Here is a 115,343-nt window from a genome sequence, read left to right on the forward strand (position 1 = left end):
GCTGTGGGCGATCGCTTTTCTAGCCCAATGCTAATAGAACTCCGCACGCTGCTTACAAATCTGGAAAATTCTTTAGCCAATCTCACCTCAAACGTAAACTCTCATGGCAAAACCCGTCTTCACAATCACTGATCACCCCGATGAGCATGGGCTAGTCTTTCGCCTGGTGGAGTTTGAAATTCCCACTGGAGTCACGACACCAGAGCAATTTGCAGAAGCGGTGCGAGAGATTGAACCAGCACTCGTGGGTTCATCGCCAATTTTGATCAACGGTCGTGGCCCGGTGTGGGGATACGGCATGATTTTTCACGCAGCGCACCCTAGTCCGGCGATCGCCACCTATGACCCCCGCCTGGGTTATGTCATTGTGCAAACGCATGATGAACGCTTTCAAGTCGGCAAGACGATCAGCCTCTAAATCTCTACTCCAATCTCTAATTGTGTGCCCTCATCTACCATGACGACCCCCCATCGCCCCCTGACTCAACCCTCTTCTGCCACTGATCCCCGTGCCCACTATCACGGTCGCGTGATTGCCGTAGGCGGGCCGCCGCATTCAGGAAAATCAGTTTTTTTGGCAGAACTGTATCGACAGTTGTTGCAGCGACAGCCGTCGAGTGTGTTTTTGCACCGCGCCTGTCCCGATGGAGAGGGCATGTGGTCTAATGAAGCCGATCCATCAGTAGTGCAGCAAATCCGCAAAAAAGCTGCCTTTTCGGAAGAGTTTGTTGGCTCAACGCTGCACGTGATTGAGCAATTGGGAAGAAACTCTCAGTTGTCTCTGATCTTGCTCGATCTGGGGGGCAAGCGCACGGCTGAGAATGCCGAAATCTTGCGGCGATCCACTCATTGCCTTGTGCTGTCAGCAGATGAGGAAGAGGCGATGCGCTGGCATGTCTTCGCCGCCGAGGAAGGGTGTCCAGTGCTGGCTAGCTTTCAGTCGCGCCTGGTGCGATCGCCCAACCATCAAATCGACCCGACTGCCCGCTCCACGATTCAGACCGATCGCCCCATTCCTCAAGGCACACTCGTTAACCTCTGCCGCGAATTGGGAGCCGATTGTTATCAAGAGGCGATCGCCCAGTTTGCCGACTGGCTGCTGACCCAACCGTATTAGCGTCCAACACCGACGCTTACTCAATTCGATAGCGAATCAGTTGGCGAACCTGCTCAGGCGGCAGGCTTAGCTCCTGGGCGATCGCCTGCTCCACCGTGGCATAGTCTGTGAGCGGATATTCAAACTCCAGCGCCTGCAACGTCGAACCGCGCACCTGCACTGCGACTTCAGACGTGCCCTCGCGCCGGTCAATCTCTACATCAATCGAAACCACCGTCAGCCGCAGCGTTAGCTCCACCTGTTGCGGATTGGGCAGAATAATTTGGTCTGGCAGGCGATAGGATTGCCCCAAAACGCGCTGATTGAGCCAGCCTGTTCCCAGCCAGAAGAGCGCACCGACGGCAGGTAGCGCCAGGAGAAACAGTGCCGACCTCAGGTGTAAGGGGAGCGGCGGGCTGTTGGCGGGCGATCGCAGGGGTGACGAACTCCTCAACTTTGGGGCAGTCTGCCCGTCCTGAGCGGGTAGAATTCGGCTTTGGGAGAACCGGGCACGCAGCCAGCGCAATGGAGTCATAGCAGGTAAAATTTGAAACCTGGAGGCAGCCGCAGGACGAGCTTTCTGAGCAACGTAGGTTATGAAGATTCTATTGGCTGAAGATGATCCGATTCAACTGGAGCCGCTCTATGCCGCCCTTGCAAAAGCCGGCCACATTACGGATGCCACGCTGGATGGGGAAACCGCGCAGTGGCTCATGCAGGAATACACCTACGATCTGCTGATTTTAGACTGGATGTTGCCCAAGATTAGCGGGATTGATCTGTGTCAGCAGCATCGTCAGACAGGTAGAGGCACGCCGATTTTGATGCTGACGGCCAGGGATGGGTTGATGGATCGGGTAACAGGGCTGGATGCAGGCGCAGATGACTACCTGATAAAGCCAGTGAACATTCTAGAACTGCTGGCGCGGGTGCGGGCGCTGGGGCGGCGATCGCCCCTCTGGACGGGCGACATCCTACATTTGGCAGATCTGCAACTGCATCTCGCCACGCTGACGGTGCAGCGGCAAGACGTAAGCATTCAGCTCTCGACGCGAGAGTTTCAGTTGATGGAATACTTGATGCGGCATCCTCAGCAAGTCCTGACTCGCAACCAGATTGAGCGAGCGCTGTGGGAATGGAACATGCAGCCCGAAAGTAAGGCAGTCGCGATTTTAATCCACCGACTGCGATCGCGCCTGCAACCCTTGGGGGCAGAAACCTGGGTGCAGACGGTCTATGGCATGGGCTATCGCCTGAGCGTGCCAGAGGCAACTCCCTGAGATTCCGTTCTGACGCCGCTGACATGCTATTCAACCGCAGCCGCCAAAATCTAGCTACCTGGTTTACGCTCTCGATGGGCAGCATTCTGGTCGTCTTTGCAGCGCTGTTGTATTGGCGCGAGGCCCGCGATCGCCTGCAAACCTTTGACGCAGACCTCTACAATACGGCCCAAATCATGGCGGGCGGCGTTGAAGAGATTGAGTATCAATCGATTCGGCGCATCGACCTGGAAAGTGTGCCCCTGCTTGGAAACGATACGCTGGCGCTAGACACCTACTTGCACTTTGCCCGGTGGTATACGCCCGATCGACGGCTCCTCCAGTTTGTAGGAGACATTCCCGCTGCCACGCTGGAGGCACCTATTGGACTGGTCACTCTGACGGGTGCGGCATTGCGCCCGACTGCTCCATCCAGTCCGCCACGGGTCGGCCCGCCTCAGCAGTTTCGCCAGCTCACGCTGCCCGTGCGTCGGGGCGAGGAGGTGCTGGGCTTTTTGCAAATTGCGGCATCCCTCGATTCGGTTCAGGAACCCCTGCGAGAATTGCGGCTGTTCTTGTCGATCGGCGTGCCAGTGGCGCTGGGGGCGATCGCCCTCACAGGCTGGATTTTGGGTGGCGTGGCCATGCAGCCGATTCGCCAGTCCTATCAGCAGCTCCAGCAATTCACTGCCGATGCGTCTCATGAGCTGCGCGCGCCTCTGGCGGGCATCCTCAGCAATGCCCAGGTTGGGCTGATGGAGCCGGTGGACCCCCAGGAGCAGAGCCACCGCCTGCAAACCATTGTCGAGATTGCCGAATCCATGAGCGCCCTGGTGGGTCAACTCCTGTTTTTGGCGCGACACTCTGGGCAACTGCCGCCGCATGTTTTGCAGTCCGTTGATCTGGGGCAACTGGTGAAACAGCTTGTAGACGCGACCCAGGCGCAAGCCACCCACCGTCAGCAAACCCTGCGCTGCACAGTGCCACAGACGGCCGTTCTGGTTTTCGCCGAGCCGCAAGTTTTGCAAATGGCGATCGCCAACCTGCTGCAAAATGCCTGTCGCTATACCCCCGCAGGCGGCACGATTGACCTGGTTCTTACTCAACAGCCCGCCAAAGCAATCCTGCAAGTCAGAGACACAGGCATCGGAATTGATGCAGCCGATTTGCCGCACATTTTCGATCGGTTCTATCGAGCTGATGCCGTGCGATCGCGCGAAACCGGGGGCGTGGGGTTGGGACTGGCGATCGCCCGTCAAATCATTGAAGCCCACCAGGGGAGCATTGCGGTCCGCAGCCAAATCCATCAAGGCTCGGTCTTTGAAATTCAGTTGCCGCTCATCCGGCAAAAAGGAAGCCGCAAGGGAAAAACCGCTCAGGATTTCTGAAACCTTCTTGTTACTTTTGGCTGGCACTGTAGAAGCTGGCGCTGCACAACAGACCTCATCTTGTGCAGGTCTTTTGGAGTGCCCAGTTTCTTTAGCAAGATTTGATTAGGCCCATGAATCATCGCTTTACACTCACACTGCTGGAATCCTATGCTGCACATGCGCGAGAACGTCTGATCCACAAGACCAAGCAGGTGATGGAAACGCAAGAACTGTTTCTAAGAGAATTCATTCAAGCACATAAAAATACAGAGCTAGGACAACAGTTTGCACTATCAACCATCAAAACGCTGGAGCAGTTCCGTGAACAAGTTCCGGTGCTGCCCTACAGCTTCTATGAACCCTACACAGAACGAATTGCCCGGGGAGAAAGGGGTGTCCTCAACCCCGATCCAGTGGTCTATATTAACCTCACCAGTGGAACCACCAGCCGCAAAAAACAAGTGCCCGTGACTCGGCGCTATCAGCGCACGCTGCGTCGGGCTGACCTGGCCAGCATGGGCTTTGCGATCGCCGAACTGAAACAGCGCCGCCTCCCCTTTGGCAAAGCACTGCTCACCAATGCAGTGCCTCAACCCCAAACAACGAGCGGCGGCATCCCCACCGGCCCCGTCAGCGTGGGCAGCATTCGTCAGGGGCGACCGCTATTCCAGCATTTGTTTAGTCAGCCCTTCGAGGCGCTAGAAATCGCTGATACCCTGGCTCGCCACTATGTCTGCCTGCTGTTTGCGCTGCGCCATGCAGATTTGCGGGGCTGGGTCGCCAATTTCCCGATGCTGATGCTGCGAACCTGCCGCTATCTGGAAACCTATGCTGAGGAACTGATTCACGACCTAGAACAGGGGGCGATCGCCCCGTGGCTCCAGCTTGAACCCCACCTGCGGGCCCAGCTCGAACGGCGATTTACGGCGGCTCCCCAGCGGGCAACAGACTTGCGGGCTGCTCTCTACTATGAGGGTCGGCTCACGCCCAAAGCGGCCTGGCCAGGACTCAGCTATCTCACCACTGCTCGCGGCGGCACCTCCAATTTTTATCTAGAGCGATTTCCCGACTACTTTGGCGATATTCCAGTATTTGGCGGCGTTTATGGCACCGCCGAAGCCACCTTTGGCGTTTATCCCAGTTTCAACACCGACGGCAGCATTCTGGCAATCGAGAGCGGCTTTTTTGAATTCGTCCCGCAGGATCAGTGGCATGTTGAACAGCCCAAAACCCTCCTGCCTGTAGAGGTGCAGGTTGGCGAACGATATCGTATCTTAGTGACCAGCTACAGCGGCTTCTATCGTTACGACATCGGCGATGTTGTGGAAGTCGTTGGATTTTATGAACAAGCGCCGCTGATTGTGTTTCGCCATCGGCAGGGTGGGCTGCTATCTTCTACGACAGAGAAAACAACGGAATTTCACGCGATCCAGGTCATGGAACAGTTGCAGCGCGAGTTCAACATCAAGCTCCAAGACTTTTGCATTACCCTGTCTGCCGATGAGTTTCCAGCGCGATATTGGGTGAACATTGAGCTAGCCCCTGGACATTCTCTAGCACGTCCGTATTCTTTCCTAATGCGGTTTGAACATTGGCTGCAACAGACTAATCTACTCTATGCCAGCGCCCGCCAGGATCAGGTGCCTCCGCCTGGTCTGCGGATTCTGGCAGCAGGCAGCTTTGCCACGCTCCATCAGCGCCAGGTGCAGCGCGGTATATTTGATTCGCAGCTCAAGCTGCCCCATATCAGCGAAGACCGAACCCTGCTGGAGGGCCTACCCGTGCAGTATGAAATCGGGCTAAGCGATTTCCCAAATGCCAAGCCATTCTGCCATTCCGAATCGGATATTGCGTTATCAGATTTTGCGCTCAGCGGCAACGGGCCTGAGCCAAGTTCTCCGATCTATGAGCCAGCGCCGCAAGTTCAGCCACAAACGCTTTGGGAGCCTCAACCTTGCCCAACCCGCCCTGTGTCAGAGCTGCACTGCTTGAGGGGCGCAAACCTAATTCGGGCGGATCTAGCAGGGGTAGATTTCAGCGGGCAAGACCTTTCCTATGCTGACCTCAGCGGCGCAAATCTCCAGGGTGCAGTCCTGCGAGGCGCAAACTTGACAGGGGCACTGCTGCGGGAGGCAAACCTGAGTGATGCAGATTTGAGTGAAAGTATCCTGATCAATACTGACCTGACGGATGCACGGCTCCATCGGGCCTGCCTGCGCGGGGCCGTGCTGGATGGGGCGTTTCTGACGCGAACAGACTTTAGCTATGCCGACCTTTCAGACGCAAATCTGAGTAAGGTGTTGATGTGGCATACAAACTTTAGCCATGCCAAGCACACGCTGCCAGCTTTGACCTCATCACCCATGCTCTGAGCGTGCTGCAAGTTCGGCTTCCGGTATGTGGAGCATCGCAGAAGCAGCGACAGAACAGTGATGGAGCAGTTGCAATAGAGTAAGAGCCAGCTACACCCCCAGCGAAATCACGTCGGTAATGCTTTGTCCTTGGTGAACCCGATTGTGGCGCTGCCCCAGGCTATGCTCCTGGTGGTGCTGCTCGATCAGGTCTGCTTTCGTGCGAAATACCTGGGTGATTTTGGTCTGTGTGGCCACACCGATGGTCTTGCAGAGATCTTTCATCACTGGAAAGGAGATTGCCCATTTGTCTGCATGGGAGGTTTGGGCATTGTTATAGTCCATAATGGCGTACAGCGCCTTTAGCACACCCGGATCGAGCGATGCATCTTCTGGGGCGGGTTTGGTTTTGGCGGCGCTGGGCCGGGCAGTGGTGGGCTTGGCGGCGGTGGGCTTGGCAGCAGTGGGGGCGATCGCCTTCTTGCCACGGGTCGATGAAACGCGGGACGCAGCTTTTTTCGACGCTACAGGTGCGGGTTCGGGTTCGGCAAGCGACACAGTGGGCACTGCTGGACGTACTATTTCGACCTCCTCAGAAAGGGCTGGCGTAGAAAGGGCTGGCGTAGAAAGGGCTGGCGTAGAAAGGGCTGGCGTGCTGCTGCCGTTTAGCAGCTTGCGGAAGGCTTCCAGCTTTTCTACGGCTGCATCTCGCTCCTGCCGGAGTCGCTGGTTTTCCTGCTGGAGGGCTGCAAGCTGAGCATTGGGCTGGGCTTGTCCTTGTTGCAGCGTTTGCTCTAGCTGCTTCACCTGGTTTTTTAGAGTTTCGATTTCGTTGGTAAACCAGGCCAGCGTTTTGGCCTGATCTGCCACAATCTTGAGGTCAACGGCGGCGGGTGAAGATTCGGCGGTCTCCTCGGCCGAGTTGACGGGTTCGGAGGCGGGTTGGGCAGACTGAGCGTGCGCCTCGACTGCCTCTGCTGGATCAACGCCCAGCACCAAAAATATTTCTAGAACCTGGTGCAAGAGATCTTCAGAACTGCGGTTTTTACCTTTGATGCCGATCTGTTCTGCAACGGCTTTTAGCAGGTTCAAATCCACAATCACGGGCTTTCGGTAAGCGCGTCGGGTTTTAGACGGCTTTTCATCAGACTCAGCGGCAGATGGCGTTTGGGGTTTGTCAGTGGTCGTCGCAGTCAGTTTGGCAAGCATTTCGGCAGCATTCGTTAGGTCGGTGTGGCTTACTTGGTCTTGGTCGGTCGTGATGAAATCGTTTGTCATGATGGTCTTGGAAGTCTGGGGATGACGGATGGGATACGAGAGTCGGTGGGATTGGGGCGATCGCCCGCCTTGGTTCTAGCGATCAGGCTTCGCAGGCTGAACTGCTTATGGTTCAGGGATTTTACAGATTGGAGCATCGGCGTGTGCTGCTGTTCAGGTGCAAAAATGGCAGAAGACTGTGAGTAGGGCGCGGCGGCTTTATCCGTGCAGCGCAACCTGGCGCAACCTGGCGCGATCGCCCGATCGTCCGCCATCGCAGCGGTTGGGGCGGCGGACGTGAGATACGCTTAACCCACAGCACTCGTCACCTTCGCCTCAATGTGGTTTGCATCAACCTGACCAGAGCCTCAACAGAATAGCTTACTTAGAATAGCTTATTTCTGAAGAAAGCGTGCAAAAATATCTCACCTTTCAGGGAGGAATTGAGGTTCGGGCAAATTACAACTCCAAAATCGCTCTGAGAGGTGTTAAATTTGGGGCACTCAAATCTGAGGCGAAAAACAGTTCAAGTATACTAGCATTGCGACTCCAAGTCAGAGAGGAGATGTTGCTTTTATCTTATTCCTGCCAGTCCGCAACGTCAGAATTTGAGGGCGATCGCCATTTTATAGGACTCAGCGAAAGCAGGTTTCCAGGTTAAATAGATTATCGGTATCAAAGTTCCTGGCATACTCTCGACGCTGCAATCGAGCAGGTTCCGAGCGCAAATAGCGATTGACCAAGGAGCGCCAGGGGCGATCGCCATCGGGCAGAGCCAGACCATAGAAACTGCATTCCAGAGATTCATTGGGCACTAGCCCAAAGTTGCCCGTAGCGTAAAAAGGTTCAGAGAAGACAATTCCGTTGACCGTGGTGTGGATCGGGTTGGGGCCACATTCCAGATGGACAGATCCATTCCGAACCAGGTCAAAGCGATTGTCTGCATTGGACGGCAGCACCACCAGCGCCACCGACCTTGATTCCGTCCTCGTAATATAGTCAGCCAGTTGCCTGGCCATGTCAAAGCAAAAGCCCGTCCACTCTGACTGATCGTTGACGTAACCCAGCGGAGCCACTTCGGAGCGAATCCCAATTCTCAGAACGCCCGTTGCGTCTAGATCGTCTAGCACGGAACGACTAGCGGCGACGAGTGAAGAACGGGATGCAAGAGGGCGATCGCCGCCCGGAACTTGCCCTCCGTAGGCAGCGACCAACTGCGCCGGGGATAAAGATTTAATCAGATAAAGCCGATTTTCGTCGTTGCTGAAGGCCGCCGCCCGCTGGGTCAGCACTTGTCCAAAGGAGGCAGTCAAGTAGGGAAGATACTCTGGCAGAAATGGAAGATGCAGCATTCACCCAAACTGCTGAGGAAAGCACCATTTTTGGGCGCATTACGCCAGAGCAAAAAGCGCGGCTGGTGCAGAGCCTCCAGTCTCGCGGGCACTATGTTGCCATGATGGGCGACGGGGTGAATGATGTGCTGTCGCTCAAGCAGTCGAATGTCGGCGTTGCGATGGAAAGCGGCAGCCAGGCCACGCGCAGCGTCGCGGACATTGTGCTGCTCAACGACACCTTTAGCGCCTTGCCCAAAATCTTTACCGAAGGGCGACGCATCCGCAACGGCGTGGTGGACATTAGCAAGCTATTTATGGTTCGCATCTTTTCGTTCATCTTGGCGATCGTGGCGATCGGCATGATTACGCTCTCGTTTCCCTTTAGCATCAAAGCCAGCACGATTGTTACATTCCTCACTGTCGGCTTGCCGCCCTTTTTTGTCACGCTCTGGGCCCGCCCCACTCAGCCGAAGGTGTCGCTGTGGGAATCCGTTCGCCATTTTGTCTTACCTGCGACGCTGACCCTCTCCTTGGCAAGCGTTTTGGTTTATCTCTACTTTTTGGCAGAAAATGTCGGCCCGCTGATGGATTGGTTAGGTGGGGCGATTTCTCTGGAAGAACTGGCGCAGCAAATTAGCCGCGCCCAAATCAATCAGGCGCAACAAATTGCGGAGGCGGCGATGGTGACGATGCAGATTCTGGGTGGGCTGCTATTGCTGCCGTTTCTCAAGCCGCCTACGTCGAGCTGGGTGGGTGGAGAGCCGCTGAGCCGAGACTGGCGCTACACGATTCTGTCCGGGCTGGTGCTGTTGGCGTATATCTTAATCATCACGATTTCGCCGCTACGCCGCTTTTTTGAACTGGCTCCTCTGGAACCGCAGGAATATATCGGGATTGGGCTGGTTGCGGTGGTGTGGGCGCTGGTGGTGCGCTTTATCTGGCGACGCAGGCTGATAGAGCGCTTTCTGGGTCTACTTCCGTTCTAGTGCCTTGGTGGACTGGCAATCCAAAATCGCAAATCCAAAATCGAGAATTGATATAAGATAAGACCCATGCCGTTTTCATTGCCCGCAAATCTCCCGGTCGATCAGGCTACGCTGCCAATCTCTACTGAATATCGCTCTGTCTCAGAGCGCCTGGCAGATGGCAAGTCTCTGCGGCAGCTTCTCAAGCGGTCAGCCCAGGGCGACTACTTTTCGGCTGATTGCCGCGAAGACCCGATCGCCCTTCTAGAAGCGCAAGCCCAAACTCGCTTACCTGACCTCGTGCCGATTCGCTATGGGCGGATGTTGGCTTCTCCCTTTGCGTTTTTTCGGGGAGCCGCCGCGATTATGATTCGGGATATTGCTCCAGCACCCACAACGGGTTTGACGGTGCAAGCTTGTGGGGATGTTCACTTATCGAACTTTGGCGTATTTGCATCAGCAGAGCGCAACCTGATCTTTGGGATTAACGACTTTGACGAAACTTATCCAGGAGCCTGGGAGTGGGATCTAAAGCGGCTGGTGGCGAGTTTTGTGGTGGCAGGGCGATCGCTGGGAGCAGATTCGGTGCTGTGTGAGGAGGCGGTGCGGGCGGTTGTGCAGTCCTATCGGCAAAATTTGCGAATCTATGCTGAGATGGGTTATCTAGAACTCTGGTATGAAACGATTTCGGAAGATGAGTTGCTGCAAAAGCTACCTGACGAATTGCGCCAGAAAACCGACCGTTTGTTGACCAAAGCCCGTGAACGAACCAACTTGCAGACGTTAGATAAGATCACAGACTTGATCGACGAACAGCGCCGCATTGTGGAGTCGCCGCCTTTGATTGTGCGCCTGGAAACGACAAGCAGTGGGCGATCGCCCGTAGAAGCGATCGCCCTGCTAATGCAGGATTATATGACTTCTCTGAGTGGCGATCGCCGCTTTTTGCTCTCCCGCTATCGGCTGCTGGACGGGGTTCGCAAGGTCGTAGGGGTGGGCAGCGTCGGGACTCGATGTTCGGTTATCTATCTGGAGGGCGCAGACGACAACGATCCCCTGTTTCTGCAAATTAAGGAAGCCCAACCCTCGGTCTTAGCGCCTTATGTAGACCAAGACACGCGCTGTCAGCATCGCCTGCCCGACGGGCATCAGGGTCATCGGGTCGTCATCGGGCAGCGATTGATCCAGAGTGCCCCTGACATTTTTCTGGGCTGGGGAAGTCTGGATGGCGTTCATTACTATATTCGTCAGTTGCGCGATATGAAAGGCTCGCTCAAGCTCGAACCCGGTAAATTTTCTCCCTCAATGTTGCCAAATTATGGCGTGCTGTGCGGTTGGGCCCTCGCTCTGGCCCACGCGAAATCCGGCGATGCGGCAATGCTGGCAGGTTACATGGGCAAAAGCCCAGCATTGGACGACGCGCTGACTCGGTTTGCTCATGCCTATGCAGATCAAACGGAACGAGACTATGATCGGTTGGTGGCGGCGGCGCGACAGGGGCGGCTCCCAGTTGCCGAAGATGTTAATGTTTAACGCTTGAACTAATGCTTAAACTCATGCTTAGACTGATTAAGCTAGCATGATTTCTGATGAATCTTCGCCTGCGGAGGAGAAACTATCTCGTACCCATCGACTGAGAGATGAAGTGAGAGATGAAGTAAATAGACCAGATTAAAACCAGATCTCAAACCGCTGCGGGCGGCACAGGGCTTCGGTTTTATCTTGATTTATGCCCATCCATTTGATAGATGCTATGAAGTCTTTGCTCCAGTGGTTGCACGACCCGATCAAGCTCTGGCGATCGCCCCTTTCGCAGCGCATTATTTTGGGAATTTTTGCCAGCCTTGTGGCGATCGAAGGCATTTTGCTGGTGCCATCTGTGCAGCATCGCCGCGATGAACTATTAGAGCAAATTGAAGAAGTATCGACAGGTAAGGTACGCTGGATTATCACCACCTACCCGGCTGCATCGGGCGCAGAATTGGCCCAGCACTTGCAGCAATTGCAAACTGACCCAATGCTTCAGGGAGTTCTAGGCGGCGCAGTCTACGATGCCAGCGGAAGGCGCGTTGCAGGGTTTGGAGAACTGCCAGCGCTGACCATAGACGCAGCCCGCCAAAACCGCCGTCAATTTTTTAGCAGCAGTGCAGGACGCCGGTACGACATCGCCTGGACGACAACGGGCATCGGTGAGGGAATGTTGCCAGATTTAACCGAAAATCACTGGTTGGTGCTGCGACACAATGCCGATCAGACGCAGCACGCGCTGATGCTGTATATCCTGCGAATCGCGGGGTTGGTGCTGCTGATTGCGGCCTTCATTACGCTGGTGATGCTGCTGCTGTTGAGTCGGCTGCTGATCCAGCCAATCTTGACGCTGCGCCGCGATCTGGCGCTGGCGGGGGAGGCAGTGGCCGCCGATGAAGCCGCACCGCAGTTTACCTCGCTGCGCTATCAACGGTCGGACGAGCTTGGCGAAGTCATTGGCACGTTTGACAAAATGTATGGGCAGATTAGCAGGGCAATGGGCGATCGCAAGCAGGCAGAAGCAGCCCTGCGCCGCCATAACCAGGAAATGCAGGACTACATCGAACTGGTGAACCAAGTGACAGCGGCCGCTACTGCGGTCGATGAAGGCACATTTCAGCCCGAAAGCCTGAGCGCAGTGGCCGCGAGAGACGATCAACTGGGTCAACTGGCGCGAATGTTTCAAATGATGGCGGCTAGCGTGGAGCGCCGTGAGAGTCAGCTAAAGCAGCAAGTGATGGAACTCACTATTGAAATTGATCAGGCAAAACGGCAAAAGCAGGTGGCCCAAATTACCCAGAGCGACTATTTTCAGGAAATTCAAGATGATCTCAAAAATTTCCGACATGAGGACTTTTGGCAATCGTAAGTGACCCAGTGGAATCAGAATCTCCGTTCCTTCTGCTTGTAAAGAGGATGCCAGCAATCAGGTTCACCCGCAAGCCAAAGCGTTTCCTGCGGTTGCGATAACGTCCTGAAAAGATGCGGAAAATCTTGAAGCGACGAATCACATGCTCAACGCGCACCCGCAGTCGTGCTAAGACCCGATTATGCTGCTTCTCTGCGTCTGGTAAGGGTTGCTGGCGCTTCTTCTTGGTGGGTGTACAGGCTCCCGCATGGCGTTTGGCAAACCCCTGCTAGCCTCTGTCAGCTAAGCATAACTGGGAGGAGACAACCGGCAGGCGACTGCGCTTGAGCAGCTGGAAGTCATGGGTTCTGCCGGTGTCAATAGCGGTGCCAATTACCTGCCCAGTTTCAAACTCCACTGGCAGTTGGGCTTTCAGCATGTGGCATTGCTGCTTGCCGCTGTAGTAGCGCTTTTGTTTTTTGGGGACGTTCAATTTCCATCTCCCCTACATCCACCATCATGACTTTCCATTCCCAACCCGGTTGATAGAGCGGACGCTGACTCAGCAGTCGGAACCTACCGCCCTTGACCAACAGGTCTTCGACTTTGCGTACAATTCGCCCAACGGTGGTCTCGTGGATTCCCCAACTGACGGCAATATGAAACTGGCTGCGATACTCTCTCCAGTACTCCAACGCCACCAGCAGTTGGTCTTCCACACTGAGCTTGGCTTGTCCGCCCCGTTGCCCTTGACGATCTAGATGGGGGCCTAGATGGGGGCGCAACACCTCAACCATCTCGCTGAATGTCTCACGGCTGACCGACCCCGCACAAGCGCTTGAACTCGGGCTTCGATAGATGCGCTAATTCGCTGTATCGCATATCTGCTGCTAGAGTGGGTGTTTATTCAGAATCTATCTGGCTTGGCTGCGATCCTCAACTGTCACACCACGTTGCTATTCATGCAGGAGGTCTAATGGATAATTGACCCAATCGCCGAGACAAGGTGCTGTGGTCTGGCACAGGTAGGTCGATTCCCATCAACTCGAAAATCGATTCGAGCAAGCCTTGGCACTGCCGTCCCGCTAGACGATAAACGGCTTTGACGGTCGCCATTGTTTGGATGGCAAGATCGCTATAGAGGATACAGCATCTTCTTGCAGGGTGAGGCACACACAGTCCTGACTAGGAAAAGACTTCTCAACCATCTGCGTGCCTCACTAGCTTCAAAAACGCTGTAGACGCACCTGGTTTACCGCTTCAATCCTCAACAATCCATGACTCCAGCACGGACTCTTCGACCCAGACGGTGAGGCTTCCCCGTTGCTTTAATCCGGCGTTATACTCAGACCAGTTGCGGATGCGGTATTGAGATTTTATGGCATGTTGCGGTGTGGTAACTACAACCTACCATTCCGCTCCCCTCCGCAATCCCTCTTCATACAACAACGCCTTATGACTTCTGAAACTTACTCTCCACCCGTCAACGTGTTGCTTCAGCTTGGGGAAAAGCGCCTGCGCCTACATCACAAGTGGATAGACTATCCCCAGCAGTATGGGTTCACTGAGGCGGATATTCCTGAATTGACTCGAATGGCGATCGATCAGGAATTAAATTGGGCTGAGTCGGATAACCCAGAGTCTTGGGCACCTGTTCATGCGTGGCGGGCACTAGGGCAGCTCAAAGCCGAGGATGCAGTTGAGCCGCTGCTCTCAGTCTTCAGCGCTATGGAAAAGCATGACTGGTTCAATGAAGAAATGCCTGAAGTCTTTGCGCTGATTGGTTCGGCGGCTCTCTCTCCAACTCGGGATTTTTTAGAAAATCCAAAGAATCCTTTCTACTGCCGCTGGACAGCAGCTAACATCCTGGTCAAACTGGGTCAAACCCACCCGGAGCTGAGGGCAGCATGTGTGGCGGCTCTGGAAGCGACGCTTGAGCAGTATTCCAGCAACAGTCCAGAGATGAACGGGGTTTTGGTCAATAGCCTGCTGGATCTGGCATCTCGGGAGTCTGCGCCCATCATCGAGCAGGCCTATGCTGCGAAATGGGTAGACTTTTCGATATGTGGAGACTGGCTAGATGTGCAGCGTCACTTAGGCTTGCTCTCGCCAGCGGAAGTGTATGAGCGTCGGCATTGGGTTGATGCAGAACGGCTGAGGGTGAAAACGTCGAAGCTGCCTGCGTCTCCCTCTAAGGGGTTTGGTGCTGAAACTGCACAGAAGAAGCCGAAAAAGAAGAGTAAGTAAGCTAATTGTTGATTCCCTGCCCCGTGGCGATCGCCCCTCCCTGTCCTATTGGGTCAATATCACAGCGTTCATAGAAACAGCGCGATCGCCCCTGTGTTATAACCGTGACCGATGTGCGGGCGTAATGTATGACGCTGAAAGCTGTCGGAATAGTGACAGGTGTGGCGAGTGACAGGTGTGGCGGCCGACGCTCTATTTTGTCTCGGTCGCGCCCAAAAAGGAAACGCTGTGAATTCCCTAAATATTCGCAAATATTCGCTACACTTTGCTTTCAGGACTGACACACTTGCGAGCGGTTTGCTGAATTTTGGACGATTTCTCGCGGGTGCAGCCCACGAGAAATTATCCGCTACGGGAAATTATCCAACTGCATCAGTCCTAGTTTTCTAATCACGTTTGGGGCGATCGCCAATGATGGGTATTCAGGTCACTGATTTCGGGGCAAATCTTGCAGTTGGAACAGCGGAACCGCTGGAGCCAGCCGTGTATATCGTGGGCGCGGGGCCCGGCGATCCAGAACTGCTGACGTTGAAGGCCTATCGCCTGCTGTCCCAGGCAGACGTGATTCTGGTAGCCGATTCGCTGGTGCCGCAGCAGGTGTTGGGCTGTGTTCGTCCGGATGCAGAGATTGTGCGGACGGCCAACAAAACGCTGGAAGACATTTTGCCACTGATGGTGGCGCGAGTGCGATCGCACCAATCGGTCGTGCGGCTGCATTCCGGCGACCCCAGCCTCTACAGCGCCATCCACGAACAAATGCACCTGCTGGCAGCAGCGGACATTCCCTTTGAGGTGATTCCGGGCATCAGCGCGTTTCAGGCGGCGGCGGCACGGCTGAAGGTAGAACTGACGCTGCCCGGACTGGTGCAAACCATCATCCTGACGCGGATTAGCGGGCGCACCCAGGTTCCCGATGCCGAAAATCTGGCTTCTCTGGCAGCGCACAAAGCCAGCCTGTGCCTCTACCTCAGCGCTCGCCATGTAGAAGCCGCCCAGTCGCAACTCATGGAACACTATGCCGCCGATACGCCTGTGGCGATTTGCTTTCGGCTGGGCTGGCCCGATGAGCAAATCTGGCTTACGCCGCTCAGCCAGATGGCAGCAACCACGCAGGAAAAAGACCTGATTCGCACGACGCTATACGTGATTAGTCCAGCACTAGCGGCAGCAAGGGGTTCTGCGAAAAGATCTGAAACATCCGTGCGATCGCGCTTGTATAACCCAGAGCATGATCACCTATTCCGGCGATCGCCCTCCAGGAGAGCGATCCAGCCATAGTTCAGCTATCGTAAAGGGTCCGTAGAGCGTCGCGGGGAAAGGAGCAAGCTCAGGAACTCTCAGAACAATTCTCAGAATATTTACTTAAGCACTTTGAACTTTTCCGTAATTTCACAGAAAACCCAATACACTATTTTCAAAGACCAGTAGTGATCCTGAAGGGCAGGCGGTGCGCTCCGTCTGCTCTTTTCTTTTCTGTCGGGATTTAGCCTTCTCTGATGCAGCAAATGCTTCACAGGCGAGCTTATGATTTTGGATTTTGGATTTTGGATTTTGGATTTTGGATTTGCGATTTTAGATTGCCGGTCAGCGTCCGCTGGGCCTCCGCAATTTCGTCCATAGCGATCCTTTAAAAGGATGGACACTAGGCCGGCCGGGTCACCTAGAACAGCACCAAGTCGATGCTGGGTGAAAAGGTCAACCCCGGCTGAAGCTGTATCACCAGCGTTCCGTTAAACGTCAGCGCTCCAGTGGCGCTGCTATAGGCAAACTGGCTCGTCAGCATCGCCCCAGTGCCAAATTTAGAAATTTGGATTTTATCGCCTTCGGCGCGAGAAAAATCCTGAATCGTCGCCACGCCGTCGAAGCTGAAAAACGAGAAGGTGTCTGCGCCCGCGCCACCCGCCAGCGTGTCGTTGCCGCTGTTGCCGGATAGCACGTCATTTCCCTCGCCGCCGCTGAGGCTGTCGTTGCCCAGCCCGCCGGTCAGGGAGTCGTTGCCCGCGTTGCCCAGCAGCGTGTCGTCGCCGTCGCCGCCGCTGAGGGTATCATCGCCCTCTTGTCCCTCCAAGCGGTCGTTGCCATTGCCGCCAAAGATCTCGTCGTTGCCGCCGCCACCAAACAGCGTATCCTTGCCGTCGCCGCCAAAGATCAGGTCGGCATCCTCGCCGCCAAAAATCAGGTCGTTGCCGTCGCCGCCGCTGAGTTCCTGGTCATTGCCAAAGTTGACTTCCGTTGCACCGTCGGCCAGTCCGCCATAAATCGTGTCGTTGCCCGCGCCCCCCAGCAAGATATCCTTGCCATCGCCGCCGATCAGCAAATCTCGCCCCGCCATACCATCTATGATGTCGTTGCCTGGGCCGCCGTTGAGGGTGTCGTTGCCTGGGCCGCCGTTGAGGGTGTCGTTGCCTGCGCCCCCCAGCAAGTTATCTTTGCCCTCTTCGCCAAACAGCGAGTCATTGCCGCCACGACCGCGCAGGGTGTCATTGCCCTCCTGACCGCGCAGGGTGTCGCTGCCGCTTTTGCCGTCTATCGTGTCGTCGCCTTTGCCTGCAAAGATTGCGTCGTCGCCAGCAGACCCCCCGTAGCGATCGCTCTGTTTGCCCAACCGCACCGGCACCACTCCTGCATCCAGCAGAATAATCGTCACTTCCTGCGATGCGGCCCCTTCTGCCAGGCGGATGCTGAAGATCTGGCTGCCCGCAGCGGGTTCTCGAAACACGTAGGTCGATTTGGCAAAGCCCAAACCGTCGCTTTCCGACAGGGAGAACACCACCGAGTCAGTACCGTCGGGCACGCCGTCGTTAAATACTTCAAACGAAACGGGCCCGGCTTCAAACTCGAAGGGAATGCCGCCAGAGGCCGTGCCCACCACTGCCGGATCGAGCCAAGTGGGTAAGAAGTCGCTCTGATCCCACGACCGCTCATCGCCCCAGAAGGAAGACTGGTTGCGCTGCCGTCCTCTGCCCTTGGCTTTTTTCTTCATAGATCGAACCTCTTGTATGGGCTATTGGAGACGCGGGAGCTGGGGAGGGGGTTCCTGCATCCACCGGGTTTGAAATGAAACGTTAGAAATGGGCCGCCTGCAATAGGCATTCCACCTTCTGGACTGACAATGCTTTCTTCAATCCTAAAGAACCCTTTTGCGGAATCTTTGAACGCATAAAAAAGGGCAGAGCTAAACACACTCTGCCCCTTTGGATTACGCTTGAGGAACGATACTTGATTGATTAGATCAAGTAAATTACGCCATTAGCTCACCCGTTTCCTGCAAGGCGTGGAGGCGGTGATAGATGCCGCCGTGGGCGAGGAGTTCCGTATGGCTGCCCACTTCCACAATTTGACCCTGATCTAGCACCACGATCTGATCCGCTTCCCGCACCGTACTCAGGCGGTGGGCGATGATGATCGTCGTGCGCGTGCCCAGAATGTTTTGCATCGCCAACTGGATCGATCGCTCGGATTCGTAGTCCAGGCTGGAGGTGGCTTCGTCAAACACCAGCACGTCTGGGTTCATCAGCAGGGCGCGGGCAATGCCGAGGCGCTGTCGCTGACCGCCGGAGAGCCGCACGCCCCGCTCGCCGACGACCGTGAAATAACCCTGCGGCAGGGTTTTCACAAACTCATCGACGCGGGCAATGTCGCACGCTTCGGCGATCGCCTCTTGCGTAACGCAGGGGTTGCCGTAGGTGAGGTTGTCCATCAGCGTGCCGTTGAACACGTCCACTTCCTGGTGAACGATCGCCAGCCGTTTGCGATAGCCCGTGATGTCGAGCGATCGCACGTCCTGTCCGTCGATCAACACGCGCCCGCTGTGCGGCTCGAAATAGCGAAACAGCAGCTTCACCAGCGTTGATTTGCCAGAGCCAGAGCGACCCACCAGCGCCACCGTCTGGCGCGGCTCGATCAGCAGATTGATGTTTTCCAGCACCGGGCGATCGCGGTCATAGCCAAAGCTCAGGTTTTCAAAATGCACCTTACCCGTAAACTCGTAATGGCGCACCGCTTCTGGCGGGTCGAGCAAGTTTTGAGAATCTTGCCCGTCGGGCGTTTGCATGAACTCGTGAAAGCGGGTCATCGAGGCATAGCGGCGGGCAAACACCTCGGCCACCGTGCAGATCGGCTCCAGTTCTGCATAAGCCATGCTCGACACCGTGAGCGTGGTGACGAAATGCCCCAGCGAGATATTGCCCTGCACCGTCGCCCACAGCGTCAGCGCCAGCACCACAAACACCGACGACTCCACCACCAGCTTTTGCCACGCAAACAGGGTGACATAGCCCTTGTGAATCCGATAATCCACAACCTTGAATTCACGCTCGATTCGCTGTCGCTGCCGCTCTAGCTCCTTCGCCTCGGTGGCAAAGGCTTTCACGGTTTTGATGTTGGTGATGATTTCAGAGGTGCGGCTTTCGGTATTCTCCATGTATTCATCAAGCTGCTCCTCTTTTTTGATCAGCCGCCGCAGGTTGTGCAGCAGGAATGAGAGAATCAGCAGGAACGAGATCAGGAACAGAATCGCGATCCGCCATTCAATCAGCAAGATGACACCAAAAATCCCAAGGACGCGAACGATCTTGGGAATAAGCTGACCCGCAACTTCGGGATAGGTCCAGGTATGGTTGGCTAAGCCCCGCGCGACTCGCCCAGAGATGCGTCCCGGATTGTTTTCGTCATAAAACTCCAACGGTAAAGAGAGAATTTTGGCGATCGCCCGAATCGTGTGATCTCGACGTGATTTCAGCGCAATGTCCCAATGAAACCAGACCCCCACCCAGGCCTGAATCGGCGCACGAACCACCGTCACCAAAAAGATAATGCCCAGCAGCACGACCAGCGAGAGCGATCGCCCCGGCTCCCAGCCGCCAACTGCACCCACCCGCCCCACAAACTGCTGCAACGGCCCGTCGAGCGGCTGCCCAGACAGCGCATTCAGCAGTTGCCCGATGGCGTAGGGCACGGCCAGATCCACCACTTCAAACAGGCTGGTGGCGGTGATGCTGAATATCGTGAGGCCCCGATATCGTTTGTAGTAATTCAGAATGTCGCGAAGACCCTGTGAACTCGCCATAGCTGGAGACCTCCACCCAGATTGGCAGAAGGGCACACCCCAAAAAAGGAGGGGCGATCGCCCTTCTGCACTGATAGACTACAAATGTAGCATGAAATAATACAAGTTGTGCTACATTTCTCCATCCTTCTTGCAACCTCGCGGCAGAGACTCTAAAAAAATTGCACCCGAAACTGCATAAGCGATTTGGTCCGGGCTGATATATCCCTTTAGAGCAAGTAATTTGACTGGCTCTGGCGATCGCCCCCCCTTAAGCCAAGGTGCAATACTCATGAAAAAAGCGCTAATTCCCCTCGTAATGTCTCTCGGATCTCTATTAGTTCCGTTCGCATCTTCTGCGGTTGCTCAGGTTTTTGTGAATGGTCAACTGATGCAGGGTCAAAAGCTGACGCTGCTAGAAAGCTTGATGGGTTCTCGCATCTCCGCAGGGCGCTACTGGGTTGACCAAAACGGCAACTGGGGATACGAAGGCAGCTCAACTATCCGAGGCAACCTCCTGTCGCAGCAGTCGGGAAATGAGATCGCAATAAGGCGTATTACGAGAAGGCAAAGTGTGGAAATGATCGCTAAGCCATCTCAGAACAAATTTATTCCTAAAGTTAGCAACTGAACTGTGCCATTTCCCGCTGTGAAACTGAATGCTTTGAGCCGCTACGGCTCTGATTTTGCAGTGCGAATTCTACAGTCCGAATTCTGCATTGCGAAATGTAGAGCGATCGCCGTGTATCTGCCCTTGCGCCTTTGTTTACCCAAGCCCAGGCAAAAGACTGGTAAGGGGGTAAAACCCCCCTTGCTTTACGCCTCAATAAGGTATCAATTAAATAAGACTTACGCAGTTAAATGATTTTTTATGGGCTACGCCTGCGAAAAATCATTCAATATCCACAAATTTCGTTTCAACTGCATAAGTTCCGTTAGGGTCTTGATTTTGTATATTTCTGTTTCAAATTAGGTCGCAATCTTAAGCTGAGGTAAACAGAAACGCAAATTCTTGATTCATCCAAGATAATCGAACTGTGAGCGTGAGTTTTGCCCCCTACTCAGTCCTCAAATGTCATATACCAACTCTCCACCGGCACCTGTTACGGTCTTTTTCTCTTATTCACATAAAGATGAGCGATTGCGCGATAAGCTAGCGACGCACCTGTCCAATCTTCAGCGGCAAGATGTAATCAAGTCCTGGCACGACCGCAAAATTACTGCGGGAACTAATTGGGCTAAGGAAATTGACGACAACCTCGATGCAGCCGATATTATCTTGCTGCTGGTCAGTGCAGATTTTTTGAATTCTGACTATTGCTACGAAGTTGAGATGGAGCGGGCGATCGCCCGTCATAAAGCAGGTGAAGCACGAGTGATTCCCATCATTCTGCGTCCGGTCGATTGGAAAGGGGCGCTGTTTGGCGAATTTCAGGCGCTGCCCAAAAACGCAAGACCCGTCACTAAATGGAGCAACCAGGACGAGGCATTTGCCAACGTGGCGGAAGGCGTTCGTCAGGCAGCCCTGGAAATGGCAGAAGAACTGCGAAATAAGCCAGCTCGCTCACCTGCTGCCACATCCACACTATCTGCAAGCTCATCTGCTAAACCTAATTTATTAACTGCACTAAATTCCAGCTTTTTCACTGTCCCGCTTGAAACGGCAATGCCTATTTCAGAGGCAGTTCAGCCGCGCCCTTATGAAAATCCAGAAGGCGCAATTCGCGTTGGGTCTGAGTTCTATATTCGCTCGTCTTATGAGGAGCGCTGCTACGAAGAAATCCAGAAAGGTGGAGCGCTTATTCGCATTAAATCGCCGCGCAATATGGGCAAGTCTTCACTGATGCTGCGGGTGCTGGCCCATGCTGAGCAGTTGGGCTATCGCACAGTTTCACTGAACCTCGACGAGGCTAATAAAAAACTATTTGACGATCTGGATAAATACATCCAATGGTTTTGTGCATCGGTGGGCAAGCAGCTAGGGGTGCGAGTCAAAACAGAAGAGTATTGGGAAGATATTTTTGGGGCAAACGACAATTGCACGGATTACTTTAAAAAGTATCTGCTGGAAGAGAGCGATCGCCCCTTAGTCATTGCAATCGATAATTTCGATCAGGTGTTTAAATATCCTGATATCGAAACGGATTTTTGCGGGCTGCTGCGCGGCTGGCACGAGCGATCGCGCATCGATCCGCTCTGGGAAAACCTGCGATTCATCATCGTTTATTCGCTAGAACCTTATCTGCTAAAAGACATTAACCAGTCTCCATTTAATGTGGGGCTGCCAGTTGAACTGGGCGAGTTTTCTGCGGCACAGGTGAAGGAACTGGTCACGCTGCACAGGCTGAACTGGACAAATGCCACCATCGAGCAATTTATGGCGCTGGTCGGTGGACACCCCTACCTCGTGCGTTCAGCGCTGTATCACATTGCAATTGGCGATCAAACGCTAGACGATTTCTTTAGAACTGCGCCGACAGAAGCCGGAATCTACAAAAATCATCTGGTATCTCACCTGCGAGCCGTTGAGGCAAACCCTGCGCTCAAAGCTGCGATGAAAATGGTGGTGTCGTCTGCCGATCCTATCAGCCTCAACTCAGACGACAGCTTTAAGCTCGATAGCATGGGGTTAGTCATGCGGATTGATAATCAGGTGCGGCCCCGCTGTCAGCTCTATCGTCAATATTTTTGCGATCGCCTGGGAGCATAGCCATGACTGCTCTACCCGACCCGCTATCCACTCCACTGCCTGCCCTGTTTCGCTATCAAGTCGGCGGCAGCTTACCAACGGACAGCCTCGCTTACGTCGAGCGCCAGGCCGACCGAGAGCTATATAGCCGCCTCAAAGCTGGCGAATATTGCTTTGTGTTTAACTCGCGGCAGATGGGCAAATCCAGCCTGCGAGTCCGCACCATGCAAAAATTACAGGAGGACGACGGCATCGCCTGTGCTGTCATCGATCCGCAAACACGCGGCACAACCCTGCGAGAAGATCAATGGTATGCGGGTACGATCAAGCGGTTAATCGACGATCTGCATCTAGAAGCGCACATCGACTTTGCGAACTGGTGGAAGGCGCTGGATGCCCAGTCTATTTCGGCTGTAGAGCGGTTTTACGAGTTTATTGACCAGATTTTGCTGCCGCACACGTCGCAGCCTGTGGTCATTTTTGTTGAAGAAGTTGATAATCTGCTCAGCCTGAAGTTTGATACCGATGGCTTTTTTGTATTTATCCGATCGCTCTATGAAAAGCGGGCTGAAAAACCAGAATATCGCCGCCTTACCTTTGCATTCCTCGGTGTGGCAACGCCCTATGACCTGATTCGCGGTCGTCAGCAGTCGTCCTTTAACGTAGGGCACGAAGTCGAGTTGACGGGGTTCACCCTGGCAGAAGCTGCGCCCCTGGCGAAGGGACTGGCGGGGCGGGTGGATGATCCGCAGTCGGTGTTGCAGGCAGTGCTGGACTGGACAGGGGGACAGCCGTTTCTGACGCAAAAGCTGCTGGATCTGGTGTCTAGAGAATTGGATGCGGCAGTTCAGCCGATGGCGGCAGCGGATCTGGTGAAGCAGGTTACCTACGACAAGATTATTGACCATTGGGAATCGCAGGACGTGCCGCCGCACCTGAAAACAATTCGCGATCGCCTCTTGCGTAGCGGTGCCCCAAACACCAGCCAATTGCTCGGTTTATATCAGCAGATTTTGCTGCATGGCGCAGTGGATGCAGACATTAGCCCAGAACAAATGGATCTGCGGCTAACAGGGCTGGTTGTAAAACGCGGCAACAAGCTCAAAATCTACAACCAGATTTATGAACGGGTGTTTAATCAGCAGTGGATCGAAGACGCTTTTGCAACTATTCGTCCCTACGCGCAACGGTTCCAGAAGTGGCTGCGGGGCGATCGCCAAGACAAGTATCTGCTGCAAGGCGAAGCGCTAGAGCAAGCCCTGGAATGGGCCGAAGCCCGCAGCCTCAGCAAGCAAGACTATCAATATCTGGTAGAAAGCCAGAAGCTAGGATTGCGCCGCGACCTAGAACACACCCAGCAGCAGCTCGCCGATCGCACGCAAACCCTGAACCGCGTCAACCGAGAACTCGACACTGCCCATCGTGACCTAAAGCGAGTGCAGGGTCGCACCAAATGGGCAGGCGCGCTGCTGGCGCTAGTCAGCGTGCTGGCCCTCACAGCAGGACTGGAAACCGTAAGAGCCAAAAAGAGTCTGGGAGAAACAACTGCTCAGAGCGATCTGGTGAAACAGCAATTATTCAGCGCAATTGAGCAGACGGGCGATGCAAATCGAGAAAAAGACTTGATTTCTAAGGCGCTGACTGACATTGAGGCTGAGAAAGAGAAACTGATCGAGAGTACCAGCGCTCTGGAGCAAAAAAATCAGCAAATTGCTCAGGATGTGCAAAAAGCACGCATCGCCCAGCAAGACACTCGGCAGCAATACAATCAGCTTCAAAGCCGGGTCGCCACTGCTCAGCGAGATCTTGAGCTTGTGCAAATTGAGCGAGAAACGGCTCAAACAGAAGCAGAAACAGCCCGCACAGAAGCCCAACAATGGCAGGAAAAATCTGATGTTCAGCAGCGCAACTTAGAAGATGTTATTCCTCTGACGGCTGCGCTGACCCGTGCGCGAGAAAACCTGAGCGAAACGATTGAGCAACTTACTCAAATTTTGGCCGCTAATCCAGATAACTTTCCGGTGTGGATTGTGCGAGGGGCGCTGCAAACTCAATCTAACCCTCAGCAGGCACTAGAGGATTTTGAAAAAGCGCTAGTGCTAGAGCCTGAAGGAAACTTCATTGCTCATTTTGGGCGAGGTGATGCGCTCTCTCAATTGGAGCGATACGAAGAGGCGATCGCTGCTTATGAACAGGCGATCGCCCTCAAAAATGACTACCCCGAAGCGTGGATGAATCGGGGGATTGCGCTCTATGGATCAGGGCAAATGATAGAAGCAATCGATTCCTATAATCAAGCTGTCAAAGCTAATTCAAGTACAGCAATTGCAAACTTGCAGCAAACTTTAGACCGCGTAATTGAGAGTTGGGTTGGGGGCAGTTCTAGCACAACGGAGACTATTGAATTAAAGCGGGCAAGTATTCTGAATAACATCGAAAGTGCTTCAAGTTCTGAGGCTTCTGGATTGGTTGTTATGGTTCCTCTCAATACTTTGCTAAGAAGAGAAGATTTAGCAGTCATCCAGGCATCGATTAACTTATTGCCCAAAGACAGCCCAGAACAACAAGCTAGATCTCACTACTATCAGGGATTTACATTCCTAGTTGACGGAGAATATTCTGAAGCGATCGCCCAGTTTGATCAGGCAATTTCTATTCAAAGCAACTTTTCAGCAGCCTACACAGCACGAGCAAATGCCCATCGCGCTCAGCAGGCGTATGACGCTGCGATCGCTGATTACAATCGTGCCATTGAGCTGGATCCTAAATACGCGATCGCCTACAACAATCGCGGTATTACCTATGGATATATGAGAAACTTAGAAGCAGCCGAAGCAGACTATACTCGTGCTGTTGAAATCAACCCAAAATACGCCAGCGCTTATAATAACCGAGGCAGCATTTACTGGGAGCAGGGCAACTTTGAAGCCGCTGTTGAAAACTTCAGTCATGCGATTAGTATTGACTCAAACTATGCTGTTGCAATTGCTAATCGTGGAGCAGTGTATCGTCGATTAGAGCAATATCAAAAAGCAGTCTACGATTTGAGTCGTGCGATTGAAATCGACGATAATTACGCTTGGGCTTTTGCAGAACGCGGGGAAACCTATCGCCTGATCGAGCAATACGACCAAGCATTGGCAGACTTTAACCGAGCAATTGAGCTTGACAAAGAATACGTGTGGGCGATTGGCAGCCGCGGTCAAGTTTATCGAGCCTTGGGACAACCTGATAAAGCCGTTGCAGACTTTACACAAGCCCTCCAGCTTGCCCCAGGCACATACTGGGTAATTGATGAGCTACGAGATTTGGATGTATTTGAACCAGTGCTAAAAGCGCTCAATCATTTAATCTCAGTTAATGCTGGTGACTTTAGGGCGATCGCCAACCGCGGAGAAACCTATCGCCAAATGGGAAACTATGATGCAGCGCTGGCGGATTTTAATCGAGCGATTGAGCTGAATAACAGATATGCTTGGGCGATCGCCAATCGTGGAGAAACCTATCGCCAAATGGATGAATATGATGCAGCCTTGGTAGATTTCAATCGAGCGATTGAACTGAATAACAACTATGCCTGGGCGATCGCCAGTCGCGGTCAAACCTACCGCCAAATGGGACGATATGAAGAAGCACTGGTTGATTTCAATCGAGCCATTGAGTTAGGTAATCAGTCTGCCTGGGTATTTACTCATCGTGGGGAAACCTATCGCTTGCTAGAGCGCTATGAGCTAGCCTTGGAAGACTTTAATCAAGCCCTTGAGTTGTATAACTATGAGGATGCATGGTCGCTGGGCAGTCGAGGGCAGGTCTATCGGGCAATGGGGCGTATTGATGCTGCTCTCGCAGATTTTGACCGTGCGCTTCAGCTTGACCCAGCTTTAGGTTGGGTTATTGCTGAACTGCGGGATGTTAGACAATTTGATCGAGTGCTAGGCATTCTTAATCAGAGGATTTTGACAGATAGTAATGATGTAGATGCAATTTCTAATCGAGGCTTGACTTACACAGAAATGGGGCGCTATGACGAGGCGCTGGCTGACCTCAATCGAGCGATCGCACTGGATAGTCGAGATGCCAGGGCAATCGCCAGTCGGGGCTATACTTATGCCCAAATGGGGCGCTATGACGAGGCGCTGGCGGATATTCGTCGGGCACTGGAACTGGAGCCTGAAGATTATTGGGCGATCGCCAGTCGGGGTGAAACCTATCGCTTGATGGGGCGTTATGATGAGGCGCTGGCTGATTTTAATCAGGCTATTGATTTGGTAAAGAGTGATGCGCCTTACTGGGCGATCGGTCGTCGGGGGCTGGTTTATCAAGCGATGGGGCGCAGCGCAGAAGCTCTGGCCGACTTTGATCGGGCGCTAGAGATCAATCCTTACCTTATATGGGTTGTGGAAGCCAGAAATCGGCTCGGTGATTCGTGAGCAACTTCAAGAACATGTCAGTCCGCAAATGGGTGTTTTTTTATCCGCAACGTTACCAAAACAGCAGAAGGATACCAGCACACCCTAAAAAGCATTCTAGGCAACCTTCCCATTCGCAGTCGGCAAACTGAAATTTTAGGAGTGGGCAAAGGTAAGCAACTGAGTTTCTATCTGGAACAGTGTTGTTTGTGTTCGAGCGCCAATGTCAGTTATGCCGATGCGGAAAAAGGATGTAGCGATGATGACCGGCATCAGAGTCATTGCAAAGACTCAACAGCGCTTAGTGTAGGGGTACGAATTTCCTGAACCCATAGCGCCAGTTGAGAACCCGATCCGGGAATTGGGGGTTGATGGTGGCAAAGTCCGAATCCAAACCCCTTTGGGCGAACTCTCTAGTTGGCCAGACTACAAGGCGATTGAGACCAATGTCGGTATCGTCGCTAAATTCCGAAACAATGCAGAGTTGATGCAGAATTGATTGAGTGGTTCAATCCTGGTTGACTGGCAAAACTCGGATCGCCCACTGCTCCGCAGAAGCAAGCTACACCCCAACCCCTCTCCCAGAGCGGGAGAGCAGGGAGGTTTCATTTAGGCGGAGGAAATCCTTGAGTTAAGAACTCAAAGACCCGCTGAACCTGATTTGCCAGGACTCGTGCTCCTTGAGGAACGGTGCGATAACCGAGTTGTCGCACAAGGGTGATGAGAAAACAATTTAAGATCGCCCAATTGACTGGAGCGTTACCACCGGGACGAGCCGTATCTTCTTGAAAGGTCGTATCTCTAACCCAGTGTAAGCGGTTCTCAATGCTCCAATGTTGCTGAATGTGAGGCAGAAACTCGGCTGCCTCTAACGCTAAATCACTGATGTAACCGACCAGAAGTGTTGAAAGTTAGGTTAAGCAAAGAAAAAATGGGGGCAAAATGCAGTATTCTGTCCCCGGATAAAGAAAAAAATAACGTCTAATGATAGCCACGTTTCCTAAAATTGTCAAATCCATATTGCAGCAACTCTGCGCGCATGACTATCCCGTGTTGAACTCACGCTTATTTTTTGAAATCTGGTTAACCTTCGTTTTAGACGGCTCTTCCGGATCCGGGGTGAAAATCGTATAATATGATACTTTAAGTCAGGGGTTGCGCCAATGGACATACATCTTGATAGATTGCTTAGCTTCCCTCACGTTACGGTTGAAAGTTGCATTCAAAAAACAATGAAGTGTACTTAAAGTTGCGCTTGCTCAATCAAGAATCTAGCTGTCCACACTGTAAGAAATCAAGTTCGGAGTTGCATCAAAACCGTCCGATTTTGATTCGAGACCTATCGATTTTTGGTCAAGTCACTTATTTGAAAATTCCTCGTCGTCAGTTTTATTGTCGTGATTGTCAACGTTATTTTACTGAGTCATTGACATTTATGGATGCAGGACGGCAGTACACTCGACGCACAAGTGTTGAATCTTAAGATTTTGGCGGGTAGTGCCAAGTTGTGCGTTGGTGCTGGTGATACCGAATTGGTCTGACTATTGACCCCATTCTCATTAACAGAAGCTCAAACTCGCCAAAAATCTCCAGGTTTGTAAAGTTGTGTATCGAGATTCAACACTTCTGCACTCGACGCTATGAGGAGCATATTTACCAGCAAGTACAACTGTCAAGTATGGAGCAAGTGGGTCGCGTAGAAGGGTTAAGCTTTGAGCGCATTGAAGGGATTTTCAAGCATCAGTATGCATAGAAAAAAACACAGGATGGGCAGGAGTCAAACGCATTGGGATTGATGAAATCAGCAAGCGGAAAGGGCATCAAAACTTCGCCACCGTTATCGGCGACGTTGAGACCGGGAAATTGATTGAAGTGATTGACAGTCACCAACAGGAAGACATTATTGAAACCCTGAAGCAGCAGCCCCTAGAGGTGCGTGCAAAAGTTGAAGAGGTGAGCGTGGATATGTGGGGAGGATTCCCAAAGGTAGTCAAGAGGGTGTTTCCCAATGCCGTGGTAGTGATTGACCGCTTTCATGTCATGAAATTAGTCAATGAGGAGTTAAATAAAATTCGTAGACAATCGGGTGTATCAGACCGAGGTAGCAAATTCATTTTGCTCAAGAATGGCAAGGATTTAACAGCAGAAGAAAAGACAAAGTTAGAAGAGATTCTGAAACGGTCAAAGCGATTAGGAAAAGCCTATGAGTGGAAAGAAGAGTTTCGCGCGATTTATGAACAACCATTAACCGTTGAGGAAGGCAAGCGTCAGATCCAAGGGTGGCTCGATAAAGCGCGAGTCGTCTATAGAGAAGCAAGCACAACGATTCGTAACCATTTAGATGGAATTAGCAACTACTTTCGGAATCGCACAACGAGTGGCGCAATGGAGGGAATCAACAACCGAATTAAATTGATTAAACGGCAAGCTTATGGCTTTGTCAATTTCAACAATTTTCGAGAAAGACTATTAGCCTGCTTCTCTGATTAAATAAAGTTATCACCGTACTGACGGGAGAACCATTAAATTGATTAAACGGCAAGCTTATGGCTTTGTCAATTTCAACAATTTTCGAGAAAGACTATTAGCCTGCTTCTCTGATTAAATAAAGTTATCACCGTACTGATGGGAGAACCCAACATACTGAGTTCCCAAGATCACGGCGGTTCATCCAATCGGGCGATCGCGCTTCATTATCCCTCAAGGTTGACGACAGTTTCCGAGTGGGAATACTTTCCGAGTGGGAATACTAAAGATTAGTGTTTTGGGGGTGGAGCCACTTGGAACCCTGGATTCCGCCTTGAGCTAGCGCTTTCTCAAAACAATCTCAAAACAATCTCAAAACAATATGCAAAGTTCAGAAAAAAGAGCCAGTGGATCAAAATCCTCCTTTTGAAGGAGATTTAGAAGGAGTAGGACTTACGCAGTTGGACGATTTCTCGCGGTCTTCACCCACGAGAAATCGTCCAAAACCCAGAAAGGTTAACCGAAAGTGCGTAGGTTCTAGTGCGTAAGTCCCAAGGAGATTGAGATTACAGGAGATTTTGAGGAAAGCCTGTTGACGGGTAATCCATCCGTTGGATTAGCACCGCTCACTTTTACAACCCTGATGCACCCCGCCTGATGTTTCAACCCCCACCCTCTTCGCATCAGCCTTGCGGAGTCATTATCCCTAACCCATTAACCTTCTCATGTCCGCAGAACCCCTTACTGAGTCATTACCAGAGCCGCCCACGGGAGCATCCGCCGGATTTGCCGACAACTGGAGCTACCTGAAGACCGAACTAGGCTGGCTAGAACGGATGTTGATGGTGGCGGTGGCGCGACAAAAAAAGGAAGCCAAAGAAATCGACCGGGTGGCGCAGTCGCGGGCAGACCGAGTGACGAGCCACTGGTGGCAGGGCGTGATTTCGCTGGACGGCAAGATTTGCTACGACGAATATCGCCAGCCGCCTGCGACAACCGCGGTGACCACACCCCGACCGGGCTATCAGCAGCAGCTTGAGGGACGCATCCGGGCGACAGAGGCCCGCGGCATTTCACTGGGGCTACCGATGTTGTGCGATCGCCTCCAGCTTTCGCTGTTTGAAAAGCAGGTGATTTTGCTGGCGATCGCCCCAGAGGTGAACCGTCGCTATGCCCGTTTGTATCGCTTTTTGCAGGGGGAAGAGTCTGCCATATCTGACCTGCCGACGGTGAACCTGGCGCTGCAACTGCTGTGCCGCAATGACCAGGAATGGCGGGCTGGGCGATCGCGCCTGCTGGATGACGCGCCGCTGCTAAAGCTGGGGCTGCTAGAGCGACACCCCCGCAACACGGATACGCTGCTCAACCAATCGCTGCGACTGGCGGCTCCCTTGGTCAACTTTTTGCTAGACGAACAGCCCCAGCCAGAAGCGCTCGATTGCCTGTTGAAACCTACTGCCATCAAGTCGTTTTTGACCCTCAGCCGGCCGCAGGCGCAGTGGGATGCGCTGGTGCTGCCAGAACCGCTGATCGAGCGGCTGCGATCGCTCTGTGACCTGGCCAGCGCCGCTGCCGTCTCTCCGACGGCTAGTAGCCCCCTCGCCGTGCTGGCTGGGCCATCGGGAGTGGGCAAAACCCTGGCCGCTAGGGCGATCGCCCACACGCTGGGGCAACCCCTGGCAACGGTCGATCTGGCGCAGGTCAATCCGTCCGATTTTCCCCTGCTCTTGCAAGACATCGAGGCGACCCGCCCACCGCTACTGCTGGTGAAATCGGCCCAGCTTTGGCTAAGACGATCAGCGGCGATCGCCCCAGCGGATATGTCCCGCCTGCTCTCCCTCCGACAAGAAGACGGAACGCTGACCCTGTTTAGCCTGCCCCATGCCGAGGCGATCGCCCTACCCTGGCAGCGCCAGCTTCGCCTGATTCTCTCGTTTGCGATGCCCGACGCGACCCAGCGCTTGCAGCTTTGGCAGCAAACAGACCTGTTTCCCCAAAACAGCCCCATCGACTGGGACACCCTGGCAAAGCAGCTTGTCGTCTCTGGTCGCGAGATTAGGGCGATCGCCCAGACCGCCCGCCAGCTTCAGCTTGCCAACGATGCCCCGCTGGTTCAGCACTTGCAGCGGGCGATCAACCTGCGGGGACATTCCCTCTCCATTCCGCTGCGACCGCGCAGCCGGGGGCGCAAAGTCCGTCAGAAGTCATAACAGGTCATAACAGGTCATAACAAAGGGAGTCATGTCAGATTGACAGATTGGCAATCCAGAATCGTCAATCTAAAATCCAAAAGCGGGACACCCCTCCCCCGCCTGCGTTGACGGACTCCCCTGCACGGATTCCCATGTATTGCCTCAACCCCCGCTGCCCCAAACCCGCCAATCCCCAGAGCCATCGCTTTTGTCAGACTTGCGGGGCGCGACTGCTGCTGGGCGATCGCTACCGGGCCTATCAACCCCTGGGCAATGGCGAATCGAGCCGCACCTTTTTGGGGCTAGACACGCACAAAATTACCGACAGCCGCTGCATCATCAAGCGCTTTCAAAACCAAACAGGCGAAGAACGCTTTCGCCAAGAAACGGCTCGGCTCGACGAACTCAGCAGCCACCCGCAAATTCCCGACCTCTACGCCTATTTTGAGCGCGAAGATGCCCAATTTCTGGTGCAGGAATTCATCGAAGGGCGCAGCCTACTTCAGGAAATGACCCAGGACGGCAGCTTCGACGAATCCCAAATTCGCGCCCTGCTGGCTGAGATCTTGCCCCTCCTGCAATTTCTCCACGACCACCAGATTATCCATCGAGACATCAAGCCCACAAACCTGATTCGCAAAGGGCAGCCCCCCAGCGGCGGGCAGCAGGCAGCACTCGATGTCGCCAGTTGGGCACTAACGGACGTACCAGAGCTAACCGGCTGGCTGCAACCCTCCAAAATCCAAAATCCAAAATCCAAAATCCAAAATCCAAAATCTCTCGTCTTGGTCGATTTTGGCGCAGCCAAACGCCTCACCCAATCCGCCCTGGCCCGTCCGGGAACCCTCATGGGCAGCGCCGAGTATGCTGCGCCAGAGCAGCTCATGGGCCAGGTCACCTATGCCAGCGATCTATATAGCCTGGGTGCAACCTGCATTCAGCTTTTGACAGGGCTGAGTCCGTTTGAGCTATTTGACGGCGTGCGGGGGCTGTGGCACTGGCGGTCGGTGGCGGGCAGCATCAGCGACACCCTGGCACAGGTTTTGGACAAAATGCTGGCCACGAGCCTGGGCGATCGCTTTTCTTCGGCCGCTGCGGTGATGGACGTGCTTGGCATTCGGAATCAGGAATCGGCAGTCGGCAGTCCGGGAACCAGGGTCAGCCTAAAACCCGAACCCGAAAGCCACTGGCGCTGTGTGAGGACGCTGGAGGTGGGGGCGGGGGTAAATGCGATCGCCCCCCTCCCTGGTCGAGATCTGCTGTTTAGCGGCGGCAATGACGGGCGGCTGGTGGTGTGGGACTGCGATCGCGGCGAGGCGCTGTGGATATTTGAGGAGCCAGGGGTGGTCGTGACGACGGTGGCGGTGAGTCCCCTGGGCGACACGCTGGCCAGTGGCGGCTTTGACCGCACCATCAAGCTCTGGGACTGGCAGGCCGGCACGCGGACGCGGACGCTGGCGGGCCATACAGACGTGGTGACGGCGATCGCCTTTGCCCCCGACGGTACCCTCTACAGCGCCAGCCGCGACAAAACGATTCGCCAATGGCTGCCCCACACCGGCGAGGCGATCGCCACCTTTACCAGCCACAAAGCGGCAGTAGAGGCGATCGCCCTCCACCCGCAGCAGCCAATCCTGGTCAGCGGTGGCGCAGAGGGCGCGGTAAAAATTTGGCATACTGGCACGCGAGAACTGTTGCGAACCCTATCGGGGCACGGGGCCCAAGTGAGTGCGATCGCCCTACCCCCAGAGTCGGCTACGGCGCAAAGCAGCACCGTCCTTAGCGGCAGTTGGGACATGTCGCTTAAGTTGCGAAACCTACACGCGGGCGGGCTGCGCTACAACCTGACCGGCCATCTATTGCCGATTACGGCCCTCTCTTGCAACCCATCCGCCCGCCTGCTGTCTACCGCCAGCCACGACACTACGGTTAAAATCTGGAATCTAGAAACGGGGGCGCTGCAAGCGACTCTCACGGGACACACGGCTGCGGTGGAGAGCGTCGCATTTTTGTCCGAGAAGCGTCTCGCCAGCGCTGGACGAGACGGCACAATCAGGCTCTGGCAGATATCCTAAGCAAGTTTCAACCACTGAGTAGAAAGACTCACTTGGCTTGCCCAGTAGCCACGTGTTTCCGAGTTAGTAAACGATGAATTTTTCAGGAAGCTGACTGAATCGGCTAAAACCCTGATGTACCAGGCATCTTGGATTGTTATATTTGAGGGAATCAAGGGGTTTTACCCCTCAAGGCTGACCGTATTTTCCAGGCTGCTTAATCTATGCTTTGTATTTTTTGAAGCCAGTCTAAGTGTTTACACGTAAAAGGTCGGCTGACTGGCGGATTCTCAGTAGTTACACCTGCTTAAGCTTTATGTTAGGCTTCACATAATTTCAGATTAAGTGAATCTATCGAGAAGATTCAGCAGAAATGTAGCTAGCCCCCCATTCGCTAGCTGAAAATCATAAGTAAGGATGTGCATTTATGATTTCAGGAGCTTTGTCATTCGTTGAATCTACAGAAATGAACACCCAGTCATCTGCCAAAGAAGCGACTCATCCTTTCTTCAAAACGATTCCGCCAGAACGAGTTGGAATCGATGGTGAGTACGACTATAACGGACTTGCAAATCGCGTCATGCAGGCATTAGAACAGCAGTTCAGTTACGAGGATTTGCAGCATCTAAAGGTGTACCAACGCGGGACAGTAGTGATGCTCTCAGGCAAGCTCTCCAGTCAACAGTTGCTTCAGCAAATTCGCTGTATTTCTCTTAGCATATCTGGTGCAACGGATGTTGAAACGCACGGCGTGAGCATTGCTCCCCAGTCTGTCTCTAGAGGTGCTGCTTAAGACAGCTTCGTCAAAGGCTCATCCTGATTTACGATTGTTTAGAGTTTTTAAGAGGCGCAGGCTCCGTCGGTAGAAGCTTTAGCTCACAACTTTAGCTCCAGAATTGATCCAGATCAAAGCCCGAAATTTCTTCTTGAATCTCCTGAAAATAGTTGCTGCGGGTTATCATTTCTACTTCTGTAGCACGACGACTTTGATCGATTTCGATCTGGAGTTCTTCTAGGTGGCGGCGAATCTCTTCTTCCCAGCGCTTTCGCTCGGTAATATCCTGCACAATGCCTTCGTAATAAAGGATGTTTCCTTTTGGATCTCATACGGCTCTAGTACTTTCCTCCACCCAGATCATCGTCCCATCTTTTTGATAGCTCTGGTAAGTAAACGCTTCAATCCGGTCGGTGATTTCTAGCGCTGTTTTGAAGGCCTGGCGACGCTCTGGATGGACATAGATTTGGGTCGAAATGTCTTTTACTGAATTCACCATATCTTTGGGCGAATCGTACCCATAGAGGCGGGCCATGGCTGGGTTGACGTTAATATATCGCCCATCGGTCGTGGACTGAAAAATACCTTCGACGGCGTTTTCATAAATGCTGCGATATTTTTCTTCAGCAATGCGAAGCGATTCTTCCACCCGTTTGCGGACAGTGATATCGCGCACCATAATCAGCACTTCATCTTGTCCCAAGACGGCAATGCGGACTTCTTCATCCTGCCGCTTGCCATTGACCTCGATTTGCTGTTCGTAGACCTGAAGCCGCCCGGTCGTAAGGGCCTGCTGAATATACTTGAGGCGAGTTTCGGCGATCGCCCTCGGCAGCGAATCCGTCACGTTGGAACCAGGCACAAACTGCTCATTGCCGTAGACTTGCAGCAGGCGATCGCCCCCCACAATGTCGATGTAGGTTCCATCCCCGCTGACCCGCATTAGCAAGTCGGGAATCGCTGTGACGATGGCGCGGTTGGTGGTTTCGCTTTGGCGCAGCGCCTCGAAGGAATCCTTGAGCTGGTGGCTCATGCGGGTAAACGTGTTAGCCAGGGTTTGAATTTCGGTAATCGAGCCGATGGGTTCAACGGGCTGTCCCCAGTTGCCCTCGGCAATACCCGCTGTGGCCTGGGTGACGCGCAGGATCGGACCGGTGATCCAGCGAGCCGTAAGGATGCTGCCCAGGATCGATGCCCCCAGCGCCCCCAAACAGAGCAGCGCCGTGTTGCGCGTGTTGGCATCGATCTGCGCCATAAAGTCTGACTCTGGCACGACAACGACAATCAGCCAGTCTAGCCCGTAGCCGTCGCGAAACGGCACCACTTCAAGAAACTGGCGTTGCCCATTGAGCGAAAAATCTAGCCGCTGGGGCTGGGCGATCGCGCTGGCATCAAACCCGCCAAACCGCTGCGTCAGGTAAGCTGCTGTTTCGCGCACCAGCCGATCCTGACTTGCAGTGGCGGGCAACAGCTTGGCATCCTGCCCTTCGCCCAGCATCAGCGGCTCGTCGATGGAGTTGGAAATCAGGTTGCCGCTGCGATCCATGATGAAGGCCTGCCCCGTTTTGCCGATCTGGAGATTCCGCAAAAACATGCGAAACTCTTCTGGCAGCACCACATCCGTCGCGCAAACGCCGATCAGCTTGCGCCCCGCTTTGTCATATACAGGCTGGCTGGCGGTGACGTTGGGCAATCCGGTCGTAAATGCAATGTAGATATCTGTCCAGGTGGGCCGCTCTGCTCGCACTGCGGCTTTATACCACGGGCGCTGACGCGAGTCGAAGGGCCGGTCGAGCTGGCGCAGGCGGTAGGTGCGCTCGCCTCGCACGTCCAGGCTGTAATATTCCCGCAAAAACTGGTTGGAGGCATTGCCATAGGACAATTGTAGGGAGCCATCCTGGGGCGATCGCAGCACGCCAAAAAACTCCCCCGCCTGGGCGCTACCGCAATAGACAAACGCTACCGTTGGCGCAATTTTCATCTGCTGGTAAAACTGGCTCTCGCCCCGCGACGCATTTTCAATATCCAGATCGCCCAGGGAAAAAGCGCTGGCATTCAGCCGATTGATTTCGTGGGGCACGGCAAAATAGCCCTGTAGCTCTCGCTCGATGCGGGCGGTCAGTTCTTGCCGGAGTTGGTTTGCCAAATCATTCACCGCCTTTTGCCCATTGCGAAACGAAAGGTAGCCTACTAGCCCCACGACTCCAATAATTTGGGCAACCGAAGCCAAAATCAGTAGGTTTCTGAGTGGCAAACTCTTGGGCATTGAACGGATGAGGATAAATCTGGAGGGACAGAAGGATGGCTCTATGGCGCTGACATGAAGGCGGTAGAGGAGTTTTGGGTTTTGGATTTTAGGGCTGGGGGTGAGATATCCCCTGGTAGGAGGTTTCGCCTATCATAACCCTCGGACAAGAGAATTAAAGCAAGTGTTGCGGGGCTGGCATGATGAAGATGGAGGTTAACGGCAGGGCTGCTGGCAAGCCGCTTCGGGGGCTTGTTTCAGGGTCTGCTGTAGGGAAGTGAACAGGCGAATCCAAAAGGGTCACAAACTCTCTTGAGTGCCCATTCGATAGCTCATCGTGTAACGATGGGGCAACGACTCAACAATATCCAGCAGTAATGATTCAACGTTGGGCGTTGAAATTTAGACTTTGAACCCCGACAGAAACAACAAGACGACGGATGCAATCCAGCACTGACCTCAAGTTGAGCATAAAAGACCGAATCACTGAGCCGGAGGCCATCGCCCTGCTGGAACAAATGCGACGAGAGCCGATCGTCACGTCGCTCTGTTCAGAGGCGATCGCCACCAACCTAGTGCAACTGGGCAATGGCGATCCGCCGATTTTGCTGCTGCACGGATTTGATAGTTCCTTGCTGGAGTTTCGGCGGCTGATGCCGCTGCTGGCAGCCTATTTCAACACCTGGGCGATTGACCTGTGGGGATTTGGGTTTACCGAGCGGCGACCCGACCTAGACATTCATACAACAGCACTCCGCACACACTTGCACTATGCCTGGAAAACCCTAATTGGGCAACCTGTGGTGCTGGTGGGGGTGTCGATGGGTGGTGCGGCGGCGATCGACTTTGCGCTGCGCTATCCCGAAGCGGTGCAGCGGCTCGTGCTAATTGACAGCGCGGGCTATCGCAGCGGCCCAGCCTTTGCCAAACTGCTGCCAATGGCGATCGCCCGACAGGGAGCGCGGTTTTTGGCTCGTCCTACGGTGCGCCAAGACGTAACGCGGCGGGCATTTTACAATTCTCAACTGGCCACCGACAGCGCCTACGCCTGCGGGGCATTACACCTGGCAGAACCCCACTGGGAAACAGCCCTGGCCCAGTTCACTCGCAGCGGCGGCTACGGTTCATTTCGTTCTCAACTGTCCACGCTCCGTCCGCCCACGCTAATCCTCTGGGGCGACACAGACCGCATCTTGGGAACCCGCGACGCGCTTAGGCTAGCCCGCAGGATTCCCCAAAGTCAACTGATCTGGATTTCCCAATGCGGACATCTACCCCACCTCGAAAAGCCGCAGGAGGTCGCCACTGCAATCTGCCAGTTTTGCCAACCCAACGCCCAATGACAGACCTCCGTCTTTGGAGACTCGCGCACTGCTCACCCCAAAGCCTTAAACTAATCATGAAAACGACGTATCACCAGCTACAAAATGCTCCCCTAAGCGGTGATAGAACGAATCTGCTGGTGTGCGGACTGAATTTAAACTTTCAGGAGTGATCGATTAAATGAAAAAAGTAGAAGCGATTATTCGGCCCTTTAAGCTGGATGAAGTCAAAATTGCCCTGGTCAATGCGGGCATCGTGGGGATGACCGTTTCCGAAGTGCGTGGCTTTGGGCGGCAAAAGGGTCAAACCGAGCGCTACCGGGGATCGGAATACACCGTAGAGTTTTTACAAAAGCTGAAAATTGAGATTGTGGTGGAAGACGAGCAGGTAGACATGGTGGTGGAAAAGGTGATTGCCGCCGCCCGCACCGGAGAAATCGGCGACGGCAAGATTTTCATCACCCCGGTAGACAAGATTATCCGCATCCGCACGGGCGAGGCTAACCAGGAAGCGATTTAATCTCGCTGCCTATTCTGCTGTCCATTTTGCATTTCCTGTCTATCTTTCGTCAGCGAGGCGCTCTAGCTCTGGCAGCAGCGCCGCAAACGCAAGCCCCCGGTGACTGATGCGATGCTTCAGGTCTGGGGGCATTTCTGCATAGGTCATGCTGTATTCCGGCACGTAGAAGATCGGGTCATAGCCGAAGCCGCCTGCACCTGCGGGGGAGGTGGCAATTTCGCCGGGGCAGATGCCCTCGGTCTGAAACGCAATGGAACCATCAGGACGGGCGATCGCCACTGCACAGACAAACTGGGCCCGCCGATCGGTCTTTCCCTCCATTTCCCGCAGCAGTCGCGCAATCCGATCTGCATCACTCTTGCCGTATCGCGCCGAATATAGCCCCGGCGCACCGCCCAGCGCGTCCACCTGGAGTCCGCTGTCATCGGCGATCGCCCATTCCCCTGTTGCTGCTGCCACCTGCGAGGCCTTCAGCGCCGCATTTTCCAGGAACGTGCTGCCCGTTTCCTCGATCTCTAGCGCCGCAGGCTTCAGTTTTAGCTCCCACGGCGTTCCAGCCAAGTAGGCCGACATTTCCTGCACCTTGCCCGGATTTCCCGTCGCCACAATTAAGCAATGCATGGCCATCAACCTCCCACCCTCTGGATTTTTCCAGCGACTTGCTCGCATTTACTTTGTTAAGTCTAGGCAAATCTGGTATGGTATGCGGTGGATTCACTGAGACTGAACTGCAACCATTGCGGGTCGCAGCTTTTGGCCTGTTGACCTTGCTGTGAGAACCCGTTCTGGGGTTTTGTTTAATTTGCACTCTCTATTTAATAAGCGTTGGGTTATGCGGGCAGGTCGCGTTTTTTCTCTCTGCTTGATTAGCTTTTTGATTGGGGGCGTTCTCGGCGGTATCTTAGGAGCGCTAGGGGGCGGCGTGACGGGCGGCTTTGTGGGCGTAGCTTCTGGCGCTTGCACGGCGGCCAAAGTGGCGATGGATCAAGGACTGATTACTGAAGACCAGGCCAACCAAATCATTGGCACCACCGCAGACAGCTTTTTGGCGCAGGGTCGGCTGGATCGGCGCGTCACGGAAGCCATGAAGGGCGGCGTGCAGGGCTGTTTGCAGCAGTCCAACCAGGGACAATAAAAACTCGAAAAAATTAAAGTTTCAAAAAGATTCAGACCATAAAACTCTTTAGCAACTCTTTAGCAAATTACTTCAAAACTATGGAAGGCTGGATTATCGGACTGCTCATTTTTGCCTTGGTGACGGCAGTGAGCCTGGTGATTATTTCTAACTTGCCCCTTGGCATTGATATCGACAGCTTCCCCAAGGCGTTCCTCTCTGGGCTGGTGATTGGCGCACTCAATTCGCTGGTGTTGCCGCTGCTGAGTTCGCTGAGGCTGCTGAACCTGCTAACACTGGGGTTGTTTGGTCTGATTGCAACCGCAATTGTGTTTGGGCTGGCGGCCTTTTTGGTGCCTGGGTTTCGGCTGCGCTGGGGTTTTGTTAGTGCGCTGCTGGGGGCGATCGCCCTCAGTTTTATCAACAGCTTCCTGTTCTGGCTGCTGGGCAGACTCGGCATCTATACCCAGCTAGCAGGCTAGCATTCAGCGGCGACGAGGGCACGACCTGTCAGGCTAAAGGCACGAACTTCGGTGATTTCGACCGGAACGACCCGTCCGCGCAGCTCCTCTAGGTTGCCCTCAAAGTAGGTGAGGCGGTTGCCGCGAGTGCGCCCCATGACCTGGGTTGGGTCTTTGGGGTTTTGGTCTTCCACCAGCACCGCTTCGACGCGACCCAGATACCGCTGCGATCGCTCGGCTGCTTTAGCGGCAACGAGATGATTCAACCGCTGGAGGCGATCGCGCTTGACCTCTTCCGAAAGCTGATGGTTCCAGTTGGCTGCGGGCGTGCCCGGACGCGGTGAGTAGGCGGCCGTGTTAAGTTGGTCAAACCCGATATCGCTCACCAGCTTCAGCGTATTTTCAAACTGCGCCTCCGTCTCACCCGGAAAGCCCACAATTGCGTCAGCGCTAATCGACGCATCGGGCATGTAGCGACGAATCGTGTCGATAATGCGGCGATACTTTTCCTGGGTATAGCCGCGAGACATGGCCTTCAGCACGTCGTTGTCTCCCGACTGAAAGGGAATGTGGAAATGCTCGCAGACCTTGGGCAGTTCAGCACAGGCGCGAATCAGCCGCTCTGTGAAATATCGCGGATGGCTGGTGGCAAACCGGATACGCTCAATTCCTGTCACATCGTGAATGAAATAGAGCAAGTCGGTGAGCGTGTGCAAGTGGCGGCCGTCTGGCGTGGCTCCGGGCAGGTCGCGCCCATAGGCATCGATATTTTGCCCCAACAGTGTTATTTCTTTGTAGCCCTGCCGCCCTAGCTCCTCAACTTCAGCCCGAATCGCTTCCGGTGTGCGCGACTGCTCTACCCCCCGCACATTAGGCACCACGCAGTAGGTGCAGCGCTCGTTGCAGCCATAGATCACGTTGACCCAGGCGGTCACCGTGCTGTCGCGGCGCGGCTGGGTAATGTCTTCCATAATGTGGACAGGCTCCGTCGCCACCACCTGACTACCCTGAAACACCCGCTCCAGCAAGTCTTGCAGACGATTGGCGTGCTGCGGCCCCATCACCAGATCTAGCTCTGGCACGCGACGCAGCAGGGCTTCCCCCTCTTGCTGGGCGACACAACCTGCCACAATCAGCGTCAGGTCAGGCTGTTCGTGCTTGCGTTTGGCCTGCCGCCCCAGGTAGGAATAGACTTTCTGCTCAGCATTGTCACGAATGGTGCAGGTATTGTAGAGAATTAAATCTGCGGCTTCGGGATCATCTGACCAAGTAAAGCCCATGTCTTGCAAAATGCCAGCCATCCGCTCGGAGTCTGCCTTATTCATCTGGCAGCCGAAGGTGGTGATGTGAAAACGGCGAGGGGAGGCGGTCATAGGTGAAGATAAGCTTGCGGGTGGGTCAGGATTGATAAGGCATTAATCTAAGGCATTAATCATTATAGGTGGGGACTGGATGGGTAGGGCCGTATTGGCTTCGAGGCATTTGGCTTCGAGATATCGGCTTCAAGGTATCGGCTTCGAGGCATTGGTACTAACCTTGCAGAGCCATATTGCTCAGTACGACACAGCGCACACCCCTCTCGTCATTCCAATCCTTGATTCAAAATTTACGGAATTTCCGCAAATTCATCGTCGCAACTTCACGTAGAAACCACACAGGTTCCGTGCCCTTGGTTACAATGTCTTTATTCTTCGAGAGATTTGGCAAGTTGTTTGACGCTCTCGCATCAGCTGCGGGCGCGTGCGTTAGACATTCAGACTCACCGTGTGTTCCCTCCGACACGTTTCCCTGTTGCCTCGGTTCCCAGTTCTCTAAAGCTAACGATAAAGCTAGCGATTTGGTTCTCGGTTAGAGGTTTGGTTCTTGGTTGAGAGCCTAATTTTCGTTTTACGACAAGTTTATAACAAGTTATAACGAGCCAGTTTGCCAATCTTTCCCAAAGGCAGTACGCTACGTAGATACTGAATCGAGCTTTCAGTAAATTTACGTAACATCTGCTGAAATCATTGCGATCGCGCTTGTAGCCAGCGCTCGTAATCAGCGTTTCTCATTCACTAGGTGCATCTGTCGCAAGTCGTTGAGCATGAGCCGAGCATAGGCTCAAGTCGCTAGGCAACTGATAGTCAGAGTTTGAAGAGGTTCAGGATTTAGAGCTAACACGCTGAACGCTAATCAGCTCAACACCAATTGCGTAATCTTAGGGAGTGTCATCAATTAGATAAGCTGTAATCAGCAGTGATTCAGCTATCTGACGATTATGACAACCCGACGCTACGCCCTGCGCGATGACCAATGGGAACGGCTCCAAGATTTGCTCCCTGGACGAGCGGGGGCGGTAGGAGTCACAGCAAAGGATAATCGTCTGTTTGTCGAGGCAGTGCTATATCGATATCGAGCCGGCATTCCCTGGCGAGACTTGCCAGAGCGGTTTGGTCATTTTCGCAAGGTTCACACCCGCTTTCGGCGCTGGGCAAAGACGGGCGTATGGCAACGGGTGTTTCAGGTGCTGTCTGAAGATGCAGACAACGAATACGCCATGATCGACACCACGATTGTGCGTGCTCATCAGCATAGTGCTGGGGCAAAGGGGGGATGCCAATGCCCAAGCCATTGGTCGTAGTAAAGGGGGATTGAGCACCAAGATTCATGCGACTGTCGATGCACTGGGCAATCCGACAGGCTTTCACCTCACACCCGGGCAGACCTGTGACCTTGATGGGGCTGATGTGCTGCTAGAGAATATTCAAGCTGATACAGTCCTGGCTGACAAAGGATATGACGCAGACCAACGGGTGATTGAGCGACTCCAACAACAGGGCAAGACGGCTGTGATTCCGCCCAAGCGAAACCGCAAGACACCGCGTGATTACGACAAGGAGCTATACAAAGCGCGGCATCTGATTGAGAACTTCTTTGCCAAACTCAAGCAGTATCGAGCGATTGCGACACGCTATGACAAGTTAGCCGAGACGTTTCTGAGTGCAATTTACATGGCGGCTGCCCTTATTTGGCTTAATTGATGACACGCCCTAGATTTTCGACGCTGTAAGGTCAGAACCACTAAGGCTTCTGGCAGCGCGATTTCTTTCGTAAGCTGTTTCTCCCGTAGAAAAAGCATTCTGGTAAATTTCAGTTAAGTCTAGCCATGTTTGCATCTCCCTCTTCCGCTGCATCATCTGTAGTGGCGCATCGACCCTTTGCAGTCTGCCAGCAGCGCAGCTTAAGCCCGATTAAGTCGTTCATCCTCGCGCTGGGCGGGTTCTGTCTGTCGATGGCGATCGCCCCGACGGCCAGTGCCGCTACATTCACTGAGGTCGGGGATGCGGGGCAAACCCTTGGCACGGCCCAGCTTGCCAACACTCGCGTTGCGGGAACCCAGCTCACTGCTATCTTGGGTACCCTGGGCGGCAACGCAGACCTGTTTGGCATTCAAATCAAGAACAGCGCTGGGCAGTTTGTGGCCAGCACAGGCAACCTTGGCAAAACCCTGTTTGAAGACACGCAGCTTTTCCTGTTCGACTCAGAAGGAAGAGCTTTATTTGCCAACGACAACACGCCAGACGATGACCCCGGTCGCGCTAATCCGGGCACCAAGCGCTCTACACTTCGACTACCGAGGAATACGATTCCCGACGGACTCTATTTTCTGGCCATTTCTGGCTACAACTACGACCCAGTTGATTCTGCGGGCAACCTGCTGTTTTCCGATACCAGAGCCGACCGCAACAAGCTGGTGAGTGCGCTCAATCCCGGCAGCAGGCTAGGGGGCTGGGTCGGCAGACCCGGCTATAGTGGCCCCATTTTGGACTATCAAATTGATCTGGTCGGCGCAGAATTTACCTCTCTGGTGTCGCCAGTTCCTCCGCCGACACCAACCCCAACTCCGACACCCACACCGACCTCAACCCCAACTCCGACACCCCCGCCCACGCCGACTCCGACTCCACCCCCAACTCCGACACCCCCGCCCACGCCGACACCCCCGCCCACGCCGACACCCCCGCCCACGCCGACTCCGACTCCACCCCCAACTCCGACACCCCCGCCCACGCCGACTCCAACCCCAACCCCAACTCCGACACCCACGCCCACGCCGACTCCAACCCCAACCCCAACTCCGACACCCACGCCAACCCCGACCCCAGAACCCGTGCCCGAACCCTCAGCCGTTTTAGGGCTATTGGCGGTTTTGGGCGTTGGATATCGCCTGCAAAAAGGGCGATCGCGCTAGGAGACATTCCAGCCCAATACTGACCAGAGGGCTGCGGCTGAAAGGTGTGCTGGTGGGCGATCGCCCGACTTTCAGACGGGTTTATCCGAACCAGACGTGCGAACTTGTGTATAACTAATAGGTAGGTGCATCTGAGATATCCCGGATAGGTCAGTCCCCGTCAGGTACTCGGCTTGTTTCGGGTGAGCCATTGGCTAGTCTTCACGGTAGTTTTCTTTCCTAGTCGTTTTCATTCCCTCAGTGTGGGTCTGGCATTCTGTGGCGTGCCCGAATCGTTGGTCAGAGGCTCGTCAAAAGGTCAAGCGTTTGACAAGTTGATCAAGCCAAGTTGCTCTAGGCTTGAAATCGCGACGGGTTTAGGCTGCGCTCATTCAGTTTAGGCTGCGCCCCGTTAGGAGAATGCCAGTCCCAGCTAATTGGAGTATCTGTTCAGAGTGCCTGTCGTTGGGAGTAGCGATTTTGTGCTGCTGCCCCGTTTATGTAACCTGACCCCTGCTGAATGAGCCGTTCGACTCCGCTTCTCAATTCGGATAAGCCCCTGGGTGGACGCTATCGTGTGCTGCGGCAACTGGGCACGGGCGGTTTTGGGCGCACCTATCTGGCAGAAGACCTGCACCTGCCGGGGCATCCCTGCTGTGCGCTGAAGCACCTCAAGCCCCAGATCAACAGCGACGATACGCTATCGATGGCGCGGCGCTGTTTTGAAACGGAAGCCCAAATGTTGTATCGGCTAGGCGATCATGACCAGATTCCTCGGCTCCTGGCCCACTTCGAGGAAGACCGTGAGTTTTACCTGGCGCAAGAGTTTATTGAAGGAGAGTCTGTTGCTCGCGAATTGGTAGAGGGCCAGGTCTGGTCTGAGGGACGGGCGATCGCCCTACTCAAGGACGTGCTGCAAGTGCTGTCGTTTGTCCACGGGCAGCAGGTAATTCACCGTGACCTCAAGCCCTCGAACCTGATTCGGCGGCGGGCCGACCAGCGGATTGTGCTGATCGACTTTGGCGCTGTGAAGCAGGTCAGCGCCCAGGCCGCAGAAGCTGGAAGCACCAACCTCACCATTTCCATTGGCACTCAGGGCTACATGCCCAACGAGCAAATTGCAGGCAAACCCCGCTTCAGCAGCGACATCTACGCAGTTGGGGTGCTGGGCGTGCAGGCGGTGACGGGGGTGCATCCGCGACGGCTGGGGGAAGACACACGGGGAGAACTGGAGTGGCAGCATCTCGCGCCCCAGACCAGTACAGCCTTCAAAGAGGTGCTGGAGTGTATGGTGCGGTATGACTTTCGCGATCGCTACAGCACAGCCGACGAAGCGCTGGCGGCCCTGGAAACCATCCCAGTCGAGGCGGAAATCCCCATGCCGCTGGAGTTTGTGCCCTCAGCATCACCTGCTCGAATGGCAGATACACCCACAGCATTGACAGAATCCCTGGTTTATCCCAATAGCGCGGGCAGTGGCGCGTCGGGAGCGGTCGTGACCCCAATGGAACTGCTAGAGGCGACGCAGGGCGATATCGGCACGCAGATTCATCCACCGTTGTCGCTGGATGAAACCATGATCAAGCCACAGGCTGCTCCGACGCGAGTGACTCGCGGTGAGTTGGTGGAGTCATCTGCCGAGGCAGTTGATCATACAAACGTCCTGACCGATGTCGTTCCTCGGCGAGACGACTCCGGGGCCATTCCTGCGCCTCCGTCCACACCCAGCTCCTCCTGGCAGATGCTCCGGTGGACTCCGCTGGTGCTGCTGTCGGCGGTGGTGGCGATCGCCACGGCTACGTCGCTTTCGTCCTGGCTGGTGGTGCGCTGGTTAGAAAATCGTCCAGCCCCCCCTGTCAGCAGTCCCAGCAATTCTCCCAGCCCTAGCCCGGTGGTCTCCCTCAAGCCGACGGAACAGGCCGCAGCGCTGCTCACCCAGGCCCAGCAAAAAGCGCAGGACGGTCGCTCGGATGAGGCGCTGCTGCTGTATAACGAGGCGATCGCCCTAGATCCCAAGCTGGTCGAAGCCTACGTGGGGCTATGTCAGGCACTCAATGCCTTGCAGCGCCCCGAAGAAGCAATGGTGTCCTGCAACGATGCCCTGGCCTATCGTCCAAACGACCCTGACGCGCAACTGGGCAACGGGGACGCGCTGCTGCTACAAAACCGCACCTATGAAGCACTTCAGGTGTATGAGTCTGTTTCTAAACAGCATCCCGAAAACGCGAATAGCTGGGTCAAGCAAGGCGTGGCGCTGCAAAAGCTGGGTCGGTCTTCGGAAGCGCTGGTGGCGCTGGACAAAGGTATTGCCCTGTTTCGCAATTCGCCCGAAGCCTGGAGGACGCGGGGTGCTGCACTGGTGACGCTACGCCGCTATAGCGATGCCGTCATCGCGCTTGACAAAGCCCTCCAACTCGACCCCGACGACGCTACCGCAAAGGCACTCCGTCAGCGGGCCGCCCAAGCTCGGTAACCGCCCTCTCTCTTCGTTCTTCTGTCTTCGTTCTTCTGTCTTCGTTCTTCTCTCTTCCCCTTCTTCTACCACCAAGGCTCGGCAACCGCCCTGCTGACCTCAGCGGGGGCGGAGTTTGCCAGCAGGCGCAACGACCCAGGCCGGATGCGGCGGCTGGCCGTCTGGAAGTGCAGGCACATAGATGCCGGCCCAGGCAGCGAAAAGCATAGCAGACAGGGAATCTATCGCTGATTCTGAAATCTCCCACAGGGCTACAATACTGCCAGCCTGATGTGCCTGCACACGCCACGTTGCGGGCAGTCCGCTGCTGCCATTTCTGGCTCCGCAGAGTGCCCCTGTTAGCGCAGAGATGAGCGGCGAAAGACTGAGTTTCGCGGCCCGTCGCAGGGCGATCGCAGGATGGTCTGGAGTAGACAAAAAGCAGGAGAGCGCAAGGCAGAGCGGCAAATAGTCTGCTGGCGTTTCGGCAAACAGGTTATGACAGGCGATCGCCATTGAGTCTTGCTGAGCCGCGATATGCACCCGCTGGAGCGCAGTCGTTAGCTCCGGCGCAATGGACATCAGATCTTGAGCGGCGATCGCCCGTTCAATCAATCCAGAAGGCGGTTGGTCAGCGTGCATCGCCTGTGACACCAGCTCCCCCACGGCCAGCGCCACCGACTGCGACGACGCAGGCGCATCCAGCCGCTGCAAGTGCGATCGCAACTGGGCAGGATGGTCATGGGTGTAGAGCGCGAGGGGCAGCGTGGCGATCGCCAGCGCGGCAGGATTAACCCGAATTGCCGACGGCAGCGTCACTGACTGCTGGGGTCGATGAATCAACCATTCGCCCAGACTCAGCACAGATTTCCCCAGCCCTGCCGCTAGATCAGGTGGCGAGTCATGCGGCGCGGGCGGATCAAAACCCCAGCGCTCGACCTGCCGCCAGTCCGGCTGTCCCTGCGCCTGTGCGTTTGCCCCTAGCACCTGGCCCAGGGCCGCCCCCAGCAGCGCTCCCCGATACTGATTTAACAGGCGATCGCCCATTCGTGTCTTTCCCCTACCGCTCCCACAACCCTCATCACATTTGGGCTAGCGGGCAGAACTCCTGGACGATCCCGACAACCCAATGCGATCGCTCAACTGGCGCAGCGTCCGGGCTAGCTCTACGTCGGTTTCCTTAAGCTGAGCAATTTTTTCACAGCTATAGAGGACGGTCGTATGATCCTTGCCGCCAAAGACCTCGCCAATTTTAGGCAAGCTGAGGCCAGTATGCTGCCGCATGAGAAACATGCCTACCTGACGCGCGATGCTGATTTCACGGCGACGAGAACTGCCCTTCAGGTCTTCGATGGGCACGTCAAAGGTTTCCGCCACAGCCATCATCACCGCCTCTGGAGAGGCCTCGATCTGGTCATTGGAGGGGTTTAGCACGGGCGCGATGGTTTCCACGGTCATTGGCAAGCCCGAAATCGACACATAGGCCACCGCCCGAATCAGCGCTCCCTCCAGTTCGCGAATGTTGGACGTGTAGCTGGAGGCGATATACTCAATCACCTCGCGGGGCAGGCGCATGTTTTCGTATTCCGCCTTCTTTTGCAAAATTGCCATGCGTGTTTCCAGATCGGGCGGCTGGATGTCGGAGATCAGCCCCATCGAGAAGCGAGAGCAAAGTCGCTCTTGCAGCCGGGGAATCTGACTGGGAGGGCGATCGCTCGCCAACACCACCTGCTTGCCCGCTTCATACAGCGTGTTAAACGTGTGAAAAAACTCTTCCTGGGTGTATTCCTTGCCCTCGATGAACTGGATATCGTCAATCAGCAGCACGTCCACCAGGCGATATTGCTCCCGAAAGCTCTGCATATTGTCTTTTCGGATCGCCGTGATCAGGTCATTAGTAAACTGCTCGGTAGACACATAAAACACCCGCGAGTCGGGGTCAATTTCCTGGCGATAGTGCCCGATCGCCTGCATCAGGTGCGACTTTCCCAGACCCACGCCGCCGCAGAGAAACAGCGGGTTAAACTCGCGCCCCGGCGACTCAGCAACCGCCAGCGAGGCAGCATGGGCCATACGATTGTTTGCCCCCACCACAAATCGAGAGAAGACGTAGCGCGGGTTCAGGTCTGAGGGTTTGGGACGCTGTTTAGGCGTGGTCAATGGGTCGGTCAGCGATTCGGTAGGCATCGGCCACAGCATATCTCCCGGATCGGTCATCCCTTCCCCGTCTTCTCCGTGGCGCACGGTGATCTGAATCTCGACCGGATGCCCCAATAATTCTTCGACAACCTCATGAATGATTTTCAGGTAGTGCTTTTGCAGCCAGTTGCGGGCAAAGGGGTTGGGCGTGCAGATGACGAGGGTATTCTCGTCCAATTGCTCTGCGGTGGCAGACTTAATCCAGGTTTCAAACGTGGGGCGGCTCAGCTTAAGCTGAAGCTGCTCCAATACTTGAGTCCAAAAGGTTTCTAGCACGACTTCCACGTTTGCTCTTCTCCCAGGTGAATTGCCCAAAATTCAGCGACCCCACCCTGACGGTTGCGGACTGAAGCATTCCAGCCTGATGATGTTGCAGCCTTAGACGGCTCTAGACTGAACAACACCCAACGCTCCCTCAGCAGTTCGGAGTTGGCAGATGACGGCTAGTGAGGCATAAGACCAGGCGACAGCCCAGAGACAGCAGCACTGGCCGCAGGCAATCTGCCAGAGCCAGCTCCTCTTTTCTACCAGCTTAACTAGACTACTAGATGTGCCGTGAGATTGTTATATAAATTCCATATATAGGGATTGGTGAATAAACGCAAAAAACTGTATGTTTCCATCTAGAACTGTAGCCTGCGCTTTCTTGACACGCCTCCCCTGGAAAAATCTTGTAACGCTGCCCATCTGCCCGTGAGGATAGGCCAGGCAGCGTGCGGCCCGTCCCCAACCTGAAATCCCTGGATAGCAGCACTCGGCCGGGCAAGTTTAGAAATTATTTGGCGAGTTTGTGGCGGGTTGGCAGCGAGTTTGTGGCAAGTTTGAAATTCATATTAAAAGCCCGTTGACCTCATGCCCATCTATCTCTTTTGGGGCGATGATGAATACGCCATGCAGCAGGCAGTGAAGGATCTGCGCGATCGCACGCTTGATCCGAACTGGGCCAGCTTTAACTACGACAAGATTCCTCCAGAGCAGCCCGACGGCGTGATCCAGGCGCTGAATCAGGCAATGACACCGCCCTTTGGCATGGGGCAGCGGTTGGTGTGGCTGGCGGAAACGACCGTCTGCCAGCGCTGCTCGGAAGATCTGCTGGCAGAACTGTCGCGGACGCTGCCAGCAGTTCCCGACAGTACCGTTCTCCTGTTCACCAGCAGCAGCAAGCCCGACGGCCGCGCCAAATCGACCAAGCTGCTGCAAAAATACGCCGAGATTCGCGAATTTGCGGCGATCGCCCCCTGGCAGAGCGATCAGCTCTTGCAACGGGTGCGCCAGGTGGCCCAGTCTGCGGGTGTCAAGCTCACCCCCGGCGCAGCCCAACTGCTGGCTGAGGCAATTGGCAACGATACTCGCCGATTGTACAACGAGCTAGAAAAGCTGCACCTGTTTGCGGGCGGCAGCAAGCCCATTGACGAAGGGGCGGTCGCCCTGCTGGTGAGCGCCTCCGCCCAAAACAGCCTGAAGCTGGCCGAAGCGATTCGCCTGGGCGACACCGGACGCGCCATTTCGCTAGTAGCCGACCTGTTTGCCCGCAACGAACCCGCGCTGCGGATCGTGGCGACGCTGGTGGGGCAGTTTCGCACCTGGCTCTGGGTAAAGCTGATGACCGACGCAGGCGAACGGGACAACGCGGCGATCGCCCGCGCCGCCGACATCGCCAACCCCAAGCGCATTTACTTTTTGCAGCAAGACGTGCGGGCGATCGCCCTCTATCGCTTGCAGCAAAGTCTGCCGCTGCTGCTCCAGCTCGAAGCAGGGCTGAAACACGGCGCAGACGAGCGCGTGCTGATGCAGAGCAAAGTCATTGAACTCTGTCAGGTGTTTAGCGGAACCAGTTGCCACAGCTAAGGCATAAAAAACTACCCACGTCAGAAAATATGTGGAATCCTTCTAAAACTTGGGCGATCGCAGGAACAACCCTCGCATAAAATAATTCAGAATAAGCGGATGGCTAAAACAGGTTACGCCTAAAATTAACCATTCTTCCTTGTGTTTCCAGGCTTGTTCAAAACTCCTATGACTCACTTTTTGATTCCTTCTCGACCCAAGCGCCGCCTCACCATGCCGCTGCTGGCGGGTGCGCTGTCTCTGGCGGGGCTGCTGCTGGGCTGGGTTCCCGATGTTCAGGTCTCGACGAGTTCCGTCGAGCTGAGCAACGCCGCCCTAGCGCAGGCAGCCGTTTCTACTGGCGAAATTCGCAGCTATGCGGCCTCCGTGCTAGAAATCGAACCCTATCGCCAGCAGGCAGTGCAGGCAATTCAAAGCGCGGGCGCACCCCTGCCCTCGCTAATGTGTACCCAGTCGAACGATCTCCGCAGTTTGCCCCGCAATATTCGCCAGATTGTGGCAGACTTTTGCACCCAGTCTGTTACGGTGGTGCAAGGCAATGGCATGACGATTGGACGGTTTAACGAGATTACGGCGATGCAGCAGAGCAACCCCAACCTCGCCGCCCAGATTCGCCAGGCCATTATTGAAATTCGTCGTCAACGCTAAACCTCGTCGTCAAAAAGGGACGCTAGAGCCAATGCCACGCTTCCAGCCTTACACCTTGCAAATGCAGATTAGCCGCATGTTCCAGGATGGGCAGGGCTTTTTTGCCACGACCAAAGTGCAAGACTGGCTGCGGGAGCGCAACGAAAACCCAGACGATTACGAGATCTCGTTCCGCCAGTATCCGGCCCCCCCGGAGTCTGGTCTGGTGATGATGACCGACGTTGAGTTGCGCCGCAAAGACGGTCAGCCTGTAGACGAGTGGCTGCAACAGGAAGTGAATCGCCACGGCTGAGCGAACGCTGCAAAGCCAGGGCCGCAGAGCCAAGGACTGTCAAAACTAGAGCCTGCGCCAACGTGTCGTTAAATGGTCGTGATGGTTCGTGATGGTCATTATCGTGATGATCGTTATCGTCGTTAAACAATTGTGAACTAGTTGTGGGGCAAACGCCCCAGCCCCCACGACAGCCCAACGGCCGCCCGATCGCCCCCTTCTCTGGTTTGCGCCATGCGTCTTGTGTTTTTTGGTACGCCGCAGTTTGCAGTGCCGTCGCTAGAGCGATTGCTCGATCAGCCGCGCGTTGAGGTGCTAGCAGCGGTGACCCAGCCCGACAAGCGACGGGGGCGCGGCAGTGAGCTAGTTCCGTCTCCCGTCAAGGCGATCGCCCTCCAGCACAACCTGCCCGTGTGGCAGCCAGCCCGCATCAAAAAAGATGCTGAAACCCTGGAAAACCTGCGCCGCACCCAGGCTGACGCTTTTATCGTCGTCGCCTACGGACAAATCCTGTCCCCCGAAATTCTGGCCATGCCCCGCCTCGGCTGCATCAACGCCCACGGATCGCTGCTGCCCAAATATCGGGGGGCTGCGCCGATCCAGTGGAGCCTGTATCATGGCGAAACCGAAACGGGGATCACCACTATGCTGATGGATGCAGGCATGGACACTGGGCCCATGCTGCTGAAGGCCACCACGCCCATCGGCTGGTTTGACCATGCCCACGATCTCGCCACGGTGCTGGCAAATCAGGCAGCCGACCTGCTCATCGACACGCTGCTGGGGCTAGACCGAGGCGAGGTTCAGCCCATCCCACAGGACGACACGCAGGCCACCTATGCGCCGCTGATCCAGAAACACAACTATCTGCTGGACTGGAATCGGGGGGCGATCGCCCTTCATAACCAAGTGCGCGGTTTCTACCCAAACTGTCTCACCCACTTCCGCGGGCAGCCGCTCAAGGTACTCTCCACAATCCCCCTCACCACAGCCCCAGACTTGCCCATCCCCGACTCGGTTCATGCCCTCCGGGCAGACTGGCAGCCCCGCCTCGCTGCCCCCGAAGCCCCCGGCACGATCGTTGGGCTACTCAAACATCACGGCGTTTTGGTGAACACGTCGGACGGGCTGCTGCTGCTGCTGACCGTGCAGCCGTCTGGGAAACGCCCCCAAAGCAGTTGGGACTGGGCCAATGGCACCAGACTGGCGATCGGCGATTCCTTTACCCTTTCACCCACCTGATCCCCAACGCTGGCCCCGACAATCCAACTATCCATCCGAACATGGAGACGCTTAAACAGCGCTACCTGCAAAATCACTGAACACTTTGCGATCAAGACTTCGCAAGGTTCTGAATTGGCTATCCAAAATCGCCAATCCAAAATCGCCAACCCAAAATCCTGATCCCGTTGCCCTAGCTCAGCCTTGCCGTGCATTCCAGAATCATCTTTTGATTTTCCAGCGCATAGGGCTGAATCTCCAGCGCTTGCCGGAAGGCGTGAATAGCCGCCATGTATTGTTTCAGCGCCATGTGGCAGAGGCCTTGCCCATGCATTGCGCCAAAGTGAATCGGGTTTAGCGCCAGCACTTGCTCACAATCGGCCAGAGACTTTTGATACTGTCCACAGATATAGTGCAGCACGGCCCGACGGTTCCAGGCTTCGGCAAAATCGGGCAGGTCAGCAATTACCTCCGTCAAGACTTGCTCTGCATGGCCATATTCGCCTGCATCGATGAGCGTCTGGCTGCGCTCTAGCAGTTCTAACCCTCTTGCACCCTTTTGCGTAAACCAGAGCCGCCAAAGCTCGTGCGTAGCAGCATCGCGAATTGATTCATCAGGATCTTTCAAATTCTCCAATAAAGATTGAATCAAGGTGTTGTCCATGACTAAACAGGGATTAAAGGTCTGGATTGAGATCGACATCCGCAGCCGAGGAAGTTTGCAGACGGCCAGGCAGTCAATCTTTAGCATCGGCGCAGCGGGACTGCATCAAGGGAAATTGCATTAAGGAAACTGAATTAAGATCGGCTTTGCCGAGAGCAACGAGGATTCTTCGGAGCAGATTGCCAGTCTGGTCTGTGAGTCAGGCTTAGTCAGGCTTTCTATCTCAAGCCCCTGGATCAGGCTTCTGTATCCGTTATCCTGCATTTTTAAACTTTTGTCTGCCTTAAAATACGCTAGATGCACCTGCGGATGCTTGAAAAGCATTGACCTGCAAGGGATGCAGGACTCAGATTAACTTTGACTAAACAGTTCTTTACAAATGGGCCGTACTGGACTTTTCGGCTTGCAGTGTAGCCTTTCGTGAGGGCGATCGCCCTGACCACGCAGATAGAAGACCACGAACATCGCCCCGCTCTGTAGATAGAATCCTCAGATAGAATCCTCGCAAAATCGTTGAATGGAGCAGGGCGAGTGGAGAAATTCCTTAAAATCGCTCACTCTTCACTGTGACAAACATCCACTCGATTTGACGTATATCTCTGGTTAGAAATTTCGTCCTGACTGCTCTGCCACGGTCAAACTTTATCGCAGCATTTGTCGCTGAAACTCTTCCAGGTTTTGCATCAGGGGCGTTCCAGCAGCGACGGTCTGCATCCAGCGACCCACATTGTTAATTGGACGACCGATGGTGCGCTGTAGCACCTGCACCACCAGCCAGCCCAGTGCCCCGCACCAGAATGCCTGCCAGGTGTCGATGCCCAACACGGTGGTCATCCCTGTCAGAAAGGCTAGAAACGTCCAGATTGACAGCAGAATGTAGATAGGCACGCCGAAATAGGGCAGCGCCACCCAGAGGCTGAGCAGTTGCGGCGCGTAGGCGAGGCTGAGCGTTAGCCCGATCTGCCGCCAACTGGCATCTGACGCAAACAGGAGATGCTGCACCAGCAGCGTGCTGATTCCCCAAAATAGCCAGCCAAAGGCAAATAGCAGCGTGCTGATTAGCAGGCTAATGACAAATCGCAAGGGGCTGACCCGATTAATAAACAGGATGATGCTCTGGGCTAGGGACTGCGAGAAGGCGGCCAGCAGGATGACGCAGAGGGCGATCGCTTCGCCATCGGGTGAGGCTTGTAGGCGTAGGAAGCTCTGGGGATCAAGGGCGATCGCCCCTCTAACCAGCTCTAGAAATAGCGAAAACCAGAATGGCATCATGCGATCTACCGACGATCTGTAGAAACCCAAATTTTGAAGAAGTCTAAAGCTTTAGAGACATGCTCTCAGGTTTTAGCAATTCCTAAGCAATTCCTAAATTTCTACAAAGCCTTTTTGTAACAATACTTTGGCGTGATCAGGAATACGTGCTTCGCTCATTTCACATTGCATAATACTCTCAAAAACGGAGCCCGTTGTTACGAATTGGTATACGAGTTTAGCAGCAGGATAGGCAATGCGGGCTATCGGGATAATCCAGAGATTCTGACGCATTTGAGCGGTTGGTTTGGCTGTCGGTTCTTTGAGTCGATTTGCTGTTCAGGCACGAGCATCATCAGGTCTTTAGGCAGCTCCTCTAGGATTTTATGAGTACTATTTCAACAGACTTAACGGAAGCAGCATCGAAGTCCGGTATAGAGGGCGATCGCCCTGATACGCTTCCCCGCGTGGTCATCGTCGGCGGCGGGTTTGCCGGAATCGAAGCAGCGCGGGCCCTGGCTCGTTCTCCGGTAGATGTCACCGTGATTGACCGCACTAATCATCACCTGTTTCAGCCGTTGCTCTATCAGGTGGCGGCGGCGACGCTCTCGCCCAGCGACATTGCCTCGCCGATTCGTCAAATTTTGCGATCGCAAAAAAACGCCACGGTGGCTATGGCCGAGGTGACAGGCGTTGATCCCGAACGGCAGTTGGTCTTCATGGGCGATCGCCCGTTGCCTTACGATTACCTGATTCTGGCGACGGGCGCACAGCAAACCTATTTTGGCAAAGACGAATGGGCGGCGATCGCGCCAGGGCTAAAAACCGTGCTGGATGCTGTACAGATCCGCGATCGCGTCCTGCGCTCCTTTGAACAAGCCGAACTTCAAGGCGACGCGCAGCAGTGTTCTGATATTTTGACGTTTGTGCTGGTGGGCGCAGGCCCCACGGGGGTAGAACTGGCAGGCACTATTGCCGAAATGGCCCGGCTGACCCTCAAATCAGAATTCCGCCGCATCGATCCCGCCTGCATCCGCGTCATCCTGGGTGCAGGCCGGCCCCACGCATTTTGCCTGCCTTCTCAGAACACCTCTCTGCCGAGGCGCAAAAAGCGCTGGAAGACCTGGGTGTAGAAGTGCGGCTCAATTGCCGAGTTGAAGATATTGACGAGGGCGGCGTAACGGTGGCTGGAGAGCGGATTCCCTGCCGCAACGTATTTTGGACAGCCGGAGTCCAGGCATCACCCGCAGGCAAGTGGCTCAACGCCGAGACGGATCGGGCCGGACGGGTTACAGTAAAGCCAGACCTCTCGGTGCCGCAGTATCCCAACGTGTTTGTGGTCGGAGACACCGCCCAGATGGAATCGGACGGCAAGCCCGTTCCAGGCTTGGCCCAGGCAGCCATGCAAAGCGGTCGCTATGCAGGACAGGTGATCGATGCCCGCGTTTGCGGCAAGCCCGCACCGGCACCCTTCCGCTACGTGGATCTGGGCAGCATGGCTACCATTGGGCGCAAGTTTGCTGTGATGCAGGTCGGCAACATCCAGTGGAGCGGGCTTCCGGCAAAGCTGGCCTGGCTAGTGGTTCACATTGCTGTGCTAAATCAGCTTGAAAATCAGCTTTCAGTGCTGCTGCAATGGACCTGGACCTACTTGACCCGTGAGCGGGGTTCTCGCATCATCACAGTCCCCGTAGGATCGTCGCTCACGTCTCAAGCCTTGCCCCAGCCTATTTCAGATGCATCTGGGGTTGCCTAAATCCTGAAACTGCAAGCTGTGGCGACCAACTCGTTGAAAACACAAGTGGGTTTACGATTTTCTTTCAATTTTCTTGACTGTTCTTTCATTTACTGTTTTTCCAACGGTCTGCCCCCAATCCTGGTTTACATGTCCGGAGAACGCAATGGATTTGATATTTGCGATGCTTAAAATACCTCCACTGCTGACACTCACCTGGTTTCCGCCAGTCATGCAGTTCAGCTTGCCTCCACTGAATGACCACAACCTGCCCTATCCCGACACAATGCACCCCATCGTGGTTCACTTTGTGATTGCGATGGCGCTGTTTGCAGTGTTGTGCGATGCGATCGCCCTTTTCACTAAAAACACCCGCCTCTATGAAGTGAGCTGGTGGAACCTGTTTTTTGCCACCCTCTCAATCTTTATTGCCATCATTTTTGGACAGATCGAGGCAGGGCTGGCAGAACCCTACGACGCGGCTGTGCCCGTGCTAAATGCCCACACGGTTCTCGGCTGGTCGCTGTCGGCCATCCTGGCAGGCATGACGGCGTGGCGCTTCATATTGCGATCGCGCGATCCTGGCAAGCTTCCGATTCCCTACCTGGGCGCGGGGCTGGTGCTGGCAGCACTGGTGTGTGTGCAAGTCTATCTGGGCGATAAGCTGGTGTGGGTCTACGGGCTGCACACTGTGCCCGTGGTTGAGGCGATTCGCAAGGGAGTGCTGTAGATGAATCCAGAACTACTCGAACAGCTTGGGCCACAGCTTGGCCCCAATGGACTGCCCTACAGTATTCCTATTCACCCAAATCTGGTTCACATCACCCTAGGTCTGTTCATCATTGGCATCGCCTTTGACTTTGCCGGAGCCTTTTTCCCACTCGAAAAATCCATCCTCAAGATGCTGTCGCTGACAGCAGTACGCTCCAACTTTTTTGATGTGGGCTGGTATAACGTCCTCGCCTCGGCGATTGTCACTTTCTTCACTGTGGCAGCAGGCTTCTACGAAATCATGCTGGCAACGCCAGAGCCAGGCGTGAAAAGCGCCTGGGGTCTGGAAGCCATGCCCACTATGCTGCTGCACGGCGTAGGCGGCGTGTTTTTGCTGGCGATTATCGTCGGCATGGCGGTATGGCGAGGGTTCCAGCGCTTTGCCTGGCGCAAAGACATGGGCCGTCAAGTGCAGTGGAGCTACCTGCTAGCGGGCGTGGCCGTGCTGGGCATCATGTTTGTTCACGGTACACTGGGCGCACAGCTTGCGGCCGAGTTTGGCGTTCACATCACCGCCGATGAACTATTGCGAACGGGCCAAGACCCCAACTTGCTGCTGAAGTAATTGCGAAGGAGAGACGATGAACCTCAAGACCATTGTCGGAATCGGAGTCTATGTCGCAGTGCTGATAGCAGCCAGCATTTGGGTAGGGCAGCAGGCCTATGGCTGGTTGCCGCCCCAGGCCTCGGCTGAGTCAATGCTGATCGACGACCTGTTCAGCTTGTTCTCTGCGATCGGCACGTTTATTTTGCTGGGCATTACCGGGCTGGTACTCTACACGGTTTTTACTCAAAGCGTCAGCCGTTTCGATACTAGCGACGGCCCCCACATGGAGGGCAATGTCAAACTAGAAATCTTCTGGACGGCTGTGCCGCTGCTGTTGGTGTTTTTCTTAGCCGCCTACAGCTACCAGACCTATCAGCAGATGGCGGTGCGCGGGCCAATGGATCTGGTTCACTTACACCATATGCCAGGAACCACGCCCACCGCCTACGCCGCAGACCTAGAACCCGAACCTGTAGAGGAGGTGGAAGTTTACGCCAAGCAGTGGGCCTGGTCATTCCGCTATCCCGATACGGGCGTGGTCAGCGCTGACCTGCACCTGCCCGTCAATAAGCGCGTGCGTCTGCTGATGACCGCAGACGATGTGATTCATGGCTTCTACGTGCCAGCCTTTCGGCTCAAGCAAGACATCCTGCCCAAGCGCACAACGGAGTTTGAATTTACGCCCGTGCGCGAGGGCATCTATCGACTCAACGACTCGCAGTTCAGCGGCACCTACTTTGCCATCATGACGGCCAATGTGGTGGTGGAGTCCCCCGACTCCTATCGCCAGTGGCTTGCCAGGGCCGCAGCCCAGCCCGCCGTCCCCGCCGAAAATCCCGCCTATTCCGAATACACCAACAAGCGGCTGAAGCGCTTTGGCGGCTGGAAAACGATCGCCCCTGCACCACCGCCGCTAGTGAATGCATTAGCCGAAAGGTAGTTGAGCAGCGGGCAATTCCCTCTCCCGCCACCCAAAATCCAAAGCCTAAAATCTAAAATCTAAAATCCTCCACTTGCCCCACAGTTACTCCAGGCAGATTCATGACAAACGTCCCCGTTGAAGGAATCGCAATTCCCGAAGTCGCCCACCCCGAACCGCAAAACAACTGGCGGAAATATTTCAGCTTTAGCACCGACCACAAGGTGATTGGCATTCAATACCTGGTCACGTCCTTCGTTTTCTTTCTAATTGGTGGACTGCTGTCGATGGTGATTCGCGCCGAACTGATCACGCCGCAAGCAGATCTGATCGATCGCACGCTTTACAACAGCATGTTCACCATGCACGGCACGATCATGATCTTTTTGTGGATCTTTCCGTCGCTGGTGGGTCTGGCAAACTACCTCGTGCCGCTGATGATCGGTGCGCGAGACATGGCCTTTCCACGACTCAACGCAGCCGCGTTTTGGATGGTGCCCGTGTTTGGCATTTTGCTAATGACCAGCTACTTTCTGCCCGCAGGCACGGCTCAGGCGGGCTGGTGGTCTTACCCGCCCGTCAGCACCCAAAATCCGACGGATAGCGTGATTACTGGCGAGTTCGTCTGGATTCTGGCGGTGGCGATTTCCGGCGTGTCCTCGATTATGGGTGCGGTGAATTTCGTGACAACGATCGTGCGGATGAGAGCGCCAGGAATGACCTTCTTTCGGATGCCAGTCTATGTGTGGACAGTGTTCAGCGCTCAGATCATTCAGCTTGCAGCACTCCCTGCGCTGACGGCAGGCGCAATCATGCTGCTGTTTGACGTGGCGGCAGGCACGGCTTTTTTCAATCCTGATAAAGGCGGCAACCCGGTTCTATTCCAGCACTTCTTCTGGTTCTATTCGCACCCGGCGGTTTATGTCATGGTGCTACCCATCTTCGGCGTGTTCTCGGAGATATTTCCGGTCTATTCGCGCAAGCCGCTGTTTGGCTATCGAGTAGTGGCCGTTTCGTCGCTGCTGATCACGACCGTTAGCGTACTTGTCTGGGTTCACCATATGTACGCCAGCGGCACACCGGGCTGGATGCGGATGCTGTTTATGGCGACGACGATGCTGGTTGCTGTGCCGACCGGAATCAAGGTCTTCGCCTGGGTGGCCACCATCTGGAAAGGGAAACTGCGGCTGAACACGCCTATGCTCTTTTGCCTGGGGGCGCTGATCATGTTTGTGTTCGCAGGCATTACAGGCGTAATGCTGGCTTCTGTGCCGATCGACATTCATGTGAACAATACCTACTTCGTGGTGGGTCACTTTCACTACATCGTGTACGGCACGATTACGATGGGTATGTTTGCTGCTATCTATCACTGGTTCCCCAAGATGACGGGTCGTATGTATTACGAGGGGTTAGGCAAGCTGCATTTTGCCCTGGCATTTATTGGGGTAAATCTGAACTTCTTCCCGATGCACCCACTGGGTCTTCAGGGCATGTTGCGGCGCGTCTCTTCCTATGAGCCGGAGTATGCTTTCTGGAATGTTGTTGCCAGTATTGGGGCGTTCCTGCTGGGGATGTCTACGATTCCGTTCATTTTGAATATGGTAGGCGCATGGGTGCAGGGTAAGCCCGCGCCGGATAACCCCTGGCGGGCGATCGGGTTGGAGTGGCTGGTGTCGTCGCCGCCGCCGGTTGAGAACTTTGAAGAACTGCCCGTTGTGGTGTCGGGGCCCTATGGCTATGGCAAATCTGATCCGCTGGTGGAAAATGCTGCTGCTCTCAAGGAGGGCTAGGCTGGACTGCAAGAACTAGCCCATTCATGCGCTCATTTGCCGATCGTTCACTTTTTAACCCCTTATGCCTATGGATAGCTCTATCTCGACCGAAAAGCCCGATGTGGCGATCGCCCCTCACGCTGCTCACGCCCACGAAGAAGACCATGCAGGCAACAGCATGTTTGGCTTCATCATCTTCCTGCTCTCGGAAAGCGTGATTTTCCTCAGCTTTTTTGCGGGCTACATCTTGGTGAAAACAACCACCCCCAACTGGCTGCCCCCAGGCGTATCAGGGCTGGAAGTTTCAAAACCTGCGATTAACACCGTTGTGCTGGTAGCCAGCAGCTTTGTCGCCTACTTTGCCGAACGGGCGCTGAAAAAAGAGAATCTGCTGGTGTTTCGGCTGCTGTGGCTGCTGACGATGGCGATGGGTGCATACTTCCTGGTGGGGCAGGCGATTGAGTGGAGCGAACTGGAGTTTGGCTTTTCCGATGGCGTGTTTGGCGGGCTGTTTTACCTGCTGACAGGCTTCCACGGGCTGCACGTTCTCACGGGCATCTTACTGATGGGGATTATGCTATTCAAGTCCTTTGTGCCCAACAACTATGCGGGCGGACACACGGGTGTCGATGCGACCTCGCTGTTCTGGCATTTTGTGGATGTGATTTGGATTATCTTGTTCATTCTGATCTACATCTGGCAATGATGTTCTAGAGAGGCTGGCACGAACCCATCGGGCAGGGATTAAGCACGCATCACGAATTGATTAGGCAGTCTATTCCGCGATCAACGGGGCGACGAGGAGTAAGGTAATGATTATCGACGACGCGCATTATGACGTGATTATTGTGGGCACAGGAGCAGGCGGCGGTACGCTGGCTCAAAAGCTCGCGCCCACAGGTAAGAAAATTCTGATTCTGGAGCGGGGTGAAGTGATGCCCCTAGAGGAGCAGAATCGCAGCAACGTCGATATTTTCAAGAAGGAACTCTATCACGCGCCGGAGCAGTGGTTTGACATTGCGGGCGAACCCTTTGCGCCCCAGACGAAGTATGCCGTTGGCGGCAACACCAAAATTTACGGCGCTGCCCTATTGCGGATGCGGGAGCGTGACTTTGAAGCGGTGACGCATCACGAGGGCGTATCGCCGGAGTGGTGTGTAAAATACGCCGATTTTGAGCCGTACTACACCGAAGCCGAGAACCTCTATCAGGTGCATGGCACTGTGGGAGCCGACCCCACCGAGCCACCCCACAGTGCCGACTATCCCTATCCTGCGGTGGGGCACGATCCGCAGATTGAGGAAGTGATTGGGGCGATCGCCGCTCAGTCCCTCCACCCCGCCTCGCTACCAATGGCGCTGACCCGCCAGACCGACGACCCCACCAACGATTCTGAAGTCAGCGGCATTAATCCCGCCCTTCAGCATCCCAACGTCACCCTGAAAACAAGTGCAACCGTCACCTCGCTGCACACGAATCCCTCTGGCAGAGAAGTGAAAGCCGTCGAAGCCGAAATCGGCGGGCAGCCCTATCTGTTTTTGGGCGACATCATCGTGCTGGCCTGCGGTGCGATTAATACAGCGGCGGTGCTGCTGCGCTCGTGCAGCGAAGCCTGTTCGCAAGGGCTGGCCAATAGCTCTGGGCTGGTGGGACGCAACCTAATGAAGCATCGGCTATCGTCGGTGGTGCAACTTTCCAAGCCCAACAGCGGCAAGTTTCAGCGCAGCGTCTACGTCAACGATTTTTATTGGGGCGAAGAAGGATTTGACTACCCAATGGGGCATATTTACAACACAGGCGGACTGCTGCAAGACATCATCTTTGCTGAGTCGCCGCCGGTGCTGTCGGTGCTAGCCAAGATGATGCCAGGATTTGGGCTACAACAGATGGCGACGCGCTCGATTGGCTGGTGGGTGCAAAGCGAAGACTTGCCTAGCGCCGACAACCGCGTGCGGGTAGACAGCAAAAAGCTTTACGTCGAGTATACGCCGAACAATACTGAACCCCATGAGCGTCTGGTTTATCGTTGGACAGAGGTGCTGAAAACGGCAGAAAAGGGCATGGATAAGTCACTGCTCCAGATGAGCGGTCGCCATCCCAGTGGGGAAATGCCGCTGTCAGTGGTAGCTAACGCCTGCGGCACCTGTCGCTTTGGGGAAGACCCGGCGACCTCGGTGCTGAACCCCGACTGCCGCACCCATGATGTGGATAACCTTTACATTGTAGACGGCAGCTTCTTCCCGTCAATTTCCGCCACCAGTCCGGCGCTGACGATTATGGCTAACGCGCTGCGGGTGGGCGATCGCCTGATCGAGCGCCTAAAATAAGCGCCTAGAATAATCAAGCGAGTGAAGCGGCTTCTGACCAAAGCTGGTGACAGGACTCGAACCTGCGACCGGCTGATTACAAATCAGCAGCTCTACCAACTGAGCTACACCAGCGATCGCCCTACATCATAACATTGCCGTTTGGCAGTTGGGGCAGATTTTTGAGGCGGGGCCCATCAGGTCAGCCAGTCGAGAAACGTGTTAGCTAGGATGGCGGCTTGCGTGCGATCGCGCAATTCCAGGCGGTTCAGAATATTGGTAACGTGATTTTTGACCGTGCCCTCCGAAATGTAAAGCGCCTGGGCAATTTCGCGGTTGCTGGCTCCCTGAGCAACGAGAACTAGCACCTCGCGTTCGCGGGGAGTGAGGCTAGAGAAACCGTCGGGCGGGGCAAGGGATGGAGCAGACGACGGCGCAACCTGAGCCAACAGCTTCGGCAAAATGCCAGGGCTGATCTGGGTATAGCCTTTGTGGGCGGCGCGAATGGCTTCGGCCAGGTCTTCGGAGGGCGTGTCTTTGAGTAAGTAACCCGTCGCGCCCTTTTGCAACGCAGCAGTGACATACGCCTGATCATCGAACGTGGTGAGAATCAGGACTTTGGTGTGGGGAAACTGACGGGCGATCGCCTCCGTTGCCGCCACGCCATCCATCACGGGCATCCGAATGTCCATTAGCACCAGGTCGGGATGCAGTTGTTCAACCTGCTGCACCGCAACCTGACCATTTTCTGCCTCGCCAATGATCTGCAAATCAGCTTCCAGTTCGAGCAGCGCTTTCATGCCCTGACGAATCAAATGCTGATCATCTGCCAGAACGATCCGAATCATGGAACGATCCTCTCTAGCGGAATGTGAACCGTAATGGTGCAGCCCTGGCCTGGAGAGGTTTGCAGGTCAAAGATGCCACCCAGCGACTCGGCCCGTTCGCGCATACTCTGTAGCCCAAAGCCCGTGAGATTTTGAGCCGGATCAAAACCCACGCCATCATCCTGAATCAGCAGGTGCAGCGTCGCGGCCGTATCCTGCAAATCCAGCAAAATTTGCGAGGGCCGGGCGTATTTGCAGATATTGGTAAACGCCTCTTGCACAATGCGATAAAGGCTGGTGGAGAGGTCTGCGGGCAGGGGCGCATCGAGGTGAATTTGGCAGATCGGCGCAACCCCGGTGACCTGTTCGACATTGCGGGCGAGGAGGGCGATCGCCGCTTCTAGGGACTGCTCCTGCAAGGGATCGGCCCGCATCGTCGCCACAGACTGCCGCACGTCCTGAAGCGCCGTAGAACCCAGCACTTTCGCCTCTTTCAAAAACTGATGCGCCCGCTGCGGGTCGCTCTGCCACAGCTTGAGCGCACCTTCCACTTGCAGGTTCAAGGCGGTCAGCGAGTGCCCCAGCGAGTCGTGGATTTCGCGGGCAATGCGGCTGCGCTCTTGGGCCATGGCCAGCTTTTCCACCCGCAGCGCATAGTTTCGCAGTTGGGCATTGGCAGCCGTCAGCTTTTCGCGGCTTTGGCGCTCCGTCAGCAGCGCATCCACCAGCAGCAGCAAAAAGACCAGCGTCAGCCCCAGCAGCAGCGCCGAGCTATAGGCAAAGCTCCAGGCAGGCAGCCCCCGTGGGCGATGTTGCTTCGCAAGGCTAGCGCCAACGCGCCAAGTAACCGGAATCCGATCGACCACCTCCCGCAAGCGCTGCGTCAAAATCGCCAGAAACAGCCCGTAGGCAATGCCCGTCGTCATCAGGCGGCCCGGCAGCGCAAAGATGAGGCAACTCCTCAGCGCAAACACCACGACGAGAAATGAAAATAGCCGCATTTCCCGCAGATCGCCCGCCGTAGCCAGCAAAATCAGCACTCCCTCCAGCAGCACAAACCCGATGCGCGTGGCCATCTGCCCCGTAGGCAGCCGCAGCCCCATCAGCCCAAAGCCTACGATGCAGGCAATATCCAGCGGCGACACCCAGCTAAAGGGCGGCTCTGGACCAATTCCCCGTGGCATCCTCGGGCCCGGAAACAGCGGCCCCACCAGTTCGCTCAAAAAGGCGATCGCCAGTAGGCTCCATTCCAGATACAGCAGCAGCCGCAAGGGGTGGTTGATAGGGCGGATCGGGCGGGATTCGGCGGGAGACATGGGGAAGAGGGAAGAACGAAGAAGGGAAGAGGGAAGAAGGAAGAAGGAAGAACGAAGAACGAAGGGGGAAGCGGGGAGGGGGAAGAACGAAGAGGGAAGAACGAAGAGGGAAGAACGAAGAGGGAAGAGGGAAGAACGAAGAGGGAAGAGGGAAGAACGAAGAGGGATGATGGGATGATGGGATGGTCTGATGGGTCATCTCTACTCTACTCGTCCCATTGCCCTGAAAAGTCTTCTCTTCCTGGCGCTGCATGGATTTCCGCAATATCAACACTCTCTGGGCTTCTGTGCTGACTGAAACGCTGGTGCGGCTGGGATTGCAGGTGGCGGTGGTGTGTCCGGGGTCGCGGTCGGCTCCGCTGGCGATCGCCCTTTCTCAGCAGTCTGGTTTGGAAGCGATTCCGGTGTTGGATGAGCGATCGGCCGCTTTTTTTGCGCTAGGTCTAGCAAAACAGACCAGGAGACCTACGGCCTTGGTCTGCACCTCTGGCACGGCGGGGGCAAACTTTTTTCCAGCGGTGATCGAAGCCCGTGAAAGCCGGGTGCCGCTGCTGGTGCTGACGGCAGACCGTCCGCCGGAACTGCGCGACTGCAACGCAGGGCAAACCGTCGATCAGCAAAAACTCTTCGGCAGCTTTGTGAACTGGTATCACGAAGTCGCCACGCCCACTGCGGACGCTGCCCAACTTGCCTACCTGCGCCAGACTGCGATTCACGCTTGGGAGCGCACCCAGCACCCCGTCGCGGGCGCAGTGCATCTCAACCTGCCCTTCCGCGACCCGCTGGCCCCAGTGCCCCAGCCAGATGTGATGGCGCTCAGGGCATCTGTGGATGAAGCACGCTTTTTTGCGAATGTCTTTGCCAATGTCGGTCAGGCTGATGGCGTGCCGGAGCAATGGCGTGACTCAGACTTGACGCAACTGCTCCTCTCTCTTTCTCCTCGCGGCCTCATCATTGCAGGTATCGCCCAATTCTCTAGCGCGACTGCGGCTCAGGCTCACTGTCGGGCGATCGCCCGTCTTTCCCATAGCCTGGGTTTTCCGGTGCTGGCGGAGGGGCTGTCGCCGCTGCGAAACTACGCCCGCCTCAACCCGTATCTGGTGTCGAGCTATGACACGCTGCTGCGCGATCCTGACCTAGCGACAGAGCTTGCGCCGGAGGGGGTGCTTCGGATTGGCGAAATGCCCACCAGCAAGGAGTTGCGAAGCTGGCTAGAGCGCACCCAGCCGCAGCAGTGGGTGGTGGATGAGGGCGATCGCAACCTAGACCCGCTGCATCTGCGGACAGTTCATCTGCGGAGTTCCGTGCAGCAACTCGCCGCGTCGCTCCCCAGCCCCCCCGCGCCGCCGACGGATTACCTGAAGCGCTGGTTGCAGGCAGAGACGGACTGCTGGCAGCAGCAGCGAGAAAGCCTGCGATCGCTCGACTCGCTGATCGAAGCCAAGACCGCGTGGGTGCTGTCGCAATGCCTGCCGCCGGAAACGCCGCTGGTCATCGCCAACAGCACGGTCGTTCGCTATGTCGAGTGGTTTTGGGAACCGGGCGATCGCGCCATTCAGCCCTTCTGCAACCGGGGTGCAAACGGGATCGACGGCACGCTCTCGACGGCCCTCGGCATCGCGCATGGCAATCAGCCCAGCGTCTTGCTGACGGGTGACTTAGCACTGCTGCACGACACCAACGGCTTCTTGCTGCGTCCCCGCCTGCGCGGCCACCTGACCATTGTGTTGATCAACAATCGCGGCGGCGGCATTTTTGAGAACCTGCCCATTGCCCAGTTTGAGCCGCCGTTTGAGGAATTTTTCGCCACGCCCCAGTCTGTAGACTTCGCTGCACTCTGCGCCACCTACGGCATCGCCCACGAACTCGTCCATACTTGGGAGCAGCTTGCCCAGGCGTTAAAGGTGCTACCTAGCGAGGGGATACGGGTACTGGAACTCCAGTGCGATCGCAAGCTCAATGCCCGCTGGCTGGCTCAGCGCACCCCACGCTAGGCAGATCGGGCGTTAAAACTAAAACGCTTCTCCTAAGCGCTTCCTCTAAACGCCTTTCCCAAAACGCCCTCATCAAGGTTTTGCCTGACTCAGCATCTTGCGAATTTCGTCATTTAGCTCACGAAAGACGTGCCGTGGACTCACCTCATCCAGCATTTCCACAATGCGCTGGGTCTGCGCGTCGGTCAGCGACGGGTTGCCCGTCAGCGATTCCAGCTTGACCTTTAGAATGCGATCGCGGATCTCGCTTTCCGAAGCCCCATTAGCCACCATATCCGCCACAATCTTGCTGGACTTGGCAAACTGAATGAAGTCCTTGTTCAGCAGGTCATAGGACAGTTCACCCTTCTTATTTGTGTAGGCCTTGACGATGGCTTCATACTCGGCGCTGTCTACCGTTGCCACTTCTTCGGGCGAGGCCTCCTCGTCTTCAGGCTCTTCTCGCACGCCGCTCAGCTTGACCGGGCCCCGACGAGAGTAGGGCATTCCTGCCGTCAGTTCCATCGCCTCCCGAAAGGCTTCCATCGGAAAGGTTTCGAGGTTAATATTGGCGGCCGGTTCTGGCTCGGCAGTGCGGCGGTTGATGGTTGCCAGACCGGGCTGGGCATTGTCATAGCGCAAAATCACAATGCCTGCCTTGCCGTCTCTCAGCTTTTGGCGATAGGCAGCGGCTTCAATCGTGGAAAGTTCAACAATTTTTGTTCTGATCATGAGTCAGACCTTGTACTGGATGACCAAACGGAATCTGGAGTCACCTTACCACTCAATTGACAAGGTTCTGGAAGTGCGCCCCGACACATTCTGCAAAAGTAGAAAAGTTGCAGATGCCGATTCACAGCATAGATTCACAGCATCGAAAGCAGCCTTAGCTTCCAAGGCTGATAAAGCTAACTGCAAGGACTGGAAAAACTGGGGCGCTAGGATTCGAACCTAGGAATGGCGGGACCAAAACCCGCTGCCTTACCGCTTGGCGACGCCCCAATGAGGATGCAGAACAGAGTGTAGACGATTGTTTCGTCTCTGTTGCAGCCTCACTATTGTAACCAAGAGTTTTGCAATTTCGCAAGATTTTTGGAAACAGACTTTGTGATGCGGATTAACCCTGATAGGGATTCAAACCCGACGCCTCCCAGACCCCAACCTCGAAAACGCTGTTTCCCAAATCTCAGCCATTCAGTGTTGCGTTTTGGGTCGGGCGCATTATCGTTATGAATACTACCCGCAACAAAAATCCGTCCGCGTCCACCATCCATCTGGCATCCATCTGGCTCTAGGGTGAACCTTGCTCTCGTATCGTCATGTCGCAAACCTACGAACACTTGCTGGCTGAAAAGAACCTGTTAGACCAAGCGCGGCAGGGAAGTGCGGAGGCGATCGCCACCTTGCTCAACCGCAGCCTCAATCCCAGGGGCATCACAGCGATGGCCCGGCTGGAGCAAGACACGCTGCATGTTCTCGTAGAAGCCGTGCCTGCGCCGCCGCCGGATCTTGCGTCATTTGTCCATCAGGGCATTGCGGGACTGGGCATTGCCACTGCCAATACGCTCAAGGTTTACGGACGGCAGCGCGGCATCAGCCAGATCGGATGGCAGCAGGCGTTTAGTCTGGTTACCCCTTCTGGCTTGGGCGGTATGTCTACCGTGATGCAGGGAACCCAGGCGGGAAACGGGCTGCCTGTGACCGAGTTTGAACTGGGGGCGGGTGGGCAGCAGGTGATTGCGGGCGATCGCCGCTTGCAGATGACCCCCCACGGGGCAGTAGTGACGCTCTTGCCGCAGCCCTCAGCACCCTCGCTGCGATCGCGCACCCTGCCCAGCCCTGAAGCGGCTTGCCCGCCCATGCCCTACCTGGTGGGGCGCGAGAAGGAACTGGACGGGGCGATCGCCGCGCTGGAACAATCCGTGCCCGTCGAGTTTTATGGCGAGTCGGGGCTGGGCAAAAGCGCCCTCGCCCGTGCCCTGGCGCACCAGCCGTCGGTCTTGGGATTGGCTTCGGAAGGGCTGGTCTATCACATCGTCGGCAAACAGCCTATCGAAGACCTCTACCAGAGCCTATTTGAAGATTTTTTTGAAATTGACGACGGCATTCCCCACAAGCTAAGTGAGGAAGAAGTGCAGTATGCCCTGCGCCAGAAGCGGGCGCTGGTGGTGCTGGACGACGTGCGTCTGCCGCCCAACGCGCTAGAGCGGATGACACGAAACCTGACTACGCTGGGCCTAATTGTCACGGCTTCAGATCGCCATCTGTGGAACGATAGCCACAGTCTGCCGCTGAGCGGATTGCCCCAGTCCGAAGCGGTGAATCTGCTGGAACGCTACCTGAACGACCCCCTCACGCCAGAGCAGCGATCCAGCGCAGAACAGCTTTGCACATTGTTGTATGGGCATCCGCAGCGGATTTTGCAGGCGGCCATGCTGGTGCGCGATGGGCATTTGTCCCTGTTGGCAATGGTCGAGCAACTGCAATCGGGGGCGACGCTAGAAGTGCTGGTGCTGCGGGCGTGCGCCACCTTCCCGGATGCCGAGCGGCGCTGTCTGGCGGCGCTGGCGGTGCTGGGGGAAGTCCCCGTGCAGACCCACCACCTGGCCGGGCTGACGGGCACAGCCAATCCTCAGCCGATTGTGGCGACCCTGGTCAGCCGGGGCTTTTTGAGCAGTGACGGGGTGCGCCACACGCTGGCAGGAAACCTGCTGGCTCCCCTGCGGCAGTTCTGGAACCTGGAACAGTGGGTGCAGCCGGTGGTTCGCCATTTTCTGCACTGGGTCCAGCAGCAGGCTCCTATCAAAGGGGCGCTGTTGCCAGATTTGCCGCTGCTGATGCGGGTGGTAAACCTGGCTGCTGAAGCAGAACAGTGGAAAGAAGTCGTGCAGTTTGCCCGCGTGATGGACGGGCCGCTGGCGCTGGGGCGACGTTGGGGCGCGTGGGAGCAGGTGTGGGATGCGGGGCTGCGGGCGGCAGAGCATTTGGGCAATTCCCAGGCGATCGCCCTGGCTAATCACCAGCTAGGCACCCGCGCCCTCTGCCTGGGCGACAGCTTTGCCGCGATTAACTATCTCAACCAGGCGCTGCGCCTGCGGGAAGCCAGGGGCAACGAAACCGCCGCCGCCGCCTCGCGCCACAACCTCAGCCTGCTGGTGGCTCCGATGCAGCACCTCCAACCCCAGCCCCAGCAGCCGCCCCAGTATCAGCCCCCGCCGCAATATCCGCCCCAATCCCCACCCCAATATCCACCGCAATCCCCGCCGCAATATCCAGGGCCCCAATATCCCTCGCAGATCCAGCCGCCCCAGCCCCAACCGCCCCAATATCCAGCCCCAGAGCCGCAGCCCCCGCTGCCGCCGCTGCCGGCCCAGCCTGCGCCCCATCCGCCCTACCAGCCGCCGCCGCCCATGCCAGGAACCTCTGACCCCGAAGCAGAGGCAGCCTCCTCGCGCTTTTCGCCGCTGCTGCTGGGGGGGACTGGTGGCTCGCTGCTGCTGGGGGCGCTGGCGGCGTGGCTAATGGTGCGCGATCGCCCCTCCTTCAGTGTCAACCCCAGCAGCCTCGCCTTTTCCAACCAGACGATTCACACCAGCAGCCAGCCCCAGACTGTGACCCTGCAAAACACGGGCAGTCAGGCGCTGCGGCTGGGACGGATTACGCCCGTAGGCGCAAATCCGACCGATTTTCAGGTGTCTGAGCAATGCACCCGCGCCCCGCTGCCGCCGGCCCAGTCCTGTACGATTCAGGTCACGTTTACGCCCCAGGGTCAGGGCGATCGCATTGCGGACCTGGCCTTCAACGACATTACAGGCGTGACCCGCTACACCATTCCCCTGCGCGGCAATAGCCCTAGTGCCATTGGCGGCAGCCCCAGCCCCGGCAGTCCGTCGCCCACGCCCCCGGTCAATCCTGACGTGGCGCTGCGGTTCAATCCCGGCACGCTGGACTTTGGCGAGTGGCAGGTCAATGCCCAAACCGGCCAGCGAACCATCGCCCTGGTCAACAACAGCGCCGTTCCCGTGACGATTCAACTGGTGCGGGCCGATGGGCAGGCCCGCAGCGACTTTTTGGTGAGCGAGCAGTGTACGGGCGGGCCCCTAGCTCCGGGACAAAGCTGCCCGATTTTCGTTGCCTTTCGACCCACGGCTGCGGGCCAGCGGACGGCAAATATCAACGTGATTGACACCAGCAATCGCCCGTGGAATGTGCCGCTGACGGGCTACGGCGTGGCCACTGCGCCCCAAACGCCCACCCTCAGCATTACGCCCGGACGAGTAGACTTTGGCTCTGTTACTGTCCGCAATACCAGCCGTGAAGAGCGTTTCTTTTTGCAAAGCACGGGGGGCGTGCCTGTCCAGCTTCGCAATATCAGCATCGAAAGCCGGACAGGGGATTTTCGGCTGACGCGCAACACCTGCCCCAGCGACTTGCCGCCGGGGGCCCGCTGCGAGGTGGGCGTGGTGTTTAGCCCAGAGGGAGAGGGCGATCGCCGTGCTGCCCTCCGGTTTGACAGCAACGACTATCGGGGTACGGCCCGCGTCATGCTCATGGGTCAGGGCGTGCCGCCTGCGGTGCCTGCGCTGCGGGTCAATCCACTGTCTATTGATTTTGGCAGCATTGAGATGGAGCGGGCCAGCGCTCCCCGCGCCGTCACCATTAGCAATATGGGTACTGCGCCGCTGCTGCTGGGCGATATCCGGGTGAGTGGTAATCCAGATTTTGTGAGCGATCGCAATTCGTCTGTTGGTGCGGAATGTTCTAATCTCTCGCTGCGTCCGGGGCAAAGCTGCGGCTTTAATGTCGTCTTTATTCCGCAGGTAGAAGGGTCGCGCAACGCTAATATTGTGATTCCCACAAACACTGGCTCGACCACCGTCGTGCTGCGGGGCAACGGCTCGGTGCAGCGCTTCCCAACGCTCAGCATTCAGCCTACCAGTATTGATTTTGACAATCAGACCATCGGCAACATAAGTGCGCCCCGCTCTGTGGTTCTGCGAAACAGCGGCAATGCGCCCCTGATCCTGGGAGATCTGAGGCTGAGTGGGGAGAATCCGTTTGACTTTTCTACCTCTAATGACAGCAACTTTGCAATTAGCTGCACCAACGTGACGCTGGCTCCGGGTGAGGTTTGCACCGTTCAGATGATGTTCAATCCGACGGAGCCAGGGTATCGCACGGCTCAGTTGGTGATTCCTAGCAATGCCCCCAACAGCCCCGGCCGGGTTCGGGTGGGCGGCGTGGGGCAGGCTGCAATTACGCCGCTTCCTGAACCGCTCCCCGATCCACAGCCCGAACCGCCGATTCGTCCGCTGCCCGTGCCCCTCCCGCAGCCATTCAACCCGCTGTCTCGGTAGTCTGGCTGCGGGGTCGCTAGGCGATCGCCCCACTCAAGCTCAGTTCCTCAGGTGATCACCGTCGGCTTATCCATGCCTGTATATTCCTTGATCTGGGCAATCTCTTCGGCGATCGCAATCAGGTCGCCCAGCGCCACCTGCGGGTCGAGGTTGTGTTTGGCAATGTTGGGTTCGTAGCTTTCCAGATAGAGCCGCAGCGTTGCGCCCTTGGTGCCCGTACCCGACAGCCGCAGGATCAGGCGAGATCCATCCGTAAAGCCAATGCGAATGCCCTGATTTTGGCTGACACTGCCGTCTACCGGGTCGGTGTAACTGAAGTTATCGGCATATTCGACCGTGTAGGAGCCGAAGGTTTTGCCAGGCAGCGTCGGCATTTGCGCCTGGACGTGATCAACCAGTGCCTTCGCGCGATCGCTCGCCACCTCTTCATAGTCATGCCGCGAGTAGAAGTTGCGCCCAAACATCTGCCAATGTTCCCGCACAATCTGCTCGACGGGCTGTTGCCGCACCGCCAGAATATTCAGCCAAAACAGCACCGCCCAGATACCGTCCTTTTCGCGGATATGGTTCGACCCCGTGCCAAAGCTCTCTTCGCCGCACAGCGTCACCTTGCCCGCATCCAGCAAATTGCCAAAAAACTTCCAGCCCGTCGGCGTTTCATAGGAGCCAATGCCCAGCCGCTGGGCCACCCGATCTGCCGCTGCGCTGGTGGGCATTGAGCGGGCCACCCCTGCCAGTCCGTCCTTATAACCAGGAATTAAGTGCGCGTTTGCCGCCAGCAGCGCCAAGCTATCGCTGGGGTTGACGAAGAAATTGCGCCCCAAAATCATGTTGCGATCGCCATCTCCGTCAAACGCAGCCCCAAAATCCGGCGCGTCCGCTTTGAACATGATCTCCACCAGCTCATGGGCATAGGTCAGGTTGGGGTCGGGATGTCCGCCGCCAAAATCCTCCAGGGGCGTGCCGCTGCGAACCGTGCCTGCGGGTGCGCCCAACTGCTGCTCAAAAATGGCATGGGCGTAGGGCCCAGTAACGGCGTGCATCGCGTCAATGCACAGGCGAAACGAGCCATTGGTCAGCAGCGCCCGAATCCGGTCAAAGTCAAACAGCGACTCCATCAATTCCTGATAGTCGGCTACGGAGTCGATCACCTCGACCACCATGCCACCCAGCTTGCTTTCGCCCAGCGTGTCGATGTCTACATCGGGCGCATCCAGGAGCTTGTATTCCGTGATTTCTTTGGTTCGTGCGAAGATCGCCTCCGTTACCTTTTCCGGCGCAGGCCCGCCGTTTTCTATGTTGTATTTCACGCCAAAGTCAGCTTTTGGGCCGCCGGGATTGTGGCTAGCAGAGAGAATAATGCCGCCAAAGGCCTTGTATTTGCGAATCACGCAGGAGGTAGCAGGCGTGGAGAGAATGCCGTGTTGCCCCACCTTCACGCGGCCCCAGCCATTGGCCGCCGCCATTTTGAGAATAATTTGGATCGCCTCGCGGTTGTAATAGCGGCCGTCGCCGCCCAGCACCAGGGTTTGCCCCTGATAACCCTCCAAACTGTCAAAAATCGACTGGATGAAATTTGCGAGATAGTGGGGCTGTTGAAAGATGGGGACAGACTTCCGCAGCCCCGAAGTCCCAGGCTTCTGATCGGCAAAGGGCTGTGTAGAAACGGTTTGAATATTCATCGACAATCCTCTCGGTTAAGCAAGTTCATGCGCTGACCCGTGGTTGGGGGATTTCATTTGGACAGGGCTGCCCCAGCTCACAGTCATCTACAAAGTCATCTACAAAGTCATCTAGTACCTAGTACAAAGTCGTCTAGAAAGTTGTCTAGATTATTAGATTGTCCAGCGTCGTTTTGGCGATATCCCTAAGTGCATCTTCGGTAAAAAAGGCCGGGTGTCCGGTCTAGATGCCCCAACGATTTTACCCTTGAGTGCATCGAGTGCATCAGTTACCGCTTACGCTTCAACTACTGCTTACGCTTCAATGAACATTGGCCCCTGTCCCTGGCTTGTGCCGACGCTTTCCAGAACTTCGGGGTTGCCAGCCTTGGCGCTCTTGGCGCTCTTGGCGCTCTTGGCGCTCTTGGCGCTCTTGGCGCTATGTACCCCCCATTCTCTGGCCCGTTGCTGGCAAATCCCTAGCCTTCGCCTACAGATCCAGCACCACCTTGTGGGTCACTTCGCCGTGTTCATCAATGTCATACACGATCGGCACAGCGGTTCCCAGTTCCAGCTTGGCGACCTCTTCGCCCGATAGCTTATCCAGCTTCATGATGATGGAGCGGAGCGAGTTGCCGTGCGCGGCGATCATCACGTTTTTGCCTTGCAGCAAGTAGGGCAAGATGGTTTCGTTGAAGTAGGGCAAGACGCGGGCCTGCGTGTCTTCCAGGCTTTCGCCCCCAGGGGGCGCGATGTCGTAGGAGCGTCGCCAAATTTGCACTTGATCGGCTCCGTATTCCGCCGCGGTTTGGGCCTTGTTCAGCCCTTGCAGGTTGCCATAGTAGCGCTCGTCCAGGGCTGCGCTAGTGAAAATGGGCAGCACTTCATCTGGATTGTCGTAGTTATCCAGACCTTTCCAGTCGGGGTCATCGTCGTCATGCTGAATGATGGGAATCTTGCCGCCGCAGATGTCGTCGCACTCGGTCAAAATGCAGACTGCGGTTTCAATCGCCCGAATCAGCTTGCTAGTAAACACCACATCTACACGATATTCTCGCAGCTTGGTCGAGGCAATCGTTGCCTCGGCGCGGCCCCGTTCGCTCAGCGGCACATCGACCCATCCGGTGAACTTGTTGACCGCGTTCCAGAGGCTCTGTCCATGCCGGGTCAGAATTAATTTTGCCATAGGGTTAAAGAAGCGTTGGACACTGTGAAATCAGGTGAATTTAAAGGTTTTCAGGTAAAGTTAAAGGTTTATTGAAGTATGGAACCAGGAGATGGGCTATCTGGCGGCAAAAGTGCCGATGGTGTGGATTTTGAGGAAGTTTGTGCCGCCCGTTACTTTCATGGGGATGCCACCGACGACCAGAATGCGATCGCCCACTGAGGCCAGTCCCCGTTCCAGCAGGCACTCCTCCGCCTGTCGTAGCACGGCTTCAAATTCAGTCGTTTCTTCTTGCAGCAGCACCGGACGCACGCCCCACACTAGGTTCAGCCGATGGTATACGTCGATATTCGGTGTCAGCGCCACCACCGGAGCCGTCGGTCGCTCTTTCGATGCCAACTTAGCCGTGTAGCCCGTGTTGGTAAACGCCACGATGCACTGGAGCGGCAAAAACTGGTCAATGGCGTTCAGCGCTTCGCTAATGGCGTGGGCTTCGTCTTCTTTGGAAGGAGGATAGTTGACAAAGTGATAGTCGCGCTCCACCTCGCGGGCAATGCGCGTCATCATTTGCACCGCCTCCACCGGATAGGCCCCCATCGCCGACTCGCCCGACAGCATCACTGCGTCTGTGCCGTCGAGAATAGCGTTGGCCACGTCGCTGGCCTCGGCGCGAGTCGGGCGCGGGTTTTGGATCATGCTCTCCAGCATTTGCGTCGCCGTGATCACCGGAATGCCCAGTTCGTTGCAGCGGCGGATAATGTGCTTCTGCGTCAGGGGCACTTGCTCTGGCGGCAGTTCCACGCCCATGTCGCCTCGCGCCACCATGATCGCGTCGCAGGCGCAGAGAATGTCTTCCAGATTTGCGATCGCCTGTGGTTTCTCTAGCTTGGCCAGCACAGGCACATCGGCGTGTCCCTTAGAAGCTAGCAGATCCTTCAGCGATCGTACGTCATCGCCCCGCCGCACAAAGCTGAGCGAAATCCAGTGGACATTTTGCGACAGTCCAAACTCTACATCCTGAATATCCTTGTCCGTCATTGACGGCAGTTTCAGGTTAAGGCTGGGCAAATTCACGCCCTTGCGGCTTTTCAGCAAACCGCCTTTCACCACGCGGCAGCGCACCTCGCGACCCACCACCTCTTCGACCTGCAATTCCAGCAGACCGTCATCCATTAGCACTTGCGTGCCTGGCGTTGCTTCTTCCCATAGGTGCGGATAGTCAATCGAAACCGTGTTGGGCTGACCGTCAAGGGCATCGTCGGGCACTAAAATCAGCGGTGCGCCCTCCTCCAGAGGAATGCCCCCGTTCGGCATTTGTCCGACGCGAATTTTGGGCCCTTGCAGGTCTTGCAGCAGCGTGATCGGCGTATCGAGTTCTGCTTCGACCGCGCGAATCATTTCAATTGTCTTGGCGTGATCTTCATAGGAGCCGTGAGAAAAATTGAGGCGGGCCACGCTCATGCCCGCATTCACCATTTTCTTGAGGATTTCGGGTGAGCGGCTGGCAGGGCCAATTGTAGCGACAATTTTGGTGCGGGGGGTGAGGAGTTTCATAGCGGCAGTGTCAGGGTAGAGGTTGCTAACAGACCCAACAAGCGAACCATTGACGAATCAGCGCACCGGGTTAATGTAAGAATTTGGCTATGAACCTACCGCACAATCCTGAATGCTGTTTGATAGCTGGATAACAGCAGCCCAAAAATCCCTAAGATGATCCCAAGTTGGTATTGAGCGCAACAGTTCTTGTGGTAACTGCTCCATCGCTCGCTGAAACGGCGACGGATTGCCTAGCCCCTGCGCCAGAATCAGCGATCCCTGGATGGCGATCGCCCACCGCTATAGCCCACTCTATCCATCTGCCCCATCAAAGGAGGGCCCCATGCCACGCAAATTTGGAGAAATTGCTTTTACGCCCGAAGTCCTAGCCGCTCAAGCGCAGCGTGGCTCTCGACAAACCTACGCACGCTACATTGCTAAAGGCCCGGCTGGTGACAGTATCACGCCAGAATTGTCCGAGTTCATCGCCAATCTGGACGGGTTCTATTTAGGAACCGTTGGTTCTAACGGCTATCCCTATATCCAGTTTCGCGGCGGCCCGGCTGGTTTTCTAAAGGTACTGGATGAGAAGACGCTTGGCTTTGCCGATTTTTCTGGCAATCTGCAATACATTACCGTCGGCAATCTCTCCGGCAATGACAAGGCATTTCTATTCTTGATGGACTATCGGCATCGCCAGCGAGTCAAGGTTTGGGGACGTGCAGAATACTTAGAAGGGAACACAGACGCGAACGCAAAATGGATTGAAAAACTCCGAGTTCAGGATTATCCTGCACCTGTTGAACGGGCCATTTTGTTTCACGTCGAGGCGATTAGCGAAAACTGCCCGCAGCATATTCCCATTCGGTATTCTGCACAGGAGGTCGAAGCGATGATGGCTCCCTTGCGCGATCGCATTTCAGCACTAGAACAGCAGCTTGCACAGGCAGAGAATAACGCTTCTAGTCATCAGTGAGCAATTTTATCAAGTAATTTTATCCTTGATGAACCGCAGGGTCGTTGAGGTCATTTACCAGTTTTCAATTCATTTGTACCAATCACCACTCGCAAAGCTCTTGCCAAGCAATGAAGTCTGCTGAGCGTAGGGCGATCGCCCTACGAACTTGGGGCGATCGCGCTGTTGACTATTATTCTGCCCAAGGATTTTGTAGTTTAGCTCACAGAATTCCGTCTAAACCCGGTTGCAATGCTACATCCAAGATCAGGGAAACCCTGGCTCAGTGGGTAATTGCCGCCCAAAAAGCAGGGATTACCGACCGTCTGTGCTAGAATTAAATTGCTGGATATAGATGTGCTACCCATCTACGTTGTTGCTTTTTGGTTGCACTTTTTTCATTGACTTGTTTTTTTGATTTAGGTTGCATTCCAGCTATTGCATTGAACTTTAACTTTTTGCAGTTTTGCTTCAGTGGAAAGTTTTCAGACATATTCACCTAGCCTCAGCTTCTAAAGATAAGTTTCACTTTTTAAAGTCCTGACTTTTGAACTGAGCCAAGCAAGGTTCATCCGCTGTCCCTTTGTACACCAGTGAGGATCATCGAGTGATCGCAATCACACCTCGTCCCAATGGGCGAAAGTGGGGTACTGTAAGCTTTGCGTCTACTTTGCATCTGGGTCCAGTCTTGGACTTGCTGCTGGCTGATATTCCGCCACGCTGGAGAGCAGAGGTGCGTTTAGGACTTCAAGAGGCGCTGGTTAACGCAGCAAAGCACGGCAATAATCTCGACCCAAACAAAACCATTCTGGTTGAGTTCTACATTGTCAATAACGAACACTGGTGGATTATTTCCGACCAAGGCTGCGGGTTCGACCCTGCGGGGCCATGCCGAGAGGATTGTGTCGGGCGATCGCCCCAGGAGCAGCGAGACTGTGGCCGTGGACTCTATATCCTCCATCAGATTTTTGACCAGGTACACTGGAATGCAGACGGCACAGAGCTTCGCCTTTGCAAGCAGGTTCGGAGCCGGGGGCGTTTGCCGCTCCTCTCTTAGTGGACGCTAGTGGGCGCTCTCTGCCCGGAGTTGGGGCTTTGGGTTCCGATTCTCCCAGGCGCGTAAGGCGGCTCGATGCACATCGCTCCAGGAAACTTGGCGATCGCGGGCGATTTTGGCACAATCTTCATACTCCGGCTGGACGTTGAGCAGTTCTCCGCTAACGGGATGCTTCCCCAGCTTTATTGGGACTTCTCCAAATTCCGTCTCGACCGTCTGAAATTCTCGATCGAGCAGGGTTCGCTGCTGCACTGACTCGCGGATGCCCAGCGTCGTTGTTTCGCGAAACAAGACGGCTTTGCAAATTTCGGCCAGATCAATCGGGCAAATTACCGTCAGCAGCGTGCCCAGGCGCGATTTTTTCATGGTGACAGGCTGCGTAAACACGTCCAGCGCTCCCGCCGCCAGCAGTGTTTCTAGCGTGTAGGCGATCGCCTGTGGGTTTGCATCATCAATCTGCGTCTCCAGAACCGTCACCTGGGTATTGGCTCCCTGAGCAGCAGGCGTTACTGCTTTAGCAGACTGGGGTAAGTGAATCCCTGACGGAATGGTGTGGGCCACCGTCTGTCGATAGGCAAAGCTACCCGCCCCCAGTTCCGATAATTCCCCAATCCACAGCCGCAGAATATTGGGAATCGGCAGATCGCGCCCGCCCGCGCCCAGCCCCACGCGGGTCAGCGTCATCGGGGGTGGCGGGCCAAAACTGGCTGCCAGGGTCGTGGCGATCGCCGCCCCGGTGGGTGTGACCAATTCTCGCTCAATGCCGTTGCTGTAGATTGGCACCTGCCGCAGTTCCCACAGCTTCAGCACCGCAGGCGAAGGCACCGGGAGCCGCCCATGCGCTGCCCAGATGGTGCCGCCGCCGGTCGGCATCGCCGAGCAATACAAATGCTCAATGCCCAGCCAGTCCAACCCCAAGCAGGTTCCCACGATATCTACAATGGCATCTGTCGCTCCGACTTCGTGGAAATGGACGGACTCGATCGGAATCCCGTGAACCGCACTTTCGGCGATCGCCAACTGTCGAAACACCGCCAAACTCCACGCTTCGGCCCGAGGCGGCAATCCCGCTGCCAAGATCAACTGCTCGAGGTCTGCCAGATGCCGAGTTCCTGCGTGATGGTGTGGGGCAAGATCATGAGACGGATGCTCAGATTCATCAATCGCATTCCTGACACCATCTATAGAATCGGTATGAGCAACCGAATGGTTGTGCGAATGCGGATGAAAATGCTTTGCAGAATCATCGGAAGAATCAGACTCATGCGTATGAACATGACTCTGATGAGAATGTAAATCCGAATGCGTTTCTGAATGCAGCTCGACTGCATTTTGATAAATGCCTTGATGAGTCAAGTCATTAGAATGAGATTGAGAATAGGCACGCCGAAAGGTTGAATGAACATCGACTCCTGGCTCTTGGTGCGCCAGCGCTTCCGGATCAGGCAATGCGCTTAGGTCAACGTGCAGTTTTGTTGCCGATTGCCCATTTCGCTGCACGGTTTCGACTCGCAGTGTATATTCATGGGAAATGCCCAATCGCTGAAGCTGCGTTTCCAAATACTCCAGCGGCAACCCTGCGTGAATCAGCGCCCCCAGGCACATATCTCCGGCGATGCCCGTCGGGCAGTCTAGATACGCAATCTTGGTCATAGATGAGCCTTGGAGTTGAGAGAGTTGAGAGAACTAAACCGCTGAGACAGCCTATCCTCAACTAATCTACAGTAAATAACGGTCAGGTTCAGACCCTGAGATGTGCGGTATATTCTTTACGCAGTTATTCCTGGGAGTTATTCCTGGGAGTTATTCCTGGCAGTTATTCCTGAATAGGCACTTGCTTGCTCCGCTCCGCACTAAAATCGGCCGCGGGCAGAGTCGCTACGCCCACAGCCGATAGTCAATCGATTAGAAGTAGAAGATGAATCCCATATTCCAAAGGCAGGAATGATGCCGACCCAGAGATTACGGTTGTCCTGGCTGAACCGTGCCATTGGGATTCGCCATCGGATCAGGGTTCATAGAATCTGGGTTCATAGAATCCGCCGAGCTTTCGGGTGCGCCCATCATCGGATCGAGAGACGGGTCAGCGCTCGGGGGAGGGGCCGTTTGGGGGGCAGTTTCAGGAATCGTCACGTTGACATCCGGGGGTGGAGCCTGCTGAATGTTTACATCGGGGGGTTGAACGTTCACCTCAGGGGGCTGCACGTTCACTTCAGGGGGAGCAGCGGGTTCTACCTGGGGCTGGGTATCGCTGCGCTGGGCCAGCGCGATAAATAGGGCGGTAAAGCCTGCGATCGCCGCCAGCATCAGTCCAAGGAACAAGCTTCCGGAGGTATTGGCATTGTCTCGCGCCATTTCGGCCTGGCGACGAGCTTCGCAAGCATGAAGTTCGCGATCGCGCAATTCACGATTTTGCAACTCAGCGTTTTGCATGTCCCGAATGCGGGCCTCGTTCTGCCGACTATAATCAGGGTTACTCATGGTTTATTACCTCAGCTTATCAAATGGTTTTTTCCTGGGATTTCAAACCGTTCCGAACCCTGTTCACTAGCTGTGACTAGGTTTATGACAAAAGCAGGTTCATCGTAGGTTCACCCATGAACGCTTCTACAGCGTTTTTGAAGCTGGTGAGGTACGTGGATAGTCAAGAAGCGTTTGCCTCGTTAGGACTGTGCGTGCCTCGCCCCGCAAGAAAATGCTGTATTCCTAAACCAATCCCAAAAATTATCTAGTACAAGCTCCGAAACATTACACACCAAGGTAATGGCTGGGTTGCATAAAACGGTTCTATCGCAGGCCGGGAAGCCATGTCGTTCTCAGGGCTGAGGTGGAGAGGCGATCCGGGCATAGGGTCAGGCTTCGGGAAGCACGGCATTTGCCGAAGCGCTGGAGGCGTTGCTGAAGGGTTGTGGCAGCGACTCTAGCTGAAAATATTGATAAAACTTGTCGGTGATTTGCAGCCAAGACGAGCGGCTATCAGCTTTGCGACGCTTGCGGACAAACCCTAGCTCTACCAATTCCTGGACGTGCTGGTAGGCCCCGGAACCGCGCAGTTCGACCAGATCCGAAAGCGTCAGCGGGCCGCGCAGGGCGATCGCCGCCAGGGTCCGCAACGCGCCCACGCCCAAATCCACAGGCACCAGCTTTTGCAAGAGCGGCTGATAGGCTTCGCGAAGCTGCAAACAATAGCCCTCTGGCGTTTCCACCACTTCTAGTGCTCCGTCGCGCTGGGCGTAGTCGGTCATTAGCTCAATCAGCCCTTCCTCGGCACTGGGGCGATCGCATCCGGCATATTCTGCAATTTTGGCCAGCGTCAGCGGCTGCCCTTTCAGATACAAAATGGCTTCAATTGTGCTGGACAGTCGGGACATAGATCGCGCAGGGCACCTACGAAATGTCTGGCAAGCTGGCCAAAAGCTGCTCTACAAGCTGAGCCGCTTTAGCATCGAGCTTTTGCCAGTCTACATCGCCTGTGTCGTCGAGTAAGCTTGTATCTACTTCTACCACCACGGTGTCGGTTAGGCTCAGCACAGGACTGTAGTTGCGAAAGCAGATCTGATAGCACAACTGCCAGAGGTCGATATTCACCTGATGAGCCTGATACTGGAGACACAGCACGTAGCCCGGATGGGGCTGGGGCAGACGCGACAGCGCTTCCTGGAGGTCTGGGGCTTCTTCTGGCGTGGCGGATGCCAGCCGATGCTGAAGCGCTAGCACGTGCTGCTGCGTCTCCTCCGATACGCCATCGGGCCAGATGGGGTCGTTGCGGTAGGTGCTTTTCCAGGGCGACTGTTCCAGGGCTTTTCGCAAATTATCCAGCACCCGAATAAACACAGGCTGCATTAGCAGATTTGCCTGCTCCCAAGCGGCACGGCTGGCGAATTTAGGCTGGGTCATGGGAATCTGTCTGCGGGTCTTCAGAGAACCATTTCAGGGAGTCATTTCGGCACAGGCGAATGAGCCTTGTTTATCTTCACACGAGTCTTATGGGGTTACACCCAAACTCTACAGTTCCTTTATGAAACAACCCAGGCGATCGCCGTAGGATGAAGCTATTAACGGTGTTGCCTGCGCGAATCCACTGAATTTCCTTTTCAGTTGCTCCTATTCAATCACGTACGCTGAATCACGTAGGATGTGTTGGGTTTAAACCCCGCTTTTGAACTTGCTGAAAGGCTTTCAGGGTGCTTGCTTGCACAACGTTCATGGTTAGCTGAGAGGGTGCAGATAGAGGTTGATTCTGAGTCGTCATGCTGTCTGCACTCTTTTTCTTGAGCTTTTGTGCTGCTTTTAAGGTTGTCAGAGTCTTTGCTCGCTCCAACCGCTGACTCCAACCGCTGACTCCAACCGCTGGCTTTCAGCATTTGACTCTGGTTTCGAGAATTAAGCGGCGATCGCCCGAATCGTTGCAGCAGGCACAGTCGCAAAGTACTGTCGCCGAAATTGTTCTTCTTCAACCGCCGAGAGAAACGCCTCAATGGTCTGATTCACCTGGGCCGCTGTCGGCGATTGGGTGGACAAATCGGCTGGATTCCACTGAAATTGCAGCCCATTGGGGAGGGCTGTGACCGTCATTCCCAGCACCTGCAATGCCTGAATTCCGGCTCTCAGCGGGCGATCGCCCAGCCCCAGTTTTCGTAAAAGCTGCGATCGCGTTGCGACTTGCCCTGTGCGGCTGAGATACTTTGCCAGTCCCACCAGGGTTTGCCAGGATTCTAGCGGGTCGATAGCAGGGGGAAGCTGGTAGGCGATCGCCAGCCGTTTGCCGTCGTGCCGGGCCTGTCGTCCCCACACGCGCAGATCGTCCCACTGGGTCGGGCAGTCGGTCATCACCAGCACGTTTTCTGCGTCGGCCGCGCCTGCCAGAAGTTCGGACTGCCCGCGCCAGTCCAGCAGCCAGTCTGGCTCAGCAGGCATGGCCGCAGCCCACTCGCCCGCCGCCGGCCGAACCGCCATCAGCCGCACCTCGTAGCGCTTGCGAAACGGGTTGAAATCCATCTGCACCACCGCATCGCACGGCCCCGGCGGCATCTCGTCGCGATAGTGCCCCCACCACACGCCAGGAAATTGCCCGGTTTCATCCACAAGCTCAAACTCGGTTTTGATGTAACGCACCTTGCGCTGCTTGAAATCGCGGATATTTTCATTGCGGACATTTTCAAAACGGCACTGGCGAATCAGCAGGTTGGGTGTGGGGTTGCCCATGCCGCAGGGTTCCAGCAGTTTCAGCGCTTGGAACAAGTCTTTTCCCAACTGGCCCACGGTCACGATCAGATCAACCGGGAGCGCAGGCGGGGCAATCGCCCCCGATATCCCCACCTGCTGCCGGAGTTGCCGATTGATGCCATCCGCAAACAGCGGAATGTTTTCCACAGGCAGACTCAGCCCCGCCGCCAAGGGATGCCCGCCAAACCCACTGAGCAAGTGCTGCTGACTGCTCATCAGGTCGTAGAGATCAATCTGGTTCACAGAGCGGGCAGAGCCTCGTGCCAGCTTGACGCTACTGGGCGAAGACTTGGAGGCATCCGATGCAGCGGGTTTGGAAGCTGCCAATGGTGCGGCGCTGCTGAGCAAAAGGGTTGGACGGCCATATTCCTGAGCAATTTGCCCCGCTACCAGTCCTAGAACGCCCACTGGCCACTGCGGATCTTCTAGCACAATTACGCCAGTCGTAGACAAATCCATCTGGCTCAGCCGCGCCGAGACTTGTTTGAACAGATCTTGCTGGAGGGCGCGGCGGCGAGTGTTTGCCAGTTCTGCTGCTTCGGCAAGCTGGCGACAGCGGCTCTCGTCGCGGCTGGTCAATAGCTCCACGCCATCGCGGGCATCGCCCTGGATGCGGCTGATGGCGTTGATGCGCGGCCCCAGCCCGAAGGAAATATCAGTAGGGCGATCGCCCGCCTTTTTGCAAAATTCCAGCAGCATCGCCACGCCGGGGCGCGGAGCCGTTGCCACATCCTGATTTTTCTGAAGCTGAGCAATGCCCCGCTGCGCCAGATAGCGGCAGTCGCCCCGCAGTTCCACCAGGTCAGCAATTAGCCCAATCGCCACCAGATCCAGCAGGGCATCCAGCGGGCGCGTCGGCACGTCGGGCAGGGTTTCGTATAGCGCCTCCACCAGTTTGTAGGCAACGGCAACGCCCGAAAGGGTTGCGAGGGGATGATCCGCAGGCAGGCTGCGGGGATTGACAATGGCCACCACAGGCGGACGCTGGGTCAGCAGCGTGTGGTGATCCGTCACAATCACGTCCAGCCCCAAGCGATTCGCATGGTCAATCTCTGCCAGGCTGGTGCTGCCCGTGTCGCAGGTGACAATCAGGCGAACGCCTGCTGCCGCTAGTTGCTCGATGCCGCTGTGGGTCAGCCCGTGGGATTCTGTCAGGCGATTGGGGATGACATAGGAGAGACGATCGCCCTGAGGGAAAAACTGTCCCAGCCCTTCCCACAGCACCGCCGTCGCCGTAATCCCATCGGCATCAAAATCTCCCCAAATGGCGATCGCCTCCTGTCGTTCGTAGGCCAGCTTCAGACGGGCGATCGCCCTCTGCATTTCTTCGCCAAACGCAAAGGGGCTGGTCGGCGCATAGCAATTGGGGTCGAGCCAGCCCGCCAGCGCCGCTGAGTCGCGAATACCCCGCTGCCAAAGCAACTGGGCAGCATAGGTCGCCATGCCATCGGGTGCATACTCCGCCGCTGCCTGCACAAACTCGGCGGGCGGCGACTCATCGGGTGGAAGCTGCCAGATTGCCGACTCAGCCATGCAAAACGATCCTCCAGGGTCAGGCTCCCATTCAGGCTCCCATTTTAGACTCCAGAGCAGCGGCCGTCAGGCTCCGAGCAGTTCATCCAGGGCATCCAGCGCTTCGCAACTGCCACCGTTCGCCAGAGCCAGCGGGTCGAATCGGCGCAGCGGAGTCCAGGTGGGGACGTGGGCCGGGGCGATTCCCGTTGGGATCGCTTCGCGAATCGCCGCGCCAGGAAACGGCTCCCGACCGTGCAGATAGTCATCGGCATAGCGCCGGAATACCGCCTCTACCGCTGCACGGGTGTTCTTTAGCCCCCACTCAGCAGCAATTTGCTGCGCCTTTTCCAGCACATCCGCACTCAGTCTTACTTTGTTGTCATGCATAGCTGTTGATCCATCGACATCGAGTACAAACCGCGAACATTGGCAAACTGTGGGTCGCCCATGACGGCAAAGAGCTTGCGCCCCTGGAGCCGCTCGGCAATCAGGTGAGTACTGCCGCCCGTCACCAAAAAGCGCGTCACGCGGGGCATATAGGGGTTGTATTGCGATCGCACGGTTTGGAAAATGCCCTTAAACCAGGGGTCGAGATGCTCCTCCAGCCAGGGGGCCCACGTTAGCTCTGTGTCGGCGTAGGTGTGCCCAGCCCGAAACCCGTCCATTACAATGCTGGGGTCGGCGCTCGTGCCCAAAGCCGAGGTGAGTCGCTTGTCGAAGCTGATGGAAGCCGCCAGTTCGTATGCACCACCGCGATCCATGACGTTTTCATCGATCACTTCGCCCTCGGCATCTACCAGCCGCGTTAGCCAAGTGCCGCCGCCAATATCGACGACAATGGTAAAGCCTGCATCGGGAATCATCCCCAGTTGCCGTGCGTAGTGATACGCGCCCATGCCTTCGCGCTCCACCTCCACGCTTTCCACCATGACGCGATAGTCCAGCCCGTTGCGCTTGAATTCGTGCATCCCGATGAGTTGCTCTCGAATCGCGTCTCGGTTTTTGGCGGGTTCTGGCGTGGAGGCGTAGACCTGTAAGGTAAACTCGGTGCTGCCATTAAACGGTTCCAAACAGGCGTAGAGATGCAGGCGCGAGAGTTCCACCTTATTTTCTACAACGGTCTGCTGCTGGCGGCGATATTTATAGGCCTGTGCGCCAAAGTGGACGCGGGTGCCATCAGGCAGCTCGATCAGCGGCGAAGCGTCGGAATAGCTGACGGCATCGCGCCCCGACGGCAGATGATAGCGCACCGAGCGAATCGCCTTGGGATGACCGTTGCCGTCGAAAAATTTGAGATCATAGTTGCCTGCATCCAGCGCCAGGGTGCGCGTGCCGCTTGGAGAGATTGCAGGGGGTTTACTTGCCCGCCTTGCTCTGGTACCTGTAGTCATAGAGCGTTTGTTTTCACCCGTTGAGTTTGCTGAGGCGGTACGTGGGGCAGCAGAGTGCTGGAATTGTCTCTGGAATTGTCTCTGGAATTGATTCTGAGCCTTGAAGATCAGCCATCCAGAGGTTCCGTTTGTCCCCATCTGTACCCATTTGGTGTTTGATACAAGTGTACTATATCATTGCCATCCAAATTTTGGATCAGGCGATCGCCCCCATTGACCCTACCCCACATCACCAAACGCGCCAAAGCCAGCGCCCTAGCAGTACAGACGCACTCTGAAAAAGTTTGAGAAAGTTTGAAAAAATGTAAACCGACCGGGGAACTGGGGTCAGGCGCTAGGGCCTAACGGCGGCTTGGTTGCGCCAGCGTTCACGGCTCCAGCGTTCACCGCTCCAGCATTTACTGCTCCAGCATTTACTGCTCCGGCATTTACCTTACCAACGCAGTGATCGACCCACGCCAGGATTTCTCGATTGACTCGGTCGGCGCACTCGTCGTAAGGACAGTGGCCCGCATCGGGCAGTTCAATCAGCTTTAGCCTGGGATTCATGGCCGGAAGCTGACGACCCCATCCCAGTGGGATTACACGGTCTTTTTCTCCCCACAGCAGCAGGATCGGCAAATCGACCGCTTGCAGCAAGGCTTTTGTATTCGGGCTAAAGTCTGTTTGGGTGCGGGCCTGCACCAGCCGACAGAGGACTTTCGCTGCGCCGCGATCGCCCGCCGGAATGGCGAAGCTTTGCACCAGTTCGTCGGTAATGGCTTCGGGGTTAGCATAAACTGCTCGCAGCACCGAGCGAATCACGCCCGGTCGCCGAATTAGGCTGAACAACGGCTTTAGCAGCAGCGGCGACGAGAAGAAAGATTCAATTTCGCCCACGAAGCCCTGTAGCTTTCCGGGCAATAGCTCCTGGCGAGATGCAGGCAACGTGAGCAGGATCAACCCCTGAACCAGGGCAGGCTCAGCAGCGGCGATCGCCAGCGCCACGAGCGCCCCCAGCGAATGCCCCACCAGCACCACCGGCCGCCCCACAATCTCGCGGCAAAAGTCCCGCACCTGCGCCATCCACAGGTCTACTTTGTAATTTGCCGCCCCTTTTTCCGACGCACCAAACCCCAGCAAATCCAGCGCATAGACCGTGTGATGCTGGCTCAGCGGCTCCAGGTTCAGCCGCCACTGGGTCAGCGCTGCCCCGAACCCATGCAGGAATACAATCGGCACGGCATCCGGCGCAGGGGTTTGCGCCCTTAGATAGGTATAGCGAATCTGCCAGCCGCGCCATGCCCAGTCGCGCTGGGAGCCAAGCTGCGTGTGCCAGGGAAGCTGCGGAGACAAAGCAGGCATAGCGATCGCTAATGGAAACAACCTCCTCTTCATGCTATAGCAAGGGGTCAAGGGTTAGGGGTCAGGAGTCACGAGCGAAGCAGTACAGTATTCTGGTAGGTGCTTGGCGTTGAACCCAAGAAAACACCGAATCTGAGCTTGATTGGGGAGAGTCCGTTTTGCTTCAGACTGCTCCCAGACTCATCTTTCCCAAGCCCTACCGCTCCCAGGATGCATCACCGCCCGACGCTATGAGCCTCTGCATCAATCCCCAATGCGCTGAACCCAATCACCCCAGCAACGACGGCAGCCGCTTTTGCCAAAGCTGCGGGTCGGATCTGGTGCTGCGGGAGCGCTATCGCGTTATGCGGCTGATTAGCGACAAAAGCGGTTTTGGTCAGGTGTATGAAGCCTACGAGCGGAATGTACCCAAAATCCTGAAGGTGCTGAAGGAAATCCACAGCGGCCACAGCAAAGCCGTCGCCCTGTTTCGGCGAGAGGCCGTAGTGCTGAGCCAGTTGCGCCATCCGGGTGTGCCTGCGATTGAGCCAGACGGCTATTTCCAGTTTTTGCCACGCGGCAGCGAGTCGCCGCTGCACTGCATCATCATGGAAAAAATTGACGGGCCTAACCTGCGAGAATGGATGCGGCAGCAGGGCAACCACGGCATCAGCGAGGCGCAGGCGCGAAAGTGGATGCGACAACTGACGGAGGTGCTGCACTTGGTGCATGAGCGCAACTATTTTCACCGGGATATTAAGCCCGAAAATATTATGCTGCGGTCGAATGGGCAGTTGGTGTTGGTGGACTTTGGCGCAGTGCGCGAGATGACGGCGACTTATCTGGCACAACTGGGCGGTTCCGAAGGCGTAACCCGCATTAGCTCCGCAGGCTACACGCCGCCAGAGCAGGAAAAGGGGCAGGCTGTGCCCCAGTCCGATTTTTATGCCCTGGGGTGGACGTTTATTTACCTGCTGACCGGGAAGCAACCGACCGATCCTGATATTTACAATCCCCACGACAATAGCTTCCGCTGGCGGCAGTTTGCTCCGCAGGTGTCGGAGCCGTTTGCCGACTTTATCGACCGCCTGATTGCGCCCAAAGCGAGCGATCGCCCCACCAGCACCCGCGAAATCCTGGAAGATCTGGCGGCGATCGCCCCTCCCAGCAACCTGCCCCGCGTCCAAGGGCTGGCTTCATTACCCCCAGAAAATATCTCCTCACCCAAGACGACCGAGCTTCAGCCTGCACAGACTCATTCTCAGCGCACCACACTCCGCTGGAAGCGTCCCTGGTTCTGGGGCAGTGCAGCAGCGCTGCTGATTGGGCTGGCGGGCTGGGGTGGCTGGCAAGTTTATCAGCGTTCTAGCGGTGGAACCGTTGCCGTACAGTCGCTCGTCTCTAGCGCTAGCTTGGCAGAACATACCGGATTCATTAATCACGGAGTGTTTACTCCGGACGGGCAGCAGCTCATTACCTGTGGCGCAGACCAGCAAATCATCGTGTGGGACGTGGCAACGGGGCAACCCCTCCGCACGCTCAAGGGACATAGCAGCTACGTGAACGTGGTCGCGCTGAGCGGCAATGGGCAAACGCTGGTGAGCGGCGGCGCAGATAATCAAGTCCTAATTTGGGATTTGCCCAGCGGCACAATCCGACATACGCTGACCGGTCACACGAACGCAATAAACGCACTGGCGATCGCCTCGGATGGAACACTGATCAGCGGCAGTGCGGATAGCACAGTGCGAACCTGGAACCTGGCAACCGGACAGCCAATTCACACCCTGGAAGGACACAAAGGGTTCATCAATGCGATTGCTGTTAGCCCTGATGCCCGCACAATTGTTAGTGGCGGTACAGATTCAGATATCATCGCTTGGGATCTGGAGACTGGAACGCCACTGCGAACGTTTACAGGATTTACAGGAGCCATCAATGCGATCGCCCTTACGCCGGATGGAGTCGAGGTGCTGGCGGGCGGCACAGATCGAACAATCTATCGCTGGAACCTGGAGACAGGCGAACTGGGCAAACCGCTGACGGGTTCGGCTGGGTTTATCAACATGCTGGCAGTGCGCGGCGACGGCAGAACCTTGCTCAGCAGCGATGCCGAAGGGCAACTGACGCTGTGGAATTTGGTAACCGGAAAACCCACTCACATCTTTGCCGGCGAGGGAGCGCCCCTCGACCATGCGATCGCCAGCCCCGACTGGAGAACCATCGCCACGGGCAAAGGGTTCCGCACGGTACGTCTGTGGCAGCTTCCAGACGACGTGTTTTAGACATTTTCCAGACAATTTCAGACGTTTTTTAAATTTTGAATCTGGGTTGATCAATCCGACCCAATCTCTGCTAAAGTTCCACCCTTTAGTAGCTGTTTTTTAATACTTTGGCAGGAGAATTATGCTTTACACCGACTACGCCACGCTCACCCTGTCCTCGCCCAATCTGGCACGGTTGCGGCAGTTCTACCGGACGCTCCTCAACATCGCTCCATCGTTCGAGTTTCCCAACACCTACGTCGAATTCCAGATCGGTCTGTTTCGGTTTGGCATCTTTCAGCCCAAACAGGAACATGCCGGAGAATTCGCTGCCTCCCACAGCGGCGCAATGAGCCTGTGCCTGGAGGTAGATAACCTGGAGCAGGCGATCGCCGCTGTAGAGGCTGCCCATAGCGCGATCGCCGCCGCCCCCCCACGCCCCGCCAGCCCCATCATTACTGACTTCCACGGTCGCGAAGCCTACGCCTACGACCCCGACGGCAACCGCCTCATTCTGCACGAGTCAGGGCATCCCGCAACGTTCTGAGCCTTGCATCAGCCTTGAAGACGAGACGGATCGCTCTGGTTCGTCTTCAAGGCTGGTGGTTTCATCAGCGGGCGATCGCCTATGCCGAGCGGCGGGCGGGTAGTGCCAGGTTGCCGCTTCCGTTGCCGCCCATTGTGCTGCTTAGCACCTTACCGTTGCGATTCAGGTGGCCGCTGGCAGAAGGAGTCGGCTGGGGCGGCTCCTCCGGCAAGAGAAATTCGCGGATGAACCGGGCTGCGGCCCGCTGGGCCAGCCCGCCTGCAATCTGCTGGCCCATGCGCTGAGTTTCAGGACGCAGCAGCAGATTTGGCACCACAGGGAGAAGCTGAATCGGGTCAAATCCGGGCGTATCGCGCAGAATGTTGAGAATACGGCTCAGGTGTTCCAGGTTTTGCGACTCGGCAGGGGGCGGCGCGGAACCGTTGCCCAGACCGATGCGATCGCGCAGAGTGGCAGTCAGCCGCTGCATCGTCATCTGCCCATAGCCGTCAATCCCTTTGACAATCTCCTCCACCAGATACTCGCGAATAAACTCGCCGCGCTCAGAAAACAGGAAGTTTAGCGCCTGATCCACCGCATAGTTCAGGTCATAATCTGGGCTGTCCTTAGCGTTCTTCAGCAGGTTTTCCAGACGATTCCAGCGGAAGCTGCCGTCTTTGAACAGCAAATCCTTAAGCGAGGAGCGGAGTTCTGGCGACGGATCGGTTAGCAAGCGCTTAGCAATATAAGGATAGGCCTTGCTCAGCACCTTGAAATTGGGATCCACGTTGATAGCGATGCCTTCCAACGTCACCAGCGACCGGATAATCAGTGCGTAGTAGGCAGGCACGCGGAACGGATAGTCGTACATCACCTGGGAAAGCTGGTCGGTGATGCTCTTGAAGTTCAGTTCGGCGACGCTCGACCCCAGCGCGTTGCTAAAGACCGCAGCCAGTGCCGGAATAATCGGGGTCAAGTCGGTATCCGGGGTCAAAAATTCCAGCTTTACGTAGTCTTTCGCCAAGCCTTCAAAGTCGCGGTTGACCATGTGAACCACCGCCTCGATCAGCCCGTAGCGCTGGGGAGCCTGCACCTCACTCATCATGCCAAAGTCCAGATAGGCGAGCTTGCCATCGGGTGTCGCCAGCAGGTTGCCAGGGTGCGGGTCGGCATGGAAAAAGCCATGCTCTAGCAACTGCCGCAGCGAACACTGCACACCCACTTCTACCAGGTAGGCCGCATCGATGCCCTGGGCCGCTAGCTCTCGCGGCTTGGTGAGCTTGGTGCCGTTGATCCACTCCATCGTCAGCACACGCTGATGGGTATATTCCCAGTAAATCCGAGGCACATAGATGTCAGGAATTGCGCCATAAAGCTGGGCAAACCGCTCGGCGTTGCGCCCTTCCTGGGTGTAATCCATCTCTTCAAAGATGCGGGCCCCGAACTCGTCCATGATGCCAACGAGGTCGCTGCGGATTTGCTTGAAGGTATTTGCCGCCCACATTGCAGCACGGCGCAGAATGTAGAGGTCAAGCGTAATACGCTCCGCCAGTCCGGGACGCTGCACCTTCACTGCCACAACCTCACCCGTCTTCAGCTTGCCCTTATAGACCTGCCCTAGCGAGGCGGCGGCAATTGGCTCTGGGCTGAGTTCGGCGTAGATATTCTCGGGGCGATCGCCCAATTCTTCTTCAATAAACTGAAACGCCACTTCGTTGGGAAAAGGCGGCAACTGGTCTTGCAGGCGAGTCAGTTCTTCCAAATAAGCGGGCGGCACCAGATCAGGGCGAGTAGAGAGCGCCTGCCCAATCTTGATGTAGGCGGGGCCAAGCTTGGTCAAAATGTCGCGCAATTGCTCGGCGCGACGCTGCTGTTTTTTTTCGGTCTGTCCCCACTGCTTATCCCACCACAGGCCCAACGCAAACAGAACGAAGGGCAGCACAATGCCAATCATTCGCCCCATCACTGGCAGCGGACGAACCCTGTAATATTCGGCGATCGCCATCGGGTCGTAGCGCACTGCTGGCATCTCCGACGAGTCGTAAGCGGACTTGAGGTGGTCTTCAATCGATAGCGGGCGAGCAAGCACCGCAGCAGGGCGGACGGTCGCGGAAGTCTCAGCAGTTGGCATGGGTTCCAGAGCGGAATGAAGAGAAGAGTCGCCTCTGTTAAGCATTGTAACAGCGAACATCTGGCAACCCCTCTATCTTGCAGGGGGAATTGCCCCGCGAATAGCCAATCGCCCGTAATCCAAATGGCGGAAAAACCGTCACCTACGGGTCGCTGATATCGCTGATCAGTCGCTGATCAACTGTGCAGCGGGCCTTGCGTTGGCAAGATAGAATGAGTTATCAGTTCTCAACATTTGGTGAAATCCGCGAGGAGCGTTGCAGCGCATGGGCAAAGTCGTAGGCATAGACCTGGGCACCACAAACTCAGTCGTCGCCGTGATGGAGGGTGGCAAGCCCGTCGTGATTGCCAACGCAGAGGGAATGCGGACGACCCCATCGGTGGTGGGCTTTAGCAAAGAAGGAGAGCAGTTGGTAGGGCAGATGGCGCGGCGGCAGGCAGTGCTAAATCCCCAAAACACCTTCTACGGCGTGAAGCGGTTTATCGGTCGGCGCTACAGCGAAGTCAGTCCCGACTCCCGGCGCGTGCCCTACACCATCCGCAAAGACGAGAACGGCAATATTAAGATCAAATGTCCTCGGCTAGAGCGCGACTTTGCGCCGGAGGAAATTTCGGCAATGGTGCTGCGGAAGTTGGCGGATGAGGCCAGCCGATATTTGGGGCAGCAGGTGACAGGCGCGGTGATCACAGTTCCGGCCTATTTCAACGACTCGCAGCGGCAGGCAACGCGAGATGCGGGGCGAATCGCGGGTCTGGAAGTTTTGCGAATTCTAAATGAGCCGACGGCCGCCTCTCTCGCTTATGGGCTGGAGCGGCGTGATAGCCAGGTGATTCTGGTGTTTGATCTGGGCGGCGGCACGTTTGACGTGTCGATTTTGGAAGTGGGCGACGGTGTGTTTGAAGTCCGCGCCACCAGCGGCGACACCCAGCTCGGCGGCAATGATTTCGATAAGAAAATTGTGGACTGGCTGGCAGAGCAATTTCTGGAAAAAGAAGGGCTGGATTTGCGGCGCGATCGCCAATCGCTCCAGCGCCTCACCGAAGCGGCCGAGAAGGCCAAAATCGAACTTTCCGGCGTGAGCGTCACAGAAATCAACCTGCCCTTTATCACCGCCACCCCAGAGGACGGGCCGAAGCATCTGGAAACACGCCTCACCCGTTCGCAATTTGAGGGCATGTGTACCGATTTGCTGAGCCGGATGCGCGGTCCGCTGAAGCAGGCAATGCGCGACGCGGGGCTGGCCCCAGACGACATCGACGAAGTGGTGCTGGTGGGCGGCGGCACGCGGATGCCGATGGTGAAAAATCTAGTGCGATCGCTCATCGACCGGGAACCCAGCGAACACGTCAACCCCGACGAAGCGGTGGCCGTCGGCGCGGCGATTCAGGCAGGTATTCTCACGCAGGAAGTGGGGATGCGCGACATCCTGCTGCTGGACGTAACGCCGATTTCCCTCGGACTGGAAACCATCGGCGGCCTGACCAAAAAGCTAATTCCCCGCAACACCACCATTCCCGTCCGCCGCTCCGACATCTTCTCTACGTCTGAAAATAATCAGACGATGGTGGAGGTTCACGTCGTCCAGGGGGAACGCGAAATGGCCGCAGATAACAAGTCCCTTGGCCGCTTCAAGCTGCTGGGCATTCCCCCCCGCGCCGCGCGGGCGTGCCCCAGATTTCGGTATCCTTCGACATCGATGCCAACGGCATTTTGCAAGTCACCGCCGTAGATAAAACCACCGGCCGCGAACAGGGCATCACGATCCAGGGTGCATCCACCCTCAGCGAAGCCGAAATTCAGAAGATGATTCAGGATGCGGAACGCAACGCCCAGCAAGACCGGGAGCGGCGCGAGCGGGTAGAAAAGCGCACCAAGGCCGAAGCGCTGACCTATCAGGCAGAGCGACAACTGCGCGAAGTGGCGCTGGACTTTGGGATGCAGTTTGCCAGCCCCTATCGCCGCAAGATCGAAGCGCTGATCAAAGACCTGCGCGATGCCCTGGCGAACAACGACGAGCGCCGCATCGACACGCTCGAAGCTGACCTGCGCGATGCCCTGTATCAGCTCCAGCAAGAGGTCTATCAGTTTGACCGGGGCGACGAAGATGAGGGCTTCTTTAGCTCGCTGAAGCGGACGCTGCTGGGCGACGACGACGAGTTTGACGAAATTCCGTCTTATCGCGGCAGCCGCGACCCGTGGGACGATCGCCCTGCGGCCCGCCGCGACCCGTGGGACGACCGGCCGCCTGTTCGTCGCGATTCCTGGAGCGATCGCCCCGATCCCTACAGCAGCCGCCCTGCGGCCCGCGATTCCTACAGCAGCCGTCCCGCCGCCCGCGATAGCTGGGACGAACCCCGCGATCCGTATGGCAGCCGCCCGGCGGCACGAGAGAACTGGAATGATCGAGGCGGCGATCGCCCCGATTCCTACAGCAGCCGCCCCGCTCGTCCTGCCAGTCGCGACGCCTGGGACGAGCCACCGCGCCGCCCGGCCCGCGATTCTTGGGACGAACCCCAGCGACCCGCCGCCCGCGATCGCTGGGATGAGCCGCCGCGTTCTGTCCGCTCGTCCAGCCGCGATTCCTGGGACGAACCCCAGCGCCCTAGCCGGCCCGCCCGCGACTCCTGGGATGAGCCGTCGCGCCCTAGCCGTCCTGCCAGCCGTGATTCTTGGGACGAGCCGCGTTCTGCCCGCCCGCCCGCCCGTGATCGCTGGGAAGAGACTGCCGACCGCAGCCGCGACTCGCTCGAAAACCGCCCCAGCCGCAGCAATGGCGATCGCTGGGACGACAGACCCAATCGCAGCCGCGAATCTGGAAACCGTGGGATGGGACGGGAAACTGGACGCGAAATAGACGCTTCGCAGGGCGATTTTTCCGAGCGTCGCCGCCCAGAAAATCGCCGCCCAGAAGCCCGCAGCCGTCCAGAGCGGGAAGGACTGAACCTGCGGACTCCAGAGGCTAATATGTCTGACCCAGACAGCCGCGACTCCATCAGTCTCGATCCGTGGGACGACGCGCCCAAGCGCCCTCGCCGCGAATCAGCGGACAACTGGGAAGACGCGCCTGCTGACGCACCGACCGACGAATCGGTAGACAAGCCAGAACATAACCGCCCAGCGAGTCGCCCCAGCGACGACACTCCCCGTCGCCACCCGCAAACTGGCGAGATTCCCCGCAGCCGGGGCATTTGGGATGAGGACGAAGACGAATGGCTGTAGGAGACCGGATGCAGAATTTTCGGAATTACTATCAAATTCTCGGAATTCCCAAAACCGCCACGGCTGAGGAAATCAAAAAGGCCTATCGGCGGATGGCGCGGCAATATCACCCCGACTTGAACCCTGGCGACAAGGAAGCAGAGGAAAAGTTCAAGGACGTGGGCGAGGCCTACGAAGTGCTGTCGGATGCCAGCAAGCGGGCGCAGTATGACCAGTTCAGCCGCTTCTGGAAGCAGGGTGGCTTTCAGAGTGGCGCAACGCCCAAGTCCCGCAGTTGGAATAGCCGCACCACCAGCCGCAGCCCCGACGAGGTAGACTTCAGCCAGTTTCGCGACTTTAACAGCTTTGTAGACCAACTGCTGAACCGCCGCAATGAGGAACCCGCCGCCCCGCGAACCCCACCGCGCGATCGCGATCCCTACCGTCCCGGCACCACCAAAACCACCTACACGGTTCCCCGCGCCACGCCACGCAACGCCGAGGCCCGGCTGACGGTGCCGCTGGAAAAGGCCTTTGCGGGCGGGCGCGAGCGGATTCGCCTGGAAGATGGGCGATCGCTCGAAGTGAATATGCCCGCCGCCATGCTTACGGGGCAAAAGATTCGCCTGAAAGGGCAGGGCGTGTCTGGCGGCGACCTGTTTCTCCGCATCGAAATCGCCCCCCATCCCTTCTATCAGCTTGACGGAGCGGATATCTATTGTTTGCTACCCATCACGCCCAGCGAAGCGGTGCTGGGGGGAGCGATTGAAGTGCCGACGCTGGATGGGCTGGTGAAAATGGTGATTCCTCCCGGCGTGAAAGCAGGACAAAAGCTGCGGCTGGCAGGCAAAGGCTATCCCATCGATGGCAAGCGCGGCGACCAGATTGTGGAGATTACTATCCAGGTTCCCAAAGACCTCAGCCCCCAAGAGCGCGAACTCTACGACAAGCTGCGGCAAATTGAAACGTTCAATCCCCGTGCTGGATTGGGCGTTTAATGGAATCGTTCAGTCAATAAAGCTCCCTTCCCCAGTAGGAGATAGTTCCAGGAGCGACTTCACAAACCCTGCGGTGGGCACGGCCATCAAAATTCCCAGCACGCCCGCCACCCTGGCCCCAATCAGCAGCGCCACAATCACCCAGGCAGGATTGAGTCCTGTAAAACGGCCGAGGAGCCGGGGGGCGATCGCATTTTCGATGGACTGATCGACCACAATCCCCACCACCAGCATCTTTACCCCCAGCCAAAAGCTGCCCAACCCCACCAAAAAGCTGATTAGGCAAATGCTCAGCGGTGCGCCCAGCGGGATCAGCGTCATCACCCCCACCGCCAGCCCAAACAGCAGCCCAAACGGTACTTGCAGCAGCAAAAAGACCGTAATCATCGACAGCCCCATGACCAGCGCCAGCGTCGCCTGCCCACTGAAGTAGTTGTGAAAACTCTGGCGGAGCGATCGCCGCAGTTGTCGCCCGCGAGAACCCGGCAACCAACGCAAGACTCCCGCCCACAGCGTTTCGCCGTGCAGCAAGAGATAAAACGTAAGGGCGATTGTGATGACAAAATCTAGCGCACTGCCCGCCAGTCCAATGCCCAGTCCTAGCACGCTACTGCTGAGCGGCTGAAGTTGGGACACCAGCGCCTCCTGTAGCCGTGCCACAAAATCGAGCAGATCTACCGGGAGCCGTCGCGCTGCTGCCCAGCGCTGCATATCCTGAAACTGCTGGTTGCCCGACTCGATCCAGGCAGGCAGTTTGGTGACCAGCCCATTAATTTGGTCAAGGAGAATCGGAATCAGCGTGACCGCCAACACCAGTAGCAGAAACAGGGTCGCCAGCAGCACCAGCAAAATTGCGCGATCGCGCGATAGGCCGCGCCGCTGGAGCCACCGCACCGCATAGCTCAGCACAAACGCCAGCAGGTTTGCCCCCACAAAAACCGTTAGAAGCTGCCGAAAATAGTCCATCACCACCAGCAGCGCCCAGCCGTTTAGTACGACCAGCGGCAGCGCCAGTCCCCAGGTTACCCACCGAGGCAGATTATCAATCCATTTCATAAGGCTGGGCAGTCCTCAAGCACCATTGCTCAGTATTGATTTCAACGTTGATTTCAGTATTGATTGCGGATTTACGATTGATTGTGGATTTACGACAGACAGGGCTTACACGATCCAACCATCCCTAGATCCCCATACGCACGCGCCACTTTGCCAGAAATCAGGGGGCCTTGGAGAGTGGCTCGGTTCCTCCTTGTGTGAACCAGTGCGTATCCTGACAAATTCATTGCATCAATCATCCAACGTGTTTTACAGCATTGTTGAGCCGGATGAGCCACACACTCGTCACCCAACAGAGGCGCTTCACAGCGATTCCTGAACCAGCGTCGGGGCAATTCTCATTTTTGAGGCAGCCTATCCGCTACAACCCGCCACAATCTGAGAATGCCTGGATAGTCCCAGCAACGAGAATCCGCCCCATGAAATATCGACAAAGTTAAGTGAAGTAATCCTTTTGGTGGGGACGCAAGGTGAGATTATCGCTATAATCTTCAACATCAATCCTGAAAGATTGTTGCAAAAGTTAACAAAAAGACTACTTTTCTTTGTGTCACACCCCCTAAATGGCAAATAATATGGCGAATACTATGACGAATGAATCCACGACTCAAGCCAGGCTCATCGAGTTTCTGCGGGAAGAACTCTCCATTCCAACAGAGTCAATTGCGATCGCCCTCAAACAGCCAGAGCAAGACTCGAACCTGCTACCGATGGTTTTGTGGCAATATGGACTAATTACGTTGGAACAGCTCGATCGCATTTTCGACTGGCTAGAAACCGCTTAGCCGCGTAGGTTTAACGAGTTATGTCTGGCAAGTTCGGATATTTCGCCATTTTGGGGGCACATTCAGGTGTGCCCCCTTCTTATTTCTAGCTCTCAGATTCTTCATAAACCTTTAGAATAAAGAGGTGGCAGATTTTTTGTACTACTCGCCCAGTCTGCTAGGTGCCTTGAACTAAGTGCCTTGAACGTATTGCGCTTGGTTGATTGCGCTTAACTTATTGCACTTCGAGCTTTCTGTCTGTTTTGCCTGTTCTGTCCGTCAATAAGGAGCATTTTCAAATGCCGATTAAAGACCAGCCCAAACCCCCGCGATCGCGCCTCATCGGTAACGTTCTGCTGCTGGTGTCGAGCCTCTTCTTACTGGCAAACATTTTTCTGCCAGGTCTGCTAGGGCCCAAGATTCCCCAGGTTCCCTACAGTTTGTTCATTCATCAGGTGAGCGAAGGCGAAGTCGCCCGCGCCTACATCAGCCAAGAGCAAATCCGCTACCAGCTCAAGCCCATTCCCCCCGCCGAAGAGGGACAAGTTCTGGCGACCACGCCTATTTTTGACCTGAAGTTGCCGTCGCTGCTAGAAGAAAATGGCGTCGAGTTTGCTGCCATTCCGCCGCCGCGCAATGGCTGGCTGTCCAACATTTTGGGCTGGGTGATCCCGCCGCTGATCTTTGTTGCCATTTGGCAATTTTTCCTGTCGCGGGGTGCGGGCGGCGGACAGGGTGGTGTACTTTCCATTGGTAAAAGCCGCGCCAAGATTTACGTAGAAGGCGACGACAATAAAGTCACCTTTGCCGACGTGGCAGGGGTGGAAGAAGCCAAAACCGAGCTACAGGAAATTGTCGAATTCCTGAAAAATCCCCGCAAGTTTACTCAAATCGGCGCACGCATTCCCAAGGGTGTGCTGCTGGTTGGCCCGCCGGGAACCGGAAAAACGCTGCTGGCCAAAGCGGTGGCAGGCGAAGCGAGTGTGCCCTTCTTTAGCATCTCCGGGTCGGAGTTTGTTGAACTCTTCGTCGGCGTGGGTTCCTCCCGCGTGCGCGACCTATTCGAGCAGGCAAAGAAGCAAGCTCCCTGCATCATCTTTATCGACGAACTAGACGCGATTGGTAAATCTCGCGCCACGGGCGGCTTCTACGGCGGCAACGACGAGCGTGAGCAGACGTTGAATCAACTGCTCACCGAAATGGACGGTTTTAATGCGGGCGATCAGACGGTGATTGTGCTGGCAGCCACAAATCGTCCCGAAACCCTCGACCCGGCGCTGCTGCGACCCGGCCGGTTTGACCGTCAGGTGCTGGTCGATCGCCCAGATTTGCAAGGGCGGCTGGCCATCCTGGAGGTTCACGCCAAGGACGTGAAGCTGGGGCCGGATGTGGATTTGAAGGCGATCGCCACTCGCACACCCGGATTTGCCGGAGCCGACCTGGCCAACCTGATTAACGAAGCCGCGCTGCTAGCCGCCCGCAACGGCCGCGAAGCCGTCGCCCAGGAAGACATTGCTGAAGCGATCGAGCGCGTGGTGGCAGGTCTGGAGAAAAAGAGCCGCGTCCTCAATGATCAGGAAAAGAAGATTGTGGCATACCACGAAGTTGGCCACGCGCTGGTGGGTGCAGTCATGCCCGGCAGCAACAAAGTGGAAAAAATCTCCATCGTGCCGCGCGGCATGGCGGCGCTGGGCTATACGCTGCAACTGCCGACGGAAGACCGCTTCTTGCTGAGCGAAACCGAACTGTCGGGGCAGATCGCCACGCTGTTAGGCGGCCGCTCTGCCGAAGAAATCATCTTTGGCAGCATCACCACAGGCGCGGCGAACGACCTCCAGCGGGCCACCGACCTGGCGGAACGCATGGTGACGACCTACGGCATGAGCAAGGTGCTGGGCCCGCTGGCCTATCAGCAGGGCCAGCAAAACAGCTTCCTGGGCGGCGACATGAACCCCCGCCGCATGGTCAGCGAACAAACCGCCGAAGCTATCGATAAAGAAGTGAAGGATATCGTCGAAACAGCTCACCAAAAGGCGCTTGACATCCTCCAGCACAACCGAGATCTGTTGGAAACCATTGCCACGAAGCTGCTAGAAACGGAGGTGATCGAAGGCGAAACGCTGAGAGACTTGCTAAGCCAGGTCAAAGCGCCAGAAGGGGCGATCGCCTAATTTTTCAACCGCAACCAACCACCTAAATTCATTCAGGCTCATTCAGGCGCATCTGGGAAACCGGGTGCGCTTTTTGTGGCTGATTATTTGTGACTCATTTTTTGTTTGGGGGAGAACAGCCCATCAAAAATTTCTGCGACTACAAACTTTAACGATTGACCATCAGGAAGCGAACCCCAACCTGGCCTATTCTCAGAAATTAAGGGACACCCGTTGCAGCGGTGCGCTGAAGAAGAAGTCGAGCCATCGGCATCTCAGCAGCAATGAGGGGCGATCGCCCTTCCTGAGCGCTAGTATTTCAAAAATGTAAAGATTGCGATTTTCACTAATAAATGTTGCAGTTGCTTGATCCCGCTGCTAACGTGTGCATATCAACTGATGGATAGCGCTATTCCAAATGTTGATACTTTTCCGTTCTCGATAAATTTGCATCGCTCGATCAATCCCATCTGTCTAGAGTTGGTTCGAGATTCGTCCCATCATTTCTGCTGAAGGATCAGGAAAGTGCTGGAACTGGCATGAATCCATCTTCGTCCGGTTCTCAGAATCGACTAGGCTGTATGTAATTTTTCTTGACAAACTCTGTGCGTATGCTTTGGAACGTCATGACTATGGCTGAGTCATCAGCTTTGCAGGGCAATGCTCTCATCAATGCTTTGCAGCCGCGTCATCGCGTTCTCTGCTGGATTGATGAGACGGGCATTTCTCTTCACCGCTGGACTCGAATAATTGATTCAGTAGTATCCGATTTTCATCCGGTTTACGGTCTGTCTCGCGTATCCAGAGCGATTCTAAAATCGATCAACGATGTTCAGGTCGTTTGACCATCTCTCCCGGTTTCTCTGGCAAATTCCTGAACTATTCTTTGCGAACTTTGTGAAATCTGCGAGCTTTGGGCGTGGCCGCGCCATTCACCTGAACTTCATTCCAGGACATTCAGGATTGACTGCTTTACCTGATCGCTCAATTTAGCAAGACCACTTCTTAGTTTCAGACTCCTGACTAAATCGATTTGGATCACTCTCTCGCCGCAAGCAGACCCGGCGCGATGGGTGGCGTTTGCTCGGCGGCGAGTCTTCAAGACTGGAGGCTTTGTCATGACGACGATTTACGGAAAGACTGCTCTAATTACCGGGGCCTCTCGCGGCATTGGACGGGCGATCGCCCTGGAATTTGCCCGTCAGGGCGCAAAACGGCTGCTGTTGGTGGCCCGCGATCGCCAGCGGTTGGCCGAACTAGCCGACGAATTGCAAGAACTGGGCGTAGAGGCGATCGCCCTGCCGCTCGATCTCAGCCAGCCAGCGGAAGTCAGCATCGCCGTGGCCAAAGCCTGGCGCGACCACGGCCCGATTCACTGCCTGGTAAACTGTGCAGGTGTGGCGCATCAGGCCCCATTCCTGCAATCGCGCCTGCCCCAGGTGCAGGAAGAGATCGCCATCAACCTAGTCGGCATGTACACCATTACGCGCCTGATTGCCCGCCGTATGGTGGCCCAGCGCGAAGGCACGATCGTTAACGTATCTAGCCTGATGGGTAAGTTAGCCGCGCCCACGATGGCGACCTATTCCGCCACCAAGTTCGCCATTCTCGGCTTTACGCAGGCGCTGCGGGGTGAGCTAGCGGGGCACAATGTCCGGGTCGTGTCTCTGCTGCCATCCCTGACTGATACCGACATGGTGCGAAATCTCCGCTGGTTTCGCTGGATTTTGCCCATGACCCCAGAGCAGGTCGCTCAGGCACTCACTCGCGGACTATCGCGGGGCAGCAGCGAGATTCTCGTCGGCTGGCAGAGCCATCTCGCCCTTTGGGGACAGCGATTTGCACCGTGGCTGATGGAAAAAGTGCTGCAATGGGCCGCGCCGCTGCCCCAAACTCGCGGGGAGTTTGGCAAGCTGCGGATGATGCGCGGATAGCGGCTTCCGCTGGCATCAGCCATCTGTCAGCGCATCTGCTAGCGCGTCTGCCACTGCCTGACGGATAAACGCCTCGTCTGCCGGATTCTGATACGGATTTCCTGCCCGATGTCCCCAAATTGAGGGAATCGGGCGGAATTCTGCATTCGGAATCAGTCGCGCCTCGGCTTCGCAGTCTTCCGGCGTGAAGTACAGGTCGGTGGTGGCGGGCATCACCCAGGTTTTCGCCCGAATCGCACCCAGCGCCCTCTCATAATCGCCCTGATAGACCGGATTGTCGCCCACGTCGCAGCGCAGCCAGGTGTCAATCATGCTTAGCAAATTGTGCGGGTCGCGCTTGCGATAGCCCGCCTCCCAGCCGCGCAGTAGGTAATCTTCCAACGAGTCGTAGCCCAGCGGGCGATACAGCCTTTCGCGGTAAAAGGCTTGCGACGCGGCCCAACTGGCATAGATGCGGGCAAAGGCACGAAAGCCGCGATCGGGAATGCCCTCGAAGCGATCGCCCGTCCAGACCGGATCGGCCGTCAGCGCGGCCCGCAGGCTGTGCAAGAAAATCTGGTTGTGTTCGGTCGTGCGGGCCGTGCCGCAGAGTGCCACAATTCGCCGCACCCGCTCCGGATACAGCGTCCCCCAGTGATAGGCTTGCTGCGCCCCCATCGACCAGCCATAAACCAGCGCCAGCGTTTCAACGCCGAACACCTCTCGCAGCAATTGCTCCTGCGCCCGCACGTTGTCCCAATGGGTAAACCAGAAGCCCGACTCGCTAAGCTTGCAATGGGGGTCGTTGCTGGGCGAGCTGGATAGCCCATTGCCAAACATATTGGGGATGATGATGAACCAGCGCTCTGGATCGAGAATGCGATCGCCCCCAATCAGCCACTCAATATCAGAATGCTGTGCGCCGTAGGACGTAGGGTAGAGAATGACATTACTGCGATCGCCCGCCAGCGTTCCATAAGTTTGATATACAACCTTTGCTTCCGGCAGCGTTGCGCCACACTGAAGCGTGTAATCTCTTAGCACAAAGGTTTGTGCATCACCGTTCGCAGCAGCGTTCATAGCGGAATCCCCAATCGGGTCACTGATTTAGCTATTCAGCAGCAGTTTTTAGATCTGCGACAATGTTTTGGTTGACTCGAATGTAGCCCTTCTCAACGTATCTCCAGCGTTCCGACAGGCGTTCATAGGCAGCAGGTAGCGAATGAAACGGAATCGAGGGATAGAGATGATGCTCTGCGTGAAAGGGCATGTTCCACATCAGGAGCTTAATGGGGAACGTGGTCAGTGTTGTTCGCGTGTTGGTAAACGGGTTGTCGTCGTTCGTGCAGCCGGTGTGTTCTGCCAGCAAAATGGCACGGAGAAGCGGCTGACCCACCGCTAGGGGTAGCGCCCAGTAAAGGAAAAAGGCGGCGGGATGTCCAAACAAAATGGAGAGGGCGATCGCCCCTGCGTATACACCCAACTGTACCCGCGTCGAGCGAATCACGTCAGCATAGGCGCTCTCTGGCAAAAAGGGATAGTCCTGCACCTTTCCGGCGGCAATTTTCAGGTGCGTTTTCAATTTGCCAATCCACCAGGGAATCGCGCTCAGTTCTAGCCAATAGTCGCGCCGGGTTTGCGGCTTGGGGTCGCTGAGTTCGGGGTCTTTGCCAGGAATTTGCGTGTAGCGGTGGTGCCACTTGTGATAGCGGCGATAGAACGTGCCGTTGTAAAACGACAGCAGCCCAGCCAACCAGCCGACGAAATCGTTGAGCCGATTGCTGGCAAAGGCCGTGCGGTGAACCGATTCGTGCATCGCTGCAAACATCGACGCCAGACTGAAGCCGTAGACCACCAGCGCGGGCAGCGCTATCCAGGGGGTTTGCATTTGCGTCGCCCAGAGTGTGCCGCTGACTGCCATCACCGCCAGATGCTTGCCCAATTGCCACAGCCCTTGCCACGTCGAGCGCTGGTTCAGCGTGGCGAGTTCTTCGGTAGACAAGACCTGTCGGGCATTTGACACAACCTCGCGGGAAGGGGCGATCGCCCCCTCAACTTTTCCCAATTCCAATCCCAATTCCAATGTCTCCTGTGAAGACCCCATGATCCCTGCCTTTTGCATGAATGGCTGCATGAATGGCTCAGATGAACAATACTTAGATTTCTTTTCTGAGACTCTTTTTTAAATTCTTTTTAGATTCTTCGATAAACAAGTCAATAAAACTCTTTGGAATTTTTTGAAATTCTTTATCTGAAGATAACGTCTAGAGGCAAACTGAACTGGTTATCCCTCGGATTGGTGATCCCCTCGATTGGTCATCCCCCAGCTTGTCATAACAAGTCAGTATTAAATATAGCATCTCTTCACGACTTGTTGTAACAAGTTTGCGAATTAAGCTAGCTCAAGCCAGCAGCCTTGGCAAAAACCAATCCTAAGTCCCCCACCCCTAACCCTTCCGCGCCTGCTATATCATGGGGATTCAAAGGCTGTCCAGAGGGCGAAACGCATGAATTGGTGGCAAAAGCTCAAGAGAAACTCGCTGGCCCGCTATGGGGCGTTGGTGCTGCTGTTGCTGTATCTGGTGGCGATTGGAGCAGAGTTTTTTGCGCCGTATGATCCCTATGTGTCGCAGGTGGATGGGTCGCTGCTGCCGCCGACGCAGGTGTTTTGGCGATCGCCCCAGGGTCAATTCCTTGGGCCCCACGTCTATCCCACCACCCAGGGCGCGGTAGATCTAGAGACGGGCGATCGCCAGCTTTCGCGCGACTTTAGCCAGCCGTCGCCAATTCGGTTATTTGTCAAAGGCGACCCCTACCGATTCCTCAACCTGAAGCTGCCGCTGCCGACGCGGTTTTCGCTGACCAACCCGCAGTTTCAGGAAGTGGAAATTTCGCCGGGAATTCCGGGCGATCGCCACCTGTTTGGCACGGTTGGCCCCGGTCGGCTGAACCTGCTGGGCACTGACGAAGCAGCCCGCGACCAACTCAGTCGGCTCATCCACGGCAGCCGCATTAGCCTGTCGATTGGGCTGGTGGGGATTCTCATTTCCTTCCCGCTGGGGCTGCTGATTGGCGGCATCTCTGGCTACTTTGGCGGCTGGACAGATTCCATCCTGATGCGCTTTGCCGAAGTGTTGATGACAATCCCCGGCATTTACCTGCTGATTACCCTAGCCGGGGTGCTGCCGCCAGGATTGACCAATGCCCAGCGGTTTCTGCTGATTACGCTGATTACCTCGTTTGTAAGCTGGGCTGGGCTGGCACGGGTGATTCGCGGGCAGGTCTTGTCAATTAAAGAACGCGCCTTTGTGCAGGCGGCGCGGGCGATGGGCGGGCGATCGCTCTACATCATCCTGCGCCACGTCCTGCCGCAGACTGCGACCTATGTGATTATTACGGCCACCCTGGCAATTCCCAGCTTTATCCTCGCAGAAGCCGTACTGAGCTATCTGGGACTCGGTATTCAGCAGCCCGACCCCTCCTGGGGAAATATGCTGTCTTTGGCCAGCAATGCGTCGATTTTGGTGCTGCAACCTTGGCTGGTGTGGGCCCCGGCATTTCTCATCGTGCTGACGGTGCTGGCGTTTAACCTGCTGGGCGACGGGCTGCGCGATGCCCTCGACCCGCGCAATAGCAGCGATAGCAATGGCTGAACCCAGGAGTTAGAGAAACACCCAGAGAAACACCTGCTGCTGGTAATCCTTAATACTTTTGAAAATATCGGCACTATGTTTTGTAGCGCACTTTACAATGAAGTGTTAAGGAATCGCAGCGCACAGGCTTAGTTCGAGGCACCTTGACCCAAACCTGAGCGATCGCCCTAGTGGATCTTGCTCATTGTTCCGAGCCTTGGTTCAGAAGCTAGGGAGAGGAATTTGGGCGATCGCCGCTGCTTCTCACTGATTAAAAGTGCCACCAAAAGTGCCACCAAAAGTGCCGCCAAGGGTGCTGCCACAGAGGAAGGTTTACGATGACAATTCGAGGATTTCGCCGCAAGCGCCGTGCAACTCTGCCAACCGCAGAGCAACTGCTCAATTTAGGACAAAACTTATCTCAAGGTCTATCGATGGAGGCGATCAAGCCGCACACCGCCCAGCCCAAAAGCAGCTGCGAAGAATGGACCACCGAGCGGCTGATTCAGCATAGCCAGAGCCTTAAAAACATTTGGATGTAGCAGCGGATACAAGTGGCACTGAGATCCAGCGCCGCTCCCCGCATCTGCAAATATCCAGCAAAATATCCAGCAATCGATATTCAGCATTCAGCACTATCCAGCCTCAGGCCGCCGCCCGCCAGCGTGTGGCTTTTCTCTGCTTTCTGAGCAAGCCCCCAACCGAAGCCGTGCAACAGACAATCCCTCAGCCAGCAGGACAAAATGGGAAGGGGTAAGGCAGATCGAACATGAGGCTGAAATTTTTGCCGGAATTTTTACCGAAATTCTTGCCGAAATTCTTACTGCGGGGAAAATGCCCGTTTTTTGGGCATTCTGAGGGCGCATCCATCAAGCATCCAGATCTTTTTACTAAATTCGTTTGTTTTACACACGCTCATTTCAAAATGCGACATCCGCTTACCCTTGGTGCCTCTCTACTCGCGCTGACTGCGCTGTTAATGACGGGTTGCGCCCGCCCTGCTGGCCGAGCCGCTGCGGTCGAAGATGCAGAGATGATCAGGTCACGCCCCTCCCAGGCAGCAATGGTGCATCTATTTGAATGGCGCTGGGACGATATTGCCCAGGAATGCAAAACGGTTTTGGGCCCCAACGGCTACGCCGCCGTGCAAATTTCGCCGCCCCAAGAACACGTCGTCTTACCCGAACGGGGCTTTCCTTGGTGGCAGCGCTATCAGCCCGTCAGCTATCGGCTGGAGAGTCGCAGTGGCGATCGCGCTCAGCTTGCCTCCATGATTCGCCGCTGCCATGCGGCCGGGGTCAAGGTCTACGCCGATGCGGTGATCAACCATATGGCCGGGGTCGAGCAGGGCGTGGGCAGCGCTGGGTCATCGTTCACCAAATACGAGTATCCTGGCATCTACCAGCCGCAGGACTTCAACGACTGTCGCCGCAACATCGAGAGCTACCAGAACCACAATGAGGTGACAGGCTGCGAACTGGTGGGGTTGGCTGATTTGAAAACCAGCACGCCCGACGTGCAGCGGCGGCTTGCAGGATACCTCGCCGATTTGGTCAGCCTGGGCATCGACGGCTTTCGGATCGACGCTGCTAAACATATCAATGCCCGCGACCTGGATGGCATTCTGAACCAGCTTGAGCAGGTCTTGGCAGAACAGAAAGCGGGCAAGACCCTGGCTGATCTCTTCATTTATCAGGAAGTGATCGACCCCGGCACCGAAGCCGTGAAAAAGGGCGAATACTACGCCTCCGGCGATGTGTTCGAGTTTGAATATGGACGAGTGGTGAGCGAAAAGTTTGCCGGACTCGACGGGCAAACCCTGGCGCAGCTAGAAACATTGGGGCGAGGGCTGGGGGATTCGTCCCTAGCGAAAAGGCCGTGGTCTTTATCGACAACCACGACAAGCAGCGGGGTCATGGGGGCGGCGGCAACTACCTCACCTACAAGGACGGCCCGCTCTACGACCTAGCGAATGTGTTCATGTTGGCCCATCCCTACGGCAAGCCGCTAGTGATGTCGAGCTACGACTTTTCAGATGGCGACCAAGGGCCCCCCGCCGATGCCAAGGGGAACACGCGATCGCCCCTCAGCCCCGACTCCCCAACCTGCACCGATGGCTGGATCTGTGAACATCGGCGATCGCCCATCGTGCAAATGGTGCAGCTTCGAAACGCGGCCGGCGATGCGCCCCTCGTGAACTGGTGGAGCAACGGGCAGAACCAGATTGCCTTTGGGCGGGGCGATCGCGCCTTTGTGGTGATTAACCGCGAATCCCAACCCCTCACCCACACCTTTCAAACCAGTCTGCCCCCCGGCCGCTATTGCGACCTGCTCCAGCCCAGTGCGTCCAACCCCGCCACCTGCGCCACGCCCATCACCGTCCAGCCCAACGGCCAGGCGACCTTTACCCTATCCGGCATGAGCGCCGCCGCAATTCGAGTGACGGAGTAATCGAGTAAATCAAGTGATGGAATGATAGAGCTACTCTAGGCCAACGCCCGCAACTCCTCCAGTACGCTCCCCGGCCCATAGCCCAGGCCAAAGGCGTAGCTACTGTCCATCGACACGTCTGGCGGACGGGGGGCGGGCATGGGCACATCCGCCTGCTTGCACGGGCTGATCGAGTCAGGGGAAAGGTCAAACGCCTCTGCCATCCGTAGCCCAAATTCATAGCGGGACAGCCGCTCGCGCCCGCCCAAGTGAACCAAGCCCTGCACTTTCTCAAGCGCCAGCAGCAGTCCCTTTGCTGCGTCGCGGCCGCTGATGGGCGTGCGAAACTCGTCAGTAAACAATCGCAGCGCCTCACCCTCGCGCAGCTTCTGCAAAAACAGCTGCAAGAAGCTAGGGGCCGTGGGCGCAGCGCCAAACATCAGCGGCATCCGACAAACGGCGGCATCTGGATAGCGGCTCAGGATTCCGGCTTCGGCTTCTGCCTTTTGTTCCCCGTAGAGACTCAGGGGGCAGACCGGATCGGCTTCGCGATAGGGCGCGTGATGTCCGTCGAACACCAGATCGGTGGAGGTGAAGGCAAAGGGAATGCCCGCATCGGCGCAGAGGCCGGCCAGGTTTAGGCTGGTGAGGACGTTAATCTGGCGGGATCGTTCGGGCTGGGTCTGACAGGCGTTGGGCTGAGACAGGGCGGCGGTGTGGATCACGGCATCCGGGCGAATCTCTTGAAATGCCTGCTGGAGGGCAGCAAAGTCTGTTAGGTCTAGCGCCAGCGTGTTTGCATCGGCAAAGGACACGGGTCGGGTTTGGTAGGTGCCGTAGACGATCCAACTGGCGCGGGTCGCCTGGTAGACATGCCATCCCAAAAAGCCGCTGATACCCGTGATGAGGAGGGTTTTGGGAGGCGTTGACATCGCGATAGATCCCACAGTCATAAATTGGACAAGATACGATTAAGAGGATTCCGTGTCCGAAATTGAGACAGAAAGGACAGCGTATGATGAAGCCGATGGTAAATCAGTTGGTAAATCAAGTGGTAGATCAAGTGGTAGATCAAGTGGTAGAGCAAGCTGCTGTGAACTCGTTTGCTGGCGATCGCCCATTTCCAAGTCGCTTCCGTCTTGCTACTGCGGTAGCTTGGGCAGGTATATCAATCGCCTCTAGCCTAGCCGCATGGGTTTGTTTTGTCCCGCTTGCCCAGGCCCAAGAGCGCCAACCGTCCGTTCCGTTTCCTGCTCAGATTGAGCCTAGCCCAGCGTCTTCAGAGATGGCTGGTTCGCAGGTTCCATCACCGGAACCGCTGCCTCTTGCACCTGCTTTGGCAAGCGATGCCCAAGATTCGCCTGGGCAAGGCTCGATTGGGCAAATCGACACCCAGCGTCCTGCGCTGCCATTTTCTGACGTGCCGCCCGACCACTGGGCCTACGAAGCGCTGCTATATCTTTCCACGGGAGGGCGATCGCCCCGCTCTGTTCCTTAACCCGCTCTATTCTCTAACTTGCGCCGGGAAGCTGCTTTGAGGCATTCCTGATGACGTTCTATCTAGATTCCGTCTGGAAGGTTTCGACTGCGTAGCAAAACTTGATTTTTGGCATCCTTTTCGTTTGAAAACTTAACGCCTTTCCCATACTCAATTCCCGCTCCAGAGACCTACCCTGGATGTTGATACACCGCTTGCACAAAGGCTGCGAGCGGTGTTCAATTTCTAAAATCTTTGCCTGAAATCTTTGCCTGAAATCTTTGCCTGAAATCTCTGCCTAAAATCCATAACGGATTGGCTGGCAGGTCGCAGTACCATTCGAGGCTGGTTCGCAGCGTTTAACCTGCCTTCAAAGCTCGGTTTTCTCACACTCTAAACCTAAATGACTATTTCTGACCCTGGCTCTGTCTCTCCTGCTACCCGCTGGCATCTGCTGTCTGCTGAAAAGGTGTTGGAGCAGTTGCAGAGCGATCGCCAGTTGGGCCTCACGTCGGAGCAAGTCGCCAAACGCCAGCGCCAATTTGGCCCAAACGAACTGGAAGACACCGGTGGCCGGAGCAACTGGGCAATCTTGCTAGATCAGTTCAAAAACATCATGCTGATCATGCTGATTGCAGTGGCAATCATTTCCGGCGTGATGGACTTGATGGACATGCAGGCAGGACGAGTCAAGTCCAACGATATTCCGTTCAAAGACACCGTGGCGATTTTAGCGATCGTGTTTCTGAATGGCTTGCTGGGCTATGTGCAGGAGAGCCGTGCCGAAAAAGCGCTGGCCGCGCTGAAAAATATGGCCTCGCCACGAGTGCGCGTGTTGCGCGATGGGCGCGTACAGGAGGTAAACGCTGGGGAACTGGTGCCGGGGGATATCATGCTGCTGGAGGCAGGGGGGCAGGTGGCGGCGGACGGTCGTTTGCTGGAGGAAGCCAGCCTGCAAGTGCGAGAGGCGGCGCTGACGGGCGAAGCGCAGGCCGTTAGCAAGCGGGTTGCCGCAGACCTGTCGGATGATACGCCCCTGGGCGATCGCCTCAATTGCGTGTATCAGGGCACCGAGGTTGTGCAGGGGCGTGGCGTGGCCATCGTCACTCAGACGGGTATGGGCACCGAACTCGGCAAAATCGCTACTCTGCTGCAATCCGTCGAGGCAGAGCCAACGCCCTTGCAGCAGCGGATGGATCAGCTGAGTCAGGCGTTGGTTACGGGTTCCCTGTCGCTGGTGGCAGTGGTCGTCGTCCTGGGGCTGCTGGTGGCCGGATGGGGCAAGCTGCGGGAACTGGTGGAGGTGTCGCTGAGCATGGCAGTGGCCGTGGTGCCGGAGGGGTTGCCCGCCGTGATCACCGTGACGCTGGCCCTGGGAACCCAGCGGATGGTGCGCCGCCATGCCCTGATCCGCAAACTGCCCGCCGTAGAAACCCTCGGCTCTGTCACCACAATCTGCTCCGACAAAACAGGCACCCTGACCCAAAACAAGATGGTGGTGCAGGGGATTCACCAGCATTCCTGTTCGCTCAGCGTAACGGGCCACGCCTACACGCCAGAGGGTGAGTTTTTGCTGAACGGACAGTCGATTGATGTGCAGAAACACCCGGAGGCGATCGCCCTGCTAACCGCCTGCATTCTCTGCAACGATGCGGCCTTGCAAAAAGAAAACGGCGACTGGTGCATCCTGGGCGACCCCACCGAGGGCGCACTGCTGGTGGCCGCCACCAAAGCTGGACTCGACCGCCACCACCTGACCCACATCTGGACGCGCCTGGGCGAGTTTCCCTTCACCTCCGAGCGCAAACGCATGAGCGTGATAGTCAAACCTCAAGGCAGTGGCATAGTCGCAGATCCCCTCGCCCCGTCTGTCTTCCATTCTTCATCTCTTATTCTGTTCTGCAAAGGTTCTCCCGAACTGGTGCTAGAGCGGTGCCAGTCTGTATATGTCAAGGGCACGGTGGCGCCACTCAGCGGCGATCGCCGTCAGCAAATCTTGCAGCAAAATGATCACCTGGCCAGCAAGGGACTGCGGGTGCTGGGGTTTGCCTGCCGTCCGCTGGAGGCGCTGCCCGCCGAAGACAGCGCCGAAGAAACCGAGCAAGGGCTAATCTGGCTGGGGCTGGTAGACATGCTGGATGCACCCCGCCCTGAAGCACGAGATGCCGTGGCCCGCTGCCGCTCTGCGGGGATTCGGCCTGTCATGATTACGGGCGACCACCAGCTTACTGCACGGGCGATCGCCGAAGACCTGGGCATTGCCCAGCCCGGCGACGAAGTGCTAACCGGGCCAGACCTAGAACACTGCACCCCAGAGGAACTGGAAACCCATGTCGAGCGGGTCAGCGTCTATGCCCGTGTCGCCCCAGAACACAAGCTGAAAATCGTGCAGGCGCTCCAGCGCCGCCACCACATCGTCGCCATGACAGGCGATGGCGTGAACGATGCCCCCGCGCTGAAGCGGGCCGATATCGGCATTGCGATGGGCATCACGGGCACCGATGTCAGCAAAGAAGCCAGCGACATGGTGCTGCTAGACGACAACTTTGCCACCATCGTCTCGGCAGTCGAAGAGGGGCGGGTCGTCTACACCAACATTCGCCGCTTTATCAAATACATCCTGGGGTCCAATATCGGCGAAGTGATTACCATCGCCGCATCACCGCTGTTTGCCTTTGGCGGCGTGCCCCTCACGCCGTTGCAAATCCTCTGGATGAACCTGGTCACCGACGGGCTGCCTGCGCTGGCGCTGGCAGTAGAACCTGCGGAACCCAACGTCATGAGTCGCCCACCCCACGATCCCAAAGAGAGCATCTTTGCACGAGGGCTGGGCACCTATATGATCCGCATCGGCGTAGTGCTGTCGATCATTGCGATCGCCCAAATGGTCGTCGGCTATCACCTCGCCCAAACCACTCCCGGCGACCCCAATCGCTGGAAGACAATGGTCTTCACCACCCTGTGCCTGGCCCAGATGGGTCATGCCCTGGCTATTCGATCCAACACCCGCCTAACCCTAGAACTCAACCCCTTCTCCAATCCCTACGTCCTCACCTCCGTCGTCTTTACCAGCCTGCTGCAACTAGCGCTAATCTACATTGAGCCGCTGCGAAACTTCTTTGGCACCCAAATCCTCAGTCCCCTGGAACTGCTGATTTGTCTCGGATTCAGCCTGCTGCTCTTTGTTTGGATTGAACTAGAAAAACTGCTGTCTCGCTGGCGGGGCAAAGGGCTAGGATTTGGAGATTAAAAATCTGGGCCGCTTGCTTCACCTCAATTCTCGCAAACCGCGCTATGGATTCAATAGATATCACAATAGATATTAGTCGTTGCGTGTTGCTGTCAAACAACTCCTCACAATAAAAGGCTGCCCAGCAGACTAAAGCCAGACAGCTCCTTGCACTCAACTCTTCACCCTATTGATGGGCATTACCGCAAATTCTGGAAATTGGTCGGGCCTTGATAGCCAGAGGCCTGCGCCAGTTGCTCTAGCGTTTGGGTGCCAGAATAAAACTGGCCGTTGATTTCCCAGGTGGGGTAGCCTGTGACCTGCGGCGTAGCGCGGCACAAGGCAGTCTGGGAATTCGCTCCGTCTGGCGCACATTCGATATAAGGAATCTCAGCCGCGGCAGGCTGACCAAAGAGTTGCTTCTGATCGTGGCAATGTGGGCACCAGTAAGCGCCAAACATCTTCGCGCCAATGCGCTTCAGGTGGCGGGCGAGTTCGACCTCTGCTGGCCCCGAAACGGTGGTTACAGGCGGAACCGAAGGGCCATCCACCACTTCACTGGCTGGCGCTCTAATAATGTTGTGCCAGGCGAGGGACCCCACCAGCACCACTACACCAACCAAAATTCCGGTAAAAATAAGCTGGCCCACGTCTTCCCACGCCCGCCCAAGCAGCGTCAGCACAAACATGGCTAGCGCAAACAGCGCCGACGCGATGCAATAGACGCAGATGCCCGCTGCACCGTAGGGCGCTACAAACTCGGAAAACATGATGTACATCAGGTAGCCGCTGAACACCAGCATGGCCGTTGAACCTGCAAACAGCAGCAGCCAGGTCATGTTATCCAGGCTGTGTCGCAGGGTTTTGTTTTGGTCAGCATTGACCAGCAGCGGCGCAAAGGCAAACGCAGCCATACCCAGGTAGGCCAGCAGCCCAAACAGCGCCAGGGGAAGCCCAAACAGCGTGGCATAGGGACTGGAAAGCACCTGCTGGCAGCCGCTGGTGGGGCAGGCCGCCTCTCCACCAAACAGCCGAGTTGCGGTGAGGTAGGCAGTGTTTAGCGCACCCAGCAGGGCGATCGCTCCGATAATCTTGCGAGACTGACGATGCAGCCAGGGGGTTTGACGACGGCGGCTCATAGCACCTACTCTTGTCAACTCAGCAATAGACTTCATTAGGATACAGCCCGTCGGCTCATCCCGACTTCCCTATTGTGGCTCAAAGCCGAAAAAAGTGGGTTGGTCAGGGTTATCGCTCCGCAACATTGGCACAAGACGGGTGTGGGGCTGCAAGTTTGCAAAGTGAGGGGCTAAATTGGCGAAGTAGGGGCCAAATGGGCGGAAAAGAGACCGGCAGGCTAGTGCCTGAGCCAGTTGCGAAAATCAGAACTAACGAGAGCAGCATGGGC

General features: G+C 56.1%; 91 protein-coding genes, 2 tRNA genes and 4 pseudogenes (2 of these 97 cut by a window edge). 57 read left to right on the forward strand and 40 right to left on the reverse strand.

The features are described from left to right. The 3 genes in view from O77CONTIG1_RS22490 to O77CONTIG1_RS22500 are tightly spaced (at most 39 nt apart) and all read left to right on the forward strand, a layout consistent with a single transcriptional unit that may run on beyond the window. Nucleotides 1–132, forward strand: partial view of an HD domain-containing protein gene (locus tag O77CONTIG1_RS22490; protein ID WP_197673274.1) — the end only. 528 nt of this gene lie to the left of the window's left edge; only the last 132 of its 660 coding nucleotides appear in the window; its start codon lies off the left edge, out of view; its stop codon occupies nucleotides 130–132. Further along, nucleotides 104–418, forward strand: coding sequence for a CRISPR-associated ring nuclease Crn3/Csx3 (crn3, locus tag O77CONTIG1_RS22495; protein ID WP_068515455.1), 315 nt, complete (start codon nucleotides 104–106; stop codon nucleotides 416–418). The genes O77CONTIG1_RS22490 and crn3 overlap by 29 nt, the downstream gene beginning before the upstream one ends. 39 nt (nucleotides 419–457) lie before the next feature. Further along, a complete protein-coding gene (locus tag O77CONTIG1_RS22500) occupies nucleotides 458–1,117 on the forward strand; it encodes an ATP-binding protein (protein WP_068515458.1) in 660 nt (219 codons plus the stop codon). A 16-nt stretch (nucleotides 1,118–1,133) separates the two neighbouring features. Here O77CONTIG1_RS22500 and O77CONTIG1_RS22505 read toward each other — a convergent pair whose 3' ends face one another. Next, on the reverse strand, nucleotides 1,134–1,631 hold the full coding sequence (locus tag O77CONTIG1_RS22505; protein WP_084782926.1) for a hypothetical protein: 498 nt from the start codon (nucleotides 1,629–1,631) through the stop codon (nucleotides 1,134–1,136). 61 nt (nucleotides 1,632–1,692) lie between these two features. On the opposite strand from O77CONTIG1_RS22505, the gene O77CONTIG1_RS22510 reads away from it, so the two are divergent. The 3 genes from O77CONTIG1_RS22510 to O77CONTIG1_RS22520 all read left to right on the forward strand — a co-directional run bounded on the left by O77CONTIG1_RS22510 (nucleotide 1,693) and on the right by O77CONTIG1_RS22520 (nucleotide 6,097). Beyond that, nucleotides 1,693–2,376 (forward strand): response regulator transcription factor, encoded by a 684-nt coding sequence (locus O77CONTIG1_RS22510; RefSeq protein ID WP_068515461.1) that lies wholly within the window; start codon nucleotides 1,693–1,695, stop codon nucleotides 2,374–2,376. 23 nt (nucleotides 2,377–2,399) lie between these two features. Further along, nucleotides 2,400–3,743 carry a sensor histidine kinase gene (locus O77CONTIG1_RS22515; RefSeq protein ID WP_068515463.1) on the forward strand — a complete coding sequence of 448 codons (1,344 nt, stop codon included), beginning with the start codon at nucleotides 2,400–2,402 and terminating at the stop codon, nucleotides 3,741–3,743. 113 nt (nucleotides 3,744–3,856) lie between these two features. Continuing rightward, nucleotides 3,857–6,097 (forward strand): GH3 auxin-responsive promoter family protein, encoded by a 2,241-nt coding sequence (locus O77CONTIG1_RS22520; protein WP_172799742.1) that lies wholly within the window; start codon nucleotides 3,857–3,859, stop codon nucleotides 6,095–6,097. A 90-nt stretch (nucleotides 6,098–6,187) separates the two neighbouring features. Here the strand turns inward: O77CONTIG1_RS22520 and O77CONTIG1_RS22525 are convergent, their stop codons facing one another. Both O77CONTIG1_RS22525 and O77CONTIG1_RS22530 read right to left on the reverse strand, forming a co-directional pair. After that, nucleotides 6,188–7,354, reverse strand: a complete 1,167-nt coding sequence (locus O77CONTIG1_RS22525) for a hypothetical protein (protein WP_068515466.1) — start codon at nucleotides 7,352–7,354, stop codon at nucleotides 6,188–6,190. Between the two features lie 614 nt (nucleotides 7,355–7,968). Beyond that, a complete protein-coding gene (locus O77CONTIG1_RS22530) occupies nucleotides 7,969–8,685 on the reverse strand; it encodes a transporter substrate-binding domain-containing protein (RefSeq protein ID WP_068515469.1) in 717 nt (238 codons plus the stop codon). Between O77CONTIG1_RS22530 and O77CONTIG1_RS22535 the strand changes: the two genes are divergently transcribed. The 3 genes from O77CONTIG1_RS22535 (at nucleotide 8,670) to O77CONTIG1_RS22545 (ending at nucleotide 12,528) form a co-directional block, all read left to right on the forward strand. Then, a complete protein-coding gene (locus O77CONTIG1_RS22535) occupies nucleotides 8,670–9,653 on the forward strand; it encodes an HAD-IC family P-type ATPase (protein WP_068515471.1) in 984 nt (327 codons plus the stop codon). The genes O77CONTIG1_RS22530 and O77CONTIG1_RS22535 overlap by 16 nt on opposite strands. 66 nt (nucleotides 9,654–9,719) lie before the next feature. Next, nucleotides 9,720–11,165, forward strand: coding sequence for a DUF2252 domain-containing protein (locus tag O77CONTIG1_RS22540; protein WP_084782927.1), 1,446 nt, complete (start codon nucleotides 9,720–9,722; stop codon nucleotides 11,163–11,165). Nucleotides 11,166–11,385: 220 nt separating this feature from the next. Continuing rightward, a complete protein-coding gene (locus O77CONTIG1_RS22545) occupies nucleotides 11,386–12,528 on the forward strand; it encodes a HAMP domain-containing protein (protein WP_068515474.1) in 1,143 nt (380 codons plus the stop codon). Here O77CONTIG1_RS22545 and O77CONTIG1_RS28495 read toward each other — a convergent pair. From O77CONTIG1_RS28495 to O77CONTIG1_RS28505, 4 genes and pseudogenes are all read right to left on the reverse strand, one after another. Then, nucleotides 12,491–12,709, reverse strand: a pseudogene (locus O77CONTIG1_RS28495) (hypothetical protein); the annotation flags it as partial. The gene O77CONTIG1_RS22545 and the pseudogene O77CONTIG1_RS28495 overlap by 38 nt on opposite strands. A gap of 87 nt (nucleotides 12,710–12,796) precedes the next feature. Continuing rightward, on the reverse strand, nucleotides 12,797–12,946 hold the full coding sequence (locus tag O77CONTIG1_RS28500) for a hypothetical protein (RefSeq protein WP_410503479.1): 150 nt from the start codon (nucleotides 12,944–12,946) through the stop codon (nucleotides 12,797–12,799). Continuing rightward, nucleotides 12,915–13,304 carry a transposase family protein gene (locus O77CONTIG1_RS25820; RefSeq protein WP_068515477.1) on the reverse strand — a complete coding sequence of 130 codons (390 nt, stop codon included), beginning with the start codon at nucleotides 13,302–13,304 and terminating at the stop codon, nucleotides 12,915–12,917. Before O77CONTIG1_RS25820 ends, O77CONTIG1_RS28500 begins: the two co-directional genes overlap by 32 nt. A gap of 169 nt (nucleotides 13,305–13,473) precedes the next feature. Further along, nucleotides 13,474–13,887: pseudogene (locus O77CONTIG1_RS28505) on the reverse strand (transposase); the annotation flags it as partial. 3 nt (nucleotides 13,888–13,890) lie between these two features. Between O77CONTIG1_RS28505 and O77CONTIG1_RS22555 the strand changes: the two are divergent. Beyond that, nucleotides 13,891–14,754 carry a DUF1186 domain-containing protein gene (locus O77CONTIG1_RS22555; protein ID WP_156435601.1) on the forward strand — a complete coding sequence of 288 codons (864 nt, stop codon included), beginning with the start codon at nucleotides 13,891–13,893 and terminating at the stop codon, nucleotides 14,752–14,754. A gap of 411 nt (nucleotides 14,755–15,165) precedes the next feature. Then, nucleotides 15,166–16,032 carry a precorrin-4 C(11)-methyltransferase gene (cobM, locus tag O77CONTIG1_RS22560; protein WP_286132466.1) on the forward strand — a complete coding sequence of 289 codons (867 nt, stop codon included), beginning with the start codon at nucleotides 15,166–15,168 and terminating at the stop codon, nucleotides 16,030–16,032. 382 nt (nucleotides 16,033–16,414) lie between these two features. On the opposite strand, the gene O77CONTIG1_RS22565 is transcribed toward cobM, so the two are convergent. Continuing rightward, nucleotides 16,415–17,737 carry a calcium-binding protein gene (locus O77CONTIG1_RS22565; RefSeq protein ID WP_068515483.1) on the reverse strand — a complete coding sequence of 441 codons (1,323 nt, stop codon included), beginning with the start codon at nucleotides 17,735–17,737 and terminating at the stop codon, nucleotides 16,415–16,417. Nucleotides 17,738–17,995: 258 nt separating this feature from the next. Next, nucleotides 17,996–19,822 carry an ABC transporter ATP-binding protein gene (locus tag O77CONTIG1_RS22570; protein WP_068515486.1) on the reverse strand — a complete coding sequence of 609 codons (1,827 nt, stop codon included), beginning with the start codon at nucleotides 19,820–19,822 and terminating at the stop codon, nucleotides 17,996–17,998. Nucleotides 19,823–20,093: 271 nt separating this feature from the next. Between O77CONTIG1_RS22570 and O77CONTIG1_RS22575 the strand changes: the two genes are divergently transcribed. The 9 genes and pseudogenes from O77CONTIG1_RS22575 to O77CONTIG1_RS22605 all read left to right on the forward strand — a co-directional run bounded on the left by O77CONTIG1_RS22575 (nucleotide 20,094) and on the right by O77CONTIG1_RS22605 (nucleotide 34,404). Beyond that, complete coding sequence (locus O77CONTIG1_RS22575) at nucleotides 20,094–20,432, forward strand: hypothetical protein (protein ID WP_068515488.1); 339 nt, start codon at nucleotides 20,094–20,096, stop codon at nucleotides 20,430–20,432. 510 nt (nucleotides 20,433–20,942) lie between these two features. Continuing rightward, nucleotides 20,943–22,511, forward strand: a complete 1,569-nt coding sequence (locus O77CONTIG1_RS22580; RefSeq protein ID WP_286132467.1) for an AAA-like domain-containing protein — start codon at nucleotides 20,943–20,945, stop codon at nucleotides 22,509–22,511. A gap of 2 nt (nucleotides 22,512–22,513) precedes the next feature. Next, nucleotides 22,514–26,920, forward strand: coding sequence for a tetratricopeptide repeat protein (locus O77CONTIG1_RS22585; RefSeq protein WP_068515495.1), 4,407 nt, complete (start codon nucleotides 22,514–22,516; stop codon nucleotides 26,918–26,920). A gap of 963 nt (nucleotides 26,921–27,883) precedes the next feature. Next, a pseudogene (locus O77CONTIG1_RS26480) lies at nucleotides 27,884–28,006 on the forward strand (IS4 family transposase); the annotation flags it as partial. Nucleotides 28,007–28,136: 130 nt separating this feature from the next. Continuing rightward, a complete protein-coding gene (locus O77CONTIG1_RS28510; RefSeq protein WP_225894811.1) occupies nucleotides 28,137–28,382 on the forward strand; it encodes a transposase family protein in 246 nt (81 codons plus the stop codon). A 317-nt stretch (nucleotides 28,383–28,699) separates the two neighbouring features. Beyond that, nucleotides 28,700–29,389, forward strand: coding sequence for an ISL3 family transposase (locus O77CONTIG1_RS22590; RefSeq protein ID WP_286132713.1), 690 nt, complete (start codon nucleotides 28,700–28,702; stop codon nucleotides 29,387–29,389). Between the two features lie 701 nt (nucleotides 29,390–30,090). Next, nucleotides 30,091–31,575 (forward strand): AAA family ATPase, encoded by a 1,485-nt coding sequence (locus O77CONTIG1_RS22595; RefSeq protein ID WP_068515501.1) that lies wholly within the window; start codon nucleotides 30,091–30,093, stop codon nucleotides 31,573–31,575. Between the two features lie 107 nt (nucleotides 31,576–31,682). After that, entirely contained in the window at nucleotides 31,683–33,632 is a 1,950-nt protein-coding gene (locus O77CONTIG1_RS22600; protein WP_156435605.1) for a serine/threonine-protein kinase, read from the forward strand. 406 nt (nucleotides 33,633–34,038) lie between these two features. Beyond that, complete coding sequence (locus O77CONTIG1_RS22605; protein WP_156435608.1) at nucleotides 34,039–34,404, forward strand: hypothetical protein; 366 nt, start codon at nucleotides 34,039–34,041, stop codon at nucleotides 34,402–34,404. 91 nt (nucleotides 34,405–34,495) lie between these two features. Here O77CONTIG1_RS22605 and O77CONTIG1_RS25825 read toward each other — a convergent pair whose 3' ends face one another. Continuing rightward, nucleotides 34,496–34,678: a hypothetical protein gene (locus tag O77CONTIG1_RS25825; protein ID WP_197673276.1), complete on the reverse strand. Its 183-nt coding sequence runs from the start codon at nucleotides 34,676–34,678 to the stop codon at nucleotides 34,496–34,498. Between the two features lie 36 nt (nucleotides 34,679–34,714). Continuing rightward, entirely contained in the window at nucleotides 34,715–36,616 is a 1,902-nt protein-coding gene (locus tag O77CONTIG1_RS24030; protein ID WP_225894648.1) for a cache domain-containing protein, read from the reverse strand. Between the two features lie 455 nt (nucleotides 36,617–37,071). On the opposite strand from O77CONTIG1_RS24030, the gene O77CONTIG1_RS22615 reads away from it, so the two are divergent. Continuing rightward, nucleotides 37,072–37,974 (forward strand): alpha/beta fold hydrolase, encoded by a 903-nt coding sequence (locus O77CONTIG1_RS22615; protein ID WP_068515510.1) that lies wholly within the window; start codon nucleotides 37,072–37,074, stop codon nucleotides 37,972–37,974. A gap of 160 nt (nucleotides 37,975–38,134) precedes the next feature. After that, nucleotides 38,135–38,473, forward strand: coding sequence for a P-II family nitrogen regulator (locus tag O77CONTIG1_RS22620; protein WP_068515513.1), 339 nt, complete (start codon nucleotides 38,135–38,137; stop codon nucleotides 38,471–38,473). A gap of 39 nt (nucleotides 38,474–38,512) precedes the next feature. Here the strand turns inward: O77CONTIG1_RS22620 and rdgB are convergent, their stop codons facing one another. After that, on the reverse strand, nucleotides 38,513–39,094 hold the full coding sequence (gene rdgB / locus O77CONTIG1_RS22625) for an RdgB/HAM1 family non-canonical purine NTP pyrophosphatase (protein WP_068516901.1): 582 nt from the start codon (nucleotides 39,092–39,094) through the stop codon (nucleotides 38,513–38,515). Between the two features lie 211 nt (nucleotides 39,095–39,305). Between rdgB and O77CONTIG1_RS22630 the strand changes: the two genes are divergently transcribed. Both O77CONTIG1_RS22630 and O77CONTIG1_RS22635 read left to right on the forward strand, forming a co-directional pair. Then, nucleotides 39,306–39,608 (forward strand): hypothetical protein, encoded by a 303-nt coding sequence (locus O77CONTIG1_RS22630; protein WP_068515514.1) that lies wholly within the window; start codon nucleotides 39,306–39,308, stop codon nucleotides 39,606–39,608. A gap of 80 nt (nucleotides 39,609–39,688) precedes the next feature. Further along, nucleotides 39,689–40,069: a phage holin family protein gene (locus O77CONTIG1_RS22635; RefSeq protein ID WP_068515517.1), complete on the forward strand. Its 381-nt coding sequence runs from the start codon at nucleotides 39,689–39,691 to the stop codon at nucleotides 40,067–40,069. Here the strand turns inward: O77CONTIG1_RS22635 and miaB are convergent. Beyond that, entirely contained in the window at nucleotides 40,066–41,421 is a 1,356-nt protein-coding gene (gene miaB / locus O77CONTIG1_RS22640; protein ID WP_084782930.1) for a tRNA (N6-isopentenyl adenosine(37)-C2)-methylthiotransferase MiaB, read from the reverse strand. The genes O77CONTIG1_RS22635 and miaB overlap by 4 nt on opposite strands. 884 nt (nucleotides 41,422–42,305) lie before the next feature. On the opposite strand from miaB, the gene O77CONTIG1_RS24035 reads away from it, so the two are divergent. The 3 genes from O77CONTIG1_RS24035 (at nucleotide 42,306) to O77CONTIG1_RS22660 (ending at nucleotide 46,731) form a co-directional block, all read left to right on the forward strand. After that, nucleotides 42,306–43,068 (forward strand): IS5 family transposase gene (locus O77CONTIG1_RS24035; RefSeq protein WP_410503480.1). Its coding sequence is split into 2 segments (ribosomal slippage): nucleotides 42,306–42,650 and nucleotides 42,652–43,068, totalling 762 coding nucleotides; the frame shifts between segments, so codons are not numbered across the junction. 125 nt (nucleotides 43,069–43,193) lie between these two features. Next, on the forward strand, nucleotides 43,194–44,279 hold the full coding sequence (locus O77CONTIG1_RS25830; protein WP_197673278.1) for a hypothetical protein: 1,086 nt from the start codon (nucleotides 43,194–43,196) through the stop codon (nucleotides 44,277–44,279). A gap of 499 nt (nucleotides 44,280–44,778) precedes the next feature. Then, nucleotides 44,779–46,731: a serine/threonine-protein kinase gene (locus O77CONTIG1_RS22660; protein WP_068515525.1), complete on the forward strand. Its 1,953-nt coding sequence runs from the start codon at nucleotides 44,779–44,781 to the stop codon at nucleotides 46,729–46,731. 99 nt (nucleotides 46,732–46,830) lie between these two features. Here O77CONTIG1_RS22660 and O77CONTIG1_RS22665 read toward each other — a convergent pair whose 3' ends face one another. Beyond that, nucleotides 46,831–47,757 (reverse strand): ADP-ribosylglycohydrolase family protein, encoded by a 927-nt coding sequence (locus O77CONTIG1_RS22665; protein WP_068515528.1) that lies wholly within the window; start codon nucleotides 47,755–47,757, stop codon nucleotides 46,831–46,833. Nucleotides 47,758–47,802: 45 nt separating this feature from the next. After that, on the reverse strand, nucleotides 47,803–49,194 hold the full coding sequence (dnaA, locus tag O77CONTIG1_RS22670) for a chromosomal replication initiator protein DnaA (RefSeq protein WP_068515531.1): 1,392 nt from the start codon (nucleotides 49,192–49,194) through the stop codon (nucleotides 47,803–47,805). Nucleotides 49,195–49,761: 567 nt separating this feature from the next. Between dnaA and holA the strand changes: the two genes are divergently transcribed. The 4 genes from holA (at nucleotide 49,762) to fmt (ending at nucleotide 52,918) form a co-directional block, all read left to right on the forward strand. Then, nucleotides 49,762–50,757 carry a DNA polymerase III subunit delta gene (holA, locus tag O77CONTIG1_RS22675; protein ID WP_068515534.1) on the forward strand — a complete coding sequence of 332 codons (996 nt, stop codon included), beginning with the start codon at nucleotides 49,762–49,764 and terminating at the stop codon, nucleotides 50,755–50,757. A gap of 168 nt (nucleotides 50,758–50,925) precedes the next feature. After that, complete coding sequence (locus tag O77CONTIG1_RS22680) at nucleotides 50,926–51,405, forward strand: DUF4168 domain-containing protein (protein ID WP_068515536.1); 480 nt, start codon at nucleotides 50,926–50,928, stop codon at nucleotides 51,403–51,405. A 31-nt stretch (nucleotides 51,406–51,436) separates the two neighbouring features. Continuing rightward, the gene (locus O77CONTIG1_RS22685) at nucleotides 51,437–51,697 is read left to right on the forward strand and encodes a hypothetical protein (protein ID WP_068515540.1); all 261 of its coding nucleotides are present in this window, start codon (nucleotides 51,437–51,439) and stop codon (nucleotides 51,695–51,697) included. A 213-nt stretch (nucleotides 51,698–51,910) separates the two neighbouring features. Beyond that, a complete protein-coding gene (gene fmt / locus O77CONTIG1_RS22690) occupies nucleotides 51,911–52,918 on the forward strand; it encodes a methionyl-tRNA formyltransferase (RefSeq protein WP_068515542.1) in 1,008 nt (335 codons plus the stop codon). Nucleotides 52,919–53,090: 172 nt separating this feature from the next. On the opposite strand, the gene O77CONTIG1_RS22695 is transcribed toward fmt, so the two are convergent. The 3 genes from O77CONTIG1_RS22695 to O77CONTIG1_RS25070 all read right to left on the reverse strand — a co-directional run bounded on the left by O77CONTIG1_RS22695 (nucleotide 53,091) and on the right by O77CONTIG1_RS25070 (nucleotide 55,106). Beyond that, nucleotides 53,091–53,561: a tetratricopeptide repeat protein gene (locus O77CONTIG1_RS22695; protein WP_068515544.1), complete on the reverse strand. Its 471-nt coding sequence runs from the start codon at nucleotides 53,559–53,561 to the stop codon at nucleotides 53,091–53,093. Nucleotides 53,562–54,203: 642 nt separating this feature from the next. Continuing rightward, the gene (locus tag O77CONTIG1_RS22705; protein ID WP_068515550.1) at nucleotides 54,204–54,833 is read right to left on the reverse strand and encodes a hypothetical protein; all 630 of its coding nucleotides are present in this window, start codon (nucleotides 54,831–54,833) and stop codon (nucleotides 54,204–54,206) included. Between the two features lie 93 nt (nucleotides 54,834–54,926). Then, entirely contained in the window at nucleotides 54,927–55,106 is a 180-nt protein-coding gene (locus O77CONTIG1_RS25070; protein ID WP_156435612.1) for a hypothetical protein, read from the reverse strand. 92 nt (nucleotides 55,107–55,198) lie between these two features. On the opposite strand from O77CONTIG1_RS25070, the gene O77CONTIG1_RS27375 reads away from it, so the two are divergent. From O77CONTIG1_RS27375 to O77CONTIG1_RS22740, 8 genes are all read left to right on the forward strand, one after another. After that, nucleotides 55,199–55,945 (forward strand): NAD(P)/FAD-dependent oxidoreductase, encoded by a 747-nt coding sequence (locus O77CONTIG1_RS27375; RefSeq protein ID WP_286132468.1) that lies wholly within the window; start codon nucleotides 55,199–55,201, stop codon nucleotides 55,943–55,945. Then, a complete protein-coding gene (locus tag O77CONTIG1_RS27380) occupies nucleotides 55,882–56,568 on the forward strand; it encodes an NAD(P)/FAD-dependent oxidoreductase (protein ID WP_286132469.1) in 687 nt (228 codons plus the stop codon). Before O77CONTIG1_RS27375 ends, O77CONTIG1_RS27380 begins: the two co-directional genes overlap by 64 nt. Before the next feature lie 163 nt (nucleotides 56,569–56,731). After that, on the forward strand, nucleotides 56,732–57,277 hold the full coding sequence (locus O77CONTIG1_RS22715; RefSeq protein WP_286132470.1) for a DUF2231 domain-containing protein: 546 nt from the start codon (nucleotides 56,732–56,734) through the stop codon (nucleotides 57,275–57,277). Further along, nucleotides 57,278–57,883 (forward strand): DUF2231 domain-containing protein, encoded by a 606-nt coding sequence (locus O77CONTIG1_RS22720; RefSeq protein ID WP_068515555.1) that lies wholly within the window; start codon nucleotides 57,278–57,280, stop codon nucleotides 57,881–57,883. Nucleotides 57,884–57,899: 16 nt separating this feature from the next. Beyond that, the gene (locus O77CONTIG1_RS22725; RefSeq protein WP_068515558.1) at nucleotides 57,900–58,805 is read left to right on the forward strand and encodes a cytochrome c oxidase subunit II; all 906 of its coding nucleotides are present in this window, start codon (nucleotides 57,900–57,902) and stop codon (nucleotides 58,803–58,805) included. 101 nt (nucleotides 58,806–58,906) lie between these two features. Beyond that, nucleotides 58,907–60,577: a cytochrome c oxidase subunit I gene (gene ctaD, locus O77CONTIG1_RS22730; RefSeq protein ID WP_068515562.1), complete on the forward strand. Its 1,671-nt coding sequence runs from the start codon at nucleotides 58,907–58,909 to the stop codon at nucleotides 60,575–60,577. A 70-nt stretch (nucleotides 60,578–60,647) separates the two neighbouring features. Then, a complete protein-coding gene (locus tag O77CONTIG1_RS22735) occupies nucleotides 60,648–61,265 on the forward strand; it encodes a heme-copper oxidase subunit III (protein ID WP_068515565.1) in 618 nt (205 codons plus the stop codon). 106 nt (nucleotides 61,266–61,371) lie between these two features. Continuing rightward, on the forward strand, nucleotides 61,372–62,886 hold the full coding sequence (locus O77CONTIG1_RS22740) for a GMC oxidoreductase (protein ID WP_068515569.1): 1,515 nt from the start codon (nucleotides 61,372–61,374) through the stop codon (nucleotides 62,884–62,886). A gap of 41 nt (nucleotides 62,887–62,927) precedes the next feature. On the opposite strand, the gene O77CONTIG1_RS22745 is transcribed toward O77CONTIG1_RS22740, so the two are convergent. The 3 genes from O77CONTIG1_RS22745 to O77CONTIG1_RS22755 all read right to left on the reverse strand — a co-directional run bounded on the left by O77CONTIG1_RS22745 (nucleotide 62,928) and on the right by O77CONTIG1_RS22755 (nucleotide 65,008). Then, nucleotides 62,928–63,000: transfer RNA gene (locus tag O77CONTIG1_RS22745), tRNA-Thr, on the reverse strand. A 62-nt stretch (nucleotides 63,001–63,062) separates the two neighbouring features. Then, on the reverse strand, nucleotides 63,063–63,713 hold the full coding sequence (locus tag O77CONTIG1_RS22750) for a response regulator (protein ID WP_068515571.1): 651 nt from the start codon (nucleotides 63,711–63,713) through the stop codon (nucleotides 63,063–63,065). Continuing rightward, entirely contained in the window at nucleotides 63,710–65,008 is a 1,299-nt protein-coding gene (locus O77CONTIG1_RS22755) for a sensor histidine kinase (RefSeq protein ID WP_068515573.1), read from the reverse strand. Before O77CONTIG1_RS22755 ends, O77CONTIG1_RS22750 begins: the two co-directional genes overlap by 4 nt. A 287-nt stretch (nucleotides 65,009–65,295) precedes the next feature. Between O77CONTIG1_RS22755 and menD the strand changes: the two genes are divergently transcribed. Next, entirely contained in the window at nucleotides 65,296–67,002 is a 1,707-nt protein-coding gene (menD, locus tag O77CONTIG1_RS22760) for a 2-succinyl-5-enolpyruvyl-6-hydroxy-3-cyclohexene-1-carboxylic-acid synthase (RefSeq protein WP_317134166.1), read from the forward strand. Nucleotides 67,003–67,074: 72 nt separating this feature from the next. Here the strand turns inward: menD and O77CONTIG1_RS22765 are convergent, their stop codons facing one another. Next, on the reverse strand, nucleotides 67,075–67,713 hold the full coding sequence (locus O77CONTIG1_RS22765) for a hypothetical protein (protein WP_068515579.1): 639 nt from the start codon (nucleotides 67,711–67,713) through the stop codon (nucleotides 67,075–67,077). Between the two features lie 198 nt (nucleotides 67,714–67,911). Continuing rightward, a tRNA-Gln gene (locus O77CONTIG1_RS22770) sits at nucleotides 67,912–67,983 on the reverse strand. A 317-nt stretch (nucleotides 67,984–68,300) separates the two neighbouring features. Here O77CONTIG1_RS22770 and O77CONTIG1_RS22775 point away from each other — a divergent pair. Beyond that, complete coding sequence (locus tag O77CONTIG1_RS22775; RefSeq protein WP_068515581.1) at nucleotides 68,301–72,338, forward strand: choice-of-anchor D domain-containing protein; 4,038 nt, start codon at nucleotides 68,301–68,303, stop codon at nucleotides 72,336–72,338. A gap of 47 nt (nucleotides 72,339–72,385) precedes the next feature. Here O77CONTIG1_RS22775 and O77CONTIG1_RS22780 read toward each other — a convergent pair whose 3' ends face one another. The 3 genes from O77CONTIG1_RS22780 to pyk all read right to left on the reverse strand — a co-directional run bounded on the left by O77CONTIG1_RS22780 (nucleotide 72,386) and on the right by pyk (nucleotide 76,718). After that, nucleotides 72,386–74,020, reverse strand: a complete 1,635-nt coding sequence (locus O77CONTIG1_RS22780) for an alpha-D-glucose phosphate-specific phosphoglucomutase (protein ID WP_068515584.1) — start codon at nucleotides 74,018–74,020, stop codon at nucleotides 72,386–72,388. A 469-nt stretch (nucleotides 74,021–74,489) separates the two neighbouring features. Beyond that, nucleotides 74,490–75,185 (reverse strand): 2,3-bisphosphoglycerate-dependent phosphoglycerate mutase, encoded by a 696-nt coding sequence (locus O77CONTIG1_RS22785; RefSeq protein WP_068515586.1) that lies wholly within the window; start codon nucleotides 75,183–75,185, stop codon nucleotides 74,490–74,492. Between the two features lie 96 nt (nucleotides 75,186–75,281). After that, nucleotides 75,282–76,718 carry a pyruvate kinase gene (gene pyk, locus O77CONTIG1_RS22790; RefSeq protein ID WP_068515589.1) on the reverse strand — a complete coding sequence of 479 codons (1,437 nt, stop codon included), beginning with the start codon at nucleotides 76,716–76,718 and terminating at the stop codon, nucleotides 75,282–75,284. Between the two features lie 325 nt (nucleotides 76,719–77,043). Between pyk and O77CONTIG1_RS22795 the strand changes: the two genes are divergently transcribed. Both O77CONTIG1_RS22795 and O77CONTIG1_RS24045 read left to right on the forward strand, forming a co-directional pair. Continuing rightward, entirely contained in the window at nucleotides 77,044–77,676 is a 633-nt protein-coding gene (locus O77CONTIG1_RS22795) for a pyridoxamine 5'-phosphate oxidase family protein (RefSeq protein ID WP_068515592.1), read from the forward strand. A gap of 712 nt (nucleotides 77,677–78,388) precedes the next feature. After that, nucleotides 78,389–78,712, forward strand: a complete 324-nt coding sequence (locus tag O77CONTIG1_RS24045; protein WP_317134167.1) for an ATP-binding protein — start codon at nucleotides 78,389–78,391, stop codon at nucleotides 78,710–78,712. A gap of 6 nt (nucleotides 78,713–78,718) precedes the next feature. Here the strand turns inward: O77CONTIG1_RS24045 and larC are convergent, their stop codons facing one another. From larC to O77CONTIG1_RS22840, 8 genes are all read right to left on the reverse strand, one after another. Next, the gene (larC, locus tag O77CONTIG1_RS22805) at nucleotides 78,719–80,365 is read right to left on the reverse strand and encodes a nickel pincer cofactor biosynthesis protein LarC (protein ID WP_068515597.1); all 1,647 of its coding nucleotides are present in this window, start codon (nucleotides 80,363–80,365) and stop codon (nucleotides 78,719–78,721) included. Between the two features lie 309 nt (nucleotides 80,366–80,674). Beyond that, nucleotides 80,675–81,193 (reverse strand): hypothetical protein, encoded by a 519-nt coding sequence (locus tag O77CONTIG1_RS22810; RefSeq protein WP_068515600.1) that lies wholly within the window; start codon nucleotides 81,191–81,193, stop codon nucleotides 80,675–80,677. 371 nt (nucleotides 81,194–81,564) lie between these two features. Then, nucleotides 81,565–82,083, reverse strand: coding sequence for an SMC-Scp complex subunit ScpB (gene scpB, locus O77CONTIG1_RS22815; RefSeq protein ID WP_068515604.1), 519 nt, complete (start codon nucleotides 82,081–82,083; stop codon nucleotides 81,565–81,567). Between the two features lie 16 nt (nucleotides 82,084–82,099). Continuing rightward, entirely contained in the window at nucleotides 82,100–82,609 is a 510-nt protein-coding gene (locus O77CONTIG1_RS22820; RefSeq protein ID WP_068515607.1) for a hypothetical protein, read from the reverse strand. A gap of 486 nt (nucleotides 82,610–83,095) precedes the next feature. Next, nucleotides 83,096–85,471, reverse strand: coding sequence for a single-stranded-DNA-specific exonuclease RecJ (gene recJ / locus O77CONTIG1_RS22825; RefSeq protein ID WP_068515612.1), 2,376 nt, complete (start codon nucleotides 85,469–85,471; stop codon nucleotides 83,096–83,098). Nucleotides 85,472–85,537: 66 nt separating this feature from the next. Next, entirely contained in the window at nucleotides 85,538–85,840 is a 303-nt protein-coding gene (locus tag O77CONTIG1_RS22830; protein ID WP_068515614.1) for a hypothetical protein, read from the reverse strand. Next, on the reverse strand, nucleotides 85,822–86,844 hold the full coding sequence (locus tag O77CONTIG1_RS22835) for a ParM/StbA family protein (RefSeq protein ID WP_068515618.1): 1,023 nt from the start codon (nucleotides 86,842–86,844) through the stop codon (nucleotides 85,822–85,824). The genes O77CONTIG1_RS22830 and O77CONTIG1_RS22835 overlap by 19 nt, the downstream gene beginning before the upstream one ends. Before the next feature lie 327 nt (nucleotides 86,845–87,171). Further along, on the reverse strand, nucleotides 87,172–88,188 hold the full coding sequence (locus O77CONTIG1_RS22840) for an alpha/beta fold hydrolase (RefSeq protein ID WP_084782931.1): 1,017 nt from the start codon (nucleotides 88,186–88,188) through the stop codon (nucleotides 87,172–87,174). Between the two features lie 158 nt (nucleotides 88,189–88,346). Between O77CONTIG1_RS22840 and O77CONTIG1_RS22845 the strand changes: the two genes are divergently transcribed. Continuing rightward, on the forward strand, nucleotides 88,347–90,452 hold the full coding sequence (locus O77CONTIG1_RS22845) for a WD40 repeat domain-containing serine/threonine-protein kinase (protein WP_197673279.1): 2,106 nt from the start codon (nucleotides 88,347–88,349) through the stop codon (nucleotides 90,450–90,452). A gap of 121 nt (nucleotides 90,453–90,573) precedes the next feature. After that, complete coding sequence (locus O77CONTIG1_RS22850) at nucleotides 90,574–90,978, forward strand: VOC family protein (RefSeq protein ID WP_068515624.1); 405 nt, start codon at nucleotides 90,574–90,576, stop codon at nucleotides 90,976–90,978. A 79-nt stretch (nucleotides 90,979–91,057) separates the two neighbouring features. Here the strand turns inward: O77CONTIG1_RS22850 and O77CONTIG1_RS22855 are convergent, their stop codons facing one another. Further along, nucleotides 91,058–93,088 carry an ABC1 kinase family protein gene (locus tag O77CONTIG1_RS22855; protein WP_084782932.1) on the reverse strand — a complete coding sequence of 677 codons (2,031 nt, stop codon included), beginning with the start codon at nucleotides 93,086–93,088 and terminating at the stop codon, nucleotides 91,058–91,060. A 265-nt stretch (nucleotides 93,089–93,353) separates the two neighbouring features. Between O77CONTIG1_RS22855 and dnaK the strand changes: the two are divergent. Together dnaK and O77CONTIG1_RS22865 are read left to right on the forward strand one after the other, a co-directional pair. Beyond that, nucleotides 93,354–95,173 (forward strand): annotated as a pseudogene (dnaK, locus tag O77CONTIG1_RS27385) (molecular chaperone DnaK); the annotation flags it as partial. Nucleotides 95,174–96,297: 1,124 nt separating this feature from the next. After that, nucleotides 96,298–97,284, forward strand: a complete 987-nt coding sequence (locus tag O77CONTIG1_RS22865; RefSeq protein WP_317134168.1) for a J domain-containing protein — start codon at nucleotides 96,298–96,300, stop codon at nucleotides 97,282–97,284. Nucleotides 97,285–97,293: 9 nt separating this feature from the next. Here the strand turns inward: O77CONTIG1_RS22865 and O77CONTIG1_RS22870 are convergent, their stop codons facing one another. Beyond that, the gene (locus tag O77CONTIG1_RS22870; protein ID WP_068515630.1) at nucleotides 97,294–98,340 is read right to left on the reverse strand and encodes an AI-2E family transporter; all 1,047 of its coding nucleotides are present in this window, start codon (nucleotides 98,338–98,340) and stop codon (nucleotides 97,294–97,296) included. Between the two features lie 587 nt (nucleotides 98,341–98,927). On the opposite strand from O77CONTIG1_RS22870, the gene O77CONTIG1_RS22875 reads away from it, so the two are divergent. From O77CONTIG1_RS22875 to O77CONTIG1_RS22885, 3 genes are all read left to right on the forward strand, one after another. Further along, nucleotides 98,928–99,125, forward strand: a complete 198-nt coding sequence (locus O77CONTIG1_RS22875; protein WP_084782933.1) for a DUF2949 domain-containing protein — start codon at nucleotides 98,928–98,930, stop codon at nucleotides 99,123–99,125. Between the two features lie 278 nt (nucleotides 99,126–99,403). Further along, the gene (ftsH4, locus tag O77CONTIG1_RS22880; RefSeq protein WP_068515634.1) at nucleotides 99,404–101,275 is read left to right on the forward strand and encodes an ATP-dependent zinc metalloprotease FtsH; all 1,872 of its coding nucleotides are present in this window, start codon (nucleotides 99,404–99,406) and stop codon (nucleotides 101,273–101,275) included. 1,097 nt (nucleotides 101,276–102,372) lie between these two features. Continuing rightward, on the forward strand, nucleotides 102,373–103,188 hold the full coding sequence (locus O77CONTIG1_RS22885) for an SDR family NAD(P)-dependent oxidoreductase (protein WP_068515638.1): 816 nt from the start codon (nucleotides 102,373–102,375) through the stop codon (nucleotides 103,186–103,188). 15 nt (nucleotides 103,189–103,203) lie between these two features. On the opposite strand, the gene O77CONTIG1_RS22890 is transcribed toward O77CONTIG1_RS22885, so the two are convergent. After that, nucleotides 103,204–104,247 carry an alpha/beta fold hydrolase gene (locus O77CONTIG1_RS22890; protein WP_068515641.1) on the reverse strand — a complete coding sequence of 348 codons (1,044 nt, stop codon included), beginning with the start codon at nucleotides 104,245–104,247 and terminating at the stop codon, nucleotides 103,204–103,206. A 31-nt stretch (nucleotides 104,248–104,278) separates the two neighbouring features. Beyond that, on the reverse strand, nucleotides 104,279–105,289 hold the full coding sequence (locus O77CONTIG1_RS22895) for a fatty acid desaturase family protein (protein WP_225894649.1): 1,011 nt from the start codon (nucleotides 105,287–105,289) through the stop codon (nucleotides 104,279–104,281). 385 nt (nucleotides 105,290–105,674) lie between these two features. On the opposite strand from O77CONTIG1_RS22895, the gene O77CONTIG1_RS22900 reads away from it, so the two are divergent. The 4 genes from O77CONTIG1_RS22900 to O77CONTIG1_RS22915 all read left to right on the forward strand — a co-directional run bounded on the left by O77CONTIG1_RS22900 (nucleotide 105,675) and on the right by O77CONTIG1_RS22915 (nucleotide 109,250). Next, on the forward strand, nucleotides 105,675–106,820 hold the full coding sequence (locus tag O77CONTIG1_RS22900; protein ID WP_068515644.1) for an ABC transporter permease: 1,146 nt from the start codon (nucleotides 105,675–105,677) through the stop codon (nucleotides 106,818–106,820). A gap of 317 nt (nucleotides 106,821–107,137) precedes the next feature. Continuing rightward, nucleotides 107,138–107,341 carry a hypothetical protein gene (locus O77CONTIG1_RS22905; protein WP_068515646.1) on the forward strand — a complete coding sequence of 68 codons (204 nt, stop codon included), beginning with the start codon at nucleotides 107,138–107,140 and terminating at the stop codon, nucleotides 107,339–107,341. A gap of 383 nt (nucleotides 107,342–107,724) precedes the next feature. Continuing rightward, entirely contained in the window at nucleotides 107,725–108,768 is a 1,044-nt protein-coding gene (locus tag O77CONTIG1_RS22910; RefSeq protein WP_172799745.1) for an alpha-amylase family glycosyl hydrolase, read from the forward strand. Continuing rightward, nucleotides 108,678–109,250, forward strand: coding sequence for an alpha amylase C-terminal domain-containing protein (locus O77CONTIG1_RS22915; RefSeq protein WP_156435613.1), 573 nt, complete (start codon nucleotides 108,678–108,680; stop codon nucleotides 109,248–109,250). The genes O77CONTIG1_RS22910 and O77CONTIG1_RS22915 overlap by 91 nt, the downstream gene beginning before the upstream one ends. Nucleotides 109,251–109,285: 35 nt before the next feature. Here O77CONTIG1_RS22915 and O77CONTIG1_RS22920 read toward each other — a convergent pair whose 3' ends face one another. Beyond that, entirely contained in the window at nucleotides 109,286–110,161 is an 876-nt protein-coding gene (locus O77CONTIG1_RS22920; RefSeq protein WP_068516905.1) for an SDR family oxidoreductase, read from the reverse strand. 83 nt (nucleotides 110,162–110,244) lie between these two features. Here O77CONTIG1_RS22920 and O77CONTIG1_RS25075 point away from each other — a divergent pair, with 83 nt between their 5' ends. Continuing rightward, a complete protein-coding gene (locus tag O77CONTIG1_RS25075) occupies nucleotides 110,245–110,727 on the forward strand; it encodes a hypothetical protein (protein WP_156435616.1) in 483 nt (160 codons plus the stop codon). Nucleotides 110,728–111,109: 382 nt separating this feature from the next. Next, nucleotides 111,110–113,956: a cation-translocating P-type ATPase gene (locus O77CONTIG1_RS22930; protein ID WP_068515657.1), complete on the forward strand. Its 2,847-nt coding sequence runs from the start codon at nucleotides 111,110–111,112 to the stop codon at nucleotides 113,954–113,956. Nucleotides 113,957–114,135: 179 nt separating this feature from the next. On the opposite strand, the gene O77CONTIG1_RS22935 is transcribed toward O77CONTIG1_RS22930, so the two are convergent. Beyond that, the gene (locus O77CONTIG1_RS22935; protein ID WP_068515661.1) at nucleotides 114,136–115,074 is read right to left on the reverse strand and encodes a vitamin K epoxide reductase family protein; all 939 of its coding nucleotides are present in this window, start codon (nucleotides 115,072–115,074) and stop codon (nucleotides 114,136–114,138) included. A 263-nt stretch (nucleotides 115,075–115,337) separates the two neighbouring features. Between O77CONTIG1_RS22935 and O77CONTIG1_RS22940 the strand changes: the two genes are divergently transcribed. Next, nucleotides 115,338–115,343, forward strand: the start of a protein-coding gene (locus O77CONTIG1_RS22940; protein ID WP_068516906.1) for a Gfo/Idh/MocA family protein. The gene runs 1,113 nt beyond the window's last position; the window shows 6 of its 1,119 coding nt (coding positions 1–6); the start codon lies at nucleotides 115,338–115,340; its stop codon lies beyond the right edge, outside the window.

Origin of the sequence: Leptolyngbya sp. O-77, from assembly GCF_001548395.1 — a bacterium.
In the GTDB taxonomy this organism is placed as follows: domain Bacteria; phylum Cyanobacteriota; class Cyanobacteriia; order Elainellales; family Elainellaceae; genus Thermoleptolyngbya.

Coding starts and splice junctions, on each gene's coding strand:
- crn3 (WP_068515455.1), top strand. CDS start 104: ATGGCAAAACCCGTCTTCACAATCACTGATCACCCCGATGAGCATGGG.
- O77CONTIG1_RS22500 (WP_068515458.1), top strand. CDS start 458: ATGACGACCCCCCATCGCCCCCTGACTCAACCCTCTTCTGCCACTGAT.
- O77CONTIG1_RS22505 (WP_084782926.1), bottom strand. CDS start 1,631: ATGACTCCATTGCGCTGGCTGCGTGCCCGGTTCTCCCAAAGCCGAATT.
- O77CONTIG1_RS22510 (WP_068515461.1), top strand. CDS start 1,693: ATGAAGATTCTATTGGCTGAAGATGATCCGATTCAACTGGAGCCGCTC.
- O77CONTIG1_RS22515 (WP_068515463.1), top strand. CDS start 2,400: ATGCTATTCAACCGCAGCCGCCAAAATCTAGCTACCTGGTTTACGCTC.
- O77CONTIG1_RS22520 (WP_172799742.1), top strand. CDS start 3,857: ATGAATCATCGCTTTACACTCACACTGCTGGAATCCTATGCTGCACAT.
- O77CONTIG1_RS22525 (WP_068515466.1), bottom strand. CDS start 7,354: ATGACAAACGATTTCATCACGACCGACCAAGACCAAGTAAGCCACACC.
- O77CONTIG1_RS22535 (WP_068515471.1), top strand. CDS start 8,670: ATGGAAGATGCAGCATTCACCCAAACTGCTGAGGAAAGCACCATTTTT.
- O77CONTIG1_RS22530 (WP_068515469.1), bottom strand. CDS start 8,685: ATGCTGCATCTTCCATTTCTGCCAGAGTATCTTCCCTACTTGACTGCC.
- O77CONTIG1_RS22540 (WP_084782927.1), top strand. CDS start 9,720: ATGCCGTTTTCATTGCCCGCAAATCTCCCGGTCGATCAGGCTACGCTG.
- O77CONTIG1_RS22545 (WP_068515474.1), top strand. CDS start 11,386: ATGAAGTCTTTGCTCCAGTGGTTGCACGACCCGATCAAGCTCTGGCGA.
- O77CONTIG1_RS28500 (WP_410503479.1), bottom strand. CDS start 12,946: ATGCTGAAAGCCCAACTGCCAGTGGAGTTTGAAACTGGGCAGGTAATT.
- O77CONTIG1_RS25820 (WP_068515477.1), bottom strand. CDS start 13,304: ATGGTTGAGGTGTTGCGCCCCCATCTAGGCCCCCATCTAGATCGTCAA.
- O77CONTIG1_RS22555 (WP_156435601.1), top strand. CDS start 13,891: ATGTTGCGGTGTGGTAACTACAACCTACCATTCCGCTCCCCTCCGCAA.
- cobM (WP_286132466.1), top strand. CDS start 15,166: ATGATGGGTATTCAGGTCACTGATTTCGGGGCAAATCTTGCAGTTGGA.
- O77CONTIG1_RS22565 (WP_068515483.1), bottom strand. CDS start 17,737: ATGAAGAAAAAAGCCAAGGGCAGAGGACGGCAGCGCAACCAGTCTTCC.
- O77CONTIG1_RS22570 (WP_068515486.1), bottom strand. CDS start 19,822: ATGGCGAGTTCACAGGGTCTTCGCGACATTCTGAATTACTACAAACGA.
- O77CONTIG1_RS22575 (WP_068515488.1), top strand. CDS start 20,094: ATGAAAAAAGCGCTAATTCCCCTCGTAATGTCTCTCGGATCTCTATTA.
- O77CONTIG1_RS22585 (WP_068515495.1), top strand. CDS start 22,514: ATGACTGCTCTACCCGACCCGCTATCCACTCCACTGCCTGCCCTGTTT.
- O77CONTIG1_RS22595 (WP_068515501.1), top strand. CDS start 30,091: ATGTCCGCAGAACCCCTTACTGAGTCATTACCAGAGCCGCCCACGGGA.
- O77CONTIG1_RS22605 (WP_156435608.1), top strand. CDS start 34,039: ATGATTTCAGGAGCTTTGTCATTCGTTGAATCTACAGAAATGAACACC.
- O77CONTIG1_RS22615 (WP_068515510.1), top strand. CDS start 37,072: ATGCAATCCAGCACTGACCTCAAGTTGAGCATAAAAGACCGAATCACT.
- O77CONTIG1_RS22620 (WP_068515513.1), top strand. CDS start 38,135: ATGAAAAAAGTAGAAGCGATTATTCGGCCCTTTAAGCTGGATGAAGTC.
- rdgB (WP_068516901.1), bottom strand. CDS start 39,094: ATGCATTGCTTAATTGTGGCGACGGGAAATCCGGGCAAGGTGCAGGAA.
- O77CONTIG1_RS22630 (WP_068515514.1), top strand. CDS start 39,306: ATGCGGGCAGGTCGCGTTTTTTCTCTCTGCTTGATTAGCTTTTTGATT.
- O77CONTIG1_RS22635 (WP_068515517.1), top strand. CDS start 39,689: ATGGAAGGCTGGATTATCGGACTGCTCATTTTTGCCTTGGTGACGGCA.
- miaB (WP_084782930.1), bottom strand. CDS start 41,421: ATGACCGCCTCCCCTCGCCGTTTTCACATCACCACCTTCGGCTGCCAG.
- O77CONTIG1_RS25830 (WP_197673278.1), top strand. CDS start 43,194: ATGTTTGCATCTCCCTCTTCCGCTGCATCATCTGTAGTGGCGCATCGA.
- O77CONTIG1_RS22660 (WP_068515525.1), top strand. CDS start 44,779: ATGAGCCGTTCGACTCCGCTTCTCAATTCGGATAAGCCCCTGGGTGGA.
- O77CONTIG1_RS22665 (WP_068515528.1), bottom strand. CDS start 47,757: ATGGGCGATCGCCTGTTAAATCAGTATCGGGGAGCGCTGCTGGGGGCG.
- holA (WP_068515534.1), top strand. CDS start 49,762: ATGCCCATCTATCTCTTTTGGGGCGATGATGAATACGCCATGCAGCAG.
- O77CONTIG1_RS22680 (WP_068515536.1), top strand. CDS start 50,926: ATGACTCACTTTTTGATTCCTTCTCGACCCAAGCGCCGCCTCACCATG.
- O77CONTIG1_RS22685 (WP_068515540.1), top strand. CDS start 51,437: ATGCCACGCTTCCAGCCTTACACCTTGCAAATGCAGATTAGCCGCATG.
- fmt (WP_068515542.1), top strand. CDS start 51,911: ATGCGTCTTGTGTTTTTTGGTACGCCGCAGTTTGCAGTGCCGTCGCTA.
- O77CONTIG1_RS22695 (WP_068515544.1), bottom strand. CDS start 53,561: ATGGACAACACCTTGATTCAATCTTTATTGGAGAATTTGAAAGATCCT.
- O77CONTIG1_RS22705 (WP_068515550.1), bottom strand. CDS start 54,833: ATGATGCCATTCTGGTTTTCGCTATTTCTAGAGCTGGTTAGAGGGGCG.
- O77CONTIG1_RS25070 (WP_156435612.1), bottom strand. CDS start 55,106: ATGCGTCAGAATCTCTGGATTATCCCGATAGCCCGCATTGCCTATCCT.
- O77CONTIG1_RS27375 (WP_286132468.1), top strand. CDS start 55,199: ATGAGTACTATTTCAACAGACTTAACGGAAGCAGCATCGAAGTCCGGT.
- O77CONTIG1_RS22715 (WP_286132470.1), top strand. CDS start 56,732: ATGCTTAAAATACCTCCACTGCTGACACTCACCTGGTTTCCGCCAGTC.
- O77CONTIG1_RS22720 (WP_068515555.1), top strand. CDS start 57,278: ATGAATCCAGAACTACTCGAACAGCTTGGGCCACAGCTTGGCCCCAAT.
- O77CONTIG1_RS22725 (WP_068515558.1), top strand. CDS start 57,900: ATGAACCTCAAGACCATTGTCGGAATCGGAGTCTATGTCGCAGTGCTG.
- ctaD (WP_068515562.1), top strand. CDS start 58,907: ATGACAAACGTCCCCGTTGAAGGAATCGCAATTCCCGAAGTCGCCCAC.
- O77CONTIG1_RS22735 (WP_068515565.1), top strand. CDS start 60,648: ATGGATAGCTCTATCTCGACCGAAAAGCCCGATGTGGCGATCGCCCCT.
- O77CONTIG1_RS22740 (WP_068515569.1), top strand. CDS start 61,372: ATGATTATCGACGACGCGCATTATGACGTGATTATTGTGGGCACAGGA.
- O77CONTIG1_RS22750 (WP_068515571.1), bottom strand. CDS start 63,713: ATGATTCGGATCGTTCTGGCAGATGATCAGCATTTGATTCGTCAGGGC.
- O77CONTIG1_RS22755 (WP_068515573.1), bottom strand. CDS start 65,008: ATGTCTCCCGCCGAATCCCGCCCGATCCGCCCTATCAACCACCCCTTG.
- O77CONTIG1_RS22765 (WP_068515579.1), bottom strand. CDS start 67,713: ATGATCAGAACAAAAATTGTTGAACTTTCCACGATTGAAGCCGCTGCC.
- O77CONTIG1_RS22775 (WP_068515581.1), top strand. CDS start 68,301: ATGTCGCAAACCTACGAACACTTGCTGGCTGAAAAGAACCTGTTAGAC.
- O77CONTIG1_RS22780 (WP_068515584.1), bottom strand. CDS start 74,020: ATGAATATTCAAACCGTTTCTACACAGCCCTTTGCCGATCAGAAGCCT.
- O77CONTIG1_RS22785 (WP_068515586.1), bottom strand. CDS start 75,185: ATGGCAAAATTAATTCTGACCCGGCATGGACAGAGCCTCTGGAACGCG.
- pyk (WP_068515589.1), bottom strand. CDS start 76,718: ATGAAACTCCTCACCCCCCGCACCAAAATTGTCGCTACAATTGGCCCT.
- O77CONTIG1_RS22795 (WP_068515592.1), top strand. CDS start 77,044: ATGCCACGCAAATTTGGAGAAATTGCTTTTACGCCCGAAGTCCTAGCC.
- larC (WP_068515597.1), bottom strand. CDS start 80,365: ATGACCAAGATTGCGTATCTAGACTGCCCGACGGGCATCGCCGGAGAT.
- O77CONTIG1_RS22810 (WP_068515600.1), bottom strand. CDS start 81,193: ATGAGTAACCCTGATTATAGTCGGCAGAACGAGGCCCGCATTCGGGAC.
- scpB (WP_068515604.1), bottom strand. CDS start 82,083: ATGTCCCGACTGTCCAGCACAATTGAAGCCATTTTGTATCTGAAAGGG.
- O77CONTIG1_RS22820 (WP_068515607.1), bottom strand. CDS start 82,609: ATGACCCAGCCTAAATTCGCCAGCCGTGCCGCTTGGGAGCAGGCAAAT.
- recJ (WP_068515612.1), bottom strand. CDS start 85,471: ATGGCTGAGTCGGCAATCTGGCAGCTTCCACCCGATGAGTCGCCGCCC.
- O77CONTIG1_RS22830 (WP_068515614.1), bottom strand. CDS start 85,840: ATGCATGACAACAAAGTAAGACTGAGTGCGGATGTGCTGGAAAAGGCG.
- O77CONTIG1_RS22835 (WP_068515618.1), bottom strand. CDS start 86,844: ATGACTACAGGTACCAGAGCAAGGCGGGCAAGTAAACCCCCTGCAATC.
- O77CONTIG1_RS22840 (WP_084782931.1), bottom strand. CDS start 88,188: ATGCCTGCTTTGTCTCCGCAGCTTCCCTGGCACACGCAGCTTGGCTCC.
- O77CONTIG1_RS22850 (WP_068515624.1), top strand. CDS start 90,574: ATGCTTTACACCGACTACGCCACGCTCACCCTGTCCTCGCCCAATCTG.
- O77CONTIG1_RS22855 (WP_084782932.1), bottom strand. CDS start 93,088: ATGCCAACTGCTGAGACTTCCGCGACCGTCCGCCCTGCTGCGGTGCTT.
- O77CONTIG1_RS22865 (WP_317134168.1), top strand. CDS start 96,298: ATGGCTGTAGGAGACCGGATGCAGAATTTTCGGAATTACTATCAAATT.
- O77CONTIG1_RS22870 (WP_068515630.1), bottom strand. CDS start 98,340: ATGAAATGGATTGATAATCTGCCTCGGTGGGTAACCTGGGGACTGGCG.
- O77CONTIG1_RS22875 (WP_084782933.1), top strand. CDS start 98,928: ATGACGAATGAATCCACGACTCAAGCCAGGCTCATCGAGTTTCTGCGG.
- ftsH4 (WP_068515634.1), top strand. CDS start 99,404: ATGCCGATTAAAGACCAGCCCAAACCCCCGCGATCGCGCCTCATCGGT.
- O77CONTIG1_RS22885 (WP_068515638.1), top strand. CDS start 102,373: ATGACGACGATTTACGGAAAGACTGCTCTAATTACCGGGGCCTCTCGC.
- O77CONTIG1_RS22890 (WP_068515641.1), bottom strand. CDS start 104,247: ATGAACGCTGCTGCGAACGGTGATGCACAAACCTTTGTGCTAAGAGAT.
- O77CONTIG1_RS22895 (WP_225894649.1), bottom strand. CDS start 105,289: ATGCAAAAGGCAGGGATCATGGGGTCTTCACAGGAGACATTGGAATTG.
- O77CONTIG1_RS22900 (WP_068515644.1), top strand. CDS start 105,675: ATGAATTGGTGGCAAAAGCTCAAGAGAAACTCGCTGGCCCGCTATGGG.
- O77CONTIG1_RS22905 (WP_068515646.1), top strand. CDS start 107,138: ATGACAATTCGAGGATTTCGCCGCAAGCGCCGTGCAACTCTGCCAACC.
- O77CONTIG1_RS22910 (WP_172799745.1), top strand. CDS start 107,725: ATGCGACATCCGCTTACCCTTGGTGCCTCTCTACTCGCGCTGACTGCG.
- O77CONTIG1_RS22920 (WP_068516905.1), bottom strand. CDS start 110,161: ATGTCAACGCCTCCCAAAACCCTCCTCATCACGGGTATCAGCGGCTTT.
- O77CONTIG1_RS25075 (WP_156435616.1), top strand. CDS start 110,245: ATGATGAAGCCGATGGTAAATCAGTTGGTAAATCAAGTGGTAGATCAA.
- O77CONTIG1_RS22930 (WP_068515657.1), top strand. CDS start 111,110: ATGACTATTTCTGACCCTGGCTCTGTCTCTCCTGCTACCCGCTGGCAT.
- O77CONTIG1_RS22935 (WP_068515661.1), bottom strand. CDS start 115,074: ATGAGCCGCCGTCGTCAAACCCCCTGGCTGCATCGTCAGTCTCGCAAG.